The organism is Gimesia maris (genome assembly GCF_008298035.1).
GTDB lineage: Bacteria > Planctomycetota > Planctomycetia > Planctomycetales > Planctomycetaceae > Gimesia > Gimesia maris.
The window spans coordinates 6,834,385-6,949,727 of record NZ_CP042910.1 but is presented as its reverse complement, the minus strand read 5'-3'; the positions used below and the strand labels follow the sequence as shown (position 1 = coordinate 6,949,727).

Annotated in this window: 85 protein-coding genes and 1 tRNA gene (2 of these 86 only partly in view); 48 read left to right on the top strand and 38 right to left on the bottom strand. The window is 50.8% G+C overall.

What is annotated here, in order from left to right; translation table 11 throughout:
- The 8 genes from GmarT_RS25820 to GmarT_RS25785 all read left to right on the top strand — a co-directional run.
- Window positions 1-1,261 carry the 3' portion of a PilW family protein gene (locus GmarT_RS25820; protein ID WP_002644675.1) on the top strand. It extends 308 nt beyond the left edge of the window, so 1,261 of the gene's 1,569 nt are visible here — the last part of the coding sequence; its start codon lies beyond the left edge, outside the window; its stop codon occupies window positions 1,259-1,261.
- A gap of 97 nt (window positions 1,262-1,358) precedes the next feature.
- A complete protein-coding gene (locus tag GmarT_RS25815; protein WP_002644676.1) occupies window positions 1,359-6,584 on the top strand; it encodes a hypothetical protein in 5,226 nt (1,741 codons plus the stop codon).
- Between the two features lie 312 nt (window positions 6,585-6,896).
- Window positions 6,897-7,976, top strand: a complete 1,080-nt coding sequence (locus GmarT_RS25810) for a DUF1559 family PulG-like putative transporter (protein WP_149303428.1) — start codon at window positions 6,897-6,899, stop codon at window positions 7,974-7,976.
- 149 nt (window positions 7,977-8,125) lie between these two features.
- The gene (locus GmarT_RS25805; protein ID WP_149303426.1) at window positions 8,126-9,172 is read left to right on the top strand and encodes a DUF1559 family PulG-like putative transporter; all 1,047 of its coding nucleotides are present in this window, start codon (window positions 8,126-8,128) and stop codon (window positions 9,170-9,172) included.
- A gap of 12 nt (window positions 9,173-9,184) precedes the next feature.
- Complete coding sequence (locus tag GmarT_RS25800; RefSeq protein WP_157158995.1) at window positions 9,185-10,267, top strand: DUF1559 family PulG-like putative transporter; 1,083 nt, start codon at window positions 9,185-9,187, stop codon at window positions 10,265-10,267.
- 562 nt (window positions 10,268-10,829) lie between these two features.
- Window positions 10,830-11,456 carry a ClpP family protease gene (locus tag GmarT_RS25795; protein ID WP_002648881.1) on the top strand — a complete coding sequence of 209 codons (627 nt, stop codon included), beginning with the start codon at window positions 10,830-10,832 and terminating at the stop codon, window positions 11,454-11,456.
- A gap of 78 nt (window positions 11,457-11,534) precedes the next feature.
- Window positions 11,535-12,140, top strand: a complete 606-nt coding sequence (clpP, locus tag GmarT_RS25790) for an ATP-dependent Clp endopeptidase proteolytic subunit ClpP (protein WP_002648882.1) — start codon at window positions 11,535-11,537, stop codon at window positions 12,138-12,140.
- Between the two features lie 57 nt (window positions 12,141-12,197).
- Window positions 12,198-13,055 (top strand): hypothetical protein, encoded by an 858-nt coding sequence (locus tag GmarT_RS25785; RefSeq protein WP_149303424.1) that lies wholly within the window; start codon window positions 12,198-12,200, stop codon window positions 13,053-13,055.
- 85 nt (window positions 13,056-13,140) lie between these two features.
- Here GmarT_RS25785 and GmarT_RS25780 read toward each other — a convergent pair whose 3' ends face one another.
- Window positions 13,141-13,467 (bottom strand): tetratricopeptide repeat protein, encoded by a 327-nt coding sequence (locus GmarT_RS25780; protein ID WP_002648884.1) that lies wholly within the window; start codon window positions 13,465-13,467, stop codon window positions 13,141-13,143.
- Between the two features lie 298 nt (window positions 13,468-13,765).
- Between GmarT_RS25780 and GmarT_RS25775 the strand changes: the two genes are divergently transcribed.
- On the top strand, window positions 13,766-15,586 hold the full coding sequence (locus tag GmarT_RS25775; protein WP_002648885.1) for an ArnT family glycosyltransferase: 1,821 nt from the start codon (window positions 13,766-13,768) through the stop codon (window positions 15,584-15,586).
- Between the two features lie 368 nt (window positions 15,587-15,954).
- On the top strand, window positions 15,955-16,938 hold the full coding sequence (locus tag GmarT_RS25770; protein ID WP_002648886.1) for a ParB/RepB/Spo0J family partition protein: 984 nt from the start codon (window positions 15,955-15,957) through the stop codon (window positions 16,936-16,938).
- Window positions 16,939-16,986: 48 nt separating this feature from the next.
- Here the strand turns inward: GmarT_RS25770 and GmarT_RS25765 are convergent, their stop codons facing one another.
- The 5 genes from GmarT_RS25765 to GmarT_RS25745 all read right to left on the bottom strand — a co-directional run bounded on the left by GmarT_RS25765 (window position 16,987) and on the right by GmarT_RS25745 (window position 24,685).
- Window positions 16,987-19,173 (bottom strand): tetratricopeptide repeat protein, encoded by a 2,187-nt coding sequence (locus tag GmarT_RS25765; RefSeq protein WP_002648887.1) that lies wholly within the window; start codon window positions 19,171-19,173, stop codon window positions 16,987-16,989.
- A 171-nt stretch (window positions 19,174-19,344) separates the two neighbouring features.
- Window positions 19,345-20,697, bottom strand: coding sequence for a GTPase HflX (gene hflX / locus GmarT_RS25760; protein ID WP_002648888.1), 1,353 nt, complete (start codon window positions 20,695-20,697; stop codon window positions 19,345-19,347).
- Between the two features lie 210 nt (window positions 20,698-20,907).
- A complete protein-coding gene (locus GmarT_RS25755; protein WP_149303422.1) occupies window positions 20,908-22,737 on the bottom strand; it encodes a DUF3857 domain-containing protein in 1,830 nt (609 codons plus the stop codon).
- A gap of 312 nt (window positions 22,738-23,049) precedes the next feature.
- Complete coding sequence (locus GmarT_RS25750; RefSeq protein WP_002648890.1) at window positions 23,050-23,307, bottom strand: hypothetical protein; 258 nt, start codon at window positions 23,305-23,307, stop codon at window positions 23,050-23,052.
- Between the two features lie 556 nt (window positions 23,308-23,863).
- Window positions 23,864-24,685, bottom strand: coding sequence for a sugar phosphate isomerase/epimerase family protein (locus GmarT_RS25745; protein WP_002648891.1), 822 nt, complete (start codon window positions 24,683-24,685; stop codon window positions 23,864-23,866).
- Between the two features lie 386 nt (window positions 24,686-25,071).
- Here GmarT_RS25745 and GmarT_RS25740 point away from each other — a divergent pair, with 386 nt between their 5' ends.
- Window positions 25,072-26,454: a hypothetical protein gene (locus GmarT_RS25740; RefSeq protein WP_002648892.1), complete on the top strand. Its 1,383-nt coding sequence runs from the start codon at window positions 25,072-25,074 to the stop codon at window positions 26,452-26,454.
- A gap of 100 nt (window positions 26,455-26,554) precedes the next feature.
- On the opposite strand, the gene GmarT_RS25735 is transcribed toward GmarT_RS25740, so the two are convergent.
- From GmarT_RS25735 to GmarT_RS25715, 5 genes are all read right to left on the bottom strand, one after another.
- Complete coding sequence (locus GmarT_RS25735; RefSeq protein WP_230682407.1) at window positions 26,555-26,959, bottom strand: transthyretin-like family protein; 405 nt, start codon at window positions 26,957-26,959, stop codon at window positions 26,555-26,557.
- Between the two features lie 211 nt (window positions 26,960-27,170).
- Window positions 27,171-28,169: a DUF1559 domain-containing protein gene (locus tag GmarT_RS25730; RefSeq protein ID WP_002648894.1), complete on the bottom strand. Its 999-nt coding sequence runs from the start codon at window positions 28,167-28,169 to the stop codon at window positions 27,171-27,173.
- 27 nt (window positions 28,170-28,196) lie between these two features.
- Window positions 28,197-29,060 (bottom strand): DUF1559 domain-containing protein, encoded by an 864-nt coding sequence (locus GmarT_RS25725; protein ID WP_002648895.1) that lies wholly within the window; start codon window positions 29,058-29,060, stop codon window positions 28,197-28,199.
- A 114-nt stretch (window positions 29,061-29,174) separates the two neighbouring features.
- Complete coding sequence (locus GmarT_RS25720) at window positions 29,175-30,542, bottom strand: FecR domain-containing protein (RefSeq protein ID WP_002648896.1); 1,368 nt, start codon at window positions 30,540-30,542, stop codon at window positions 29,175-29,177.
- Complete coding sequence (locus tag GmarT_RS25715) at window positions 30,542-31,069, bottom strand: sigma-70 family RNA polymerase sigma factor (protein ID WP_002648897.1); 528 nt, start codon at window positions 31,067-31,069, stop codon at window positions 30,542-30,544. Before GmarT_RS25715 ends, GmarT_RS25720 begins: the two co-directional genes overlap by 1 nt.
- Before the next feature lie 440 nt (window positions 31,070-31,509).
- Between GmarT_RS25715 and GmarT_RS25710 the strand changes: the two genes are divergently transcribed.
- The gene (locus tag GmarT_RS25710; protein WP_002648898.1) at window positions 31,510-32,334 is read left to right on the top strand and encodes a class I SAM-dependent methyltransferase; all 825 of its coding nucleotides are present in this window, start codon (window positions 31,510-31,512) and stop codon (window positions 32,332-32,334) included.
- Between the two features lie 82 nt (window positions 32,335-32,416).
- On the opposite strand, the gene GmarT_RS25705 is transcribed toward GmarT_RS25710, so the two are convergent.
- The 4 genes from GmarT_RS25705 to GmarT_RS25690 all read right to left on the bottom strand — a co-directional run bounded on the left by GmarT_RS25705 (window position 32,417) and on the right by GmarT_RS25690 (window position 36,930).
- On the bottom strand, window positions 32,417-33,475 hold the full coding sequence (locus tag GmarT_RS25705) for a BPSS1187 family protein (RefSeq protein ID WP_002648899.1): 1,059 nt from the start codon (window positions 33,473-33,475) through the stop codon (window positions 32,417-32,419).
- Between the two features lie 222 nt (window positions 33,476-33,697).
- Window positions 33,698-35,224 (bottom strand): DNA-binding protein, encoded by a 1,527-nt coding sequence (locus GmarT_RS25700; protein WP_002648900.1) that lies wholly within the window; start codon window positions 35,222-35,224, stop codon window positions 33,698-33,700.
- A gap of 439 nt (window positions 35,225-35,663) precedes the next feature.
- Window positions 35,664-36,218 (bottom strand): PspA/IM30 family protein, encoded by a 555-nt coding sequence (locus tag GmarT_RS25695; protein ID WP_002648902.1) that lies wholly within the window; start codon window positions 36,216-36,218, stop codon window positions 35,664-35,666.
- 124 nt (window positions 36,219-36,342) lie between these two features.
- Window positions 36,343-36,930: an RNA polymerase sigma factor gene (locus GmarT_RS25690; RefSeq protein ID WP_002648903.1), complete on the bottom strand. Its 588-nt coding sequence runs from the start codon at window positions 36,928-36,930 to the stop codon at window positions 36,343-36,345.
- Window positions 36,931-37,170: 240 nt separating this feature from the next.
- Here GmarT_RS25690 and GmarT_RS25685 point away from each other — a divergent pair, with 240 nt between their 5' ends.
- Window positions 37,171-38,406: a lactate racemase domain-containing protein gene (locus GmarT_RS25685; RefSeq protein WP_002648904.1), complete on the top strand. Its 1,236-nt coding sequence runs from the start codon at window positions 37,171-37,173 to the stop codon at window positions 38,404-38,406.
- Window positions 38,407-38,422: 16 nt separating this feature from the next.
- Here the strand turns inward: GmarT_RS25685 and GmarT_RS25680 are convergent, their stop codons facing one another.
- Window positions 38,423-39,406, bottom strand: a complete 984-nt coding sequence (locus tag GmarT_RS25680) for a Gfo/Idh/MocA family protein (RefSeq protein ID WP_002648905.1) — start codon at window positions 39,404-39,406, stop codon at window positions 38,423-38,425.
- Between the two features lie 192 nt (window positions 39,407-39,598).
- Between GmarT_RS25680 and GmarT_RS25675 the strand changes: the two genes are divergently transcribed.
- Window positions 39,599-40,984: a sulfatase gene (locus GmarT_RS25675; protein ID WP_081459611.1), complete on the top strand. Its 1,386-nt coding sequence runs from the start codon at window positions 39,599-39,601 to the stop codon at window positions 40,982-40,984.
- A gap of 33 nt (window positions 40,985-41,017) precedes the next feature.
- Entirely contained in the window at window positions 41,018-41,641 is a 624-nt protein-coding gene (locus GmarT_RS25670) for a MarC family protein (protein WP_002648907.1), read from the top strand.
- Between the two features lie 97 nt (window positions 41,642-41,738).
- Here GmarT_RS25670 and GmarT_RS25665 read toward each other — a convergent pair whose 3' ends face one another.
- Window positions 41,739-42,575 (bottom strand): OmpA family protein, encoded by an 837-nt coding sequence (locus GmarT_RS25665; RefSeq protein ID WP_002648908.1) that lies wholly within the window; start codon window positions 42,573-42,575, stop codon window positions 41,739-41,741.
- A 490-nt stretch (window positions 42,576-43,065) separates the two neighbouring features.
- A complete protein-coding gene (locus GmarT_RS30300; RefSeq protein ID WP_315852005.1) occupies window positions 43,066-43,629 on the bottom strand; it encodes a type II secretion system protein in 564 nt (187 codons plus the stop codon).
- A gap of 589 nt (window positions 43,630-44,218) precedes the next feature.
- Here GmarT_RS30300 and GmarT_RS25655 point away from each other — a divergent pair.
- From GmarT_RS25655 to GmarT_RS25625, 7 genes are all read left to right on the top strand, one after another.
- A complete protein-coding gene (locus tag GmarT_RS25655) occupies window positions 44,219-45,343 on the top strand; it encodes an HlyD family secretion protein (RefSeq protein WP_081459609.1) in 1,125 nt (374 codons plus the stop codon).
- A gap of 5 nt (window positions 45,344-45,348) precedes the next feature.
- Window positions 45,349-47,577, top strand: coding sequence for an ABC transporter permease (locus GmarT_RS25650; RefSeq protein ID WP_002648912.1), 2,229 nt, complete (start codon window positions 45,349-45,351; stop codon window positions 47,575-47,577).
- Between the two features lie 141 nt (window positions 47,578-47,718).
- Complete coding sequence (locus GmarT_RS25645; protein ID WP_002648913.1) at window positions 47,719-48,651, top strand: fumarylacetoacetate hydrolase family protein; 933 nt, start codon at window positions 47,719-47,721, stop codon at window positions 48,649-48,651.
- Window positions 48,652-48,978: 327 nt separating this feature from the next.
- A complete protein-coding gene (locus tag GmarT_RS25640; protein ID WP_149303419.1) occupies window positions 48,979-49,275 on the top strand; it encodes a hypothetical protein in 297 nt (98 codons plus the stop codon).
- 487 nt (window positions 49,276-49,762) lie between these two features.
- Window positions 49,763-50,164 carry a hypothetical protein gene (locus tag GmarT_RS25635; protein WP_187782319.1) on the top strand — a complete coding sequence of 134 codons (402 nt, stop codon included), beginning with the start codon at window positions 49,763-49,765 and terminating at the stop codon, window positions 50,162-50,164.
- Window positions 50,165-50,576: 412 nt separating this feature from the next.
- Window positions 50,577-50,650: transfer RNA gene (locus GmarT_RS25630), tRNA-Arg, on the top strand.
- A gap of 851 nt (window positions 50,651-51,501) precedes the next feature.
- Window positions 51,502-52,323 (top strand): phosphatidylinositol-specific phospholipase C/glycerophosphodiester phosphodiesterase family protein, encoded by an 822-nt coding sequence (locus GmarT_RS25625; RefSeq protein ID WP_002648916.1) that lies wholly within the window; start codon window positions 51,502-51,504, stop codon window positions 52,321-52,323.
- A 62-nt stretch (window positions 52,324-52,385) separates the two neighbouring features.
- Here GmarT_RS25625 and GmarT_RS29630 read toward each other — a convergent pair whose 3' ends face one another.
- The gene (locus GmarT_RS29630) at window positions 52,386-52,556 is read right to left on the bottom strand and encodes a hypothetical protein (protein ID WP_002648917.1); all 171 of its coding nucleotides are present in this window, start codon (window positions 52,554-52,556) and stop codon (window positions 52,386-52,388) included.
- Between the two features lie 156 nt (window positions 52,557-52,712).
- Here GmarT_RS29630 and GmarT_RS25620 point away from each other — a divergent pair, with 156 nt between their 5' ends.
- The 4 genes from GmarT_RS25620 (at window position 52,713) to GmarT_RS25605 (ending at window position 56,826) form a co-directional block, all read left to right on the top strand.
- A complete protein-coding gene (locus tag GmarT_RS25620; protein ID WP_002648918.1) occupies window positions 52,713-53,201 on the top strand; it encodes a hypothetical protein in 489 nt (162 codons plus the stop codon).
- 407 nt (window positions 53,202-53,608) lie between these two features.
- A complete protein-coding gene (locus GmarT_RS25615) occupies window positions 53,609-54,910 on the top strand; it encodes an FG-GAP repeat domain-containing protein (RefSeq protein ID WP_002648919.1) in 1,302 nt (433 codons plus the stop codon).
- Complete coding sequence (locus GmarT_RS25610; protein WP_002648920.1) at window positions 54,907-56,295, top strand: tetratricopeptide repeat protein; 1,389 nt, start codon at window positions 54,907-54,909, stop codon at window positions 56,293-56,295. Before GmarT_RS25615 ends, GmarT_RS25610 begins: the two co-directional genes overlap by 4 nt.
- A gap of 66 nt (window positions 56,296-56,361) precedes the next feature.
- Entirely contained in the window at window positions 56,362-56,826 is a 465-nt protein-coding gene (locus GmarT_RS25605) for a YaiI/YqxD family protein (protein WP_002648921.1), read from the top strand.
- A 36-nt stretch (window positions 56,827-56,862) separates the two neighbouring features.
- On the opposite strand, the gene GmarT_RS25600 is transcribed toward GmarT_RS25605, so the two are convergent.
- Window positions 56,863-58,584 (bottom strand): SulP family inorganic anion transporter, encoded by a 1,722-nt coding sequence (locus tag GmarT_RS25600; RefSeq protein ID WP_002648922.1) that lies wholly within the window; start codon window positions 58,582-58,584, stop codon window positions 56,863-56,865.
- Window positions 58,585-59,292: 708 nt separating this feature from the next.
- Between GmarT_RS25600 and GmarT_RS25595 the strand changes: the two genes are divergently transcribed.
- From GmarT_RS25595 to GmarT_RS30270, 3 genes are all read left to right on the top strand, one after another.
- Window positions 59,293-59,664, top strand: a complete 372-nt coding sequence (locus GmarT_RS25595; protein WP_002648923.1) for a BlaI/MecI/CopY family transcriptional regulator — start codon at window positions 59,293-59,295, stop codon at window positions 59,662-59,664.
- Window positions 59,665-59,666: 2 nt separating this feature from the next.
- Complete coding sequence (locus GmarT_RS25590) at window positions 59,667-61,970, top strand: M56 family metallopeptidase (RefSeq protein ID WP_002648924.1); 2,304 nt, start codon at window positions 59,667-59,669, stop codon at window positions 61,968-61,970.
- A gap of 269 nt (window positions 61,971-62,239) precedes the next feature.
- Window positions 62,240-62,371, top strand: coding sequence for a hypothetical protein (locus tag GmarT_RS30270; RefSeq protein WP_261337843.1), 132 nt, complete (start codon window positions 62,240-62,242; stop codon window positions 62,369-62,371).
- A gap of 305 nt (window positions 62,372-62,676) precedes the next feature.
- Here GmarT_RS30270 and GmarT_RS25585 read toward each other — a convergent pair whose 3' ends face one another.
- The 4 genes from GmarT_RS25585 to GmarT_RS25570 all read right to left on the bottom strand — a co-directional run bounded on the left by GmarT_RS25585 (window position 62,677) and on the right by GmarT_RS25570 (window position 65,644).
- Window positions 62,677-62,991: a hypothetical protein gene (locus GmarT_RS25585; protein ID WP_002648926.1), complete on the bottom strand. Its 315-nt coding sequence runs from the start codon at window positions 62,989-62,991 to the stop codon at window positions 62,677-62,679.
- The gene (locus tag GmarT_RS25580) at window positions 62,991-64,073 is read right to left on the bottom strand and encodes a DUF1559 domain-containing protein (protein ID WP_149303417.1); all 1,083 of its coding nucleotides are present in this window, start codon (window positions 64,071-64,073) and stop codon (window positions 62,991-62,993) included. Before GmarT_RS25580 ends, GmarT_RS25585 begins: the two co-directional genes overlap by 1 nt.
- Window positions 64,074-64,374: 301 nt before the next feature.
- Entirely contained in the window at window positions 64,375-64,626 is a 252-nt protein-coding gene (locus tag GmarT_RS25575; protein ID WP_149303415.1) for a hypothetical protein, read from the bottom strand.
- 184 nt (window positions 64,627-64,810) lie between these two features.
- Window positions 64,811-65,644 (bottom strand): peptidase associated/transthyretin-like domain-containing protein, encoded by an 834-nt coding sequence (locus GmarT_RS25570; RefSeq protein ID WP_149303413.1) that lies wholly within the window; start codon window positions 65,642-65,644, stop codon window positions 64,811-64,813.
- A 407-nt stretch (window positions 65,645-66,051) separates the two neighbouring features.
- Here GmarT_RS25570 and GmarT_RS25565 point away from each other — a divergent pair, with 407 nt between their 5' ends.
- Both GmarT_RS25565 and GmarT_RS25560 read left to right on the top strand, forming a co-directional pair.
- Window positions 66,052-66,645, top strand: a complete 594-nt coding sequence (locus GmarT_RS25565) for an REP-associated tyrosine transposase (protein WP_002647171.1) — start codon at window positions 66,052-66,054, stop codon at window positions 66,643-66,645.
- A gap of 194 nt (window positions 66,646-66,839) precedes the next feature.
- On the top strand, window positions 66,840-67,955 hold the full coding sequence (locus GmarT_RS25560; protein ID WP_149303411.1) for an alpha/beta hydrolase family protein: 1,116 nt from the start codon (window positions 66,840-66,842) through the stop codon (window positions 67,953-67,955).
- Window positions 67,956-68,023: 68 nt separating this feature from the next.
- On the opposite strand, the gene GmarT_RS25555 is transcribed toward GmarT_RS25560, so the two are convergent.
- Window positions 68,024-71,428 (bottom strand): M56 family metallopeptidase, encoded by a 3,405-nt coding sequence (locus GmarT_RS25555; RefSeq protein ID WP_002647173.1) that lies wholly within the window; start codon window positions 71,426-71,428, stop codon window positions 68,024-68,026.
- Complete coding sequence (locus GmarT_RS25550) at window positions 71,425-71,844, bottom strand: BlaI/MecI/CopY family transcriptional regulator (protein ID WP_002647174.1); 420 nt, start codon at window positions 71,842-71,844, stop codon at window positions 71,425-71,427. Before GmarT_RS25550 ends, GmarT_RS25555 begins: the two co-directional genes overlap by 4 nt.
- 429 nt (window positions 71,845-72,273) lie before the next feature.
- Here GmarT_RS25550 and GmarT_RS25545 point away from each other — a divergent pair, with 429 nt between their 5' ends.
- The 4 genes from GmarT_RS25545 (at window position 72,274) to GmarT_RS25530 (ending at window position 75,592) form a co-directional block, all read left to right on the top strand.
- Window positions 72,274-72,666: a hypothetical protein gene (locus tag GmarT_RS25545; protein WP_002647175.1), complete on the top strand. Its 393-nt coding sequence runs from the start codon at window positions 72,274-72,276 to the stop codon at window positions 72,664-72,666.
- Window positions 72,667-72,857: 191 nt separating this feature from the next.
- Complete coding sequence (locus tag GmarT_RS25540) at window positions 72,858-73,649, top strand: hypothetical protein (RefSeq protein WP_002647176.1); 792 nt, start codon at window positions 72,858-72,860, stop codon at window positions 73,647-73,649.
- A gap of 29 nt (window positions 73,650-73,678) precedes the next feature.
- Complete coding sequence (locus tag GmarT_RS25535) at window positions 73,679-74,896, top strand: ABC transporter permease (protein WP_002647177.1); 1,218 nt, start codon at window positions 73,679-73,681, stop codon at window positions 74,894-74,896.
- A 3-nt stretch (window positions 74,897-74,899) separates the two neighbouring features.
- Window positions 74,900-75,592 carry an ABC transporter ATP-binding protein gene (locus GmarT_RS25530; protein ID WP_002647178.1) on the top strand — a complete coding sequence of 231 codons (693 nt, stop codon included), beginning with the start codon at window positions 74,900-74,902 and terminating at the stop codon, window positions 75,590-75,592.
- Window positions 75,593-75,674: 82 nt separating this feature from the next.
- Here the strand turns inward: GmarT_RS25530 and GmarT_RS25525 are convergent, their stop codons facing one another.
- Complete coding sequence (locus tag GmarT_RS25525; RefSeq protein WP_044238570.1) at window positions 75,675-76,571, bottom strand: class I SAM-dependent methyltransferase; 897 nt, start codon at window positions 76,569-76,571, stop codon at window positions 75,675-75,677.
- Window positions 76,572-76,858: 287 nt separating this feature from the next.
- Window positions 76,859-79,066, bottom strand: a complete 2,208-nt coding sequence (locus tag GmarT_RS25520) for a hypothetical protein (RefSeq protein ID WP_002647180.1) — start codon at window positions 79,064-79,066, stop codon at window positions 76,859-76,861.
- 218 nt (window positions 79,067-79,284) lie between these two features.
- Here GmarT_RS25520 and mntR point away from each other — a divergent pair, with 218 nt between their 5' ends.
- From mntR to GmarT_RS25500, 4 genes are all read left to right on the top strand, one after another.
- Complete coding sequence (mntR, locus tag GmarT_RS25515) at window positions 79,285-79,758, top strand: manganese-binding transcriptional regulator MntR (RefSeq protein ID WP_261337835.1); 474 nt, start codon at window positions 79,285-79,287, stop codon at window positions 79,756-79,758.
- A 130-nt stretch (window positions 79,759-79,888) separates the two neighbouring features.
- Entirely contained in the window at window positions 79,889-81,358 is a 1,470-nt protein-coding gene (locus GmarT_RS25510; protein WP_044238585.1) for a sulfatase, read from the top strand.
- Window positions 81,359-81,394: 36 nt separating this feature from the next.
- Entirely contained in the window at window positions 81,395-82,399 is a 1,005-nt protein-coding gene (locus GmarT_RS25505; protein WP_002647183.1) for an amidohydrolase family protein, read from the top strand.
- 291 nt (window positions 82,400-82,690) lie between these two features.
- A complete protein-coding gene (locus GmarT_RS25500; RefSeq protein ID WP_002647184.1) occupies window positions 82,691-84,100 on the top strand; it encodes a DUF1501 domain-containing protein in 1,410 nt (469 codons plus the stop codon).
- Window positions 84,101-84,115: 15 nt separating this feature from the next.
- Here the strand turns inward: GmarT_RS25500 and GmarT_RS25495 are convergent, their stop codons facing one another.
- From GmarT_RS25495 to GmarT_RS25485, 3 genes are all read right to left on the bottom strand, one after another.
- The gene (locus GmarT_RS25495; protein WP_002647185.1) at window positions 84,116-85,546 is read right to left on the bottom strand and encodes a sulfatase; all 1,431 of its coding nucleotides are present in this window, start codon (window positions 85,544-85,546) and stop codon (window positions 84,116-84,118) included.
- A 30-nt stretch (window positions 85,547-85,576) separates the two neighbouring features.
- Window positions 85,577-86,776, bottom strand: a complete 1,200-nt coding sequence (locus tag GmarT_RS25490; RefSeq protein WP_002647186.1) for an Ig-like domain-containing protein — start codon at window positions 86,774-86,776, stop codon at window positions 85,577-85,579.
- Window positions 86,777-86,902: 126 nt separating this feature from the next.
- The gene (locus GmarT_RS25485; RefSeq protein ID WP_002647187.1) at window positions 86,903-88,060 is read right to left on the bottom strand and encodes a hypothetical protein; all 1,158 of its coding nucleotides are present in this window, start codon (window positions 88,058-88,060) and stop codon (window positions 86,903-86,905) included.
- A gap of 273 nt (window positions 88,061-88,333) precedes the next feature.
- Between GmarT_RS25485 and GmarT_RS25480 the strand changes: the two genes are divergently transcribed.
- The 3 genes from GmarT_RS25480 to GmarT_RS25470 all read left to right on the top strand — a co-directional run bounded on the left by GmarT_RS25480 (window position 88,334) and on the right by GmarT_RS25470 (window position 93,976).
- Complete coding sequence (locus tag GmarT_RS25480; protein WP_002647188.1) at window positions 88,334-89,176, top strand: glycerophosphodiester phosphodiesterase; 843 nt, start codon at window positions 88,334-88,336, stop codon at window positions 89,174-89,176.
- A gap of 123 nt (window positions 89,177-89,299) precedes the next feature.
- Window positions 89,300-89,656, top strand: a complete 357-nt coding sequence (locus tag GmarT_RS25475; protein ID WP_002647189.1) for a BlaI/MecI/CopY family transcriptional regulator — start codon at window positions 89,300-89,302, stop codon at window positions 89,654-89,656.
- A 51-nt stretch (window positions 89,657-89,707) separates the two neighbouring features.
- The gene (locus GmarT_RS25470; protein ID WP_149303409.1) at window positions 89,708-93,976 is read left to right on the top strand and encodes a M56 family metallopeptidase; all 4,269 of its coding nucleotides are present in this window, start codon (window positions 89,708-89,710) and stop codon (window positions 93,974-93,976) included.
- A 13-nt stretch (window positions 93,977-93,989) separates the two neighbouring features.
- Here the strand turns inward: GmarT_RS25470 and GmarT_RS25465 are convergent, their stop codons facing one another.
- Window positions 93,990-95,258 carry a sialidase family protein gene (locus GmarT_RS25465; protein WP_002647191.1) on the bottom strand — a complete coding sequence of 423 codons (1,269 nt, stop codon included), beginning with the start codon at window positions 95,256-95,258 and terminating at the stop codon, window positions 93,990-93,992.
- 212 nt (window positions 95,259-95,470) lie between these two features.
- Here GmarT_RS25465 and GmarT_RS25460 point away from each other — a divergent pair, with 212 nt between their 5' ends.
- Complete coding sequence (locus tag GmarT_RS25460) at window positions 95,471-98,596, top strand: DEAD/DEAH box helicase (protein ID WP_002647193.1); 3,126 nt, start codon at window positions 95,471-95,473, stop codon at window positions 98,594-98,596.
- Between the two features lie 9 nt (window positions 98,597-98,605).
- Here the strand turns inward: GmarT_RS25460 and GmarT_RS30480 are convergent, their stop codons facing one another.
- A complete protein-coding gene (locus GmarT_RS30480) occupies window positions 98,606-98,800 on the bottom strand; it encodes a hypothetical protein (protein WP_044238577.1) in 195 nt (64 codons plus the stop codon).
- Window positions 98,801-98,810: 10 nt separating this feature from the next.
- On the bottom strand, window positions 98,811-99,128 hold the full coding sequence (locus tag GmarT_RS25450) for a CHAT domain-containing protein (protein WP_002647195.1): 318 nt from the start codon (window positions 99,126-99,128) through the stop codon (window positions 98,811-98,813).
- A gap of 520 nt (window positions 99,129-99,648) precedes the next feature.
- Between GmarT_RS25450 and GmarT_RS25445 the strand changes: the two genes are divergently transcribed.
- From GmarT_RS25445 to GmarT_RS25435, 3 genes are all read left to right on the top strand, one after another.
- On the top strand, window positions 99,649-102,105 hold the full coding sequence (locus tag GmarT_RS25445; protein ID WP_002647197.1) for an ATP-binding protein: 2,457 nt from the start codon (window positions 99,649-99,651) through the stop codon (window positions 102,103-102,105).
- A 527-nt stretch (window positions 102,106-102,632) separates the two neighbouring features.
- A complete protein-coding gene (locus GmarT_RS25440; RefSeq protein ID WP_044238588.1) occupies window positions 102,633-103,493 on the top strand; it encodes a DUF1559 domain-containing protein in 861 nt (286 codons plus the stop codon).
- 305 nt (window positions 103,494-103,798) lie between these two features.
- On the top strand, window positions 103,799-105,910 hold the full coding sequence (locus tag GmarT_RS25435; protein ID WP_002647199.1) for a glycosyltransferase family 39 protein: 2,112 nt from the start codon (window positions 103,799-103,801) through the stop codon (window positions 105,908-105,910).
- Window positions 105,911-105,951: 41 nt separating this feature from the next.
- On the opposite strand, the gene GmarT_RS25430 is transcribed toward GmarT_RS25435, so the two are convergent.
- Together GmarT_RS25430 and tal are read right to left on the bottom strand one after the other, a co-directional pair.
- The gene (locus GmarT_RS25430; RefSeq protein WP_002647200.1) at window positions 105,952-106,386 is read right to left on the bottom strand and encodes an Ig-like domain-containing protein; all 435 of its coding nucleotides are present in this window, start codon (window positions 106,384-106,386) and stop codon (window positions 105,952-105,954) included.
- Between the two features lie 248 nt (window positions 106,387-106,634).
- On the bottom strand, window positions 106,635-107,720 hold the full coding sequence (tal, locus tag GmarT_RS25425; RefSeq protein WP_002647201.1) for a transaldolase: 1,086 nt from the start codon (window positions 107,718-107,720) through the stop codon (window positions 106,635-106,637).
- Between the two features lie 332 nt (window positions 107,721-108,052).
- On the opposite strand from tal, the gene GmarT_RS25420 reads away from it, so the two are divergent.
- Complete coding sequence (locus GmarT_RS25420) at window positions 108,053-110,119, top strand: FAD-dependent oxidoreductase (RefSeq protein ID WP_002647202.1); 2,067 nt, start codon at window positions 108,053-108,055, stop codon at window positions 110,117-110,119.
- A gap of 43 nt (window positions 110,120-110,162) precedes the next feature.
- On the opposite strand, the gene GmarT_RS25415 is transcribed toward GmarT_RS25420, so the two are convergent.
- Both GmarT_RS25415 and GmarT_RS25410 read right to left on the bottom strand, forming a co-directional pair.
- Window positions 110,163-113,369, bottom strand: coding sequence for an efflux RND transporter permease subunit (locus GmarT_RS25415; RefSeq protein ID WP_002647203.1), 3,207 nt, complete (start codon window positions 113,367-113,369; stop codon window positions 110,163-110,165).
- Complete coding sequence (locus GmarT_RS25410) at window positions 113,366-114,778, bottom strand: efflux RND transporter periplasmic adaptor subunit (RefSeq protein WP_044238590.1); 1,413 nt, start codon at window positions 114,776-114,778, stop codon at window positions 113,366-113,368. The genes GmarT_RS25415 and GmarT_RS25410 overlap by 4 nt, the downstream gene beginning before the upstream one ends.
- Before the next feature lie 430 nt (window positions 114,779-115,208).
- Between GmarT_RS25410 and GmarT_RS25405 the strand changes: the two genes are divergently transcribed.
- Window positions 115,209-115,343, top strand: partial view of a Gfo/Idh/MocA family protein gene (locus GmarT_RS25405; RefSeq protein ID WP_002647205.1) — the beginning only. It continues 1,236 nt past the right edge of the window; only the first 135 of its 1,371 coding nucleotides appear in the window; the start codon lies at window positions 115,209-115,211; its stop codon lies off the right edge, out of view.

Sequence of the window (115,343 nt, the reverse complement as noted above, 5' to 3'; positions counted from 1 at the left end):
GCGCAACCCGGCTTATCATGAAGAAGATCGACGGGGTTACTTCTATATCTCAGAGAACGACCCCAACGATGACACGGATGATTTTCTGCAGTTCACGGTCTCCCGTTTTGCAAATCCGGATCAGCGAGGTACCGAAGATTTTTACTACGGTCGCGCCACCGATCTCAGCGATCGGACATTGGATGGCGGGACCTTACTCCGCAATCATCCCAATCAGCCTGAAGCCGACGATGGACGTATCGTCGCTGATGGAGCTTCACAATCTTCTGCAGCCGAAGTCTGTTACTTCCTGAGAGGCAGTAACCTCTATCGTCGTATCATGCTGATCCGCGAACCATTATCGCTCTCCGGTACACAGAATACGCAGCCCATCTCCTCTGATTCAAGCGACTCGCCATTTTTTCAGCGGTCTGCCAGTACACCCAATCCGCTCTACGGGGAAAGTGTTACTACCGATGACAATTTCTGGCGCGACTTTGATTTCTCTGCTTATATTGACAACAGCGGATTTATCTATGCCCGTTTTCATGATCTGAATGACTTGAATAACAACGACACCACTGTTCTATTCCCTTTGGGGATTCCCAAATATCGTTTCGGGTTTAATCACGATGATACCCTGGGGGGGCTGTCGCGGGAATTTGTTCCTAACGCGGCAGATTCCAACCTGCAACTGTTTATGGGCCGTTTTACACACGAAGAGACGTCACACCGTCATTTTAATTACCCACACAATTCAATGCATTCGTCCATCGGCGGTGGCGGTAATCCCATGGATCCTGCCGGTCCCAGTCTGTTGCTGAATCCAGAGGATCGTGTGGTTGATTTACTGCGCAACGGCCCACGTCGATCGGAAGACCTGGTGCTTTCAAATGTGCGTTCATTTGATATCAAAGTCTTTGATGATGGTGCCCAGGATTTTGTAGACATCGGTGGCTCCACCGCAGTCCGCTTTGCAACAGGCGCCAAACAAAATGTGGACCACGGCAATAACGTCTGGAAAAACGTGTTTGATACCTGGCATATCAATGCCGAATCTGCAGGCGGGGATGGAGATCCTCCCTATCCCATGTTGTCAGATCCCGCTGTTTTAGAATACTTGCCACAGACACCCGTTTACGATGTTGCAACGCAATCTCCAGTTCCACGTGCGTCACCATTATCAGCCATTCGCATTTTAATTCGCTATGAAGACCCGACTTCGGGTCAGGTCAGACAAATGACACTGATTCATCCACTCCGAAACAAGAGTGACGAATAATCGTTTAAGATACCACAGCAGGCACTTTTCCCCATTGTGCCGGACCGGGCCACGGCCTTTGGTCACATTGGGAGACTTTGGAATGAAATTCACTTGTATGAAACAGACCACACACAATGACAGTCAGTTACAGCAGCTGCAGCAGTCGCGTCGCGGTTCGACGTTGCTCATCGTCATTGCCTTACTGGCGATGCTGTCGCTGCTGGGGGTCGTCTTTTATACCTTCGCCTCACAGGAAGAACGCAGCGCGCAGTACTTTACTGAAGCCGCCATCAACGATGCCGACGCCGGTCTCGACGCCGACGTCCTCTTCAACTGGGGACTCCGTCAGTTGATCGTCGGACCCGATGACCAATACTACAACAGTGCCCTGCATGGGAGATGGCACTCCATGCTGCCTAAAATGTTCGGTTCCGATGTCCATCCCTTTAACGGTCAGGGCATCAATGTTGTTATGGATGGAAGTGCTAATCCAGGTAGAATTTTTATCGATCAGAATTATGATGGTATTGATGATGCTACTCAAGGTGGCCTTGGTCTCGATGTTAACGAAGAACTCCTTTCTTTAAACCACAGTCGCGCTGCCCATGGTGGTACGCTTCCCTTTGCATTGCGGTCGGAAAATATTCCCGAACCGGACGTCGATTATACGTCACCCGATATCAACAATCTGTTTCTGGCCTACGATGGCTATACACTGGATGGTGGAACTATCAGACGCGTGGTCATTCCTTCGTTCCTGCGTCCACAATATTTAAGAGATACTTCTACTGGTGATCATATCGATGACTGGTATGAGAACGATGGTACTCTTGTTGCAGAAAAAGATACCCGTACCAGGGTGCTCCGGCCTCATCCGGCACATGTCTTCGTCGATCCGGGTGGAACCGCAACGACTACCCCCCGCTTTACCCCTTTATTTCCTTTTCAGCCCTCCTCGAATCCCAGTGGAACAGCCCAAAATGGAGAACTGGGAATTTTTACCGGTTCCTTTAATTCCGGTGCGCCGATCGTCGAGCTGGATGTAGACAATGACAATGATGGTCTGATCGAAGGGATCTGGATGGACCTGGACTTTCCTCCGGTCGAACATCCCAACCAACCGACTAAATATATTCTGCCTCTCTTTTCCTTTACCGTGTATGACATGGATGGACTGATCAATCTCAATACTGCCGGTAACATGCGGCGGCCCGATGACATTGATTTGAACTATGATCCTACCAACAATTTCTTCGGTGAAGATGATTCCATCTATACCGACAAGTACCTGTTCCTGTCCCGTTCCAATCTGGGGCTCTCGTCGCCGGGAGAAATCAACCCGCAGTGGGCGTTGAACGCACGACCTGATAAAGTAGCCTCAGGCGGAGACATGGTCGATTCGGCCGTCGCCACCGATGTGCTGCTGCAGCATCGCCTTTTCTTCGGCGAATACCCTTATCCTTATGGTGCCATCGGCGCACCACGGACTTACGGGGGCGCGGGAGATTTTCAGGACGCCTATGAAAACAGTGTGGCATGGCGGGAAAATTCCAACATGGAATATTTCTTCCTGAACTTCGGTCGCCCTGAATTCGGCATTCCCAGTCCATTGGATAACGGAACTCAAAGTAATATTTCCGACCTCTATCCCGGTCGCTGGGGCGAAACGAATCTTCTGTACGACTCACAGCGAATCGATCCATCAGATCCAATCTATCTGCTCGAACAGGTTCCCAATCCCACCAAGTCGTTTCCCCGTCCGGGACAGACACTGGTGGACGATAATGCCAACCGCTACGAAGGGGGGACCCTCAGTGGCTCACTGGACGGTAACCGTTCCAACGTGCATTCCTTCATGCATCCCCTGTCTTATAATGGAGCGGGCCGAACAAATAAAACCGGTATCAACTATCGACTGCCTGCGATTGGCTATAATGGCTGGAAAGGCTACGAAGATTTCGAATTTGCCGGCACGACTCGCTATAACGGCAACCCGATCTTCTTCAAAAACTCGATTGCCGATGAGACAGCAGCGCGAGGCACGCTGGTGGACGAAGCTGACGAGATGACGGTCGACCTGGAAAAGGTTCAGCGTCCCTATGATGAACCCTTTACCGCGGCTGACCTGGCATTCCTGCATCTGTCGCAAACCGATCAGGATAATACCGGCGTCAACTCTCGCCTCGAAAACCTGCTCCCCTTTAACTTCGGTCGTGCCTCCACCGTCAATTCCCGCGGCAATGCGATCCGTAAAACATTTACCACGATGAGTTGGGGACGGAAACAGTTTGCAATGGCTGACTCTCTGAAGAACAGGCCGAATGCGGATGGTTCTATCTCAAATCTGGATACTTCAAACCGCTACCTGAGCTGGTTGTTCAGCGCCGATACAAATAACGATGGTAAACTGGAATTTCCCCCCGACTTCACCAATGAAGTTGATTTGGATTTCAGCGGCAACTTGAATTATACCGACTGGTTTGGGAATACGCGCGGGACCAATATTGAAGACCTGAATGGCAGTGGCTCGCGTGATACCAACAAAATTGCCGGGACAGCCCTTGATCCTTTCCGCCGACCCCTTCGTCAGCTCTTAACGGTGGAACGGGGGAATACCACTACGTCTCGTCAGCAGATGAAGCTGAATATCAATCAAGTTCTCGTCTTTGAAGATACCGGCACGGGGCAGACCGTGACCACACGTCCGCTCACACCCCATCCCGGCGAAGATGTCAACGATAATGGCGTGCTCGACCCCGGCGAAGATCTGAATGGAAATAACGTCCTCGACAATCTGACTTCGACGACTATTAACACCAGCTGGTATGCTTATAACCTGCCCGCTTATCCTCCCACTACGACAGAACAACAGGAGTTCTGGGCGCGCTATGATCGTCAGTCAATGGCCCGTGATATCTATGTTCTGCTTTATACGCTGGGCGGAAGCAAAGATAATTTAGACTATCGCGCCGACAACTCCGGAAATGCGCTTTATACAGACACACAAATGAAAGAGATGGCCCAGTTTGCCGTGAATGTGGTCGATGCGCTGGATCCTGATGATGTCATTACCCGTTTTGAGTATGACAAAAATCTGCATGATGGCTGGGGTTTGGGAGATAACCCTTATCGATCAGACGATGAGACCACGCTTGCTTCTTCACTGGGGATTTCCAGCCAGGCTGGTCAGCGCGGAGTCGTATACGGAGTCGAAGCCCAGAAACTGACGCTCAGCGAATTCCTGGCCATCAAAGCCAAGAAAGTGGAAGATTCTTCTTCTAATCCATACGACCACCCTGCCACTGACTACAATGATGAAAAAGACCGTTATTACACGTTTATCGAATTACAGAATTCCTACCACCAGGCAGTCAGTTTTGAAAATGATGCCTGGCAGATTCGCCTGGAGCCACGCGCTAATGCGGGCGGTGTCAGTGGTGATTATTCAAATCTGGATAACCTGGATGTTTCGCATCCAGAACCAACTTTGAATGATACGCACAAGCGGCGTGTCACGCTGCGAAGTGGTGCTGTCAGCAGGGGGGAGATTTTCAGTATTCGCTCCGCCGGCGATAATGAAAATACCGATCCGATGTCGGCCATGCCTCGTGACAGTTTCTTCCGTGTCGATCCGAACTTCGCAGGGGGAGCACCCACATTCACCACGATTGCACCCCGGGACATCACAACGCCTGCCATCGACCTGATTACCGACGATGACAGCACAGACTTCCTGATGACGTCGGAAGCGGACACGGTCACACCGATCTCGACGCGAGGTGATTTACTGAATGATTCCAATACGGATCCCACGAATACCGATTTCAGAGATCTTACCTTTGTCGTTCGACTGATGCGACGTGTTCATCTGGGGCGAGACAAACCTGCAATGAACAATAGTGTGGATAATGATGATAACCCCTGGGTGGAAGTCGACAGCATGGTCGTGTCCGGCATGGAAGAATTCGAGTTGCAGGAATCAGATATGGCAGCCGACATTCAAGATGAATTAAACACGCTTCAAAGTTTTGAACGCGTCCAGCCGTTGCATGCCCGTGGTACGGGGGAAGATAAACACGACGCCGGAAACGCTGGTACCAGTTATCGTGCCAATACTGTAGGCACAATCAACTCCAAGACACGTAATAAATACAAGGGATCCGATCTGGCCATTTTACAGGGTGCAGATGGTGTTCCTGGGATTTCCGGAGTGAATGATGATAATCTGAATGGACCAGATGACGTCGAAGAGGCCGGCTGGGCGTTCGCCGACGACCGTCCCCGCTTCAACCTCTGGCAACCACACTTTGATCGCGACTTTGCATCCAAGGTGGAACTGTTGAGTATTCCCCTCGTCGGTCCCAATCGGATCACCCGCGATCTGGCTACCGAAGCCGGCGTGCAGGCTCGTACTGATACTTCTACGGATGTGGACCGGGCCAACGACGTTCGCTTTGCTGGCGTGCAGAAATTTTTGGACCCCAGTGGCCCGGACGATACTGACTTTGGTGATCCTGCTCCTACTTGTGACGATAACCGCTGGTATCGGGTTCTGGAATTTGTCGAAGTGCCTACCCGATCCCATCGACAGTTAGGTAACCCGCTGAATGACCCCCGTGTGCCGGGACGCATCAATCTGAATACCATGCGGCATCCTGCCGTTCTGGCCGCGCTGCTGGATGATTCCGATGCGTTCACGCTGGATATGAGCGTTACTGACCTTCATCCTCAATTGAATGCCACCCACTTAAGTGGAGGAGACTGGTGGCGGGAATTCGTCGAATCTCGTGATGCCATGGATTTGGGACTTACTAACACTCCCCATATTCCAGGTACACCTGGCTCACGACCTTTCCGCAGTTTCGATTACGCAACCGGTTATACTGATAATGCTACGGTCAATAACCTGCGGGAAAACACAATCTTTCGTAGTCTGCCTACTGACATCAGCAGTTCCAATCCCAACCCTCGTCTGCTGTTTGAACTGACTACCAGTGCCGAGCACCTGGGTTCGGCTGGACTGAATAATGTTGACGTACATACCCGCAATCGGATCTTGTCGAAAATCGATGCCAATACCACCACCAGAAGTAACACATTTGTCGTCTTCATGTCGGTGGCTTACTTTGAGGCAACCGGTGGTGGGACCACCGTCTATGGCGATCCGGTGTCGATCGGGGAGCGTATGTCACCGGATGTCCCGGCGCGGACAGCCAATCAGCCGGACTATCGAGGATTTTTCGTAATTGACCGAACTCGGGCCGAGCAGGCATTTGAACCGAGTACGGGTAAATTTGATCACTGGAAACGTCTGGTTCGTTATCGCCATCAAGTGCAATAAGCGTTATCAGCAAGAAAAAAGGAACCACATTGTTTTACCTGATAATTACAACAGGACAATCGGGTATAATGGTTAATAGTGGCACAGGAATGAGGGGGGATGACATGTAGCCTGAATTACCAGCTCTGGTCGCGGGCCTGTGAGTAGAGTCTGTGGGAAGTAGACGGTTAAAGCGTCTGTTCCTGTAGAGTGGATTAGTCCGGGGATCCTCTGGTTTCCTGTGGAAATGAGATGTTTTTGAGTTTGTTTTTGATACTTGAACACAAGTAATATATAATCTGTTTGAACCGTATTTCTAGTGAGGAGAATGACATGAATATTTGTCGAACCAAACAAAAGCTGCAAAAGCGTAAAGGGTTTACGCTGATCGAACTGCTGGTGGTGATCACCATCATCGGCATCCTGGTGTCGCTGACCCTGCCGGCCATTCAAAGTGCCCGTGCTGCAGCGCGAAAACTGTCCTGTCTGAACAACATGCGAAACGTCGGACTGGCCGTCGTCAACTTCTCCTCCGGTGCCAACTCACAGTTGCCACTGCTGGTGGATCCAAACATTGAAACAACTGACTATGCAACAAATCCCAATACTCACTGGGATGACTTGTCTTGGTGTACCACTATTTTACCATTCCTTGATTCGGTCGGTTTTCGTCAGCGTTGGGATCAGACAGCCAGTGCTGCTGCAGTAAGTGGTGCAGATCCGAGTAATTTGATTGCTTTGAATAGAACCCGTTTTCCAGTCTTCAGTTGTCCTGATGACCAGTTTAGTACCGACTTAGGGGCACTCTCTTATGTTGTGAATAGTGGGTATGTAACCGGTAGTTATAACGCTGACGGGGACTCGAATCATGGTCCAGGCAGCGATACTGCACTGGATGGTACCGCAATGTCAACCGCTGGTCTCCCTGTCAAATTTGCTACAGGTGTTTTCTGGCGTCCCAGTACTTCAAGAATGTCGCTCGACTTCATCTCAGCTGCTGATGGAATGACACAGACTTTAATGTTGACTGAAAATCTGCAGGCGGGTGAATGGGCATGTGTGGACCCAGCAGAAGAAGGCCTCTTGTATACGGGTAGACTTGCATTCGGAGTTGATATGCAGGGATTAAACATGAGCACCGGCTCTTTGAACTTAGCAACTGCCAGTCCTGCGTTCAATCTGTTGAATAGTGTGACTGGCAATGATTCACGGATTGGTTCCAACCTGACCGCCGCCAAAGGAACTGCGTGGCGTCCCAGCTCGAACCACCCCAGTGGTGCTGTGAATGTGATCTTCTGCGATGGTAGTGGAAAATCACTGACACCACAGATGGATGCAGGCGTCTACGCTCGTCTGCTCACTCCCGCTGGACTGCGTTATGGTCAGGCTGTGGTTGACGGGACTTCCTTCTAAGCGAGTGAAGTTGACTGCAACCTTTATTTGAGTCATTGTTCTCAAATCGGTTCAAACATGCGGGCACCAGGGATCTTAGGATCTCTGGTGCTTTTTTTATGGCCGGTTCACAGACTGTCATACCGTCCCGGGCTGAGCAGGAGCATCTCATGCAGACCCAGAGAACCAGGCAGACACAACTGCAGCGCAGCGGGTATTCGCTGCTCGAGCTGGTGGTGACGATCGTAATGATAGGCATCGTGGTTTCACTGACCCTGCCCGCCCTCCAGCGTTCAAGACAATCGTCAAAAAAACTGTCCTGTCTCAACAACATGCGCAATCTCGGCCTGGCAATCGTCAACTATTCATCGACTGACAATAGCCAGCTGCCATTATTGGTGGATACAGATCGTATCTGGTCGACCCATGGAAATGCGCACAACGCGAACCGGTCCTGGTGTATTGCCATCCTCCCCTATCTGGATCAGGTCGGCTTCCGTGAACGCTGGGATTTAACAGCCCGTGTCGCGGCGGGCCCCGATTCTACTGTGCAATCTGCGGCGGAAAAAAAACTGTCGCAGTTAAAGGCGACCCGCATTCCCATTTTTACCTGTTACGATGATGATACTGCTGCCGATCCCGGTGCGCTCTCTTATTGTGCCAATATTGGTTATGTGACTTCAAATTTTAATACCGCGTCTGATACATCGCATTACGCGAACAGCGCCGATGGCGGCTTTGATGCGGATCCCTCTGTCGACACTGATGTCCCCATGAAATTTGCCTCGGGTGTCTTCTGGCGACCGCATACCTCTCGCATGTCGCTGGATTTCATTTCCGCCGCCGACGGCATGACACAGACGTTGATGCTGTCAGAAAATCTGCAGGCCGGCGAATGGCATGCGACGACGACAGGTGAGATCGGCTTTGGTGTGGACATGGCAGGCATCCTCAACGGTGCTTCGCTGAAACTGCCTGCCAACTATGATCTGCGAACGGCAACCACGGATTCACGCATCGGTTCCCAACTGAGAGCAGAGAAGGGGACCGCCTGGAGACCCAGTTCCAATCACCCCAGTGGTGCCGTAAATGTGATCTACTGTGATGGCAGTGGAAGATCGCTGGTACCATCCATGGATCCCGGCGTGTACGCGCGACTATTCACACCCGCGGGTTTACGCTATGGCCAGGATGCTGTAGATGGCACTTCTTTCTAGATGGAGAAAAGCATGAAGACACAAATAACGAACACAATTTTAAAACAGCGCCACGGCTTTTCGAAGATCGAACTGTTAGTAGTCCTGTTCGTCATCGCGCTCCTGATCGCGCTGATCTTACCGGCCCGTGAACGAGCGCGAGGAGTAGCCAAAAAGCTGTCTTGTCTGAACAACATGCGAAATATCGGTCTGGCAACGATCAATTTTTCCTCAGGGGCCAACTCTGAATTACCGCTGCTGGTGGATCCCAATCAGCAGGTTTCCACCGAGGATGATCCGAATGCCAATGCCGGTTATGATGACCTGACCTGGTGCACCACAATTCTGCCCTTCCTGGACAATGTCGGTTTTCGTCAGCGGTGGGATACGACTGCGAAGCTGGCAGCAGATCCCGATACGAATACAGACGCGATCAAACAACTGGCTGGATTGAACGCCATTCGCTTTCCCGTCTTCTCCTGCCCCAGTGACGAGTCTGCAACAGATCAGGGGGCACTCTCTTATGTTGTTAATGTTGGATATGTGACGGCCAACTATAACAAGACGGGGGTAGGTTATAACGCCTCCACCGGAGTCGGTCATCATCCGGCCGGCGATGGCGGTCTGGATGGAGATCCTGCGACGACGGACGACGTTCCGGTCAAGTTTGCCAGCGGCGTGTTCTGGCGACCGTTCACTTCCCGCATGTCTCTGGATTTCATTTCGGAAGGGGACGGACTGGCTCAGACGTTAATGCTGTCAGAAAACCTGCAGGCCGGAAACTGGTCCGAACAGGATACAGGCAGCCTGGGTTTCGGCATCGACATGCAGGGTGTCTATCCCAGCGGCAGCACGACGTTGAAACTTCCCACCGGATTCGATCTGCAGAATAAAACCACTTCAACCGATTCCCGCATCGGTGCTCACCTGAACGCGAAGAAGGGAACCGCGTGGCGCCCCAGTTCCAATCACCCCAGTGGCTCAGTGAACGTGATTTTCTGTGATGGGAGTGGTAAATCGTTTTCGCCCGAAATTGATCCAGCCATCTACGCCCGCCTGCTCACTCCCGCCGGTCAGCGATACGAACAGGCGGAACTGGAAGAGGGTGATTTCTGATCGAGGCAGATTACCGTATTTTCATAAAGCGCCTTGCTCACCAATCAACGTCACCTCGATAAGACCAGAGTTCGCCGGATCTCGGAGATTTTTTACCGTTAATTCAGATACTGTATATGTGTACGCTTTTTGCCGGGGTGCTGACAACCTAAGCTTTCCTAAAGGGCGTCACATTCACATGTGATCTCTCGTATTATTATACTTGATTCAGACAAACCTGGAGACGTTCCGGTAAAACTGACTGAGTCCAGAGAGAAAAAGAAAGCGATGTTGAGACTGCTGCGAAAGGGAACTTTGCATAACGTCTCTTGACGAATCACAGGGAAATCGGATAAGGAACGGTATATAATTTTCAAATCAACAGGAGGGTCTTCCTGCGCGAACGTGTGCGGGTCAAAACAGGCTCTCTTCCTCCCTGTCAGGGAACAGAAATAATCGAGCTGCCGCTTGACTGCCTGTCGCAGGCCAGCCATAGTCGGTGGTTCAAAACGATGTGAGAGTTAAATCAGAATTAACCTCGTCACGAGTCACTATAGCAACCATTACATCTCAGGATCATATCATGTTTGACCCCCTTTCCGGGCAGATGCCAACGCAGGCAAATCAGCGTGCCAGAAGTTATTCACAGCAGCGTCAGATGGGGATTGGCGATCTCCTGCTGGACAACCGGATCATCTTTCTGGACAGCGTGATCAACGATGCCAGCGCGAATTTAATCGTGATGAAGCTGCTGTACCTGCAGTCCGAAAACCGGCACCAGGACATCAATTTATACGTCAATTCCCCCGGCGGTTCCGTGACCTCCACAATGGCCATCTACGATACGATGCAGTTTATTGAATGCGATGTCGCCACTTACTGTGTCGGCCTGGCAGCCAGTGGCGGAGCGATCCTGGTCGCCGGCGGTCAGAAAGGCAAACGTTACATTCTGCCTCACGCCAAAATGATGATTCATCAGCCTTACGGCGAAGTCGGCGGACAGGTTTCCGACATCGAAATTCAGGCCAAAGACATCCTCGATACACGTGAAGTTTTAAACCAGATTCTGGCCAACCACACCGGTCAGTCAATCGAACAGATTGCCCTCGATACCTCGCGCGATCGCTTTTTGACCGCTCCCCAGTCGGTTGAATACGGCCTGGTCGATGAACTGCTGGTTCGCGATAAAAAAGATAAAGACAAAGAATAGAAAACAACATACGTCGGCAGACAGACTGTCGAATGATTATCAACCATCAAATTTATCATCAATTGAAGTGAGTTTTATATGACGGTCCTTACTCCTTATGTGATCGAAAAGAATGGCCGCGATGAACGGGCCATGGATATTTACAGTCGTCTGCTGCAGGACCGCATCGTGATGATGGGGTCACAGGTCAACGATCAGGTGGCACAAAGTCTGGTCGCCCAGCTGCTGTTCCTCCAGTTCGATGATCCCGAAGCAGACATCCATTTTTACATCAATTCACCCGGTGGTTCCGTAACCGCGGGAATGGCCATCTATGATACGATGCAGTACATCTCCTGTGACGTGGCGACCTACTGTATCGGGCAGGCTGCCAGTATGGGTGCCCTGTTGCTGACTGCGGGTGCCGCCGGAAAACGCAACGCGTTACCGAACAGCCGCATCATGATTCACCAGCCACTGGCCGGGATGCAGGGAACGGCAACCGATCTGGAAATTCATGCGAAAGAAGTACTGAAGATGAAGCGGCGTCTGAATGAGATTCTGCTGCATCACACTGGTCAGACGCTCGAAAAAATTGAAGAGGATACAGACCGCGACAACTTCATGGATGCCCAGGAAGCCAAGTCGTACGGTCTGATTGACAACGTTCTGGAGCATCTTGAACTGCCTGGAACCAAAGAATAATTTCAATCTGATTTAGAGGAGGGCAGAAGAAACGTCTTCTGCTGAAATTGATTTCCGATGAAGCAATACCTTACGACATGGATGTCGTTGTTGTTGATTCTCACCCTTACCGGGTGTGGAGGTCGTGGTCATTCTGATTTGCTGGAAGCCCGACTGCGTCAGCAGGAAGACAGTATTTTTGCCTTGCAGCGCGATTTGAAAGAATCGCAGCATGCTCTGGATTCGGCACGACATCAGTCTGAAGAGATGTCGAAGCAACTGGCGAAAGCATCCAGCGGCAGCCTGCTGCCCGAGCAGACCAAAGCCCTCTACAAAGTAACCGGTGTGAAGGTTAACAGCCTGCTCACCGGGGGCGTGGACCTGGACAGCAAACAGGGGGATGAACTCTGGACGACCGTCGTCACCCCCCATGACGCCGATGGGGAAACGGTCAAACTGCCCGCCGATTTCGAACTGGAACTGGTCGATCTGAATCAGCCCGAAGAGAATCGAAGGGTTGGCCTGTGGACCTTCGACAGCCAGGAAGTGCGCTCTCACTGGTACTCCGGCTTTGCCGGTTCCGGGTTCCGCTTCGAACTGCCCTGGCAGACCACACCACATAATTCAGAACTGACCCTGGTCGTGCGTATGAAGTCGCCCGATGGCCGTATCTTTAATACGACCTCGCCTCTGAAAATTGCACAGATCGAAAATACCACTTCCGTCAAACAGGCTGTCTCCCGCGAGCGACTGACACCCGCAGAGCCAGCGCGGATTTCATTCGATGAAAATCCAGCCGTCATTCAACAACAGTCTGCTACGGTTTCTGCCGAAATCGAAAATCCTTTTGAGGAAGTTCGCGAGGACCAACCTACAGCTCCGTCGCCGTTTCAGGCGGATGATGAGTCACCGTTCCGGGTGATTACTGACGAGTGACCCTCGACGCGACCTATGATAAAAAAAGCCCTCACTCGAAATTCGGGTGAGGGCTTTATGTTTTATCAGATCAGAATCGGACAGTTTATTTTCCCTGTCCCATCGAGTGTGCTTTCGCCAGGGCATCTTCCGCCTCTTGAATGCGTCCACAGCGCTGGCAGATCACTGAGAGTTGTAGATACGAGAAATGGTCATCCGGTTCCAGCTCGGTGACTTTCGTAGCGTGTGCAATGGCATCGTCAAATTTGCCAAGCTTCTGGTAGTACACAGCGATGGCAGAATGAGCCAGGGTATAGCTTTCATCCATCGCCAGAACTTCATTCAGCTTCTCGACGGCTTGCTCAATATTCCCGCCTTCGTAAATTTTGACTGCTTCATCATACAGGCTTGCTGGAGTACTCATCGAATTCATCTCTCTCTTCTGATACCAAAAATGTTCTGTTGACGTTTGCAGATCCCACTCAGACAGGGCTGTCTTACGGAGCAATATTCGATAATATCACCCACTGGATTATAGGCAGACGGCCTGGAATCCCAATTCGTGTTTTCGATTATTCATCTCGTCTCAGACTGGCAGTACAGGCATCTGCGACCGTGCTGTCTATGATAAATCACGAATCGGTGGAATTGATAGGCATAACGCCACGGTTCCTGTAGAATTTAATAACTTGAATTCCAACCTTTATCGACATCAATAATGAAAGCCGGACGTGGCGCGACTCAAGCAGACAGATCAGAAAACAACATCCATCCCGCAACCGGAGAAGATCGTGGTTGCCTTGATCCTGCTGGTGGGATGCCTGTTACGGGTTCTGTTTCTATCCAGTTCCGGGGTCGAACATTTCGACGAAGGTGTTTACGCATCGAACTTGTGGTTCTCCGCAGAGCAGGGGGCCGAGTACCCGGGCCGTTTTTATTACGCGCCGCCTCTCTTCCCGTTCCTGATTGAGTGGTCGATGATCTTTCTGGGAAGCGGGCCCCTGGGAGTCTTTCTGCCTTCGCTGCTGTTTGGAATGCTGACGGTCCTGGTGATCTGGTGGGTGGCCCGCGAGTGGTTTGGTCCTGCCGCGGGGCTGGTGGCTCTGACGCTGGCCAGCCTGAGCGACCTGCATCTGCTCTATAGCAGAGTGGCTCTTACCGATGTGGGACTCGGTTTCTGTCTCCTGCTGGCGGTTTACCTGACCTGGAAAAGTTTCATCTCAGTTGACTGGAAGTGGCCTCTCCTGGCAGGCATCGTGACAGGGGCAGGGTGGTCGATCAAATACAATGGCTGGCTTCCCCTGGTGGTGGGACTCTCGGGATTGATACCATGGGTTCTGTTTCGTCGGCGTCAGCTGCAACGGCCTGCCAGTTATTTTCTCCGATGGCTGGTCGTTGTGATCGTCGCATTTCTGGTCTGGTCTCCCGTCCTCATCGGACTGCAGAAGTCGGGCGGGTACTCTGTCGTCGCTGCCAATCACAGCCGCTACGTCGTGGGATTCTCCGGCTGGTTCCATTCCTTCTGGCGTCAATGGCAGAACCATCGACTGCTGGAAGGCACGTTCGGTTTCCTCAGCCTGGGGTTGGTCTGTCTGGCACTCTGCCTGTTATGTGTCTGCTCGAGAATATCGAAATCTGGAAATCAACCTGCTGAAATATCCGATAGCCAGACTCCCGGTTCCACGTGGAACCTGATCCTGTTAGGTCTGTTTGCTGCTACTCCGGTTTTGCTTTCTGCGTTTGTGGGGATCAGCCCCGTACTCGGTCTGCTGGCGAGCGCTGGAATTCTGCTGCAGCTGTTTTTGCCTGCGGGTCGTTTTCGTCTTCCGCTCTCCACCGGGCAGGTACAGGTTTCGGATGACGAACTGAATCGAGAGCTGGCTGCCTGGTTGCTGGCTGCCTGGTTTTGTGGCCTGCTGCTTGCGACACCACTTTACTATCCCTATCCCCGTCTGACGATTCCCTGGACTATCTCAGCCTGGCTGGGAACTGCTGCCTTTGCTGGCTGGTTGGAACAGCGCGCGGGAGGATCGTTGTTTGAGCTGTTTCAATCTTCCACGGGTTCAGGTCGGCATCGTTTCCGTATTTCTCCGGCGGTCGGTGTGGTCGCGGTGGCGGCATTACTGGTCGTCGCATTCAAGCCCTGGACGATGGTTGCCTGGCAGACGCGTGACGACCTGGAGGCGATCGCGCAAAACATACTTGCTGATCTCCGTTCCCAGTCAGATATCAGCAGCGAGAATGCCATACTCTACACCTATGCGGAACCTGCTCTGTTTTTTAACATCCAGTCTCAGGGGCATCCTCTAACCGGTCCAGTGGCTGATCTGGAGTTTCTGAATTCGCTTTCTCCGCAGAATCCCGCTTACCTGATTGTGGGCCCCCATGCGGCAACCGACCCGGATTTTCAGAAACAGTTCAACGCAGTCCGCGAACGTTTTCAACTGGTTCATTCTTACGATTACGTTCCCAGCCTGCTGGTCAGATTGAATCAATCCTCACCAGGTGAGGCATCGGAAATAGAGCCGGTCCTGCTGTATCGCGCCAGGTAAATCTGGCAAGTCAGGCGTTCCACGTGAAACACCTGATTCAGATAAAGTCCGGTGTAATCCTGTGAGACTTCTACGGTCGCGCTCAGACTGGTGTACCTGTTATGTCACAAGTAACCCAGGCAAAGTAGGTGTTCCACGTGAAACACCATCCACAGTCGAATCACTCAGGCAGCATTTCGAAAGCCCTCTTGCTTCAATTCGAAAATCGAAATAGAATCCCGCGCCTGAACTGTATCCAGGTTTGCTGTAGCGTCTCCAAGCCTGCTTGGATTGAGTATATGAGATTAACAGACGCGATGGTAAAAGTGATGCGTTCTAGTGTTACCCTCCGTTTTTGTCAGGCAGTTTAAATATAAGAGAAGAAGGTCATGGAAGATCAAAATCAGAATCCAGAAGATCAGCAGATGGATCCCACAGAAACACCCGGTGCACCACGACGCAGGTTAGGTCGCGGTTTGAACGCTTTGCTTGGTCGAGGTGGTGACTCCGATTCGGACCAGCAGGATGACAACCCGGCTTCAGAAGGACAGGGTGTATTCGTCCCCGCAGAGCAGGATCAGATTGACATCGATCTGATCGAACGCAATCCCTATCAGCCCCGGCAGGATTTTGCTGTCGATTCGCTCAAAGAACTAGAAGGCAGTATCCGCCAGCATGGTGTATTGCAGCCTCTGCTTGTTCGACCGTTTGAGGGAGCATACCAGCTGATCGCCGGTGAGCGCCGTCTGAAGGCGGCTCGCGATGCCGGTTTGAAAACGGTTCCCTGTCGCGTGTTGAACCTGGAAGAGCGACAGGTCTGTGAAGTCGCAATTGAGGAGAACCTCAAGCGGAAAGATCTGAATGTGCTTGAAAAGGCCCAGGCCTTCAAAAACTACCTGTCTCAATTCGACAGTACGATCGAGCAACTCGCCCAGCGACTGAGCCTGGATCGTTCGACTGTCAACAACATGATCCGCCTGCTCGATCTGGCAGAACCTGTCAAGCAGGCGCTGCAGGCCGAAAAAATCTCCGCCGGTCACGCACGGACGCTGCTCAGTCTGGATAATGAAAAGCAGGTTGCTGTCTGCGAGCAGATCCAGTCAGAATCACTCTCGGTTCGAAAGACCGAAGCTGAAGTCCGGAAGATCCTCAAAGGGGAAGTCGAAACAGTCCCCTTCGAGAACACGAAGCAACCAGCGGCGGCTCCGCAGATGACCAATCATCTGGTAGACTTGCAGCAGCAATTGCGGGAGATCCTGGGAGCCCAGGTCGAGATCAAACTCAAGACCGAACACTCGGGACAGATTCTGATTCCCTTTGATTCCAATGAGACCTTCGAGCGTATCACAGGGGTTCTCAGAAAGTCAGCCTGACAGATTCGTCAGCCGATTACTTACAGCCAGCCACAAACCCGGAGGCAGTCACTTGCCTTCCGGGTTTGCTTTTTGGTACATGTTCAAATAGATCTGGCGAAACTCCTGGTTATTCGGCTGAAGCCTGACCAACGCTGCCGCTGATTCCCAAGCCAGCTTCCACTGCTGCTGTTTCTCATACAGCAGGGTCAGCATCAGTCGGAAGTCCGTGGACTGCGGTTCCAGCTCACAGGCTTTCGTCAACGCGGTGACCGCTTCGTCTTCCCGTCCCAGCAGATAATAGAGCAGTCCCAGTCGATACTGCAGCATGGGATTTTCCGGAAGCAGTCGCGCGTCTCGTGCCAGCAGCTCAGCTTCTTTAGAGCGTAATGCTTTGACTTCGTCTGCTCTTCCCTGCTGCTCCAGTAACTGTGCCAGGTTGGAACGCGGGCCCGCGACGGCAGGCGAGAGTTTGATGGCCGTGCGAAATTCAGCTTCGGCTTTTTTCAGGTCACCCTGGTTGGCATAGAGAATCCCCAGGCTCATGTGGGATCCGGACTGGTCTCCATCCGCCAGCAGACCTGCCTTGTATTCTTCCAGCGCCTGTTTTAGTGCTTTCTGATTCTGTCTGGTATCCGGCATGATCGGCAGTCCGGAGAGGATGCGGGCGACTTCCGTACGGACGCCGCGCGAGGAATCTGTCAGTCCTTCTGCCAGCAGTTTGCCGATCTTGCTGGGATCCTGTTCGGGACCCGGAGTCCAACCTTCAAACCCCTGGAGGGCAGCCAGGCGGACCAGTTCTTCTTTTGACTTCAACGCCCGTTCGACAGCCTCGCGACTTTCAGTTGTGTTGTAGCGGGTCGCCAGTAAGGAAACAGCAGTGGCACGAACAATCGGACCGACCTCTTTTTCCCGGGTCAGTTTGATGAGGGACTGTTCGGCTTCCGATTTTCCAGCGCGGCCAGCTGCCAGGATCTCTCCATAATGGGGATCGTCTCTGCGTTTCGGGCCGTACCATTCCTCTACTTTATGAGTTGCCCACTCTGCATTCTCTTCCGCTTTGGTGTGGCATTGATTGCAGGCATTGGGAGTCCCCAGCTTCACCGTCAGATCAGGGCGGGGGATCCGCAGGCTGTGATCCCGTCTCGGGTCTACTCCCATATAGGTTTTGGATGGCATATGGCATTCCACACAAGAGGCTCCTTTGGTGCCCATCTTGTGATGATGGTGGCTGGGGACATCGTACCTGGCTTCCAGATGACACTGGGTACAGAGCTTGTTACCTGTAAACTTCAGTTTGAGTGAATGAGGGTTGTGACAGTCGGTGCAACGCACCCCCTTGCGATACATCTTGCTCTGAGTGAAGGAGCCGAAGACATAGACCTCTTCATTGATCTGGCCATCGGGGTGATAGAGATGGTCATCCAGCAGAGAGAGGGCATAGTGATCGTGGAAACGTTCCAGGGGGGTATGGCCGGGAGCCACGTGCCGACGATGTGAATGGCAGGGAGCACAACTCTCCAGTTGAGCGGTCGCGTCTTTCCCTTTCAGTTTCGCCAGTCCATAGCCGTAACGACGATCCCAGAACAGCGAATTTGAATTGGCCAGTTTGACATGAATCGAACCCGGGCCATGGCAGGCTTCGCAGCTCACGCGCATCTCTGAAAATGAAAAGTGATGCGCGTCGGTTGCAACGTCATAATTTTTCGCCCAGTTCGTCGTATGACATTCCGCGCACATGTGATTCCAGTTCTGAGCGGATCCGGTCCAGTGCAGCGGGTCATCGGGGCCGAATGGTTCATCAAGGCCGACGTAATACCAGCGTTTCATTTCCGTATCCCAGGTCACCGGGAGCACCTGAATTCTGCCACGCTCCAGTTCCGCCAGGTACTGCTGCAGCGGCCTGACCCCAATCACGTATTTGACTTCAAACCGTGCCTGTTTGCCATCTGGACCCTGTGTGGTGACATAATACTTGTCCCCTTCGTGGGTCATTTGGGACGTGATTCCGAAGTGCTCCAGTTCGGTATTATCGAAATCACCGAGCACAAATTCCGGAGTGGCAGGGTTCATGGCCAGATCGTGATCAGAGTCTTTCCACTCCGCGGCTTCTTTCTGATGGCACTGGAAACAGGTTTGTCGACCGACATAACTTGCCTGTTCGCCTTCAGGCAGAGCCGACCACCAGTCGATCGCCAGACCGATGGAAGTGATACTCAGAAATATTATGATGCCGTAGATCCATCGTTTCTTCATCGCGCTGGTGCTTTGTCAGTCTGTCTCTGGAAGTCTGGTGGATATCATTCCGGAGGTTCAACTTCCGAAAGATGCGGTCATCACTCCAATCAAGTGGGAGAACGTTTCTGTATGAATCAGTAATACACAATTTCATTGGCAGGGGAAAGCGAACCAGTTCGGGCAGGAGCCTCAGTATTCGTTAACACTTTCTTCCGGAATCATATCTCCGGGAACGGCCGATTCGTCATCATGGATCTTGAGACTGGTATCGGGACCGGTTTTCAACATTGGCAGGAACCGCCTGGCGATACGTGCCTGGAAGGTGACCCGGGTATCGTCGTGGGAATACTCACGAGACAGAATCAGAGAATGATCCTCCAGTTGCGAAAGCAGCTTGCCATTCCCAACCGGAGTTTCCAGTTCGACGATGACATAGCCCGAGGCCAGTCGATCAATGACGGCCTGAGAGAGTCGATCGAGTCCCTCACCCGAAACCGCGCTGACGCTGATTGCATTGTCGTATTTCAGACGCAGTACATCCAGCTTCGATCGGTCTTCAACTTTGTCCGTTTTATTGAACACCAGGATCGCATTCTTATGTTCGATCTCGATTTCATCCAGAACCTTGTTTACGGTTTTGATATGATGTTCCACTTCCGGATTGCTGCAGTCAACAACATGCAGTAACAGGTCTGCCTGCCGCGCTTCTTCCAGGGTGGACTTGAAGGAAGCCACCAGGTGGTGAGGCAGATCGCGGACAAAACCGACGGTATCGCTTAATAAAATTTCTCCCCAATGCGGGAGTTCCCAGCGACGCGTGCGTGTGTCGAGCGTGGCAAACAGCTGGTCTGCGATGTAGACGTCCGCGCCGGTCAGCGCATTCATCAGCGTACTTTTGCCAGCGTTTGTATAACCCACCAGGGAAACGGTCAACTGCTGGAACCGATTGGATACGGTTCGTTCCCGGCGGCGTTCCACTTCTGAAAGTTTGCGTTTCAGTTCAGCCACACGTTTGTCTAACAGTCGACGGTCGGTTTCCAGCTGCTTTTCACCAGGTCCACGACCAGCGCCCACACCCCCTTCGATACGCTCCAGGTGGGTCCACAGTCGTTTCAAACGGGGACGGAAATAAAGCAGCTGCGCCAGCTCGACCTGCAGTTTGGCTTCATAAGTTTTTGCATGTGTCGCGAAGATATCGAGAATCAGTTCACTGCGGTCAACAATGACCGTTCCTGTTTCCTCTTCGATATTCCTCCCCTGAGAGGGAGAAAGATTGTTATCAAAAATGATGAGTTCCGCATCTACGTGCTTCACCATTTGTTTGAGCTCTTCCAGTTTCCCTTTGCCCAGACAGGTGGCCGGATGGGGATTTTCCCGGTTCTGCACCAGCGTTCCCACCACTTTCACACCAGCAGTATCTACGAGCCCTTTTAATTCGTCGAGGGCCTGATTCTTATCGATATGATTGGAAGGAGAAACAACAGAGACCAGAATGGCTCGTTTTGCTTTGACTTGTAGTTCTTCTCGTTTAGGATCCGCCAAGGAGTTGTAACCTTATCTAATATTAAAAGAGGAGAGAAAATTTCGGGCGAAACGAGAGCCCTGCCTCCTACTCTCTATTTTAACAGGTTGTTCCTGAGAGAATAGGCTATTTATTTCAGTCTGACACCATTTCCTGTCTGGAAGTTCAGATTTCGGTTGACAGCTGAAAAGAGAGGGTCTGGATGCATAAGATGATACAGATGTTTAATTTCAATGTTTCATTAAGACGATATCCAGCGCGTCGGCGCGCGTGCAGGATTCCCAGTATTCTTTGAATGCCGGGTACTCATCTTGAAACACGATACCCCCCAGATGATCTACCTGTCGTTCACAAATCAGCAGTGAATCTTCAACTCGGACCGTTGCCTGATAGCGGCCCCATTTGCATTCAAAATGATGCTCATAGGGTAAACCGTAGCCGGAGAATTCAGAGGGGATTTGGATGCGGTGACTGTCGGTGAAACGAATCGGGCTGGGGGTCTGCAGGGCAGAATTTCGTTTTTGAACATTGATCAGGCCGGCTGTCTGCATGGAGCCGATCCAGGGAATTCGAAACAGAATGATCTCTTCAATCTGGCGCGCCCATTGGTCCAGTGTTGTTCGGCAACTGTAACGGACCGGTTCAGAAATCTCTTTCAGATTCAGAAATCGCGGCGCCTCGATGCGGGCACCCGTCCAGGAAGAGGCCAGTTCTTTTTCCAGGGTGAGGGTTGTGTAGTCCTCGTTGCGGTTCACATATTTCAAACGAAATTCCATCGCCGTGTCACCGGATGTCGTAACTTCCGATGTGAACTGGTAGCTGCAGTCGTCTGCGAGAATCCCATTACAGACGCGATTGATTTGATGCTTCTCAGGACCACCTTCCGGTATGGTTGTGAGTTCGCCACCTTCACGATTCAGTAACAGGGCCTGGGTCCCCTGATCATTAAACGGAATATCTTTGAAGGTCACCGGACCACCTGCGGGGTCCAGCCACAGACGTTCGCCACTTGATGTGGTAACAGAGACAATCGCATGATCGAAACGTGCACCGGGGAGTAACGCTGCTGAACCATTCATGCGCGTCAGTAGAATGGCGATCGAAGATTTGATGCCCAGGTGTCTGAGCAGGGAGACCAGCAGCGAAGATTTATCTTTGCAGTCGCCGCGCATGTCCTCAAGCATCGAACCTACTTCGCGTGTTTTTTCCAGAGTGAGTTCATTCGGATGGCGACCATAGCGGACATCTTCTGATGCGTATTTGTAAGCAGTAAAAATTTTCTCTTCTTCCGTCTGCTCTTCCTGAATCAGTTCCGTAGACAATTTTTGAATCTGGCTCGGTGTCTTTTCGGGTGGCTCGAGATCATTCAGGTAAAAGCGATTGATCGGTTCCCAGGAGGCCAGTGTAGTGAGATCAACCCAGGGCAGTACCTCGCGCGGATGCGGAGTGCCGTCATCGGTTTCGTATCCTGGCAGATCATGCAGGTCCCACTGGTAAACCTGGTACGAACCGTGCTTCCAGGTTTGCGGCTCCAGGTCGGTGAGGTGCAATCGGTAGTGGAGCGTAAACGGTTCCGCGACAGCGACGGTATAACGCAGCCGTCGACAGGGAATGGAAAACTGAAAGTACTCCTGTCCCCACAGGCAAGCGGCGATTCGATTCGGGATAAAGTAGTCCTGCTGTTCTTCCAGTTCAACTGTTACACCGGGACGGAGCGGATAAAAGTTGACCGCTGTCTGTCCATACGGTTGAACCACCTTCTTTGCTTTTCTGACGCTGCCGTCTGGCAGGTAAACCTTAGCGGTCTGAATCTTATGCAGTGCTGTCTGGCGATCATAAAAACGGTAGACTTCATCCCAGTGCGCCAGAGATTCATTGGCGTAGAGCGCGGTTATATTATGAGCGCGTCGTGTAACGGTTCCATCGCGATGTAAGACCGCGGTGGAATCAGAGAGCAGAATGCATTCGCCCCAATGTTGTAATTCTTCTTCAGAGACTGCAGGCTGGCACACATCGTCATAAGAAATTCGTGGTGCAAAACACAATGTGTTTCGCGCCATCTTAAATCGGGTACGCCACAGTTTTCGTTTGGGTTTTAGAAGGCGTTCGGTACTGAGATGATTCAATGCAAGTACACTTTCCGTCTGATCAGAATCACGAATGAATCGAGATTTGATTGTAGCGTTAAATCAAGTCATGGTGCCAGCATAAGAATGAGGGGTGTGTATTAATGAATACCTGGGTCGGGTAACAGTCGTTTCAGGACTTACGTTCTTTGCATGTCCTGTCGTTGAAATAGAAGAAGCGATCGAAAAACCGATCGCTTCTTACTCGTTATGGCTTGTTGTTTCCTGCTGCTAACAGAAATATCACTATTTCTTTTTAGCGGCTTTTTTCTTTGGAGCAGCTTTCTTTTTAACTGCTTTTTTCTTTGCAGCTGCCTTTTTCTTTGGGGCGGCTTTCTTAGCAGCTTTTTTAGGAGCAGCCTTCTTCTTTGGAGCAGCTTTCTTTTTCACTGCTTTTTTCTTAGGGGCTGCTTTCTTCTTTGGAGCAGCTTTCTTCTTTGGGGCTGCTTTCTTTTTTGGTGCTGCCTTTTTAGGCGCTGCTTTCTTTGCCTTTTTCTTTGCCACCGCAAATCCTCCTTTGAGAGTTAAACGAGGGCTGCCTTGCCGCTGGCTCCGGGCTATAAGTCGGCAAAGGTCTGCCACAACGAATAAGAATTTGAAGTCTGTCAACCTTGACAAACTCCGATGTTTGTCCCCGTTTAAAACGAATGATTTTCAACTAAAACGAATTTTTAATTGACACTCATTACGCACTAAGGACTTACATCTATTTAATGGCCATCATCGTAAATATTTCGAAAAATTCTGCAAGCCAATTCTCTTACTAAAAGCATCTTTTCTGTTCGATGTAAACCGACTCGTCAAGAGCGTTTAAAAAAGAAATCACAAAATATATCATTAACGCGCACGCGCGCTGCGTGTAACGTTTAAAAAAAGAGATCGATTTCACCCTACAAAAATAGGGTAAAATCGATCATTCTGTTTTAACGTGAATGTCTTTGTCTTTCACAGGCGCTGTAATAAGACAAGCGCTCTCCATTTCAAAACGACATCAAAAAGGGGCTGGAATTATTTTGAGGTTTTCAAAAATTTTTTTGCCTCAACGCTTGTTTTGAGTCGTTCAGACACTTTCCCAGACTTCTTTCATATAGCGAAAACTTTCGCGCGCGATGTGTTCACAGCCAGGTTCATAGTCAAAAACTTCTACCGAGATCCATCCATCGTATCGACTTTCTTTCAGCGCTTTGAAGATCGGATGGTAGTCAGTCTCTCCCATGCCGGGACCCAGAAGGTTGGAATCATTCACATGGAAGTGACCTGTGCGCGTGTCGTATTTGTGAATGAGTTCAGGGATCGATTCCGTTTCCGCGCCGAGCATCGCTTTCACATCCTGGTGCAATACAAAATTGTCGGCCCCGACCATATCGATCAGTTCCAGCGCCTCGGCGCAGGTATTCACAAAATCTGTTTCCTTGGTAGTCAGCGGTTCCATACAGATTCGCACACCACGTTCGCCAATGGCAGGCAGACAGTTTCGGAAAACTTCCGCCGCATTTGCATAAGCCTGCTCACGCGTCATGCCTTCTTCAATATTCCGCTGGAAGGGAGATCCGAAGACCATTAAATCGCCTCCCAGGTCCGCACATAACTCCCCAAGTTCAACCAGATAACTGGCTGTTTTCTTTCGAACGGCCGCATCGGCGGTTGTCAGATGCAGGCCTTCGGTTTTCGCCAGAAGCCAATGCAGGCCAAAGATTTGCAGCCCGCGATCCTCTGCTGTTTTTCTCAGAAATGCCCGTTGTTCTGCAGAAATATCAGAGGGACGCTCGGCGAATGCAAACGGTGCCAGTTCGATCCCCGTATAACCGATCTCAGCGATCAGATCACATTGTTGTTCCCAGTCCCAGCCAACAAACAATTCCTGACAAATGCCAAACTTCATTTAAATGTCTCACTTTACTATTGAACACAGATTAGACGTCCCTTGAGTCATTTGAGGATAACAGGCAGGCATTCGTTGATCGAGTCTTAGCTGCAAATCTTCCGGCAGCTTTTGGAGATTACCAGTCAGGCTCTTAGATCATTCCTATCGGCATAAAAGTCATAACCGTTTGAGGAGAACCGATCAAGCTGACCGCTGATTGGCTGCCAGGTATCGATTGTAGTGGTCGAATGGTTTGTGGTGACTTCGGTGAACGGGATAGGTGGTAAGCTGTGGAGAAATGGGGGTATCGGTTAAGCAGTGCCAAGTTTGATGACGAAGTAGATTCTAACTGTTTCCAGTTTTCAATTTTGTTTGCTGAATTACTCATGTAGAGGAATAGACCGATGAAGAATGCAACCTGGATTCCCCTTCTGGCGGCCGCTATGATCATGGCCTGCTTTGGGGAGCAAGCCCAGGCAGGTTACCTGGGAGCAGGTAGATACAAGTGTTGTCCCACAGAGGCATGTACTTCTTGTGGCGATTACTGTGCTGCCAAAGAGTGCTCAAGTACCTGCTATAAAACCGTTGTTGAAACCGTATGGGAAAAGCAGAACTATACCTGCCAGAAGACAGTCTATGATACTGTCTGTGAAAAAGTTCCCGTGCAGTACACCAAGAATGTGTATAAGACCTGCTACCGTGATGAATGTTACACGGTCTGCAAGCCCGTGTATCAGACCTGTTACCGAGAGGTCTGCTACAATGTATGCCGTCCTGTTTATAAAACCTGCTATAAAACTGTAACCTGCAAACGTCGTCGCCCGGTGTATAACACCTGCTACAAAGATGTCTGCTATTCAGTCTGCAAGCCGGTTTATAACACCTGCTACCGGGATGTCTGCTACACCGTCCGCCGTCCGATCTGTGAAACACACTACCGTGATGTGTGCTGCACGATCTACAAAACCAATTACAAAACCTGTTACCGGGATGTCTGCCGTACGATCTGCAAACCCGTTCATACCTGGCATGATGTTGAAGTCTGCTGTGGCGAATGGAAAACAGTCACCGAGCACTGCCCGGGACCAGTTGTCGATAAATGTGTCTGTGAACCAGGAACCTGGGAATACGATTGCAGCTCCTGCTGCCCGATCTACAAACCCGGTTGCTGCAAAACAGTTAAAGTACAGTGCCCCGGCACTACGATCTGCCGACGAGTCTGGTGCCCCAAGAAGGTCACCCGCAAAGTCTGCTGCACAACTTACGAACGCGAGTGCAAAACCGAGCGGGTTCCTTACACAGTATGTGAGCGAGTTCCCTGCACGATTACCAAGAAGGTACCGTACACCTGCGTTCGCTATGAGTGCGAAACACGAACCAAGAAGGTTCCTTATACGACCTGCCAGATGGTCCGTGAATGCCGAACCCGCAAGGTTCCTTACACGACCTGCTGCTGGAAAGAAGAATGTGTGACCAAACAGGTTCCTTACACCACTTGCACCATGGTTTCAGAATGCCGGACCCGCAAGGTTCCCTACACCACCTGCAGCTATGAGCAAAAAACCTGTACCCGCAAAGTTCCTTACACTACCTGTGAGCAGGTCTGCTGCACACGGTATGTCACCCGAACCAAGTGTGTACCGCGAACTGTTTGTGTGACCAAAACACGATGTGTGCCGAGACAAGTCTGCCGCAAGGTACCCGTGCCCACCTGCTGCCCCGAGCCAACCTGTACGGCTCCAGCACCTAAGACTTGCACGGCACCTGCTCCGACTTGTTCGAACTAGTCAACGAGACGCCAGAAGAGTTTTCAGTAATTGAAAATTGAAACTGCGAGAGGGCGGTTGATCTAAGATCAGCCGCCCTTTTTTGTTTGTGTGATTCCTGTTAGTCGGGTTGACTCTGGAGAGAAAAATCAATGACATTTTCACCTGATGTGACTTCGGCAGTCAGCTGGCTATTCGAATTATATACTGATGGAAGCAGTTCCTTAGAACCGGGTACCAGCGGTTCATTTCCTTCACCCCCTGTTGTCGCACGTTCCGTGGTGATTTTGACATTATGCGAACCAATCACTGCCCCTTCTTTTTCGAGGGAGTACTGTAATTCATAAACGCCTTCGGCATTTGTTGTACCGACCGAAGCACGTCCTTCCTGCGGGGAAAAATCAACCCGTGCATCAGGTACGGGTTTTCCATCGAGAGTGACGTTACCGGTTACGGTAGCAAGTTCAGGGCCTGCATTCCCGCAACCTGACATTATCAGACAGGTGAAACAATTCAATAAGCACAAACTTAAAATCCTGAGCATCATGACTATGATCCTTTGACTGCAATATATTTACTCAAGCAAAACGTCTCATGCAATTTCCAGGTCAGCGACACTAAAATAAATCACCATCATTGAAAATTCGGGTTTCGATCATCGAAAGCCCCCGCTAACGCGAGACCGTTCGACAAATCGAACCCGAATTACAGGCATGACGATTCCTCAGTGAAGATGGTTAGAATTCCCCAAGGATCTGACCATCGGCAACCCCGATTAAACTTTCCAGCGTACTGTTGACGGCATCGTCTGTATTCAGGTTTATGTTTTCACTGATGAACCGTACCGCACCATCTCCGAGCCCGAAATGAGCTCCGCCGGTATGTTGACTGCTGTAGGCCTGACGAGTCGCCACGTTTGACGGATTGGTCGGGTTGATGGAATACGTCGAGCCGCCAAAGATGGCAATCAGCCCCTGGTTTCCACTCGCCTGCTCCGGTCCATTCGTTCCACCAAATTCACGAGCCGCGTAAAGAGTTCCTGCATAAAAATCGACGGTACCCACTTTATAGGACCGCTCTCCGACCAGGATTGTATTACTCGCTCCGTCCGTGATATCACGAAATCGCAAATTGCTGTCGCGCCAGAACGCGCCTGTCGCCCCTGAACCACCGTTGGCACCGTTCGATGAACGAGACTGCCGCAAGGTACGGTTGTTATTGGAAGCAATATAATTTGAAACAGGAAGTTCATAATTCGTTCCACCATCCGACTGAATTCCCTGGCCGGCATTACCATTAAGAGCTGGTCCGGTATCGGAGGGGCAGCGGAAGGCGGCGAGTGGCTGTTGCATGCTGGTGCGGATGGCTGCATCATTCAAAGCCGTTGAAGGCGTGATTGGGCCGGGGTTCATCTGGTTATAAAGGGGGGCCTGATCGAGATAGGGCAAGATCATTGTGCTCCAGGCCCAGTGCCCTTCGTTATCTGCAAGTGTTCCACCTGAGCCTCGCTCGTCAACATAACCGGGAGGGAACATGTTAAAGGTGTCGTGATAGTTCTGGAACGCCAGACCAATCTGTTTCAGATTGTTTTTACACTGGGATCGGCGGGCTGCTTCTCGCGCCTGTTGAACCGCTGGCAGCAACAGGGCGATCAAAATTGCAATAATGGCAATCACAACAAGTAATTCAATTAATGTGAAGCCGCGAATGCGTTTTGCAGGTCGATGAATATGCATAAGTGTCTCCTCGCATGAAAAAGTTGATTAGAATTCTCCGATGACTTCACCGCCATTAATTGTGCCCAGCGCGGCCCAGGTTTCGATTGAAATATTTTCACTTACGAAACGGACTCTCCCATCACCCATCAACACGTGAGCCCCACCAACGTGCAAGCTGCTTGTGGCAGCCCAGATGGTACCGTTGGGGCGATAGTGATCATCGTTTGATATCCGATCAATTCGAGTCCAGATTTCAAAGACGTCTATCCCATCGCGTCGCCCGATCCAGATCGACCCTTTATACGTTCCCTGACCAGTTCGCTCTACAACTTGAACCGTATTGCTCAATCCGTCGGTGTAGTCTCGCATCCTGCGACTGGAGTTTTCGTAAAACGATGCTAAGACGTCCGCAGTCTCCCCGGCATTGGAAGCGGTGTGGGCTACGATGTAGTTAGACGTTCCGTAATTGCCGATCTTGGAGTTCCGGCCCCCCGTCGTGTCGCTGGGGCACAGTAACGCCGGAATGACCGTATTGGCTTCATCAATGGGATCGTCAAGTGTGCCATCATAGTTCGCGTCTTCCCACGGCTCAGCGAAACTATCCGTTGCGGAACTGATATGGTTATAAAGAGGAGCCTGATCAATGAATGGCAGGACCATCGTACTCCACGCCAGATTATTGCTGGAGACAACTCCCGACGGGAAAACACGATGCGTGTCGTGGTAATTATGCAGAGCCAGACCAATTTGCTTCAGATTGTTTTTGCATTGACTCCTGCGAGCGGCTTCGCGAGCTTGCTGGACGGCGGGCAATAGCAGTGCGATCAAAATTGCAATAATGGCAATCACAACAAGTAATTCAATCAGTGTGAAGCCGCGAAGGCGTTTTGCAGGTCGAGGAATTTGCATAAGTGTCTCCTTGTGAATAGATAATGACTTATTAATGACACACAACACTCTTTCAGATGCAGCGTGTGAACGATGAGCTTCAGCGATTAAAAAATTTACGTTTGCTGAATAAAATCAGGGGCTGGCAACCAGAACACGAAATTCGTCAACATATTTGGTTCCCGTATGTAAAATAAATTTAAGTGTTTTGCGATCTTCTGACAGACTCAAAATGTCCTGATGCGTGCCATCTTCTGCGACCCGGGCTTCGACTTCCTGATGTTGAATGGGCGGGCAATTGCCACCGGCACACAGCGGGTTTAAGACAGAGTCTGTCTCAAGCAGGCGTGTCTTTGTCGTGATCAAACCAAGTATGGGCTGATGAAAATGAACCACTCCTTCAGCACGAATCATGTCACGATGATTGCTGGCGGGATCGTAGTAAATCCGATAGCAATCCACTTTCATGCCTCGCGAGACAAAATCGGTTTCTGTTTCAATCTGCTCTTCTGCCCGGTAGTCGCCCGGTTGAGTAATTGAGACCGGCAAATTCTCCGAAAGCAGAATATCGCGTTTTTCTGGGAATAGAAAAATCGCTCCGTCCCGTTCTAGTACCTGGAATTCGCCCTGCGCAATCTGATCGGGCAGTTGTTCCTGAAAAATGACATTATCAGAAAATTGATCTACCGCATAATCTCGCGAAATGAGTGGGATAAAATCACTACTGGTATAATCCCCGGGTTGAATCAAATTCGAAACCGGGTCGATCTGAACCGCTTCATTTGCCCGGATCTCACGAGGCGGTTCTGTCTCTTTGGAACCCGCGACCTGGACTTTGCCGCGATAGACTTTGATTTCCGTGTTCAGTTCAGCACCGACATTTACGGAGAACGAAGTACCCAGGTCAATAATCTTTCCCGTCTGCGTTTCCACAGTAAACCCGTGACCTGATTCCGGAACATCAGCTACCAGCTTTCCTGCTTGCAGGAAGATTTCATTTGAGTTGTGAACGGTAAACTGCGCGGGAGCCTTCAGATTCACAATTGATCCCGAAGTGAAGCGAATTTCGATCGCCCCTCTTAACAAATGCCTGCGAGAACCGGGCAGCAATTTTTCTTCCGTCGTGATATTGCCAGAACTCCAAACACTGCCGGGTTCCGGAAATACGTGGGCAACGGGTGTCATCAGGTGCATGGACAACAGTCCCCCCAGAACCAGACAGACACAGCAAGTGACATATAGAATGAGATTCCAGTTCTTTTTTCTGGAATAGATTGACCCTGGTAAGTGTGTCATCTCCTGCGGAGAGGATGAGTCGGTATGGATCCATTCCAGTTGAGTCTGCAGGGCAGAAAACTGAACAAAGAAGATGCGTGCTTCCGGATCGCTCTTTAACCGGGTTTGCAACTGCTTCAATTCGCGTTCATTCAATTGGTTATCGAAATACAGGGCCACCAGTTTCGGGAGTGGGTCTTCCCAGCTGGTTGAATTTTCTCTAATCATCAGATGCGGGACCTCGCTGCGATGGATTTCTGGATGCAATCCTGCAGCCGCAGTCTGACACGCAGCAGCATCACGCCTATCGCTTTTTCTGATTTTCCCCAGTATTCAGCAATCTGTTTCAGAGGCAGAAACTGTCCGTATCGTTGCTGCATGAGTATCTGTTTGTCTGACGGTAAGTGGGTAATGCACGTTTTGAGTGCTTCTATCTGTTCGTTATATAAATCAGGCATGCATTCGATGGTTTCAGACATGCTGTTAAGCAGCTCATCGTCGAATAGCATACGGTTGCGGCTCTGATCGCGCCAGTATGACTGAATCTTGAAGAATGCTACTTTTCGTGACCAGGCCAGGAAATTCGTACCCAGCGTAAAGCTGCTTTGTTTCTCGAGCAGACATTGATTCACGTCTTGAAGTAAATCGTGGGCATCGGACGTATTTCCAACCAGAGAAAGCACATAGGCATGCAGCTGCCCCTGATGCTTAAGTAACTGTTGGAAAAATTCATTGTTCAAAATGACTTCGTTCATCAGATAAATCAGTTCTGATTGGATGCGCGTATAAACACTGTACTACAGACCCCCTTCTAACTAGATTCCAGTAATCGGGACCAGACTACAGAATATTTTCAAAATTCCAGCTTTATTTAATATTTTGATAAAGTTACGCGTATCGAAAGAGGGCAGTGTGTTTTCAGTTTCGTGAAATACTGTATTGTCTATATGAAAAGACGGAGTGAGATTGTGGTCTGTTTGAGCGTCGGTTCAGCTCAGAAGCAGGCGGTGAGATTGAGAATTTAAGACGATGGATCTGGCTGGAAACTTAACGGGGCGAGTGTGACTGTTTTTTTATTGAAAATATGAATTCCAATCGAGTAATAATACGTGTATTTGTTGAGAGTTCAACGTTACCTGCTTTGAGGTAGGAAAGTTACATCAATTCAGGTTGCGATAATGAGTAAAGATAATTCATGCGTGAGCTTATGAACCGAAAAACTCAATATGTAATCCGCGGCGGTGTCGAGGGGCGGGAACGCCTTCGCGTGCTGGGACGTGTGATGGCAGAGAGCACAGGCACACTACTTGACCAGATCAATCTGACGGAAGGCATGACCTGTCTGGATGTGGGTTGTGGCGGTGGTGATGTCACATGCGAACTGGCCCGTCGAGTGGCGCCGGTGGGAAGAGTGGTAGGCGTTGATATCGATGAGACCAAACTGTCGATCGCACGCCAGGAAGCAGCAGAGCAGGGGCTCACGAATATTGAATTCCGTCTCTCCGATGCGAGCGAGATTTCAGCGACACCGGAATTCGACCTGGTTTACTCCCGCTTTCTGCTCACTCACTTGAAAGATCCTGTCTCGGCAGTCAGATCATTTCTGAAACAACTGCGTCCCACCGGTTTCCTGGTTGTGGAAGACATCGACTTCAGTGGTTCGTTCAACTACCCGGAGAGTCCTGCCTTTCAAAAGTTCTTTGATTTGTTCAACACGGTCGTTCGTCACAGAGGCGGCGACCCGAACATCGGACAGCGTCTTCCGGGAATCCTGCATGACTGTGGCATTCAAAATCTGAAAGTTTCAGTCGTTCAGCCGACAGGACTGCAGGGTGAAGTCAAACAACTGAATGGCCTCACTATGGAAAACATAGCCGATGCGATTCTCGAGGATGACCTTGCCACTCCAGGGGAGATCGATGAAATCGTCAGAGAACTCTATGACTATGCTGCAGACCCCAGAACATTGTCCGGAGTCCCCCGAGTCATCCAGGTCTGGGGACGATTACCCTTCGCTTGAAGAGAGTCGAGCATGCAATAGACAAAGATGCGGCGGAAGAACCGTATTTCCTGTTCACTGAAACCGTCGATCGCTTCATTCATCAGCTGTCTCGCTGATTTTTCTCACAACCTGGATCCAGGGGCACCGGCTTTCCTACTTTGTCTACCGGTTCGGTAAACAGGTAACGCCAGACTGCTTCATGGATATACTGACCTTGCGCATTCTTGCCGGCATTCCCACCTGGTACGACCGAGGAATGGGCGCGGCGGGTATTGTTTTTGACATCGAAGTCGGTAATCAGTCGCCGGGTATTTCCATAGGGTGGCTTTGCCTTGTCCACATTCACGATCGGACCAAATTCATTGAGACCAATCAGTTCCCAGGAACGGCAGTAATGGTCGGCAGTCCAACCGCCATCCAGTACATGAGAAAAACCGAAGTAGCGATTGGTGGGAGTCGCGGAAGGCAGCATCTGCCAGTTCTGCAGTTGATCACGCGGGCCACAGAACATGACAACGCGACTGACCTTCTGATGTTTCGCGAACCGGGCCGCCGTTGTAGAACCGTGCGAGCTGCCTGCCATGATCACATCTTCCCAGCGAAGGTCTTTCCCATCGGGCGTCAGATAATAATTCCACTGCCCCTGTGGGTTTTCTTTTGCCAGCCATTTCACAAACTGCAGCGCCCGTTCTTTCATGCCGTCCGGGTGGGGGATCGACACCTGATCGCTATAATCTTCCCCGGTCGCCGCTTCCAGACGGACATTGCCACGACAGGTTTCACCAACCGGATTTTCGCGACAGACCTTGGAGAACCAGCGGTTGGCGTAATGCACCTGAATGGCATGCAGGCCGTAGCTGGAGAGTCGATCAAACAGCTGACTGTTATAACCCATCAGCCAGATTACCAGTTTGCCGCGTGGTTTGACGCGGGTATCTACCACGGCATGTTCCACATCCTGGGGCTTACCTTTCGCTTCGAAAACATAATCGATCTCCGGATGTTCTTTCGTGCGGGGGTCAATTTTGCTGGCACGGGCCGTCAGCTTGTATTCCTGGGGTTTGCGATCGCGATAGCGCAGCGTACGCTCAGCCGCCTGCAGGGGGGATGAAATAACAAGAGCGAGCAGAACGAGGAGACACAGGGATTTCTGATACATAATCTTTCACCAGTTCAAAGCAGTGTGGTCAGGGCGGGTATCACGTTATGGTTTCCATTATAGAAACCTGATCCGCCTGAGTCCCGACCACAGCGTTAACATCTGGTGAGAAGCAGAAAAAAACGGTCTGCTGTTTCTGATCGCTCAGAATATCAGCGCAGCAGACTGACTGGTATGAGTAACAGCTGATCTCAAACTGGAATGATGGACAGCGGACTTTGCTTAAAACAGTCCGCGGATCATTTCGAGTATGGGTGAGCTGACTGCGGAAGGCTCATCGTAATGCCACATTGTACGGATGAGATCATACATCATCAGTCCGCAGATGCTCATTAACAATGTTGAGATGCCTAATCCCACAAATGTTCCGACTCCCCATTCTGCTTCGGGAGCGGCCATCGCTGCGCCTCGTCCGCCGGCAAAAGATGCGGGAGCGACGAACTCGGCATGGCTTTCACCACTCTGGAAAGAGTCATCGAAATCATCATCGTCGGCATCGTAGATATCGTCGAAGTCATCTTCGTCATCGAAGACATCTGAGATACCATCATCACTGGCGAACTCATCGTCATCAAAAATCGCCGACTCACCATCATCATCATCCGAATCCAGGATGACAGAGCCTGAAGAACCGCCAGAGTCATTCACCATCAGGACGCTGGTATCGGAATTTGTGTCTTCCAGATCAAAACTGCTGTCAGCGAAATCATCGTCATCATCCAGTGCCGGGATTTCCATGGTCGCATCTTTCCCTGCGCTGGCTGACATCATGGGGGAAGTCTGCTCATCATCTTCCACGTCGAACGGTTCCAGTGAAATACCACTGTCGGCTGTGATGGAAATATCACTGCCATTATCATCGCCTTGCAGTGAAAGCCCGCTGGCATCATCCCCGACAAGAGAAATACCGCTTTCATCTGCGGATTCCAGTGAAATACCACTGTCCAGTGGTCCTGCCAAAGAAATGCCACTGTCGGATGCTAAAGAGATCCCGCTGTCTTCAGCGAGAGAAAGCCCACTGTCTTCCGCGAGGATCGACGATTCATCGCTATCGTCAGACACCAGCGCCACATCACTGTCGCTGCCCAGGTCGAAGTCTTCTCCAATCAGAGCGACGTCACTTTCGCTGCCCATCGGGCTGGAATCGTCGGCGACGAGTTTGACATCGCTGTCACTGCCAGATTCCAGATCCAGTATTTCAAAGTCTGGTTCTGAGTCACCTTCCACCAGTTTGACATCGCTGTCGCTGCCCAGGTCGATACTTGAATCATCGGTCAGACGCACATCGCTGTCTGAATCTTCACCCACGGCAACCAGTTCCGGTTCACTGTCCAACTGCAGATCATCACCATCGTCAACCACGAGTCGCACATCACTGTCGGAGCTGCTGAGTTCGACTGGTTCATCGTCGTCATCGTGCACACTGCCACGGATTACGGTTGCCTGTTCGCCGACTTCATCTTCATCAATGACACTGTCTGATTCCAGAGTCATGTCATCGTTGTCGAGAATGGCAGAGTCGAACAGGTCGTCATCTTCCAGGTCCTCATTGTTGAACAGGGGAATTGCGGGATCGGAATCCGCCTGGCGGCTGCGTCCTAATTCTTCCACATCCTCCATGCGAAATTTCCAGGCACCTCTATCGGCAAAGCCACGAATATCTCCCGCTTCCCGTAAGCGGTTCAATTCTTCTTTTTCCATGCCCAGCTCGGCGGCTGCTTCTTCGAGGTTCAGATATTTTTTGGCCATGGTGGCACGACTCCAACATCATTGATGTAAATTAGGAATTGAGGATGTGTGTAATTCGTCATCGGACAATTAACCGCGGAATTTCAGTTGTTTCAAACTTGAAACCCGTTAGTCAAAAGCCTTTGAGAAGAACATGCGGGTTCTGTTAATCGTATCAGCCATTCCGGAGCCTTCCCCGGAAATTGTGATCAGAACCAGAACCAAGGATCAGGAAGTTCTTCCAGATCTCCCAGTTATCTATATTTAATTCTAAATTAGAACTGATCGGTTGCAAGTACCATCTTGTTGAATGATCCATTCTTAAGCAACTATTTGTGCCTGAAAACGAATGTTCACATTGGCAGGTGCCGCAGTTCCATAAGGCGAAACGATTAAACGGGTTATAGCGAATTCAGATTCACCGGGTGTAAATCCGGGCCAGACAACTCCAGACCTCCTGTTACTGGCCTAGTTCCCGCTTTAATTCAGCCAGTTCCGAATCGATCTGTTCAGAACGGGAAGGATTCAGGGATGACTCGGCATCTGTAGTATTCGAGGTGCTTTGCGCCGATGTTTCTGACAGTCCGGTCTGTTCCGTTAATTCCACCTGCTTGCGTCGGGCTTCAGCTAATCTGGCTTCGAGGGCATGCAGGGTCGTGGTCAAATGCTCGCAGGTCGCGACAGCGGCCCGATGCTGCTGTTCCAGACCGGCTTTCAAGTCTTCCACTTCCTGTTTGCGCACCAGTGAGTTCCGTGCTTCTGTTTCATCACCCATTCCCAACGCGTTTTTCGCTGCTTCTTTCCACTGAAAGATCTGACTCTCATAATCAGCCAGTTCCTGCTGAATCGCCTGTTCATTAGCAGACGCGGTTTTCACACTGCGGTTAGCGCCTGCGATCCCTTCTTTCATCTCAGAGATAATCTGCTCGATCTCCTTAACAGGATCTTCCGCATTATTCAGCAGGTGAGTCAAATTACAGGTAACAATGTCAGTGAGCCGACTGAAATAGCTCATCCCCTCTACTCCGTACTGTTTGTGTTAGTGAAAAGAAAGCGACTGTGTCGGCCCGCGGGAGTCAACGCAGCACGCTTCGATCGGGTTCAATTCTTTTTGAAATTCTCTCTATTATATCAGCAATTTATTTTTTTTGAGGGCCTGTCACGCCCATCAGCGTCAACTTCTCTCGCAGTTTTTCCCGGGCCAGCCGCAGTCGACTCTTGGCTGTGGCCAGATTTGTTTCCATCACCTCTGCAACTTCATTCAGTGTCAGTTCAGAATAATGATGCAGTGTGAAAGTTAACCGCTGATCTTCCGGGATCGTTGCCAGCAGTTCATCGACAATCAACGCCAGCTCTTTGACATTGGCCTTCTCTTCCGGCGAAACGACCTCGCTGGCCAGGCGATTGAGCGAATCATCTTCATCTGCCTGCTTGCCTGTATAGGCTTTAATCAACGCATCGTGTGACTGTCGCCGGATATTGTCGATCATCAGATTGCGGGCCACCCGGTACATCCAGCCCCGGAAACGTCCCTGCGGCAGATAGTCCCACGACTGGTTATAGACACGCAGCAGAGTTTCCTGGGACAGATCTTCCGAAATCTGTGAGTCGCGGGTGTTTCTGAAAAAAAAACCAATCAGAGGACCCTGGTATTTCTCAACCAGTTCATCAAATGCGCGCAGCTCACCACTTTGAATTCGAATCATTAATTGATCGTCTTCTGTCATGGTGACCTTCCTGTAGTGAACCCGGCAAAAATCCCTCAAACCGGAATGTGACTGATGATGCAATCTGCAGTGACTTTCTAATATTGTGATCAGATATCCTGTAGAAATCACCTCTAAACCGCTAACATTCCTGTGTTGGTTCCTTTTTAACGGAATTCAACTCTCCAATTCGTAAAAAACACGATTCTCAGTTGAATCAGTACGAAACTAAGTCGAGTCAAGTGGGATGAAACAGCTTCGATGACGGAAACTGTCAACATAGAATTGAATTATGGTTTTAACGGTACATTTCAATGTGAAATTCCGTCCGAGCGTCTGATCCATTATCATCAGGCACCTGCCGGCATCGACGATGTAGCTGCCCGAATGAAGCAGGTCTTAAACAGTCCCCTGGAATTACCACCGCTGGATCTGGCGGTAGTCCCCGGGGATAAAATCACAATCGCCGTCGATTATCAGGCACCCGCTGCTGCTGAAGTTATTAATAGCGTCTGGGACTACTTCAGTGATTGTGGAATCGAAGCCGGTGATGTGACCATTCTGCAGACAAGTTCAGAATCGAGTATGCTGCAGGAGAAATTAAAAGCAGCAGTCAACTCCGAACTGCAGGAACAGGCGTCGTGGGTGATTCATGCTCCGGATTCCAAAGAAGAAGTCGGCTACCTGGGAACCTCAGCCGGGGGAGAACGAATTTATCTGTCGAGGCATCTGCTTGAAGCGGATTTCATTCTGCCAATTGAAAAGGTTGGCTTTGATCCGTTAATCGGCTATGCCGGTGGCGGCAGTTCCATCTATCCGGGATTCTCCTCCCAGGAAGCGATTATCAAAAGCCGCGGACAGTCACACCGCGAACTGACTCCTGCAGAAAGTCGACCGCTGCGGCAGTTGATCGACGAGATCGGCTGGATGCTGGGGCTGCAGTACAGCCTGCAGGTTATCCCCGCAGGTGGTCAATCAGTCTCTGAAATTGTATTTGGCAGCCTCGAAGCCACGTTCCGAAAAGCCAAACAGTTGCTGGACGAGTACTGGAAACTGGAGCCGGAATACAAGTCGGAAATGATCGTCATTGCCGTCGAGGATGGTCCCACCGGTCATCAGTGGAATCAACTGGGCAGCGTACTGGAAACCGCCCGCAATCTGGTGGCCCAGGATGGACGCATTGTCCTGCTGACACAGATTGATTCCGCGCTGGGTGAAGGGCTGCAGATTCTGTCCCGCTGCCATGAACCGCTGGACGCGATCAAGCCTCTGCGTGACAGTCAACCAGGAGATCTTCTGGCAGCGACACAGATGGCATTGACTGGAGACTGGGCGCTGATCTGCCTGCTCAGCAAGGTCAGCAGTGATGAAGTGGAAGACCTGTTTGTCATTCCCCTGGAAGATGAAGCAGAAGTGCAGCGACTGCTGCAGACGGACGAGACCGTATCTGTCATTGCCTCGGCGCAATATGCCTATGGCCAGTTGAAACAGGGATGATCTGAACCGAGTCAGATCAGGTGACAGGCAGACTGGCTGACTTCAAGACGGTTTCCTGAACGTCGTAGTCATGCTGGTAAGAAAAGTCGATGTCTTTTTCCCGGCGGATGATCTTAGCCATGTCTGCAACATCATCCTGATAGCGGGTATAACCTGAGAACGATATTTCCTGCTGGCCTTTTCGGTACTTCCCTTTTGCCTGGGCTAGTGTCAGGCTCGCGGATGGCCTGCCAAATGGTTGCAGGTGGAAGGTGCCTTCTGAACCGCAGACGACGATATGTCGTCGATCGAATCCCTGGACTTCATTGCAGCTTGTTTTGACCGTTGCCAGTGCCCGCGGATAACTGAAGACCGCCAGCATGTTATCCTGAAGCGTGTCATCAATGTCGGACGCATGTTGTGCGAACGCAGTGACCTGATCGGGGCGGCCCAGAATCTCTACAACCAGGTCAATGACATGGCACGCCAGCTCAAACATCATGCCTCCCGGTTGTGGTTCCAGTTGTTTGCGACTGGCGGCATCCATTTTTTTGCTGATGACGGTGTGCACTTCGAACGGCGCGCCAAGCCAGCCTTTCTGCAGCAGATCGCGCAGCAGAACGACGCCCGGATTGTAACGATACATGTAGCCCATCTGCAGCAGCAGATGCTTCTGTGCCGCCTGATCCAGAATGCGTTTGAAGTGAGGCAGAGATAATCCTGCAGGTTTATCCAGGTGAATATGTTTACCAGCCGCTATACAGGTCTCCGCGGTCGGCAACAGATCAGCGACCTGTGTCTCCACGGCGACTGCCTGCAGTCCGTCAATATTGAGTAATTGTTCCTGTGTCAGGAATGGCAGATCTTTGTAAATACCCGTTGATGCGGCATAAGCCCGCAGCTTTTCATCGGGCTCGACCACGCCGACGACTTCATATTCTTCCGATTTACGGAACGCCTGCATTTTTCCACCTGCATGGGGATGCCCGACCCCAATCTGACCTACTTTGATTTTCTTCACGACAGTCTTCCTCACAAGGTTTTCAGGTTTTCAATAATACAGCGGTCGCAACTCACAGTCGGCGGGAATGATTTCTTCGGCTAGCAGCAGCAATGACAGGGACCAAGCAGTAGCTTAGAATAGTCAGCAGACATCGATCGTAAACAAACCATTCAGGAAAAACCACTCCTTTTCATGCTGGAAGGAATTCCGATGCTTCGCACTCTGGTGTTCTGCTGTCATCTTTCGATGCTGTCACAAGCCAGTGCAGAGAATCAGCGGCCCAATATCGTCCTGTTTTTTATTGACGATCTGGGCTGGCGGGATGTGGGCTTTATGGGCAGTGATTTTTTCGAAACGCCTCATATTGACCGCCTGGCGGACGAATCGATGAAGTTTACCGCCGCTTATTCAGCAGCACCCAATTGTGCGCCCAGCCGCGCCTGTCTGATGTCAGGTCTCTATACGCCTCGGCATGGGGTCTACACAGTAGGGGACCCGGCACGTGGAAACGACCGTTATCGGAAGCTGATTCCCGCTGAGAATAACAGGGTGTTAGATGACCGGTTTACGACCATTGCCGATCGACTTTCACAGGCGGGTTATCGTTGCGCCAGCGTGGGTAAATGGCATCTGGGTCAGTCCCCTCTCTCGCAGGGTTTTCAGGTCAATATCGCCGGGAATCAGACGGGCAGTCCGCGAGGCGGCTATTTCAGTCCATATCAGAACCCGCAGCTGAGTGATGGAGAGCAGGGGGAATTCCTGACAGATCGTCTGACCACGGCAGCCTGTCAATTCATCAAAGACAACCAGGGTTCCCCTTTCTTTCTGTATCTGACACACTATGCAGTCCATACGCCTTTGCAGGCAAAAAAAGAGGACATCGCTTACTTCCAGTCGAAGCCAGCCGGAAAACTGCATCAACATGCCACTTATGCAGCGATGATACGCAGCATGGATCAGAGTATTGGCCGCGTGCTGCAAACCCTGCGGGAACAGCAGCTTGATCAGAATACGATCGTGGTTTTTACATCCGATAATGGCGGGTATGGGCCTGCCACCAGCATGTTACCGTTACGTGGTTCAAAGGGGATGTTGTATGAGGGAGGAATCCGTGTACCGCTGCTGATCAAGTGGCCTGGCGTCACACAGCCTGGAAGTACAACCGGCGAAGCAGTGATTAATGTCGATCTCTATCCGACCTTTCTGGAAATGACGAACATACCGGTTCTGGAAAGTGAGCTATTGGACGGTGAAAGTCTGGTTCCGCTGCTGAAAGATCCGCAAACTCGACTGGAATCAAGGAGTCTGTTCTGGCACTTCCCCGCTTATCTGCAAAAATACCAGGGCATGCAGCAGCGGTTTCGCACAACGCCTGTCTCGGTGATTCGACAGGGAGACTGGAAGCTGCTGGAGTTTTTTGAAGACGGACATCAGGAACTCTACAATACGCGACTCGATATCGGGGAATCAAAGGAACTGTCCGGCAGTCACCCCGAAAAAACGCAGGAACTGTCACAGGCACTGCATCGCTGGCAGAAACAGGTCAAGGCGGCGATCCCTGCTGAGTTGAATCCAGAATACAAACCGGAAGATTAAGAATCCAGTTTCAAAGGAAAGACGAGATACAGCATGGAGTGGGACGATATTTTCAGAGATTTTGTGTATCTCTGGGCCGTCATCGATCCGATTGGTTCGATTCCGGTATTCATCGCGGTTACCGCGGGCACTAGCAGAATGGTGCAGCGGAAAATCGCGTACCAGGCGATCATCACGGCTGGTCTGGTCCTGCTGCTGTTCATCGTTGGTGGACAGATAATGCTGGATCTGCTTGAGATTCCCCTTGCCGCGTTTCAGATTGCGGGGGGACTCGTTCTGTTTCTGTTTGCTTTAACTATGATTTTTGGTGACAGCAAACCGGAGACGGAGATTGAAGAATCCACACACATCAATGCACACCAGAATAAAGCCGTTTTTCCTCTGGCAATTCCTTCGATCGCTTCTCCCGGCGCGATGATGGCTGTCGTACTGATTACTGATAACCATCGTTTTCACATCGGACAACAGTTGATCTCCACACTGACAATGATGACGGTCCTCCTCATCACTCTCGGGTTCCTGTTGCTGGCGGGGCGAATTCAGAAACTGATCGGAGATGCAGGAGCGAGTGTCGTCAGCCGGATTGGAGGACTGATTCTGGCTTCGGTTGCCGTCGACAGCGTTCTGAGCGGCATCAAAACCTATTTCGGGATTTGATCAATTCCACGCAATGGTGGTTCGGAACGCATCAACGAAAAAAAAAACAGACTCGGTGAAACGAGTCCGTTTTTTAAATTACTGGCTGATGTATTGTTTAATTTAACAGCGTGGGATTTGGATCCCAGCCGGCGACCACGGCATCAGGAGCGAGCACAAAGATTTCTACGCGACGGTTCTTCTGTCGTGCCGAATCGTTCTGGTTGGGTACAACTGGCTGGAACATACTGTAGCCGGCGGCTCCCATTCGTTCCTGCTTCACACCGAATTTGGAGAGCGTGAGCACGACCGAGTTGGCCCGGTTGGTCGACAGGTGCCAGTTGGTGCGGTGCTGACGCTGAGTGCTGGCTTTCGAAATCGGTTTATCGTCTGTGTGTCCAACAACCAGGACATTCAATCGCTTGGCATTTCCATCATTCATAATGGCAGCAAACTGGTTCAAAATTTCCTGAGCTGCTGGCTTCAGGTTATCACTGCCTGAAGAGAACAGGATGTCAGAGTGAAATTTACTGACGCCCGTAATCGGATCGAATTCGAAATCGGGGTACTTGTCAGCCAGTTCCTGAAAACGTCGCGTGGCTTCGCCATCCAGGGGGCTGGGTTGTCCTTTGGCTTTTTTCATCAGGCTGACATACCGCTGCTGCATTTCGGAACGTTCTGCATTCAGGTTGTCGAGCCGTTTATTGGCGATATTCAGATTGGATTCCAGCGACTGGGCCCGCATCGCCAACTGATCCCGCTCGTGCTGCAGAGCGTTGGCAGACTGCTGGAACTGATCACGCTGCATGGCAAGTTCCGAATTCTGGTCATAGAGTTGCTGAGAGCGGTACATACTCTGACGCAACTGGGCGTTCGGTCCACGCTGACAGGCTGACTGTGAAATCGTAAACAAACTAACTGCGGTAAGCAGGCATACCCGTACAAGGATGGGCATCTTGAGTGCTCCTTTATCGATCTCTGAATAGAATCACGTTTTCCGGGAGCGCGATTTCAGAGAGCTGAACTGCTGCGAAGGCATCAGTCAATTCCTGAAAATTCACACACCCTTGAAAAGCCACGCTGATTCAAGGAAAGATGAATGGCATAAAAATCGGTTTTGAATGGGATGGTAGGTTTTTTGAGATATGATATGCGACTGCATATCCTGTCGTGCCTGAGAATGAGTAATGTGAAGTGAGAGAGTTTTACTCATTCAGAAGTCGACAGAGGCGGATTTATAATGCGTCTTCTTTTTTCTGCCAAGAGCAACATCACCAAAAACGATCGCTTTTTAAAAGTTTGAAATATCTACAAAAACAGTTGGAAAAGTATGAAATTGGAACACGGGGAAAGAAAAAAACAGGTGAAACCTGATAACCGTATCAAGCTCCACCTGTTTTGCTGGAGAGTCATTTTAAATGTAGTCAGCGGGGGCAAAGCCCGGATCAGTCTTGCGATTCCAGTTGTTTTAAATCGTGCTTTAACTCTTCGATCGCTTCTACCAGGTTTCGTCGTGCGACCAGGGAAGCTGTATTCTGGCTCAGATCAAATTTAAAGTTCTTCAAAGCCCGTTTGGTTTTCGCAATTTTCTCTTTTCTGGAGATCTCCTGAGCCCCCAGATCGGTATGGCGTTTGTGCCAACTGGGGACCCGTTGTGTTTTGGGTTCAACAGGTTTCAGGGCGATGGCGACGGCATCTTCGTCTGTCATCTGTTCCAGTTGAGCAATCTGCTCCAGTTCCAGCTCATTCTGTTTCTGCTGTTTTTTCAGATTGATCGCATACATGTCCAGAATTTCCTGAAGCGAATGCTTATATGTTCCGGAAATTTCGGAAATCACAGGGCCACCCGCGTATTCGTATTCACGGTAAACCCAGTAGGGGCCATCTTTCTGGCTTGATTTCAGTGAGGCATCTTTGGCCTTCTGGATCTCTGGTAAGAGTAGTGCAATCAGAACGGCAATTGTTGCAATCGCCACCATTAATTCGATTAGTGTAAATCCTCTTCTCATTCCTCTTCTTCTAGATGGTAAGTGGGACACCATCTCTCCTTTTAAAAAAGGTGGGCAATATGCTCATCAAACAGTTTCGAGCACATTTCTTTGAACGCCCGGAGTTATAAGGGCACTTGTTTAAGAGAATGTTTCTGTTTGATGATTATTGTGAATTACTGAAAAGCGAATCATGTGCCAAACCGGTTCTGCGGAATTCGTGACGCCTGATAAAATGCGCTTATCTTGTGACGCATTAACAAGATAAAGCTATTCGAACTAACCCTTATTCACGGTATATTATTTTTTGAATCATCAAACTCCCGCAGACAGGCTGAGAAGATGCCCGATTCTTGTGCAATCTGATTCAGCAGATAACGGGAACACCCTGAATCTGAGAACAGTCGTTGAGTGGTGACAGTTTGGCGGGGCACTTAACGTACTGCGATTCCAGGCCTCTTTTCCAGCAGCTTGCCTGACGAGCAGGGGTGATTGCTACTGTCGACCCGCAGTTTCGAGTAAGATGCACTCTGATCACGTGCCAACGGGAATATCCAAATGTGTTTATGTATCCTGAGAGAATTTGCTTGAGTAACATGAGGTAACCCACTTGAAGAAAATAGCAGGATTGTTAGTTGTCGGTGTGGTGCTGATTGTGTCACTGGTGTTCAGCCAGAATCGTCATGTCCCACTACGGGTTTCCGGCTTTATCGAAGCCGATGATATCAGACCCGGGTCGCGCGTCGGCGGACGTGTGAAACAGGTGCTGATTGAAGAAGGGCAGTCCGTCTCCCAAGGCGATCTGCTGATCGAACTCGAACCTTATGATTTACTCGAACGACGAGCCGAGGCAATCGCCGGACTGGCTGAAGTCAAAGCGCAGCATGCAGAACTGGTGGCCGGCTTCCGAACGGAAGAAATTGACGAAGCTGCTGCGAAAGTCGATCAGCTCAAGGCGCGTCTGACACTGTTGATCAATGGACCCCGACAGCAGGAAATTGACTCGGCTGTCGCAGAACTTCATCTGGCAGATGCGGAATATCGCCTGGCAAAAGCCAAGCAGATGCGGGTGGAAACACTCTTTGGCCAGAAATCGGCTTCAACCGATGAACTGGATACCGCCAATACGGAATTGCAGGTCGCTGCATCAAGAAAAGAGGTCAAACAAAAATCTCTGGATCTACTGAAAGAGGGGACCAGAAAGGAAGAGATCGATGAAGCCCGGGCACAGTTAAAGCAGGCGGAAGCAGCATTGCAGTTGTTGAGAAACGGAAGTCGCAAGGAAGACATTGAACAGGCGGCCGCCAGTGTCAGAAAAGCGGAAGCCTTTCTGCAGACGATAGAAGATCAGATCAAAGAACTGAAAATTGTTGCTCCGCTGGATGGAACCATTGAAGCGGTCACCCTGCAACCCGGTGACCTGGTGGGCAGCAATGTTCCCGTGGTTTCGATTCTGGACTGGAATGCACTGTGGGTTCGCTGTTACGTGCCGGAAAATCATCTGGATATTCAAGTCGACCAGGAAGTCGAAGTCACGATCGACAGCTATCCCGATAAAACCTTCAAAGGTCGCGTCAGTTTTGTTTCCCGCCAGGCGGAGTTTGTGCCCCGCAATGTGCAGACTCCCGAAGAACGTTCCAAGCAGGTCTTCCGCATCAAAGTCCGTATCACAGATAAAGACAAACTGCTCCGTCCCGGTATGGCCGCCGATGTCTGGCTGCATGGGAAGGATTAATTATCATGACAACAGTCATTAAGGTCGATCAGCTGTCGCGAGAGTTCGGTTCTTTAAAAGCCGTTGATCAGGTCAGCTTTACAGTTCAGCGCGGTGCCATCTTCGGCTTGCTGGGCCCCAACGGCAGCGGGAAATCGACGATTATCCGTATGTTGTGTGGCGTACTTGAACCAACGGGAGGATCTGCACAGGTTCTGGGATATGATATTGTTGATGACGCAGAAATGATCAAGCGGCATATTGGCTATATGTCACAGAGTTTCAGTCTGTATGCGGACCTGAGCGTACGGGAAAATATTGAATTTTATGGGCGCATCTACGGGCTCAGTCCTGAAAAACTGGAGCAGCGCTTTCAGGAAATCATCGAACTCACATCACTGCAGGATCGACTGGATCAGCTGGCCGGGAATCTGTCGGGAGGCTGGAAGCAGCGTCTGGCTCTGGGGTGTGCACTCATTCACGAACCACAGGTCGTGTTTCTGGATGAACCGACGGCAGGGATCGACCCGGTGGCCCGTCGCGATCTCTGGGATCTGCTGTTTCAACTGGCCGGGCAGGGGGTGACCCTGTTTGTCACCACTCACTATATGGATGAAGCAGAACGCTGCAGCGATGTGGGGTATATCTATAACTCGCATCTGATCGTCTGCGGCAAACCGAATGAGCTCAAACAATTACCAACGGTTACCCCGGAAGGAACAGCCCGCTGGGAAATTGAAACAGCGAATCCTGCCACACTGCTGACTACTTTTCGTGAGATGCCCGGGGTGAGGGATGCGACTCTGTTCGGTCAGACGATTCATGTGCTCGCAGATCAGAGTCTGTCTGAAAATGATTTTACCAGACAGGTGCCCCACGAATTCGGGACCGTGCAGGTCAGGCACATCACGCCTTCACTGGAAGATGTGTTTGTTACCTTGAGCCGGGCAGAAGAACTGAATCACCAGGGTGCCGCTGTTCCCACCACTGTGACAGCGAGTCAGCAACGCTCGGAGGGGGAACCACTGGATCACCGGGAGCAGGTAGCTCTGCCAGCACAGACACAATCTGTGAAGCGGCCTGCAGCAGAGCAGGTGACTCCGGGGATCCTGGCCGGGTTCTGGGCGATTCTCGTCAAGGAATTTTCTCATGTCCGCCGCGAACCATCGACGTTGCTGTTTGTATTCGCCGTGCCCGTTCTGCAGACTCTCATTTTTGGATTTGCCATTGATACCGAGATTGAGAATATTCCGACGGTCATTTTTAATCTGGATGGCCGCGCGAGTTCCCGCGAACTGCAGGATGGCTTTGCCAATACGCGCACGTTTCGGATTGTCGAACATGTATATAACCATGAAGATTTTCGCAACGCATTCGAATCGGGACGCGCCAAGGTGGGTGTGACGATTCCCCCCGATTACTCTGACCGTCTGTTAAAAGGGGAGCAGGTCTCGGTACAGGTGCTGATTGATGGCAGCGATTCCCAGGTGGCGACGACGGCCCTGAACGCCTCCAATCTGCTGGGATTCAATCTCTCCACAAGCATGACCAGGAGCTTTGCAGAAAATCTGAACGTCGTTCCTGCCCGCGATGCTGACGGCCAGCCGGCGCTGCCTGTCGAAATCAGGCCGCGATTGCTTTATAACCCGGATCTGGACAGCTCGTATTTCTTTGTTCCCGGCCTGGTGGGAATTATTTTACAACTGGTGACTCTATTCCTGACTTCGTTCGCAATTGTCCGGGAGCGGGAACTGGGAACACTCGAGCAACTGTTTGTCACTCCCGTCAGTAAATCCGGTCTGTTATTGGGAAAGCTGGCGCCTTATGCATTGATCGGTTTCGTCGAAACGTTGATCGTCCTCACGCTGATGGTCTATTTCTTTGGTGTCCCAATTCACGGTAATCTCTGGGAATTACTGCTGTTGTCGTTGTTATTCCTGGTCTGCGGCCTGGGTCTGGGCATGCTGGTCTCCACAATTGCCCGGACGCAACTGCAGGCCATTCAGTTTGCCTTTCTGATTATGCTTCCTTCTGTTCTGCTCTCAGGATTCATGTTCCCCCGCTCCCAGATGCCGCTTCCCATTTACCTGGTGACTTTTATTATCCCAGTGACTTACTTCCTCGAGATTCTCAGGGGAATCGTATTGCGGGGGGCGAATCTGACGGACCTGCTGCCTTATGTATTGGGGCTCAGTCTTTGCTGCATTGCGATTATCGGCTTCAGTTTAAAGAGATTCCAAAAGCAGCTCTCATAACTGCTGCTGAGAATTGGTCTGTCACCTGCTTTCCGGTAGGATAGGAGACGCGTGCCTAACCAGATGACATCAGGCGAAGCGAAATTCGCGGAACCGGAAGATGCCTCCCACTTGATCTCACCAGACAGGAGCCCTGACAGTATGAGACTTTGTCGCTATCAATCTGAAAATCAAATTGCCTGTGGTTTCTACTCGGAAGATACCATAATCCCCTTTAGTGCAGCCGCGGAACTGGCGGGAGTTCTTCTGGATGAATCAGAGGGGCTGCTGCCGTTTCTTCCTGGCGGCGCACAAAGGGAATTGATTCTGGCCGTCGAGACCCAGCTCAAGCAGTCCATGGACGAAGAACTGTTTCCGCTTTCGATCCAGACCGATGAGGTCCAGTTGCTGGTTCCTGTTCCGGAACCGTCCAAGCTGTTACTGCTGGCCGGCAATTATTCCAAGCATATCGAAGAAGGAGGAGGCAAAGCCGAAGAACGACAGAAAACCTTCCCTTATGTTTTTATGAAACCCCCTTCGACAACACTCACTCATCCAGGGCAGCCGGTCAAAATTCCTGAAGTCTCTCCGGATTACATTGACTGGGAACTCGAACTCGGAATCGTGATCGGTAAATCCTGCAAAGGAGTCTCTGAAGCGGAAGCGCTGGACTATGTCGCCGGCTATACCGTCATTAATGATATCTCTGATCGAAAATTTCGGCCCAATCCCGGACGAACTTTGCGTGAGAAAGATACCTTCTTCGACTGGCAGCATGGAAAATGGCACGATACGTTCTGTCCGATGGGCCCCTGTGTCACACCTGCGGATGATATTCCGGACCCGCAAACTCTGAAGATGAAACTGTCGGTCAACGGGAACGTGGAACAGGATGCTTCCACTGCAGAGATGATCTTTCCGGTGGCAGCAATCGTCGAATTCATTTCCAGCTTTGTACAACTCGAACCCGGCGACGTGATTTCGACAGGAACTCCCAGTGGTGTCGGTGCCTCGAAAAACAAGTTCCTCAAAAATGGTGATGTCATGAAAGCAGAGATCGATCAGATAGGCGTATTAACCAATCCGGTTGCTTAGAGCCAAACGAATAAACAGATACTGATGATCTGAATGTTCAGATTTAAAAAGTGTGGTCGTTGAACGACTTTGTTGTTCTCTTTTCGACCACACTTTTTTCGTTTCTACCACAGATCCAGTCTGCATCAATTTGCAGATCAAACTAATTAATACCCTAAACTCTGCAGATTCATGCGGTTTAAGTTCTTTAAACTCAAATTCCCTACGATTGGCACACCTGTTGCATCTTATCTGAAGTAAGAAACGAAAATTGAAATATCGTCAGTTACTGGATTGGTTCAATCGGGGATGAATCTGGTAACAGGTTCTTATCAAGGAGACAAGACCATGAAACGTGCACTGACTATTGCCACGCTGGCATGTAGTGTCTTATTTATAGGCGCCATTGAAACTTCAGAAGCCAGACCACCTGCCTGGAAACGGGCGCGAAATCACTATCGCCATTTCGAGCGTGATTATAACCGCGCACGGCGAAATTACAGACACAGTTACAACAGATACCGAAATAACTACCGACACTATAACCGCAGATACAACCGGGGTTACAACAACTACTATTATCGCGGTAGCGGATACCGGGGCGGATATTATACACCCGGGTTTGGTTTCTACTATGGATTCTGATCCATGTTTTTTAATAGATCCGCCACGATCAGGTATTAGCTGATCTTGTCGGGCCGGTTCCTCTCAGCAGGTTCACGCAGGCATTTTTTCACAAGTCTCTTATTCTTATGGTTCGGCCCGACCATTTGAGTGAGGGACTTGTTTTTTTTTGATTTCCCAGCGGCAGATTCTGCCAGAAACCTGTGATTTACTGACGTCAGATTGATTTCAACTGGCGCGAATATGAGACAGTTTTCAAAGACCTGCCAAGAGTACAAAAAACAGCTGGCCGGTTAACTCTTTTAAAATCAAGAGGTTAAGTTGTTTAAGTACAAAGAACCGATTCTGGCATGCTTATAGCGATTGTTTTAGTTACGGCAGACGGAGAAACAGATGATGAATGATGGAATCTCAACCGTACTGCATTCGAGTGACAGAGAATCAGCGAGGACGCTTAGTAAATATCTGCTGCACTCATTTATGGTTCATTTTTCCAAGGAGCGAAACAATGCGAAACACATCAGATACGGTTGACCAGGCTCGATCAACTCCAAACAAAAAGCGAAAAGGTCTCAAGTTGGCAGTCTGTATGGGGCTGGTTCTGGGCGGGGCTCTGTTAGTCATGCCAACCCAACAGGCAAACGCCGGCCATGGCTGCTATTCAGGCTACGGATACGGGAGCGGATACGGCGGTTACGGTTACAGTCGCGGTTATTCTTATCCCTCCTATGGTTCTGGAGGATTCTACTACAGTAGTCCTTCCTTCGGGATCGGAATCTACAGCGGTGGGTCCAGATATAATTACGGACGCGGCGGCTACTATGGCGGATATCGAAGCGGTTATCGCAGCGGATACCGTGGACATGGCGGACATCGTGGTGGTCATCATGGACACCATGGTCATCACTAGACGGTGCCCGGTTTTTATGTAGCGTCTCCAGGGTCATTTGGATCGAGTATCATAGATCGGGAGACGCTATAGTTAAAAGTGACGTGTTCTAAATCCGGGTGATCCCTCAAGGTGAGGAATCTTGAGAAAAGATCGCATGATTTGCGGTCTTCCAGGCTCTGTTTTCACAAACAGGGCCTTTTTTTGCAGGCGGAGGGAACCAAAGTTCAGATTTCGTTGTCGAATATGGCAGTACCTGGAAAGATCAGGAACCGTTGATGAAAGTGTGTCTCTAAGCGTCATAATCACTGTTTTCGACAGGTTGAGAAGCGGAATTCTGGTCAGGAGCTGGTAAAAAGATTCAAATCCAGCTTGCGAAAGACTTTAAAAGGGAGAACCCCCTCGCTAAAATACGCTTTCCCATCCGGGACAGGCACCCCTAGCTCAATTGGATAGAGCATCGGTTTACGAAACCGAAGGTTGCAGGTTCGAACCCTGCGGGGTGTACTAGACTTACGTCAAATGGCCCCCTCGAATGTACCTGGGTACAATCAAGGGGGCTTTTTTGATTTCAGGTTCCGTCCTAAGGAATCAAGCAATGCTTTACCAGGAGATTCTTTCTCGGCTCGCTGCTTGTTTGAAGTCGGATGATAGAGAGACGTTCATCACAGAATGCCTTTCGAATCCGCTCCCGATTTCTCCCTGGTCACTCTGGACGCTCTGCTCTCTCATAAAACACCGGCAACGTCAGGAATTCGTTCTGCATATTGTTCGCGATAAGCTGAGCGGAGATCCAAATGCTCTTGCTGAAGCCGGAGCATTTAGCCATCCTCCCATCAATCGAATTGGCCTGGTACCAGCCAACACAGACTGGGAGTCCCAGAATCCCCATGCAACTGAAACGGGAGCATTGATTTCAATGGAAGAATTTGCTCTCCAGAGAACTCAGGATTACATCAGAATCGAAATGGAGTCTTTGCATGATCGGGTTCTTCCTATGCGAACCATCACACCACCTGAACCACCCAACTCATGATGAAGTTTCAGTATCTGACTGCTGCTGTTTTAGTCTGTGTAAAAACTCGATGCAATGTACTTGTTGCTTCAGTAAATCACATCTCTCATTCAGACTGCACTGAGTAGCAGGATCCCGTTGCTTATTAATAATTGATGAATCCGGTGGGATTGACTGGATAATCACTACATGAACTCTTAGCCTGTGACCTGGATTTAATAATGTGTGTGCCGGGAGATCTGGGGCATTACGGAATGGTCGCAGGCTTGTCGTATTTACAGAGTCTGTTATCGAGCGACCAGCAGCTGGGATGCAGTTCCTGTTTTGATTAAAGGTCCGGTGAATGTTTCGCTTGAAGTTCTTCTCTGTCTTACTACTGGCTCTGGTCTGCTGCAATTCGAATGGTCTGGCACAGTCGCTGCATCAGACACCGCTCTTTCAGGCCCATGCCCATAACGATTACAGACAGAAACGCCCGCTGCAGGATGCGTTGGATAATGATTTCTGGTCTGTGGAAGCAGATATCATTCTGGTTGATGGGGAACTGCTCGTTGGTCACAGCCGGGACGAGTTATCTATGGATCGTACGCTTCGCAAGTTATATCTCAACCCGCTGAAGAACTATTTTCTGGACAACAAACAGAAGTCAAATGAAAAGTTTCCGCCGTTCACTCTACTGATTGATATCAAAACCGATGGAGAAGCCGTTTATCAGGTTTTGCGGAATCAACTGCGGGAATATGAGGAACTCCTCACTTCCTGCCAGGATGGGAAAACAGTTCGTCACCCGGTGCAGGTCGTGATCTCGGGAGATCGGCCCATCGAAATGATCGAAGCTGATAACCCGCGTTATGCAGGGATTGATGGTCGTCTGAGTGATCTGGATTCCGATAAACCGTCACAACTGATGCCACTGATCAGCGACCGCTGGACGTCACATTTTCAATATCGTGGCAAGGGAAAGATGACTGAGGCAGAGCGCAAAAAACTCAGGGAGATTGTCAGGCAGGCACATGCGGCAGGGCGGCGCATACGATTCTGGGCGACACCCGAATCTGAAGAACTCTGGAAGGAACTCGTTGATGCGCGAGTCGATCATATCAATACCGACCAGCTTGAAAAGCTGCATCATTTTCTGATACCGCAAATACAGGACAGTCCTTAAACGTATCACTGTGAAAGACCAAATCAGGTCTGATGAATGGCGGAGGCTTTCTGTTCTCAATCTCACTGCTGGCCAAGCAGGAATTTGCAGGTATGAGCAAATTCCTGCAGACTCAAATCGTAATGGAAGAGAGCGGCGTTAAACTTGTTGCTCATGGGAACAGAAATCTCCCCTCGCGTTGAATCTGATGTAACCGATTCTGTTTTCATCATTTCCGCCAGGTTGAAGTTCATCAAAAAAGTTCCTGCCTGTGGCGACAGGTTAAACTCCTGTGTCAGATCCAGGTAAATTCACCTCGCTGTTCAAAGCCGGTATGACGTTTGCTTCTTAAGATAATCATCGCGGCCAGGAATGATCATACAATACCTTATATGAAAGGAAGGTGTCACATGAATTCGCTCTGTTTAAAAGTATTGACCGTTGGAGCAGTTTTGGGGTTCAGCCCCCTCTTTTTATCAGCACAAGAACAGGCTGACACTCCTGGTGCACATGCAGGTGCCGCCAGCAAGATGTTACCCGATCAGGCAGTCATCCAGATGGATCCAGTCGTACGTGCAGGGACAGCGCATCTGAATATTGATGACGCAACCCGCGCACAGTATCGCTACCACAATGGACGCTGGTGGTTTCTGACCAGACAGGGGAAATGGCTGGTCGACCACAATGGGTCCTGGAAACCCTTTGACCCGATGACATTCGACAATTCGGAACAAAGCATGAGTTCGCTAAACGTCAGTGGCTCTACCCGGACCGATTCGGGCAGCTATTACAGTGGCAATCAATATATGGGAACTCGTTCCCATGCTCACAGCCACCATGATTTCTCCGGAATTCATTATGGTCACTGGGGAACCGGATTCAGTAAAGGACACAATTAACAGCAGCATGCCACTGGCAGAAAAAATGGTTACGTAAAGTAGCAGGCACTAAAGTAAACCAGATCAGCAATTTCTGGTCAGGTTTACACCGCGATAGAGGCAGGTCGGCAGACGTTTCAGCTGATCTGCCTTTTTTGCTGCGCGGGACGATTTCTCTGCGATCCAATCCAGCAGGGGGCCTATCGGGAAAAGAGAATTGTACTCACGTCTGTCATCGAATCCGAATTCAAGGACTGCGGTAAACGGTTGCCTTCAATTCCTCTGTTTTTTCTCCTGTTCACGCCATTTTTGGCGTAGTATGTGAATGGCGATGCCTTTGTCTGGTTTATATGATTGGAACATCATGGTATCTCTGTTTTTGTGTAATCGACTCCGGGTTCGTTCACTGCAGACAATGATGGGATTTTATGTCACTGAAAAATCGCGCGCTCATCCTGCTCGTCCTGATCATCTCCATACCGATCGTCATGTGGCTGGTTCTGCCAAAGTTACCTTCTCTGGGCCAACCTGCGGAGATCTTTTCGGGAGGAACAGCATATCCTGCTTCTCCTGTGAAATTTGAGCGGGCAACCGTCGGTGCCGAGCCGGCAGGTTTACCGCTGATTACGAATGTGCAGATTCTGGATTTTGATGGGGACGGGCAGAACGAAATACTAGCCTGCGATTCCGGACGAAGCATTGTTTCACTATTTCAAAAAGAGGGGCCAGCCTCCTGGCAGGAAAAAGTGCTGCTCACCGGGTTAGCGGCACCTGCTCATGCGACCGCCGTCGACATTGATGCTGACGGCGATCTGGATATCATCGTTTCCATTCTCGGTAATCTCATGCCCGACGATCGCGTGATCGGGCGCGTGGAACTCTATGAGCGTGTGGGGGATGGTTATAAAAAGCACGTGATCCTGAATGATGTCCGACGTGTGGCTGATGTACAGCCCGGGGATTTCGACGGCGATGGGGATCTGGATCTGGCGGTTGCCGTATTCGGCTACAATCGTGGTTCCGTATTGTGGCTGGAGAACCGGGGGGGGCTGCAGTTCCGCGATCATGAACTCTTAAATGCTCCCGGAACTATTCATGTGCCCGTCGCCGATTATGATGGGGATGGCGATCTGGATATCGCAGCAATTGTGACTCAGGATGAAGAAGAACTGTGGGGGTTTGAAAATCTCGGAAATGGTGAGTTCAAGAAAAGGCGACTCTGGTTTACCATCAATCTCGATCTGGGAGGGGCAGGCCTGATCCACGCTGATCTCGATCAGGATGGGGACGAAGACCTGATTCTTCCCGCAGGAGACAACCTGGAAGATCTCGACGCCTACCCGCAGCCATATCACGGCTGTCTGTGGTTCGAGAATAAAGGTAACTGGGAGTTTGAACCGCATCGGATCTCAGATCTGGGGGGGACTTACGCTGCAGATACAGGCGATATCGATGGTGATGGCGATCTGGATGTGGTGCTGGTAAGCATGACCAACGACTGGTATGACCCGAAAACGGCCAGTATTGTCTGGCTGGAAAACGATGGAACTCAGAATTTTAAAACCTGGCAGATCGACAATGATCCTATTCATCTCGTCACTGTCGCAGTCGGGGATCTCGACGGTGATAACCGTGATGACCTGGTGGCAGGGGGATTGAATTTGCGGAAACCATATCAGAGGATTGGTCGAATCAACGCCTGGTTGAATCTTAAGGAGGACAAACCATGATTCTATTCGTTCGCCTCCTTATGGTGCTGCTGGCTGTGGAACTGGGATATTGCGGCTATCTCATCGCAGATCGCATGGCTCGCCCCCTGCCGGTGCTGCCAGCTGCTGAAAATATCGATTCGAGGCTGATGCTGGATTTTCAGGAGCTTGCCAGACAGGCGGAATCGGGTTCCAGTAAGGAATGGGTCCGCCTGGGTCAGGCCTTCCTGGGACAGGGTTTTTACAGCTATGCAGAAAACTGTTTTCAGCAGGCAAGACAGATGGATCCCCATGATGTGTTAGCGCAGGCCAGTTATGCCTTTTGCCTGGACAGGACGGGGCGTATGCAGGCCAGTACGCGCGAATATGAAAAACTGGAAACATTAAGCGGTACTGCAGACGAACCGTTTACAAGTCGCCGACACTATCTGTATGCAATGGGGCGGAACTATCTTCGCGAAGAAAATGCGGAGAAAGCAGAGGAAATATTTCGTCTGAATAAAGGGTTTCAACCGGCAGATTATCAGCTGGCGAAATTACTGGTTCGATCGGGGCGAGTGGAGGAAGCTTTGCCTTATATTGAACGGAACCTGGCAGCAACTCCCAATTCACTAATCTTCAACCAGTTACAGGCGCAGGCTTTTGAATCTCTGGGACGTCTGGCAGAGGCAAAGCAGGCCAGGGATAAGGTGGAGCACGCGTTGGCTCTGGTGGAACTGCATTTTAATACGGCACTTCTGAGACCCTACAGTAAACGCCATGGCATTCAAAAAGAAGTCGAGGCATTTAATCAACTGCTGGGGCGCAATGACATGGATCACGTCGCACAAAAACTGGACGAACTACTGAAGTTACTGAATGCACGCCTTCCCCAGTATCAAGCAACACTGATCAGCATGCTGGAAGTAGAGTACCAGCGAAAAAATCCACAACTGATACTGCAGTTGATCCAGAAGTTAAAAGCGAACGGTGTTGTGAATGCAGAGACAATGCAGTTTGAGGCAGGAGCGTACATGCTTGCAGGAGATATGGAGCAAGCAGTCCCTTTATTGGAGAAGATGCTGGAGATGACGCCTACCATCGAAGTGCATCAGACTCTGGCAGAGTATTATGGATACCAAAATAACCCGGAGAAACGCGATTACCATCAGGCAAAAAAGACGCTGTTGTTAGCCATGATTAATTTCCGGAATAATCGGTTGAAGTCCGCTGGGGAAGCCGTTGAACGCTCGCTTGAACTGAATCCTCAGGATCCCCAGGCATGGTTCTATAAGGCAGAAATCAAGCGTCTGCTTGGTGATGAGGCAGCGGCAATAGCAGCTTATCAGAAGTGCCTCAAACTCAATCCGAATCATGGGCGGGCGATCCGAGAACTTGAATTGCTTAACAAGTCATCCAGCCCGTAATAGAGAAATCAGCGGTTCTACAACTGAAGAATGCAGCCAGTCACTTAAGATAAAGGGAGTTGCCAGATGCAAGTCTGGGTAGATGCAGATGCCTGTCCGGCGGAAATTAAAGATCTGCTGTTTCGCGCAGCGAAGCGAACTCAGATTAAAGTCACGCTGGTGGCCAATCAGCCGATGCGCACTCCGCGTTCCGAGTTCATCGACAGTCTGCTGGTTCCTGCAGGATTGAATGTTGCCGATCAGCGCATCGTTGAGCTGACTGAAGAGGGAGATCTTGTGGTGACCGCAGATATCCCGCTGGCAGCGCAAGTGGTGGAGAAAGGCGGACAGGCCCTCAACCCGCGCGGCGCGCTTTACACTGCGGAAAACATAGGTCAACGTCTCGCTGTCCGTGATCTGATGGACGATCTGCGGGGAGAAGGGCAAATCACAGGAGGCCCCGCAAACTTCAACGCCAAAGATCGTCAGGCATTTGCCAATCAGCTGGATCGCTGGTTGACCGCCGCCAGAAAAAAACGCCCGAAAGGCTGACCCTCCGGGCGTTGGTTGTCTCTGGTTGAATACAAATCAGATCATCTTGGTGATGTGATAGTGTCGGTCTTCAGAAATTTCCACTTCTGCCAGATCCCCGGCACGTTCGATCATACGCTTGCAGTCGGCGTTCAGATTACGCAGATGCAGGCATTTGCCTTCCTGGCGATAGCGTTCTGCAATCTTGTTGATCGCTTCAATCGCCGACTGATCGTAAACGCGCGAGAAGTAAAAATCGATGGCGACGATCGGAGGATCATTCGCCGGATCCAGCAGTTCTCGAAAACTGCTGACCGAGGCGAAGAACAGTGGGCCGTGCAACTGGTACACTTTCTTGTTGTCGTCTTCGAAGTGAATGTCAGCCATCATGTGTGTCGCATGATGCCAGGCAAAGATCAATGCCTGCACGATAATTCCCAGTAAAACGGCGACGGCCAGGTTGTGGAACAGCACCGTATAACCGGCCACCAGTACCATTACCAGCACATCGCTCTTAGGAACCTTGTTCCAGGTGTGCAGCGTACTCCATTCAAAGGTCCCGATCACCACCATAAACATCACCCCGACCAGCGCCGCCATCGGCACCATGGAGATGACTGGTTTGAGCAGCACCACGAACATCAACAAACCTACGGCTCCAACCACACCGGAAAGACGCCCGCGTCCGCCGGAATTGACGTTAATCAAAGACTGGCCAATCATCGCACAGCCACCCATGCCACCAAACAGTCCACAGACAATATTTGCGGCGCCCTGACCGATACATTCCCGGTTTCCGCTTCCGCGGGTCTCGGTGATTTCGTCAATCAAAGTCAGCGTCATCAGCGATTCAATCAACCCGACCCCGGCCAGAATCAGAGAGAACGGAAAGATGATCATCAACGTTTCCCAGGAGAACGGCGCCAGTACATACCGCGAGTCCATGAAAAATAACATTGGTAAAGGCTCTTTGGTGGGCTGCACTGAAGCGACTGCTGCCGCAATCTGTGTTTCATTTAAAACTGCGGCGTCTGCAGACTGTTCTGTCGCGTCTGTTTCAGCAGTCGCAATCACTTCCTGCTTTGCTTCAGTAACCGCCTTCGCTTTCAGATTATTCATCATCAGGTCATCCACGGTCTGGACGACATTGTTCTGTCCACCAGGAATCCAGCTCTCGGGAGCAAGTTTATTAATGCCGACGGCGATGACAGAGACCATAATAATCGCGGCCAGCGAACTGGGAACCGCTTTGGTCAGTTTGGGTAGCAGGACAATCACTGCCATCGTCAGCGCAACCAGTGCGATCATAATCGTCATGGGGACACCCGACAGAAATGTCATGCTGCCATCAGCGCCCAGTGTTTTGAAACTTCCGATCTGCGCCAGGCCAATCACAATCGCCAGTCCATTCACAAATCCCAGCATCACGGAGTGGGGGACCAGGCGAATCAGTTTACCGAGTCGCAGCACGCCCACGGTTACCTGTAGCAGACCACACAAAATGACGGCGGGAAACAGATATTGAATGCCATGCATGGCGACCAGGGAAACGATGACAACAGCCATCGCACCAGTGGCTCCGGAAATCATGCCGGGGCGGCCACCGGCTAATGCACTCACGAATCCAATAAAGAATGCGGAATACAGACCGACGGTCGGAGGAACTCCTGCGACAAACGCAAAGGCAACCGCTTCCGGCACCAGCGCCAGAGCGACGGTTAAACCCGACAATACATCATCCTTGACGGAAGCGGTATGCTTCGAGAAAAACGCTAACATCAAAACTCCAATAACATTCTCAAGGTTGGTCTGCACAGTCAGCCTGGAAGGCGAACCCTTCGCCAGCAGACTCTCCGTGCCAACACGGAAACGGGGCGCACTGGAAACTGACCGCTCGAGTGCAAAAGCAGACTTGAATCTCAGGCTTGCTGTCTCGCAAATCCAAAAAACTCAAGATTCAGCAACACAAACTATTGGTCCATCAATCCTGTATTCGCAGGTGGTCAATGTCAGGCGAGCACGCCAACAAGCGTGCGGACCATTTCGGCCAACGTGCCATTTAAGGTCTGATAAGACACTATTTACTGTTCAGATTCAAACAGAACCTTTCGACGATACGCAGGACCATCTCAGGGAGCGCGTTGCAGGATACTCAGGTGGGATGTTGAGGGGATCAACATTTTGAATTGAAGGCGTACTATCCCTCAGTTCTTTACAAATCCACGACCTCTTTTAATGCATTCTGCCATCTGTCACAAGCGGGAACCTTTAAGAAACTCCGATTTTATACCAGTTTCACCGGTTATTCACACTTCCGGTGAGGATAACCCATCGTTCTGGTCTGGTCTGACTTCTTTCCAGAGAGATGTATCCATAGTTGAATACTCAAAAAAACGTCACGATCACACGGAATGTACACTCTCCTCTTGACTCCGTTTACAAATGTAGTTAATTACATCTGTAAACATTCAAGGAGGAGAACTCAAAATGAAACAGGTTTCCATTTCCGACGCCGAATGGCAAGTGATGAATATCATCTGGGATGGCCAGCCGCTCGCCGCCCAGGAGATTGTGTCTCGTCTTTCCGACCAGGCCGACTGGGCACCCCAGACCATCAAAACCATGCTGCACCGCCTCGTTAAAAAAGAGGTGCTCACCTTTGAAGAGCAGGGCAACCGCTACGTCTATCGCTCCCGCGTCAAACGGTCGGCTTGTGTCAAACAGGCCAGCCGTGCTTTTCTGGCTCGTGTTTTTTCCAGCGAGCCGGCACCACTGCTCGCACATTTCATGCAACATACAAAACTCTCTGCAGAGGAAATCGCAGAGCTCCGCCGCATTCTCGATGACAAGGAACGTTGATCATGAATGGATTCCTGTTGGCTTCAGATCTCTATGTTGAAATTACGGATAAAATCCTGGAACTCTTGATCATCCCCACGATCACCGCAGGCCTGCTGGCGGCCCTTGTTTTGCTCGTGAACCTCTTCGCGCGAAAATGGCTGACCGCCGGACAGATGGGACTGCTCTGGGGACTCGTCCTCATTCGACTCGCAATACCCTATGGTTTCGCTCCCGAGAGTTCGTATAGCCTGACAAGTCTGCTTGTTGTATTCATAGAGGAGTCTACTCCTGCTGAGCCGCCTCGAGATATTTATACTCCTAAACCGTTGCCTGAACCGTGGCCGGTAAGGGACGCCAACTCGACGTCTCCGGCTTTCGCGAACGCGACTCACATGAACGACATCAAATTCCTCGAACCGAAAACCCCTGAAGTCAGTTTTACCGAAACGCTTCAGGAATATCTCATCACCTTCCTCGAATGGTTCTTGCGCATCCTGCCACCGCTCTGGTTTGCGGGTGCTGTCTTCATTCTGATTCGTATGCTGGTCACTCATTGGCGATTTTCGCGAAAAGTCAATCGACTTGTCGAATCCACAGATCAACGACTGTTACAACTCTGGAACACCTGTCGTGAGCAGGTGCGTTTCCGTCGTTGTGTTCCGGTGATTGTCTGCGACGACATTTCCCAACCCTCTGTCATGGGAGCCCTGCGACCGAAACTGCTGCTCCCCACCGATCTCACAGAGTTGAGCGACAGTCAGCTTCAACTCATCATGCTCCATGAGTTAGCGCATCTTAAGCGGCGGGACCTGTGGGTCAACTGGTGTTTGTTTGGTTTGAGATTGCTACACTGGTGGAATCCCCTCTACTGGCTGGCAGCCACTCGTTTCAGCAGCCTCCGCGAACAGTCCCGCGATGCCATGGTCCTCTGCTGGCAGGAACAGCAAGACCGCAATAACACTCAGAACGATTCTGCCCGTGAATACAGCGAACTCCTGCTGACCCTGGCCCAGCGGCCGAATACGGGATCTCGCTGGCGGGTCTCCCTGCCGGTTTCGATGCTCGGGTTTCTGAAAAACCCGTTACGTAAGCGCTCGCTCACCAACCGACTGAAAGCTCTCCGTAGCGCGACAACCCGGGTTCATCCGATACAGACAACCACTGTGACCATTGTCATCGCGCTTTTTACTGCGACGGGGCTGTCGGATGTAAAAGACTCCACAACCCCGGCAAACCAGCAAATGCAGATTCAAAATGAACTCCAGCACAACTGGTTTGCTGAACTCCCTACACTCTCGCCACATGACGACGAAAGTTTAGAGCCGCTCGACTTACGGATCTATCAGGTCAAAAAAGTGATCGGCAGGATTTCCGAGGAACGATTACTTTCTGAAGAACAGGCATACGGGTATCTCATGACGCACGTCAAATTTCTTCTGGAAATTCAAAATCGAAAATACCAGACAGGTGAGAAACCACTTAAACAGGCACTTGCAGATTACAATGAGCAAAACCGTCTTGTGGTAAAGGCACCGGATTCGCTGCACGAAGAATTGAGCCGACAACTCCGTGCCTGGGTACAGAGTGGCTGCGGTCAGATTACTTTCGCCAGTATTCTCATGGAAACCACCTCTGATGTTGCGGCACAAACTGACATTGAGTGGACCGGTCTGGCTGGTTTCCAAAATACAACCGCCGCTCCGCACCAGCCGCACCTTGACAAAACCAATCCTCGTCCGGTCGTCCAGGCAAGTGCCGCGGTCGAAGAGTATTTTCCCATCAGTGTGGCAGTGATCAACGAACAACAGGAATTTAAACTGATCCAGGCTGCTCAGAGAGACGAACGCAGTCATTGTGCTTTTAATCCAAAGGTCACTCTGTTCAATGGCCAGAAAGGCTCCATCGTCAATCAGGTGCAAAGGCCATTTGTCATTGGCGTACATAAAGCAAAATCCGGAGAACTGAAACCGGAATTGAAAGTCATCGCTGAAGGAATGACGCTTGAACTCAGGCCGATCCTGACAGCAGATCACACAGCGGTACGCCTCGAAGTTCTGGTCAAGCAAAGCGAAATCTCTCGCGTGAAAATTTTGGAGACACAGGTCTCAGGCAAAAAAATCAACTTCCAGGTTCCCAGCGTCGAACAGAGACGTATCAGCGTCGCCGCCGATTTGAGCGGCAAGAACTCACTGTTGATTTCACTACCTCCCACTCTGCATTCCAAACGTTTTCAATACCTGCTGATGAAAGCGGAAATATTAGGCCACCCGGATCTATCCGCGACACTGGTCAATCCCAACCCGTCGGGTCAACCAGCAGAGTGAAGAAACCAGTGTTCCTGTTCCCGTCATTACATTTCAGATTCTCCTGTAAAACTGCAGTTCGAAGAGTAGAATACGGGAAGTATCTTTTAGTCGTTTTGAACAGTTTCATTAGTGTGAGGGAGAATGAAAACATGTCACAGCGAATGACAGTGGACCAATACATTAAGTCTTTAAAAAAAGGTCGTAAACGAAATTATATCCTGGTTGGGTTCTTAATCATTTTTATGATGCTTCAGGAGATTTTCACCTCTCGTAGCACAGATGTTTTCATGGTGATCTTTACGACTCTCTTTATTGCAGATCTCGTCTGTCAGGTGCATCTGATTTCCGTCCTCAACCTGATTAAGGAAAGCCCGGATTCCCAACCCGAACCGGAAACTGTAGAAACCGTTGCTTCCTGACCGACATCAACGTCAAACCGTTAGAATGGCAGAAACAGTTTCGCCCGGAATGACGGTGAACCCAGGTCTGCGAAATATATTCTATTGGGTGAGTGTTGCCCCTTTTCACGGCCGGACAAGCCGGACCGTGGCACACGGAAACCTCTACAATAGTAGATTCTGCCCCACTGAATCCGCCACTCTGGGTGCCACTGTCGGCTTGCCCGACAGTGCTGGTATAACGCCAGAAAAACAGAGTTATCTCTGGAAATCCAGAGCCGGAATACAGGTATCTGCCTTTCTCTCACCTTTCTGATTCCTTCTACTCAGCGCCCCGTCTGATCTTCCATCAGGCGGCGTGCTTCCTGCGTCGCGGTTTCCCAGTTTCCTTTATTCGCTGATGCCACAATCGCATTCAACCAGCCTGCTTCCCTCTCATTGATCTCTTTTTCTTTGAGGGAACTGTCAATTAACGTCTGCACGGTTTTCAGACGGTCTGTACTCTTCTGATTACAGACCGAGTACAGCGCTTTGGAAATTTCATACGTCTTCGGCGAAACAGCCGGATAGCCACAACCACTCAAAGGCAGCAGAGTGATCAGAAACAGCATTGTCGAAAACAGAACATTTCGATTACGCATTAAAACTCTCCCGTCACTTCACCCTCGTTAATACTCGAGAGTTCCGCCCATAGCAGCAGATCAATATTTTCAGAAACGAACCGTACTGAACCGTCCCCCATGCAGACATGCCCGCCTCCCGTGTGCTCCGAATACATCTGGCCGACGTGGTACGTAGGGAAATTCACAGGATGGACGATCGGAAAACCGGTGATGTCCAGTTCGCCGCCGGAAGGACCTGCATGAATTAACGCCAGCGTTGCGGCTGCGTCTGGACCATTTTCAGGTGAAGTGAACCGGGGGTGTGTATACGCACCGGGCACCACGCCCACCCAGGTTTTATCACTCAGTTTCGACGAATGTTCGCCCAGGAAAATTGTATTGGACGTTCCGTCCGTCACATCTCGCATCCGCGTTCGCGAGTTCCGGAAGAAGGGGCCGTCTGCGACTTTCGATGCATCGCCATTGATGGTCACCGTTTTAGTGGTCTTGGTATAGATATTTGTGAAAACAATTCCCGTCGTACTCGAACCGCATTCCCCCCAGCACGATTCCTGACCATGGCTGGCCACATAATGCGAACGACCAAACCGCAGTTGTGAGCCCCCTTTGACGAGCGGGCTGCCACTGGCATCCTGCACGAGAAACGGTTCATCTCCTCCTGACGAAGTGGGACAGAGAAAAACAGGCAGCTTCGTCTGGGCGGCACTGGCGTTCGCCAGATCCCAGCAGGGACGATTCAGGTCCAGCGCGTTATAGAGTACTGCCTGGTCCATGAAGGGGAGAATCATCGTCCCCCAGGTCCAGCCCGGAGCCGCATCCCAGGTATCAGGGTCAATGGCTGCCCAGGCAGGGCCCGAGCCATTACTGGTTCCATAAGAATAATAGCCGGCGGGAAAACAGGAATGCGTATCGTGATAGTTATGCAGCGCAATGCCCAACTGCTTCAGATTGTTTTTACATTGACTGCGGCGTGCTGCTTCGCGTGCCTGTTGTACCGCGGGTAACAGCAAGGCAATCAGCGTTGCAATGATGGCAATGACGACGAGGAGTTCAATCAGCGTAAAGCCGGGGCGGGATATTCGGGAGGGCGGAAATCTCATCTCGATCAACCTTAACAGGAGTGTAAATACGGCATGTTCAAAAAGTAGCCAGCGCTACAATATGGTTTGTAAAAAAATGTAGCATGTGCTACATTTGCGTGTTATTGTAGCCTGTGCTACATTTCTGTCAATCGAAAACTGGAAAAAAATTCCCGGGATCAAACCGGGTCGTCAGGCGTTCGCGTTGAAACCTGAAAACAGGCCACTCCTGCTCAGATTCCCCCTCACGAAACAAATTCGACTTGACCGGCTCACGCCAATCGAGACCCTCTTAAATCTGCGTCGCGCGCGTGTCCAGTTTTTATTCAACTGCATGTTTCCGAACCTGATTGTTCCCGCACCATAAAACCCAACTGGAATTTGCAAAAATGATCGATGACTGTTCTTCACTGGTTCCCGATTCACAGTCAAATAAACTGCGGGTCGACACACTTCGGTCCACTCCCGCCCCGATATCGACCCGGTTCACGCCGATATCGCGCCAGTATCGACCTGTTTCGCCCCACCAGTTCCCGTTGTTCACCGTCCGTTTTTCCTTGAATGCAGACACCATGCTCGAACTCCCCCCGATAAAAACTAAAGCAGAAAAGTGAAGACAGTTTCCACAGCATTTCGGCTGTAAAACAGAAGCACTTCCGCCGCTGTTATTCTTAATCACAGAACGCAACCTCCACCAGCTATTTTACGGAAAGGCACCGGGAGCGAGAGAGGAGTTCCTACAGGTTCGCAGCAGTAGCTTAGCGTCGTTGCATGACGATGACTGCCGTCTGGCTTCTCAGCGATTCCAGTGTGATCCCCTGCTGGCGCTGCAGTTGTCCGAATCTGATATCGCTTTGGAAATCGGGGTGACTTAATTTCAATCCCAGTTCAGGCGCGGAAGGCATGGCCTCACGCACACGGGGATGAAAATGGAGCTGGTCATCGGCTGGAACATTATTGAGCCGCCAGCGACCATCGGCATCAGTCACAACATCGTCCTCTTCAGCCAGCCAGTGACGCGGCTCCGGACGAAGTCCTGCCTGGAGTGGCGTGTTATCGAACATCGCCAGTGGGGTAATTGATGTGAGGTTTTCAACCGCAACCCGGACGCCGGTAATCGGTTGTCCCTGTTCGTCTTTGATTGTGCCACCAATGGAGGTTCCCCGTTCCAGCTGAAACGTAAATTCATCCGGAATCTGACCACCATCGGTCTGATATTTCGGCGACCACCAGGCATGCAGCGGACAGTATTTGTCCTTGCTGACCCACAACCCCAGACCATAGTTTTTACCTTTCGCTTCCAGAACGACGATTCCCCGCGCGTCCGTTGTATGATAGCTGTTCTCGAGCAGATGTTTCTCCGCGGCTTCCGCGAAAAAAATTTGGTTCTGATAGATCCGGACATCAGCAAGGGGTTGCCGGTCTGCATCAATCACGCAAACTGTTAAGGTTCGAATCTGAAAGGGTTTGACAGCACTCACCGGCTGTTCTGCGGTCAGGAATCCGGGAGTCAATACCGTAAACAGACCGGCAACGGCAGTGATGAGCATCATGAAAAATCGACGTGCCATAACTTTTTCAAATCGCTGCATAATGAGAACTCCCATATGTGAACTGATCGAATGACCAAAGGTATCACTGCCCCTCAATACGGTCAAGATGGGTTACAACCAGGACGTCATGAGCCCATTTCAGGGGCGTCTTCAGCTAACAGGAAACGATCAGAGTTCTTTGCCGAACAGGTAAACAATCACCTGCTTAAATTTAATGGTATCCTATTTGTTAAATCTAATAATTGATGTCACGGTAAGATATACCGGGTGCCATCTGTCGGCTTGCCCGACAGTGCAATTGATATTAATGCAACGAGTAAGTCTGAATCTTTTTTCTGCCATTGATTTGGTGATGTTGAAATATTCTACTGAAACAAAAAACTGATAATTTATAATTATTACTGGTTTAAATGTGATCCAAGCTCAATCTCTCAGGACTCAGAGATATGAAAAAGCCTCGAAAGCAGATCAAGCATTTTCACGAACCGGGTGATTTACACGAATTAACTTTTTCGTGTTACCAAAGAAAACCATTACTGACAAATCAGGATTGGAACAAACTGTTATGTCAATCGATTGATCGTGCTTTAAAAAGTCAGAAGTTTCGTCTCATATCCTTTGTGATTATGCCCGAGCATTTACATTTATTCGTCTATCCTGTCGGCAATGAATGTCGAATCGATCGATTCCTGGCAGCGATCAAACGCCCCTTTTCCTACCGGATTAAAGAACAACTGGTTCAGTTAAACAGTCCATTGCTCAATCATTTGACAACAACAGCAAATTCAGGAAAAAATGTTTTTCATTTCTGGCAAAAAGGTCCCGGCTATGATCGTAACTTAACTGGTAGACAGGCTGTTTTGGCCGCAATTAATTATATTCACCAAAATCCGGTTCAACGAAAACTGGTACGAAATATGAGTGACTGGAAATGGTCGAGTGCACGGTGGTATGAAAGTGACGGCAATACAGTGGATCCGGATTTACCGGTAATACATGGTCTCCCCTGGGATTTCTTTGCAACCGCTTCTGTCGAATAATCCTTGGATAAGTTTGGCACTGCCGGACAAGCCGGCAGATGGCACCCCGAGTCCATGATCATATTTTCAATACCTATACTTATACAGGCACACCAATTCGATCCAGGTGCAACAGATAGACGACTGGTTGCGACTCTGGTTAGAATAAAGCCTTGAGTTTTTGCAACCGGGAACAACATCGAAAGGACAAAGGTATGAAGGCGGCTCAGTTACTCGCGTTGATCTGGATTTTGATTCCTGCACTGGGGTGTGCACAATCTGAACCTGCGAAACCAGAATACTTCAATCAGAGAGTCACCGATTCGAATCCGTTGCGGACAGAGCAGGCGCGGGAGCTGGATGAATATATCAAAACCATTGCCGCGGACCGACGGCGATTCGAACAGCTGTTCCAGCCCGACTATTCGTCTGCTGCTGCCTTTGAGAAAGCGGCTGAACCGCTGCGGGCCGCGTTTTGTGAAAGCATTGGTTATCCGCCCCCCGGTAAACGGCCCGATCAGCCTGCCACCTATAAAAAGATCGGTGAAGACAGCATCGGCGTTTACTATCGTGCAATGTTTCCGATTCTGCCGCACGTGCATTCCGAAGGAATCTTCATTGTCCCCAGATCGGCGAAAGGGAAAACGCCGTTAATCATCTCCATGCATGGGGGCGGCGGCTCACCTGAAGTCGCCTTGTTCAACGGCGGATCCAATTATCGAGACATGGTTCGCGGCGCGGTCAAACGGGGCTTTCTTGTCTACGCACCACAGCATCTGTTTAAAGCGGACGGTTATCCCAAAGACATTCGCCGACAGATTGATGACCGCATGCGACTCATCGGCACCAGTATCACCGCCGTTGAAATTGCCAAGATCACTTATGCCATTGATGAACTCATCAAACGCCCCGATGTCGATGCCAGCCGGATCGGCATGGTCGGTCTTTCCTATGGTGGCTACTACACACAAGTGACTCCCGCCATCGACCCGCGGATTAAAGTCTCTGTCTCCAGTTGTTACTTCGGCGTCCAGGAAGGTCGCTATGCGAAAGAGGAACTCTCGGTTCCGTCCGATTTCCGGTTTATGAATCGCATGACGCTGTTCAACGACGCCGATCTTGTGGCACTGATCTGTCCGCGGGCACATCAGATTCAGGCCGGTTCACGTGATAATGCTTCCCATCGCGAAACAGGCAAACAGATCGCGCCCCGCGCTGCAGAATTTTACGAACGGCTCAATTTGAGCGATCGCTTCGAACACGTGATCTTCGAAGGGGGACACGAATTCAACGACAAAGCAGCCTGGGCGTTTGTAGAAAAATATCTGTGATCCGTTTTTTGCAAAGAGATAAAATCCGTGCGAAGTGCCAAGTCTGACGGATGACTGATGAATATTTTCTACTGCTTTTTTTCTGGAACTTGAATCACACCCAGATCAATGGTTTCCCCCGGTTCCACTTTGATTTGCTCCGGCAGATAGAAGTGACCCAGAACTGAGTAGAGCGTGTATTCTGCTCCGACCGGTAAATCGTGAAACTCGAATGATCCGTCTTGTTTACAGCGGAAACTTTTCTCGAGCCTTAACACATCCCGGGTGGGAGCCGCATCTGTTCCCGGAATGGCACGGCGGAGAAGTTCGATTTTGGATCCCGTCAGAGGGACATCTTTCTCTGTAGCCAGTTGCCCTTTCACGGATCCCAGTGGTTCCAGTTGCACTTTGTGTACCAGACCAGCTTCAGGAACGCCGGTAATGGTGACGGCACGCCCCAGGCTTAAGCCAGGGTGCTGGAAGTAAATCGTGTGGGTCTGGTTCTCATAAAAGCCGTCCCTTGTGGAAACGTTCCCTTTTGCCTTCACATCGGGGCGGCCATTGATCGTGTAACCCGTGAGCGGTTTACCGTCGGGGCCGACCACTTCAAACTGGATTGAAGCACCGCGGTCAATCTGCAGCTCCACGTTGAATTCTTTCTCTCCCGGCGGGACTGTGACCAGCTTCAGAATTTGATAATCGGTGTAGGAACAATAATCGTATGTTTTTAATGTCTTTGTGTTTTTGCTGATCAGGTCCTTTAATTCTTCCAGCCCGGCTCCCGTACGGTAATCCGGATTACGAAGCTGTCCCGCGATGATCCCTTTTCCTGGAATGCCCAGCAGCGTAAACGATCCATCCTCCGCAGACTTGAATCGCTGACGCATCGGTTGTACGGCATTGCCGGGCGACTGATAGCGCAGGTAGTTTGTCGCATTCTCGTTGGAACGCAGGGGGAAGTAGTCAAAACGGACATCCGGAATCGGCTTGCCTGTGCGTTGATCGGTAATCGTTCCGCGAAACAGGATGGCCCGCTGCAGTTTCACGTCGAGAGATACAGGCTTGTCCACTTCAGGTTCTGTAACTTGCAAAGAGGTCCGGAAGTAGGGTTGATCTTCCTCAGGGATCACATTTAGCTGCAGGTCGCTGTGACGGGGCAGATGCGCGATACGAAATTTCCCCGCTGCATCAGTGTCACAATCAAGATCGAGATTGCGGATATGCGTGCTGTTGTATCCTGGTCTCTTCACGCGGGAGACTGCGCGGGTTGCTGTGATGCGGGCGGAAATCGGGGCACTGCTCTCCCGGTCGCGTACAATGCCTTTGATGACCAGTTCCGGTTTCGTCACCACTTGGAAATCGGCTCCATAGTAAGTGGCGTCAATGAGGTCGCTGTACTCTAGCGGTCGTGCCTGGACCGGCTGCATTTCTCTGGTCACGACGGCAATCAACTGTGTGGCGATGCCGGGGCCTTCGATTTTCAGAACGGCGAGGCGGTCCTTTCCGAGGTTTGAAATCTGGAAGCGCCCGTCGTTGTCTGTTTTGAACGTGGCGGGGATGCCTGGAGTGTTCGCGGTAATGTAAGAATCAGCAGGAAGCTGGCCCGCCGTAGATTGGTAGCTGTCCTGCAGAATATGATTTTCATAAGCAGGTAACAGCCCCTGCTTGCGAAGTTCGGGCAACTCCTGCAGCCAGCGATCAACGGCTCCCTTTTCCGTGTTCCAGAGTGAGACCAGCGACACCGTCACTCCCGCCAGACCCCTCCCTGTCTGGTTCACCAGTTGACCACGGATGGGGGGCGTATGTTCTTCAAGTGTGAATTGCAGTGGTTTGCCCTCTGTTTCCTCCAGGGAGGAAATCCAGGCGGGCGCATGTCCCGGCGCTGTGGCTAGAAGAATGGTACCCGGGTTGGAACCGGGAGGACTTTTTCGAATTTTGCGGTCGCGCTGATAACGGGTCCATCCGTCGTTAAATTCTACATGAAACTGCCCGTCTGCGTTCGTGCGAACTTGAGCCAGTGACTGATGAGTCGGAACGAAAACGTTCACACCTGCATTCAATTGCCGCGCACTCGAATGTATGACATTGATCGTAGCTCCCTCAATCGGTTGCCCCTTTGCATCGACCACCCTGCCTGTGTAGCGGAATTTCTGGTCTGCAGGGGCGCTATCTGTTTTTGTTTTGTCAGTGACGGCTGTCTTTTTAACGGACTCATCAGAGGTCTTCGGTTCGTTCGAAGCTGTTTTCTGAGGTGCCTTCGCCGGCTGATCGGATTCGACAGACTCAGCAGCCGCCATTGAGACCGTGCCGGCAGCGGCAGTGAGTGAGATGACCGCTGACACGACGACTATCAAGGACCATGCAGGCAGACTCAGTCGTGTCACCCGGCTGCGGTGTTCATCCAACAGTCCGGCGACACGCTGTTCCAGTTTCCAGCCTGAGGTAAATAATCCGACCGCACCTGAATACGCACGCGGAGACTTCAGAAGTTGAGACATCGTCAAAAGTGTGAGACTGTATGAGGAAGCGTCGGCCACTGTCAGCACGTAGTTGTCGCAGACTTCCTCTCGTGATTGTGCCACCTGGCGATTTAACAGACCAACCAGCGGGTGCAGCCAGAACAGAGCCCGAATGAGATTCTGCAGCAGCACCACAATCTGATCGCCGCGCACAATGTGTGCCAGTTCGTGAATCAGAATGTTTCGCAGTTGCTCGGCATTGATCTGATCCGGCAGCGTTTCGGGTAAAATGATTCCCGGCGAACGGATGCCCGCGGCCACAGGACCGGAGACCTGATTGGAAAACAACAGTCTCGGACGTGTTCGTTTGCCTGGGTTCAGTGCTGTCCAGGATTGATTCAGGATCTCTGCCAGGTCCTCACGAGTATTTTCGTTGGCGGTTCGTAACAGCTTTGACAACCGGAACCAGCTTACCGCGAACTGAATCAGCAGTACCAGCGATACGCCGGCCCAGATCAACAGAAGCAGGGAGATGGCAGGACGGAATAAACTGTCACCCGGAAGGAAAGTGGTTGTCGACGCTGATTGAAACGTCGGTTGATCTGGTTCACCAGCTTTTTGCGATGTCGCGTGTTGACCGGTATCCTGAACCAGACTGTCACTTTCAGCGGTATTGTATGCGGAGGGAGACGTTGACAGGGAGTCGACGTTCAAAGTGGTTTCAGAAATAGAGAGATCAGGGGCCGGTACTGCTGTCTGTGACTCCTGAGAGGCCGATGCAACTGGATCAGACGTACGAACTCTCACGGGAACGATCAACAGACTGAAACTGGTTGCCTGCAGCACAGCAGCAAAGATGGGACTGAGACAGACCAGAAAGAGTGCGGAACAGAGCATGCTGTAGCGGGCGGCTGGTGAGCGTCGCAGGACAAGTCCCGCCAGTATCGCGAACAGGGCGATGCAGCTGGTCTGAATCAGAACATTGAACATCCAGAGCAGGGGCTGGTCAGTGGGCATCCAGGGTAAGACATTCATGATTGATTCTTCCTCCGCTGTCCCGACTGTTTTTGTTTTGCCTCTGCCTGTTCAATCATGGAACGGATGCGCCTGGTTTCGGCTGCAGTCAGGCCACGGTATTCGATTAATGCGGTGACCAGATCTTCCGGGGAGCCGGCGAAGAGTCGATCGACCATCTGGCTGACACGCATCCCCAGTGAGACTGTTTTGGGACGCGCCGCCGAATACACAAAGGTACGTCCCTGCGTGCGATGCTGCAACCAGCCCCGTTCTTCGAGCCGCACCATCATGGTCAGGACGGTGTTTCTCGCCAGATTCCGTTTTGCCTCCAGCAGGTCCCGTACCTCGGACACAGTGACTTCCCCTTCTGCCCAGACGATTTCCATCAGATCTCGTTGGGCAGGGGTGAGGGGAGCAGATTCATGAGCTGACATAAAGTTATTCCGTATCGATTCAGGTGGATTAGCGCCCGCAGTAGCGCATGACTACATTTAGTAGGCAATATAACTACAGTTTGTAGTTGATACAAGTTTTTTCTGTCGATGGCTCACATTTCCAGTCAGCTTCCTGGGCACCGAAGCGGTTGTCGATAATTTCATCTTAGGGTGTCTGGGATGGCTGGGTTTGGTGCCTGTTTGTAAGTTGTTAAAAACAGGAAGTTTTGTGGGTGATCAGAGTCACATAGGAGCACCTCAAATCTTGAGTTGCTGTAAAGCTGTCGAAGTGCAGCTGACGATAAACAGGGTATTCATAGAGATTCGACTTGTGGTCACTTTGACCACAGTTTTCCGTGCGTACTCCGCGGAACAGAACGAAATACACACAGAAAATCTCTGTCGTCACGATTTGAGTGAAACTATCCGATGAAACTGCTTCGTCTGTTTTTGATCGTCCTGATAATGCAACCCTGCCCCGTCTGCTGGGGACACGGGGTGTCTGCGATCAGCGAATGGGGGCATGCCGAACCGGAACAGGAAGTCTGTGTTGCCGTTCGACCTGCGTGCTGTTCTCAAACCTGTCATCGGCACGATCTCCATGAGTCCCGGGAACATCACGAGCAGCACGATTGTCCCTGTGCCTGCCATATTTCTGAAATCGTATTTGCGCAAACCACACCCGCCGTGAATCTCCGCAGCATGACAACCACCCCCGGCATGCTGATCGTCGAGAATCATTTATCGGGCCGCCTGGCCGTTTTAAATACAACCGCCATCGATATTTCACAAGCAATGATTACCGCACCTTTGCGTCTATAGATGTTCTTCCGGGCCCGCTGGTCCACCGCCTGATTTCAGCGTGCTGTCCCGCCATTGGTATGAAGAATGCGTGAGACAGAGTTTACGATCAGTTATGTTCCGCGTCAGTCCGATTCCTTATGAGGAAGCGGCTCCGGAACTTCCATTTGAAATAAATACAAATCATTAATACAAAACAGAGGAATCTTAACATGTTCACACGTTCGAATTTCAGTTCGTTCAAAAATAATCGCCTGCAGTTGTGTGTGGTCTGTGCTTTCGTGCTGGCGCTGACGTCAGTAAGTTCAGCCCAGGAAGTACAAAAGATTGCGTCGCTCAGCAAAGTCGAAACCTCCCGGGCCGCAGCTGCGAAGGAGAACAAATATACGTTCATCATGTTCTGGAAAAACCAGGACGATGCCACCAAGGCCATGTGGAGCACATTGCAGCAGAATCTGTCAGGCAAAAATGACACCACCACATTTGTCGCCGTCAACACCAGTGATCCCGCGGAAGCAAAAATCGTCGAAGAGTACGGCGTGTCACGCGCACCAATGCCGCTGACGCTGGCAGTGGCTCCCAATGGCGCGATCACCGGTTCGTTCGTGAAACAGATCAACGCTGACTACATTCAGCAGTCGTTCGTCTCGCCGGCCAAGTGCCGCTGCATGAAGACACTGCAGAGCCGCAAAATGGTACTGCTGTGTGTCAACGCGGGTTCGAGCTCAGCAATGCCCCAAGGCGTGCAGGACTTTAAAGCCGTTCCCTGCTATCAGAATGTTGTGGAAGTGGTCAACGTCTCACAGACAGAAGCCGCGGAAGCCGACTTCCTGAAAGAACTCGAAGTCCCTCAGGACGGACAGAATACCAAAGTTGTGTTCATGGCGCCTCCCGGTGTGATGGTTGGCATGTACAACGGAAATGTGACGAGCCAGCAGTTGATTGCCGAACTGAAAAAGGCAGGTAAAAGCTGTGGCGTTGAAGGCTGTAAACACTGTAAATAATTCGTCACATTGATAAAGGAGACTGTCTCATGACCATGAGATCAATTATCTGGAAAGAACTGCGGGAACGTCCGACCGCATTGATTGCCAGTCTGCTGGCAATCATGTTGAGTGTCACTGCATTAGTGGCGATCCGCAATGTGACGATTTTCTCTGAGAAAGAAGTCGCTGGAAAACTTGATAAGCTGGGAGCCAATGTGCTCATTCTACCCAAGGGAGTCACGCTGCAGGATTACTATTCTGCTGATATGCACGCGGAAACCATTCCTGAAGAGCATGTCGCGGAACTGGCACTCGCGGGGCTGACAGGCGTGGAAGCCATTTCTCCCAAGCTGTGTGTGCCGACCGAGATTGACGGTAAAAATGTCATTCTCACAGGCATCCTGCCCCAGGAAGAAATTCAGAAAATGGCCGCCTGGCAGGGAGGCATGATTTTCAAAAAACACGAAGGCTGCAAAGCCAAAATCAATGTGATCGATGAAAATCAGGATGCACCTGAAGCTTTGGCAGATCGACGGGCGTTACAGAACCTGAATGAGAATGAAGTCATTCTCGGCTCAGACTATGCCGCGAATAACGGACTGGCCGCCGGCGATTCTCTGGAACTGCTGGGTGAGAAGTTTACGGTGTTGACCACACTGCCGTCAACGGGAACCGTTGACGACGGTCGCGTTTTCGCACACCTGCATACGGTGCAGCGTCTCTCGAAGTCGGGCGAAGTGGTTAACATTATTGAAGTCATGGGCTGCTGTGAAGATGTCGCTAACGGCCTGGTCGGGGACCTGCAGTCGCTGCTGCCGGGTACGAAAGTCGTCACAATTGCGAACGTCGTGGAGACCCAGATTTCCATCAATCGCATGATGACGAATCTGTCGTACCTGTTCCTGGCGATTCTGATTGCCGTGGGAGGTGCGAGCATGGCCAGTGCCAGCTTTGCCAACGTGATGGAACGCCGTCGCGAAATCGGCACGCTGATGGCATTGGGGGCAACACCCCGCTTTGTCACACAGCTTTTTCTGGCCAAAGCAGCTTTGCTGGGGCTTGCAGGTGGTATCACCGGTTATATCGCAGGCAGTGTGCTGGCGATGTTCCTGGGGCCCGCTTTTGCCGATGTCTCGGTTCTGCCCGTTCCGGCCCTGGCATTCATTTCTGCGGCGATTGCCGTGCTGGTGACGATTGCTGCCAGCTATATCCCCGCACGACAGGCGGCCAAACTCGATCCCTGTATGTGCTTCAAGGAGGTCTGATCCATGTTAACGTTAGAAGCAGTTCGCAAAGTGTATCGCAAGAAGCAGGACGAGGTGGTGGCCCTTGATTCCACCAGCCTGGAAATTGCCCGCGGTGATTTTATCGCCATTATTGGGCCCAGTGGGAGTGGGAAAACGACACTGCTCTCCATGCTGGGAGCGATGTCGGCCCCTTCGGAAGGTCGGATTCTGCTGGATGGGGAGTCGATCTATGATCTGCCCGTCAATCTGCGGGCGGAAGTCAGGCAGAATAAGATCGGCTTCGTCTTTCAGACGTTCAATCTGATTCCTTATCTGACGGCGATCGAAAATGTGCAGATTCCGATGTTGCTGGCGAAGAAACATCGCGGCGAGCAGCAGGAGAAAGCGGAAGCGTTGCTCACGAAAGTCGGCCTGCAGGATCGCCTGCATCACAAGCCGGCGGAATTGAGTGTCGGTCAGCAGCAGCGCGTCGCACTGGCACGCATGCTGGCCAATGATCCGTCGATCATTCTGGCCGACGAACCGACAGGGAACCTCGATCCGGATACCAAGGATCAGGTGATGGAGTTTCTGACGCAGTTCAACGAAGAGGGGCGTACGATCATCATGGTGACCCACGATCTGTCCGCCGCCAGCTGTGCCAGAAAAACGCTGACACTCTCAGAAGGGATGATCAGCAACACTCAGCAGAGTCAGTTACTCAAAACCGCATAAGCCGGTTCTGAGTTTGAAAACAGGATCCCGGACCGGTACTGATGAAAGAACCGGTTCGGGATTTTTTTATACAAAAAGGGTTTCACTGCTGTTCTTCAATCGGTTTCTGAAAGACTCCGAGAATGGAAGTGCCCCAGGGAAAGGGAATCCAGACACCGGCGGGAGTTTCCAGGTGAAAAATCGTCTTGAGCGCTGCATTGACAGGGGGGGCGGGGACACGATGTGTTTGAACGAGCAGTTTTCTGATCTCAACCGCATTCATGTTTTTGTAATCAGGTGATTTGATACGGCTCAGATAAAGCAGGGGACTCAGCAGAAACATAAAATAGCGGGTCAGACGCAAGTCAAATCCTACCTGCCCGGCAAGGACAGCAAACTCTTTTTTTGAGTACCGCCGCACGTGATGCGCCAGTTCATCATTGTAAGTCCAGAAAAACTTCAATGCCGGTGTCGCGACGAAGAGCAGTCCCCCAGGACGCAAGGCATTGTATGCCTGCTGTAAAGCTGATATGTCGTCGGGAATGTGTTCCAGAACATCGAGTAAAAAGACAACATCCCAGCGATCTTTCCAGGGGAGTTGGAGCAGATCAATCTGGTATCGTTTTACCGCCGGTCCGACATAATGGGCGGCATACTCAAGCGCATGGATTGAAGAATCTCCTAAAGCCAGTTCACAGTGGGAATAGTCTGCATTGTCTGTCAGATAGTGGACCCAGCCTCCACAGCCTCCTCCCAGATCAATCATCGACAAGGAATCGTTGTGCTGACCTGCCGCTGATTTCATCATTTTTTTCAGCGTGTACTCGATAAAACGATGGCGGCCCGAATACCAGAAATGTTTTGTCTGCATTTCGCGTAAGGTGTCAAAGCCCTTCTCATCATATTCATCATTGCGATGCTGGACCGCGATGACGGGCTGATAGATACCCTGGTCGTTCTCTTGAAAATGTCGCTTATCGTCTGACGTGGGTTCTGTCATCGGTTGAGTTCCGGGGGGTTGGGGACAGGCTTTCGATCTCAAAGGGAAAGACTGACTGGTCGTCTTCGCCTGCTCAGTCATGTCTGAAAACAGGCAACTGAAAACATGTATGTAAATTTCTGGCACTTAAACTGAGGAGAGAACCGGGCATTCAGTTTAGCCGGCAGTGGAGTCAGTTTGGAAGAAAACCAGCAGGGAGTCAGCGAATCAGAAGATATATGAAACGATCGAAGGAAATGTGACGGTTATTCATGCATCTCTACTCTGAAAATAGAGTCGGAGAAATGTCACTCTTTCGATGTGTCTTTTTTTATCAATGCCTCATGCGAAATCAGGCATTGATAGAATTTCTGACGTTTCAGCGAACGCTCAAGAGCCCCGCGGTTGAAGGGGCCTGTGGTCTCGAATGAGAATTCCTTCTTCGCGGCATCAAACTGCAGTGTTTTAAGATCGATCCAGGTAAATCCGTCGAGCGCATCCCGGGCACTTTTCTCAGGTTTCCCCGTGGCTCTGCCGCCATACAGACCATATTTTACTGTCACTCTGACGTTTTCCTTTACCAGTGCCGGCTCTGCTGACTGTTTTGCAGTCATCCCCGGCTGCTGTGGATTTCCATTTCCACTCGATTCAGGCAGGGTTGTATTCAGGTGAGTGCATTCAAGTTTGATCCTCGCTAAGGCAGTTGTTGCTGTCTCGATATCTCTGGCATCATCCTCAACGACTCGCACACGAATGTTAAACGTCCCCTCGTCAAAATCCATCTGCAGAGAGCCGGGAATGTAGCCTCCGATTGCACCCAGGTTTCCGTCCGCCATATGCTGCGTAAAGGTCTTATCAAACTGGTGTAGTTTCTGACCTTGATTGATGAAGCTGAAATACATGGTTTTTTCAGAGGCTTCCGGGTCATAGACTACATCCTCTACTGAAACCAGTTCCTGATCGACATCCAGATCCAAGGAGCGAATTCCATTTACCATTTTGATCAGGTCATCAGGGGGAACACGATCAATCTGAAAGGATAACTCCTTGTTCGGAATATCAAACTGGACGGACTTTCCGATATACCCATCCAGATTATTAATCAGTTCGTCATCAAGATGTCGGTGAATGCCTTGAATGTCAGTGGGCCGTAATGGCCGGGGAGGATCGAATACATTTCTGAGTCTTTTCTCTGCCAGCAGAACCTTCAGGACAACCCGCTTCATGGGTCTGTTAGGCGTGCGGATTACAGGACCCGGGGTTTCCACCAGAGCAGGCTCTGCTGAGACTTTAATCTTCGTGTTTGAAACTCGACTCCCCGACTCGTCATTGATGAATTCTTTTACACGGTGATCGGGGTAATGATCGAGTTGAAACGTAATGGTCTTCTTCACCAGATTGACATCCAGGCTGAACGGCACATACCCCGTAAGACCGGTTTCCAGGCGATCTTCCAGATCGTGGATCAGAGAACGTCGCCAGAAATTGTAACCGAACTGATCCTGCATCGCGCGTTCATAAAAATCAGCGATGCCGACAATCTTGTAGGTGACCTGGCTGGGATGAAGCTGCTGTTCTGTGCGTTGTTCGATGGTTCGGTATGGTTTCGCGCCAATGCTGACTGGAAGCTGATACAGGTTATTGATCTGAACGCCCAGATTAGCGCTGGGGTAGGTGATCACTTCAAACGTCAGCTTCTCATATTCAAGATCCAGTACCAGGGAGTCTGGCACATATTCAGGCACTTCGTTTTTAAAACGTTCATTCAAAATCAGTCGTAACGCTTCCGAGCCGATCTGAAAATTCTGGTCGAGCTGGGACTGGTATTCAGGACTTTTGATCTGGGCCGAATAGTGAAGTTCCTGCTTTACCAGTGAGTCCGCTCCAGATTCTGCCGCCAGCTCTTCGCGAAGTGTCCGCTCTAGCGGGGCAACGGTTATCATCTGATAACCAACTTCGTTCAACTTACGTACCAGATCACTGACGTTCGCTGTGTTCACTCTGAGGGAGATTCTGTTTTGTCTCAAATCGACGCGTAACGAACCAGGCTCATAGAAAGCAAAGTTTTTTTGCAGAGTCGAGTCCAGGGAGCGTTGTGCTGTTCTGGCCGCCAGATCGATATTCTTCTCGGACTTTTCCAGAAACTGTTGCACGTTCTTGTGTAATGAAACAATTTTAAATACCAGCTCGGTCGAATCTTTGTCCGGCCTGCTCGTTGGGGGATTGTCGTTAGCGGAAGAGGTAGTTTTTGGAGACTGAGGCTTCAGTGTCCTGCTGGGGGCAGAACTCTTGTTTTCAGGCTTTGGAGTTGTCGATGAAATCGCCTCATGCAGCGGAGTTGATTTTTCTGTTTCCGTGGGAGTCGAACTGCCGCACGAACTTGCCAGGCAGATACACAGACCCAGCAAAAAACGAGAAAAAATCACAGACTGCGGGCGTCTGCTGCCTGCTTCAATATTTTGCAGTAACCTGGAGCGAATAACGGCAGAACCAGAAAAGTCGAATCGATGAATCATTATAAACCTGATTTATAAAAGACGTTGGTATGAATCAGTAGGTTAAGTTGAACAGGTGCTGTAAACAAGATTAGTTGACTGAAATTAATCGCGATTTCAGTCAGTTCATTCTGGTTTTGTTTCCTGTAGTCAATTGAAGCTGCTTATTGTGTTAAGACTCGAATTCACTTGTACTTCGATTCCAATTCCGTTTCCTTAAGGCTGTCAAACTCAGCCACATCCCGGTAACATGGAACGCCGGAAATCACAAACGACACTCAAGGCGAGACAGGATGGCTAAGAAGCAGAAACCAAAGAATCAACACGAGCGCACGCGTGTGGATCATGCAACGGAAATTGCAGAAGACTATGTAGAAGCAATCGCAGTCGTGATCGAAGAGCAGGGCGTTTGCCGGGTGAAAGATCTGGCGGAACACTTCGCCGTGAGCCATGTGACTGTCAATCGTACCGTGGCCCGACTGCAGCGGGACGGTTATGTCACCACCGAGCCTTACAGTCCCGTGGAATTGACCACGCAAGGCGCGCGTCTCGCGAAAGATTCCCGCCGTCGTCATGAAATTGTCCTCAGTTTTCTGATTGCGCTCGGCGTCAGTGAAGAGACTGCCGCCACCGATTCCGAAGGCATCGAACACCATGTCAGCCCGGAAACACTGGCGATTATGGAATCGTTCGTCTCGAAAGTGCAGGGCTGATCAGTCCCGCAATAAGATCGCGTTTTTTCTTGCTTCGATCCAGAATTCATTGCTGAATTCAAGTACCGGGTCTGCTAGCATGGATAGTCACAATCTGTATCAAACCGGTCAATTACAACGGAGCGCGTTCATGATCTACAGCCTCGGTCGAATCATTACCTGCATCTTCTGTTTTCTAATCACAACACAGTCTGTTTTCTCCGCAGATACAAAGCCCAACGTTCTGTTTCTGATTTGTGATGACCTGAACTGTGATCTGGGCTGTTATGGACATCCACAGGTCCAGTCTCCGAATATCGATCAACTGGCAAAACAGGGCGTTCGCTTTGAACACGCCTACTGTCAGTTCCCGTTATGTGGTCCCAGTCGGGCCTCGTTCATGACCGGTATGTATCCCGATCAGACTCTCGTGCATCGCAATGGAATTTATATTCGGGAACATGTGCCCAACGTAAAAACGATGTCGCAGATGTTTCGAGATCACGGTTACTTCGCGACCCGTGTGGGAAAAATCTACCACTACAATGTTCCCAAACACATTGGGACCAGTGGACACGATGACCCTTATTCCTGGAATCAGACCTTTAATCCCCGCGGTCGCGATGTGGATGACGAAGACCAGATCTTCAGCCTGGTACCGGGAAGCTATGGGGGTACGCTCAGCTGGCTGGCTGCCGAGGGAACCGATGCTGAGCAGACCGATGGCATCGCCGCTGACATCGCCATTCAGCAGTTGAAAAAATTTGCGGAGTCCAAAGAACCTTTCTTTCTCGCTGTTGGTCTGTATCGACCGCATACACCTTATGTCGCTCCGAAAAGCTATTTCGAAAAATACCCCGTTGAGCAGATCAAAGTGCCACAGATCCCGGACGGATACCTGAAGACCATTCCGGCGTCGGCACGGAAATCGGTCACCCGCAAAAAGGATCAGATTGATCTGCCCGACAAGCTGGCCCGCCAGGCGATTCAGGCCTATTACGCATCGATTACCTTCGCCGACGCCCAACTGGGACACATCCTGTCTGCTCTTAAAGAGACAGGCCTTGATGAAAACACCATCGTCGTATTCACCTCCGATCACGGTTATCACATGGGCGAACATGGACACTGGCAGAAAACCACACTGTTTGAAAACGCAACTCACGTCCCCATGATCATCGCGGGACCCGGTGTCACCGCGAAGGGGCAGGCCGCTGCTGCTCCAGCAGAAATGGTCGACTTTTATCCGACGCTGGCTGAACTGTGTGGACTGAAAGCACCGGCGTCCGTTTCCGGTATCAGCCAGGTGCCTGCCTTAAAAGATGCGACAGCAACACCACGCAAAACCGCACTCACACAATATTTGAACGGATACAGTCTGCGCACTCCCACCTTCCGTTATACCGAATGGGGAACAAATGGCAGTGAAGGCGTAGAACTCTACGATCACAGTTCCGATCCTGCGGAAATGCATAACCTGGCAAACCAGGCGAAGACTCAAAAATTACGCGACGAACTGGCGGAGATTCTCCATGAACGGATTGAACAGGCGAATGCCGCACCGAAAGGCGTCAAGCAGATTACATTCGAGAACCGTCGTCGCGTTCCCAAACAAAAATGAATTCCAGACTTGTATTTTCTGATAGGGTCGTTTTGAATGGAATCAGCACGACCCAATCCTTCCATTAATTACCTGGTACAAAATATGAATCTCTCCCGCCGCGAATTTTCCAAATCACTTCTACTGGCTGGCCTCGGCACCGTAGCCGGGCAATGGCCCACCCGGGCAGCCAGGGCAGCCGAACCCAGCATCAAAGCCGGTACCGGTTTCATTGATGTCCATACTCATATTGGCACCTATACCGATCCGAAAAAGAATCTGACGTCGGAAGGTCTGATCGAGTGGATGGACGAGAACCAGATCGAGAAGTCCTGTGTGTTGCCGTTGACGTCGCCGGAATCGACCAAGTATCTGCAGACGACCGAGTCGGTGCTGGCAGCTGCCAAAGATCATCCCGATCGTCTGGTTCCGTTCTGCTCTGTCGACCCGCGTACAACACATGCCGGCAGTGTGAAAGCGCTGGTCGGCATGATTCAAGGCTGGGTCGATCAGGGGGCGAAGGGCTTCGGCGAACATAAGGTGGGGCTCAATTTTGATGATCCACTGATGATGCGCGTCTACGAAGCCTGCCAGGAAGTTGGCATTCCACTCCTGTTTCATATCGATACCATTCGCGGTAAAGATGTTCCCGGACTGAAGCGTCTGGAAAATGCCCTCAAAACATTTCCCGAATTGAATTTCATCGGCCATGGTCCCGGTTGGTGGGCTTCGATCTCCGGTGGTCTCACTCCCAAAGAACTGGGCGGCTATCCTAAAGACAAAGTGAAACCGGGTGGTGCCATCGATGATCTGATGAGTCGTTATCCCAATATTTATGGCGATCTCTCAGCAGGTTCCGGTGCGAATTCCATTTCCCGTGATCTGGAGTTCGGCACGGAGTTTTTAATCCGTCGTCAGGATCGAATTCTGTTCGGCACCGATTATCTTGCACCTGGTCAGAATGTGCCTCAGTTTGAACTGTTCGAAAAACTCGAACTACCGGCTGAGGTCCGCGCGAAAATTAATCGTGAAAATGCCATCAAACTACTGAAACTGACTTAAGTTAACGTGGAAATGCCATTCTGACTGGTTCGGTTGGCAGGTATTGCAGGAATTATACCGCCGGGGTACTGTCTGAATGAACATATCAATGAAGATTCTTAATAATTCTCAGGAACTTCGCGTTGTTATTTCCGATCATATTCGTGTATGCTGATAATACTTAAAAGTCCTGCCTGAGCTGCTCACCACAAAAGATAGGATAGAAGAGGGTTTGTTTTTTATTTCAAAAACCGTTTTTTATCTAACCTTAATTAATAATCGACCACTCGATTGAACTACGGGAGAATTCGGATGTCCCAATCACTCAACCGCTCCAGTATTTCCCACGGACAACATCATGAGTCTGGCAGCGGATTTTCCGCGTTTGCCCCCGGTTCTGATCTGGTGCACGTCGGCAGCCGTCGCTGGTTTCTGCAGATGGGAATGGCGGGACTGGCCGGACTTTCGATGCCCGAACTACTCAAGCGACAGGCGCTGGCCGCACCACAGGCTCAGCTCACGCATCCGGTTCAGGCCAAGTCTGTGATTATGATCTGGTTGTCTGGTGGACCCAGTCAGCTGGATATGTGGGATCTCAAACCGCAGGCACCAAAGGAAATCCGTGGTCCCTTCAATCCGATTCAGACTTCCGTCAGCGGCATTGAAATCTGTGAGCATATGCCAGAGCAGGCTGCGATGATGGACAAGTTCGCCATTATCCGTTCCATGGACGCGTCATCCAGTAACCACACACCGACGACTTTTCAGGCCTGCAATCCCAAGTCACGTCGTACGAACGACAATCGGGACGGCGGCGGTTATCCATCCATGGGTTCGGTCGCCGCGAAATTCCGTGGTCCCAATGTACCGGGCATGCCCGGCTTCGTCGCATTAGCCGACAGTATGGCCGCCGACATCTATGGTGCCGGTCATCTCGGGCATCGTTATGAACCTCTGGACGGCGTCAAGTCTGCTGGAAAATTCGGAATGCCTGCCGGTGTGCAGACCGCCCGCCTGACGGACCGTGAAGAATTACGTCAGCAGTTTGATCGACTGCGAAAACATACAGAGCTCTCGCCCGAACTTTCCCTGCAGGATCGTTATGTGCAGGAAGCGTACGACATGGTGCTCTCAGGCAATGTTGCCAAAGCCTTTGATGTGAATCGGGAATCAGCCCAGGTTCGCGAAAAGTACGGTAATCATTCCTTTGGACAGAAATCACTGCTGGCCCGCCGACTCGTCGAAGCGGGAGTGACTTTCATTACGATGAGCGACGCCTGGGGACACTGGGACCATCACGGCGACGAAGTCAAATGGGGCGGCATCAACAAAGGCCTCAAGCCAATGCTGCCGGTTCTCGATCATGGTATCGCCACGCTGATCAGTGATCTTGATGAACGAGGTCTGCTCGATACGACGCTGGTACTGGTACTGGGTGAATTCGGTCGAGGTCCCGTCATTACCAAAACCGATGGCCGCGGACACTGGACTCCTGTCATGTCGATGCTGGCAGCGGGTGCAGGAGTGCCCGGCGGTCAGGTCATTGGTGCCACCGATCGTCGCGGTGGTGAAATCGCTGAACGTCGACTGGGCCCCGGAGACCTGGGTGCTACGGTCTTCAAGAAACTGGGCATCGATCCCTACGGTCACTGGATTAAACCGGGCGGACGTCCCACACCACTGGTTGAAGGTCCTTCCGCTCCGATTGCTGAGCTTGGTTAATTCGCTCGTTCGACTTCACTCAGCTTTGGCAGCGACAGGATAACGCGCCCGTTGTGCCTGCAGCTTCTGTTTCAATTCGGACTGCAGTTCTGCTGCTTGCTTCGGGTGAGTACTACTGAGGTTGCGTTGCTCGGAAGGATCCTTGCTCAAGTCGTACAACTCACTCTGTTCGGTTTCATAAAATTGCAGTAGTTTCCAGTCCCCCCGGCGAATGGCAGACACCGGTTTCGTTTTGCTGACGATGAAGTCGTTTATTTCGATTGTCTCTTTCGCTTTGGTATAACCTTTTTCCGGATGGTAATAAGGGAAGTGCCACGTTAAAGCCCGTTCAGGCCAGGCAGCAGTTGCCCCGTGGAACAGGGGAAGCAGGCTCTCACCATCCAGTGTCAACGCAGAGCAATCCACCCGTGCCACATCACAAAACGTAGGAAACAGATCGATTCCACTCACCGGTTTTGTGCAGCCGCTTCCTGCTTGAACGTGCTGCGGCCAGCGCACCAGCAGAGGCACGCGGATGCCCGCTTCATACAGGTTCCATTTACTGCCTCGCAGAGGCGCATTGTCGGCGTACTCGGGATGCCCACCGTTATCGGACGTGAATACAACCAGCGTCGATTCGCGTAAACCCTGTTGATCCAAGGCTGTCAGGACCTGCCCCACATAAGCATCCAGCGTTTCGATGAACGCACCATAATGGGTGCGGAGGATCTCGTCACCCGTGTCAGCCGCAGCCCGCTTCTGATACTTTTTCACCAGCCAGTCAGTCGGTGCCCGGACCGGTGTATGCACATGGAAGTAAGACAGGTACAGGAAAAAAGGCTGCTCCCGTTTCTGTTTGATAAAATCAATCGCATGCCCTGTCACCGCGTCAGGCGGGAACTCGCCCTCTTTGAAATCGCCGGGCTGCCAGTTAAATTTCTTTGCATACGGATGACTGCCAAACGTTTCTTTCGCTGACTGAAATCCCTGCTGCTTTGGTCCATGAGTCGGATTCCAGCCCAGGTAATGTTTGAAATGCTCACAGACATGCCATTTCCCGAAGAAACCGGTCTGGTAATCTGCCTGCTGCAGTATCTCCGCGATCGTGACTTCATCCAGAGACAGATTTTGCGTGTATGCGGGTGGCATCAATTGACGTACGGGAGGTTTCACGCCGGCAGGTTTTGTCACAAATTCAAAATGCAATCGCGCGGGAGTTTTTCCGGTCAAAATCGCCGCCCGCGAAGCAGAACAAATCGGAGCCGGGGAATAGGCGTTGGTAAATTTCATCCCTTCCGATGCCAGTTGATCCAGGTGAGGCGTCTCCGCGAGTGTGCCTCCATAGCAGCCGAGATCTTTCCAGCCCAGGTCATCCGCCAGTATGAAGACAATGTTAGGCGATTTCTCTGCAGCAGAAACCGGTTGACACAAACAGATCAGCAACAAAACAGACAGGGCGCGCAACATCTGTAAACCTCAGGTGGGAGCATCAGTCGACTATTTGATTTCGAAAGGAAGTGTAACAGAATCGCCGACGGGATTCGAGACTTCCGGCTGTTTCGAAAGGTCCACAGCGAACGGCTGCTGCAGACTGTTGCCCGCCAGATCTTCTAAAACGGTTCCTACCACCAGTTGATACGCGCCCGGCTGCCAGGCTGTGTCCGGCGTGAATTTCCAGACCGATTCTGCTTTGGCCAACTCGATCTTCCCTGCGATCTGATCGCCATTTGCAGTTTGTACGCTCAGCTGGCTGTGTAGTAGCGCAAAATCCAGAGACTCTCCCAACTGACAGATCAGTGGCGCGCGGGTTCCCTCGGCAGGGGACTTCAATTTCCAGTCGTTAATTTCCGGCTGACGTTCATCCATGGCAACCGCCTGGAATGTTTTTCTGACTTCGCTGCCTGATGCGTGTCCCGACAACGCGGCCCATTGCGGACTGATTCGCAGTTCATATTCCTGCCCCGCATTCAGAACGGCCCCGAGTTCGACATTCAGGTTCACCCCCGTTTTCTGTCGGCCCGGATGAAACCAGAGCGTGAGCTGTTTGCCATCGCGTGACCAGAGTTCCGTGTGGCGAAACGGACGGGGCACGAGTTGCCCTTGAGTTTTGTTGAACAGCGAAAAGTGTTCGAAAATATCTCCCTGCTGCATCGGCTCGGAGAATTGAATATAAAATTTCAGATGATTGGCGGGCAGTTGATTACCCGAAGGATAGATCGACAGTACACGCGGCGGCTTGCTGTCGGGCAGCGGAACCACATGCGTAGCCTGCAGACGTCGATCCGGTTTTTCTGTCGCCAGCTTTAATGCCGCGGGATCAAAGGTCGCCTGGTAACGGTTGCCTCTTACCAGCGGAAACGCCGGCTTGAATTCCAGGCGAACGTCTTTCAGTTGATAATTTCCCAGCATGACAGGCAGTTTCTGATCGCTTTGCGACTCCCGCTTCAGTGAGAGTACCCGCTGAAACTGCGTTTCGTCCGCGTCGACAAGAGATGTCCAGAATCGGACACTCTCTGCGGTCACCACTACGCGGCACAATCGAGGATCTTTCGCATCTGCTTCAAACGCGAGATGAAATGGCTCCTCCTGTGGCATACCAGCGGCGCAAACCGGTAGATCCATTAAAAGAACACAGACTGTAAACTGCATAATGTGCCGGCTGAATGACCAGCCTGCTGCAGATGATGATTTTAACATCAGAGAGGCATTCCTCAAAACTTGAACGGTGCTACATGCAATCGACAGTTGACTCGAAAAAAACAGACTCTTTTCCATTCCCAAACCTGAACAGAAAAGAGTCTGTGAACCAGAGGAGGTCACTCGTTATGGCAATTCGGTAATTTCCAGATCGAAGTGCCCGTCATTATCACGCAGCACGACGATTTCTTTTTTCTGCAGCTTGTCGATGTGAACGGCACCGGACAACTGATCGACAATTTCAATGCCGTCAGGGCCGGTCTTCTGTTTAACATCGCGGCGGGCCGCTTCTTCGTTGATGTCTTCCGCGTCCAGGTAATCCATATTCACACGCACGCCCCACCATTTACTCGGGCCGTACATGCTCTTCTTCCAGTGGAAGCGGAATGTATTGGTCAACAGCCATTCCTTGCCGTCACTTTCATAAGTCAGCATGTCGAGTGGTCGGTTACCCGAACCCAGTTCCACCACGCTGGTTCCTTTGACTTTGCTGCCGGACTGCAGTTCATCCAGGGGAAACTTGGCAATGGGCGTACAGGCGAAAGCACCGACGATGTAGTTCTTCCCTTTGTTCGAGTAAGGTACGAACGACTGGATTGGCGCTTTGGTTTCCCATCTTTTGTGTGCGACATGATAGGTTTCCGCGCTGTAGATATCGGCGGAAGTGCCATGTGTTAAGGGCAGGGGGATCGAATAAATTTTGTTAGCGAATTCTTCGTTCGACTGTGCAGCCGCCAGCAGACGGTCACTGGCCAATGCGACGCCGGTGATGTTGCGGATTTTGGAATCTTTTCCGCCGGGCAGCGCAACCTGAATATAGTCGACTTCCGACAGGTCAAAGTTTTTGACTTTGCCCTGCGCGTTGATCATCAGGATCGCAGGCTGTCCGTCGGTCTTGCGATTGACGGCGAGATACACGTTACCGCTTAGTGAATTGACGGCCATGTCGGCGATGTCAATCTGTGAGGGTTCGACGCCCAGGCTGGATGCGACTGCCACATCCACTTTGGAAACTTTCTGTTCCAGTTTCTTCAACGGTCCGACATCGTGAGTATCAATAACTGTAATTGTCGCTTTCGCAGGGTCCGCCACCACCAGCAATCCGCCGGGTCCAAATGTGATTTTACCAACCGACTTGAAATCGGGATTTCCTTTTTGCACATCTTTGAGATACTTGCTCGCTGCCTCTTTGGTCACGCCCGCCTGCAACAGCGGATCGCCTGTCAGCAGCAGCATCAGCGCCAGAATACTGACTGTGCCTTTCATGAGTCTTGATCTGATCATCAAACTGGTTCCCTTAAAAAACTTGAAATCGAGGGTCTCCCCTCCCCACCAACTGAGGTCAATCGTAATTCTCTGAAATTTGATAGTCAACAAGATTGTCAGAATCAGCTGGCTTTCAACAGATTCTTCATGACATTCGAATAAAGTGAATCAGATCGGAAAATCCGCTTTAGGATCGTTTCTCCCCCATCGCCAGCATGCTAAAGTGAATGTCTCAATCAGCGAAGTTGCACCCTCCGCATGAATTACGTCTTCCCCTGGGAGTCTGACCCGATGACGAAACTTACTTTTATCCTGTTTGCATTCTGCAGTCTACTCGGTCCGACTGCACGGACTACTGTGGCCGATGCAGGGTCAGAAACCCGTTTCTTACAGAACGGCGTCACCGCACACCGGGGGAATTCGGGAGCGCATCCCGAGAACACAATGCCCGCCTTTCGCAGTGGAGTTGCCGTCGGTGCAGACTGGATCGAACTCGATATCTTCCTGACCAAGGATGGTCAACTGGTCGTCACACACGACAAAACCACACAGCGTGTCGGGGATAAAAATCTGGATGTCGCCAACTCGACTTTTGAGGAACTCAAAACAGTCGACGTCGCAACGGACTTTCGTAAACGGCATCAGCTGTCAAAAGAAGAATGCCCGCCTCAAGAGATGCCCTTGCTGGAAGAGGTGCTCAAAATGATAAAACAGCAGCACAAGACCCGCGTCTCGATTCAACCCAAGGCAGACTGTGTGAAAGAATCCGTTGCGCTGGTGAAACGACTCAATATGGAACCCTGGGTCGGCTTCAATGACGGGAACCTGAATTACATGTCGCAGGTCAAACAGCTGGCACCCACGATCCCCGTCTTCTGGGATCGCGGTGCCGACACCGATCTCGACGCCGACATCAAAATCGCCAAACAGCGCGGTTTCGAAGCACTCGTTCTGAACTATAAAGGCATCACCCCCGAGAAAGTTCAAAAGATCAAAGCCGCCGGCCTCGAACCAGGCGCCTGGACCGTCAACGATCCCGCATTGATGCAGAAACTGCTCCAGCAGGGCATCGAACGCATTTATACCGACGATCCCAGTCTGCTGCTGCAGTTGAAACCACATCACTCTGATTAATCCGCCTGTGGTCGGATCAAGTAAAACTGTGAAAAGTTCACATATTTGTCTTGATGTTTCTCTCGAAGTGTGAAAAGATCACAGATAGGAATGGTGTTTCTCCTTTTGGAAAGAGGCTTTCTTATGGATCAACCCAATCAGAATGAACTCGAAGTGTTGCGTCTGTTATGGAACAAGTCGCCTCAAAAGCCGGCTGAACTCCAGGAATCGTTTGGCTGGGACATCGATAACGGTACCCTGCGCAGCGTACTGGTCGGCATGGTCGAGCGTGGACTGCTGACGCGGAAACGTAATGGAAGGGCTTATCTCTATTCGCCAAAAGTCAAACGCGAAACACAACTGCGACAAACTGTCAGGAGGCTGGCAGAAGTCTTTACCGGGGGTTCCACGGGTCAACTGCTGATGGAGCTGGCAGAGAAGGAACGTTTGAGTCCTGAAGAACTCAAACAGCTCAAGAAGATTGCCCGCGGCGAATCGTGATGGACGACACTTTTCTCCTTTTCGAAATTTAAACTGGTAGAGGACCTGAAAATGGATGACGTCACTTTCATCATACACACACTGGTCCGACTGAGTCTGCTACTGGCACTGGGTTGGGTGATACTAAGACTGATCCGCAATCGCAATCCGCGCTGGTCGATACTGCTCTCACGCTGCCTGATTTTCGCAGCTCTGCTCATGCCTCTGGCCTGTCTCTGTCTGCCTGTCACCAGTCTGGCGGTTTTACCCCCGGTTGAGTCAGAAACCGCAGATTCAACAGAGACTTTCAGAGAAAATGAGACACCTGTCATTTCAGAAAGCGTAGAGCCGGAGCCTGTTGTTTCCCTGCAACCTGCCCCCCTGAACTTTCCGACGGTTTCGCCGGAGCCGAAACAATCCGACGCGAAGATGGCATCAGAACCATCGGTTGCCGATATCCCTTCAGACACGCAAGCTGAGTCAGATCTACCAGCGGCGGCAGTCACTCCTGTTGAATCTGAAATCAGAACGCATTCTATTACAGTCCGGCAGACAGCTTCGCCGGTTCCATCAGAAATCTCCTGGTGGCTGGTCTGTTGGGGCGCCGTCAGTTTGCTTTTACTTCTGCGCATCGGCTGGCAGATTCAACGGGTGAGGAAACTGTTATGTTATGCAGAAACAGCGCCCGCTTCACTGCAGAGTGAATGTGAAGCACTGGCGGCGCAGTTCAATTTCAATCATGGACCACCGGTTCGCGTTTCGCCGCAGATAGAAGGCCCCTGTACCGTCGGACTGATTAAACCTTCTATCTTGCTCCCTGTTTCCTGGGTCAATGAATTATCTCAGTCCGAACGCCGCGCGATTCTGATGCATGAATTATCGCACGTGGCCAGCTTCGACTTATTCTGGGACCTGCTCTCACGTCTCGTGTCTGCAATCTGGTGGTTTCATCCACTGGTCTGGCGGTTGACTGCACGGCATCGGCTGGCGTGTGAGCACATGTCCGATGCACTGGCCGCAGATTCGATTGACGACATTGAAAGCTATCGGCAGTTGCTGGCTGGCTGGGCGCTGCATCGTCAGGGAGCAGAAACCCGCGCGTCGGCACTGGCAATGGCCGATCGCAGTTTCCTGCTTCGCAGATTAAAATGGCTGGAGACGCCACGCGATTTTAATACACTGAAACGCTCCCGCTGCTATGTCTGTCTGCTCTTGACGGTTCTGCTGTTTGTCGGCATTGCCTCTGTTCGTTTCAGTCACCAGGTCATCGCCCAGAAACCGGACTTGCCCCTGGATGCCTCCAAGCCGGAGCCCAAAGACAAACAGGAAAAAGTGAATGCAAAGAAACCGGCCGCAGATCCGATGGTCAGAAAACCGGGCAAAGCTGATATTAATCTGAAACAGACAACACCGAAGATCGTGACTGTTGTCGACGACAAGGGGCAACCCGTTGAAGGTGCCAAAGTCCGTGTTGGCTGGTGGGAGGATAACGAAGGTGACATGCAACTCAAAATTGTCATCAATCCTCCGATCACCAATCAGAAAGGGGAGGTGACCATCCAGGTACCTGACGGTGCCGCTCGCGCACAGATCTCTGCTGAAGCGGAGGGCTATGCGAACGCGGGAAAACAATATTCACTCAGCGGCAGTCCCAAACTGGTCCTGCAGCCGGGGCGAATCATTCGCGTCAAGGCGCTCGATGTGAAAGGAAACCGACTGCCCGATGCGTATCCCCTGCTGGAAGACTCGCACATTCTGGGCCGCGAGTTCAAACAGGATGATCAGCGTCTGGGTTATTTTACTTCGCCGGTTGTGAAGCTGGATCGTCGCTGGATGCGGGTTGTGGCCAGAAACGAAGAGGGGCCGGTCCTGTTCAGCCACCTGATCGATGTGACCAACCCCCAGCGCGTAGAAGAGGATGGCACGATCGTAGCGATCCTCGAACCGGGTATCCGCCTGGAAGGTCGACTGGACGACTCGGTGCCGCGGCCAATCAAAAATGGCTGCGTGGAACTCTATATCAATGAAGGTCAGGATCACAAGATCGGCGGAGGCTGGACCTGGGAACAGACAGCGACAGTCAAAGAAGACGGTACGTTCGAATTCGACTCCCTGCCGACCGGCGGTCAGGCCCAACTGTTTGCACTCGTGGACGGTTATCAGTCGACCCGACCAACGGTCCAGTCATTGAAAAACTATCTGAAGCGGCACAACGCCGGAGAGGAATCGATTCTCGACAATGCCATCCAGCGGCACGACGCGTTCTGGCCGCACCTGTTTCCGCTCACACAGGGTCTTTATAAAACCGAGGTGGAACTACCCTGCACGCCAACGACATCACTGGACGTCAAAGTGGTCGATCCCCTTGGACAACCAATCGAAGGAGCTGTGGTCAAATTCAATCCCAACGGGTTATTTTTTGGTGGGGAGCTGTTCATTCCGGCGATAGTTTCCTTAGAGATGTCGAACCAGATTATTCGTCATAACAATGAGGAAGTCAAACAGCGCTATCAATGGGGGAACGATACTTTTCTGAGTGTGAAAACGGATGCACAGGGCATTGCCCGGGTACGGAACCTGCCCGCTGAAGACAGTGAATCCTACAAGGTTTCTGCGGACGGGTATCAAATGCCGATTTACCCCAACTCCTTTGAAGATGGGCCGAGGCGATACGCCTTAATTGATCTGTCAGGCGGTAAAACGCTGCGACGGACCATTACGATGGAAAAATATGTGCCGGTCTCGTCACGAGAAATTCTTGTCGTGAATCAAAACGCCGAACCGGTTCCCGGGATCACCGTCACCGTGAACGAAATCGCCTTTGAAAACGCGCCTGATGACTGGCAGCTCTGGGCGTCCCAGCGGTTTGGGCCAATGGCCTCAGAGAAAACGGGGGATGACGGCATCGTTCGACTGCAACTTCCATTGGAAGTCAACGGGGAGGCGGTCTCCCGACTGCGAATTACCGTTCAGGGGCGTGTGAAAATAGAAGGTACGTTACGCGACGCTTACGTACAACGCAAAAGACTGATCATTCCCCGCAAGGCAGACGGGCGGGTGGTCGTGCTGACCATTTCCAAAGAAGAACCCAGAGAGAAAAACCAGTTCTTTGATGTTGCTGTCACCTATGAAAAGCCGGAAGCACTATTGAGTCATTTGCCGAAATTACTTCTCAAAAAACTGCAGACACAACCCTCGATGGTCGTTCTTAATGGACTGCTGAAAATGAATCAGTTCGACGCTGCCACTCCGCTTCAATTTACGAGCGACTGGAACCTGATTGGGAAAATCAGTTCAAAAAAGTCTGAACGATCTCCGATCGCTACGATTGCCACACCGCAGGGTGAACGCGTCATCGTGTTATGTGCAGTCCGCCCCAAAGACGCTACCTGGGAGCTCAAACCCAAACTCCGGTTTCCGCCTCGAGCCGCGTTTGTCTTCGATGCGGAAGGCACACTGATTCGAATGCTGGGGGGCTGGGCTTCTTCCCGAGGTTCCTACTGCAATGTCATGCTCAATAACCTGGGGGGGACCGATGATTATTTCATTACCACCTCTGCTTTTGAAACGCATGGTCCCTTTGAATATATCCAGCACTGGTATCAGATCGGACAAGAAGACAAGCCGGCGCTCACCTTTTATGGCTATGCGAACGCGACCAGTTGGAGCGGCAAGCCAGGCCCTTCACAGCCACTGGCAGAATTTGGTTATCTGGATTTAGGATTTAATGGCAGTAGACCGGATCATCTTGTCTGTGGCGTTTTACCCAATGGAACCCAGGCACCACGCAAAATATACTGGGACGGCGTCCGCAAGCAGTTCATTGCCCCGGTCCGCGAGAGTGTGGACGGCACCCCACTCTTTAAGGTGATTCCCGCAGAATCGCATCAGTTTGTGCCCCTCAAGGTCGAACCAGGAGATCTGGTCGTGGCCGGTGGTCGACGCGACTACAAAAACTGGCATGCCTGGAGTTGTGTGGTTCCGCAGGGAAAGACTGCCCGCGTGCATCTGTTCTCGGTCGATGCTTCCGGAGGACAGCCAGTCGAGACAGACTATTTCACCCGGGAACTGTCGGCAGGTCAGCACAATCTGCACCTGCATTTTGCTGACAACCAGCAGGAACAAAGTCAGTCTGATGCAGAGATTCAAATTGATGATACGATCAAAGAGAAACTGACGGTCCCCCGCGTGCCCATTGCCGGAGTCCCGTCAGTCAAAGGAGTTCCGATGGCCCGTACGGGGAAGGGGCCGCTGGATCTGTTTAATCGCAAAACCAATCAGAAACAGCAACGACTCATCTGGCATGTGGAACTGCTGGACGCCGGGGAAGCGGTAGAATAAACAGCCGTTGTTTTCAACTTGCAAAGTCTGGCACATTCCGGTTGAGCTGGTTCCACTTAATCCGGCTGAGGAGGACATCGCCTTTGGCTTTGTGGCGCGGCATCCATTCGCCGACGGTGATACACGATTCTTGCGGGCTGACGTTGGTGACAGCGAAGTTGCCCATCAGTGCGACCTGGTTGGGATCATTTACGCCATCCCCGACCAGGGGAAGTACGACCTGCTCGGTCTCGCGAATCAGGCAGAGCCTCTCCGGATCAACCTGGGCCACCCAGAGCGGCGAGCGCCAGCGGATCACATTTTTATTTGTATCATCTTTGCGTGTGTAAACCAGAAACAGTCCGTCGGAATGGGTGAGCCAGTGCTGCTGCGTGGTGGACATGCCGATGGGCGTGCCATCGTCAAAGGCCCAGGCCGTCTGCCGTTTGTAGTTCAAGCCGTCCGGGCTGACCGCGACATAACCGTGATCGTCTTCGGCGCGAATGGTCATGAAGAACCGGTCCCCAAACCGGGTGATCGACGGTTCGAGCAAACCGCGTCCGACTTTGTTCTCCAGGGGCGGTCCAACTTCGCGAATTGTCAGATCGGACCCGTCAAACGCACAGCGGACGCCCGCTACCATTCGCGGCTGTTTGTTCGCACCGAAGGTGAATGACATCATAATATCGCCGTTCGGCAGCACGAAACGTTGTCCACAGTTGTTGGTATAGATTTCCGAGCCGCGGGGATCATCCCATTTGAGAATCTTCCGCTCGGACCATTGTCCTGCTTTGTCTCGAACCGCATACACGGGGTAGCGGGCCAGCTGATCCCCTTTGGCAAACCGGGGACCGCGATAAAAAACGACATGCCCCAGTGCGAGGATGGTCCCGGTCTGCGGATGATATTGCGGCGTGACATCACACACGCCCGCCTGCAGCCCCGGATGCCCTTTAACCGGATCACGGTCCAGCGCAGGAATCGGCGCCGGCTTTGTCCACGTCTTCCCGCGATCATTCGATTCACACCAGTGAACTGGCCCGAAGTAGTCGGACCCCCCGATCTCCTGCAGGTTCATCAAAAACGTCGCACCGCCGTTCGCCCCCGGAACCATACACCCCCGCGGATGAAACCATGTGACCCCGGAGCCATCCCGGTTACGAAAGAGCGTTTCTTTAGAGATCGAACCAATCAACGACTGCGATTCCGCCGCCCGCACCGACGCCGTTCCCGCAGCAGAGACAGCGGCGAGAGAACAGAGGGATGAGTGGAGGAAATCACGACGATTGAGGGGTGGGGGCATGTGTGGGCTTTCTTTTATTTCGAGAATACTAATTTCGTTCTCATCTTATCTCAGAAAATAACTCAAAAACAATGGCAAATCACTAAGCCAAATTATTTGATTTTTGGATTGATCAGCTTGTTCCAGCCAGTAGTCTTTCATTTGAGTTCTGATTACAGTGATAAAGAAACCATTGAGGCAGGCACCACGATGAATTGATATCAGGAATCAAAATGACTGACAACTTCCAGCCGGGACTCTATGAACAGCTTCTAACTGAAGAATTAAAAGAACAGTTACAGGCAATCGCCGACCCGCGTCTCTACGCCACCATAGGTAAAGTTGATACCGAAGATGCACATACTGTAATTGCTCAATACCTAGAACATGTTTTAGCAAATGGGATTGCTGGATTTCGAGGTAAAGAAGCAGCGGAGAAACAAAAACGTTTAGTCGATCGAATTCTGAAATTGCTTACAGAGGAGCTAGGACAAGATTGGGAAAATCGATTACGTATTGCAACACCGCTCGAACGACTACTGGCAATTCATCATACCGATCCTGAAACTCCTGAAAATCGTCCTGATACCCCATTATCTCGCTCTGCACTTCTAACGGGGACACGGCTCGACCCCAGTTTGGGAAGCCAATTAAAAAAAGAGATATCAACTGCAGATTCTGTTGATATTCTTTGTTCCTTTGTGAAATGGAGTGGGCTTCGTGTAATTCTAGATGACTTGAAAGAATTGGCTTCAAGCCCCCACTCAGATCGTCCCCGCATTCGGGTTATCACTACAAGCTATATGGGAGCTACCGATCCAAAGGCAATTGAAGCATTAAGTGGACTTCCCAATACAGAGATTCGCGTCAGTTATGATACGAAACGAACCCGTTTGCATGCCAAGGCCTATCTCTTTCATCGCGATACTGATTTCGGCAGCGCCTACGTCGGTTCAGCAAACCTTTCCAATGCCGCCCTTTCTGAAGGACTCGAATGGACAACAAAGGTTAGCCAATATGAGCTCTCGTATCTTTGGAGCAAGATCACGGGAACCTTTGAGACATATTGGCAGGATGATGAATTCCAGCAATTCAGTGGTGAAGACCCTGAACGGCTGAGATCTGCAATTAAAAATGAACGGCTGAGTGCATCTGATCCAGCCATGCTGCCTGTATTTCATCTTCGCCCATATCCTTTTCAAGAAGAAATATTGGATATCCTGGTTGCAGAGCGTGAAGTCCAGAACAAAAGGACACATCTAGTTGTCGCCGCAACCGGTACGGGTAAGACCATGTTAGCTGCTTTCGATTATGCACGAGTCTGCAAAGAAAATGGCCGCCAACCTCCTTTCCTCTTCATAGTGCATCGAGAAGAGATCTTGAAACAAGCACTCGCATCATTTCGTGGCGTACTACGAGATCAGAATTTTGGAGATCTCTTAGTGGGAGGGCGTGATCCTTCTCAGCAGCAACATCTATTCTGTTCGATACAAAGCTATAACTCGCGAGAACTCTGGAAACGTCCCGCTGATGAATATGAATACATAGTTGTCGATGAATTTCATCATGCCGCAGCTCAAAGCTACCAAAGTCTACTAGATCACGTTCGTCCTAATATTTTGCTTGGGCTAACAGCAACACCAGAGCGAGCGGATCAACTCGATATCCTACAATGGTTCGGTGGTCGAACTAGCGCAGAAATTAGACTACCTGATGCCATCAATCGTAAATTACTTTGTCCGTTTCAATACTTTGGTATCTCAGATAGTGAAAACCTTGATGATCTGAATTGGCAACGAGGTGGGTATGCAATTGATGACTTAGATCGAATCTATACTGGCAACGATCGCCGTGCCCAATTGATATTGGAAAAGACTAATGAAATCCTGCTCAATCCATTGGAATCTCGAGGGCTGAGTTTTTGCGTGAGTAAAGCTCATGCTGAGTTCATGGCACGTTTCTTTCAGGAGCATGGTGTTCCTGCAGTTGCATTGACCTCCGATTCTTCTGATGAACTAAGAAACCAAGTGCAGACTCAGCTTCGTTCGCGAGAAATCAACTTTATCTTTGTTGTCGATTTGTATAACGAAGGAGTTGATATTCCAGAAGTCGATACAATTCTTTTTCTTCGTCCCACAGAAAGTCTCACCATCTTTCTTCAACAATTTGGGCGAGGTATGCGTCTTCATGACGAGAAAGAATGTTTAACAATACTGGATTTCATTGGTGCTCAACGGCGGGAATTTCAATTTGCATCGAGATTTCGTGCACTCAGTACAAAACCCGAACGACGTCTGGATCGCGAAATCGAAAATGGTTTCCCTCATTTACCGAGCGGTTGCGTGGTTCAATTGGAACGTGTTGCACAACAGCGTGTATTAGACAATATCCGTGATTCATTAAGACTCAATAAATTAACCATCATCATACGCCTTAAAGAATTAGGACGAATCCTTGGACGTAGTCCATTCCTTCAAGAAGCATTGGATTATCTACAAACTAACTTAGATGATTTATTAAAACGGGGACTCTGGTCTCGTTTGCTCGCAGAAGCAGATCTCATTGAACCATTTACAGATTCTGACGAAATACAACTCGCGAAAGGATTACGTCGATTAATACATATAGATTGTGCAACGCAAATTAAATACTGGACCAAACACATTGAAAATGCACTGATGCCGTCTTCTAATGAAGAGAAACAAGCATTAGAAATGCTCTACGTCACACTCTGGGGAAAAACTGGTTTAGGTTGGACCATCCAAGAGTCAAAGAATCGATTATTTGATAATCAGGCTGCCAAACAGGATTTAGTCTCAGTTCTTGACTTCTGTTTTCAGAAAGCTCCTTCACTTCACGCTGGACGTCTTCCTGAAGTCTCAGGACCCTTAACGATTCATGCGCAATACACGCGTGATGAAATATTAGTTGGTCTGGGACACTGGTCTCTCGAACATCGGCCAGATCATCGTGAGGGAGTACTGCATCTGAAAAATAAAAAGATTGATGCCTTCTTTGTCACTTTACAAAAAACGGAAGAAGAGTATTCCCCGACAACGATGTACGAAGACTATTTAATTTCGCATGAACTATTTCACTGGCAATCGCAGAGCAATACTTCATCAGAATCTCCTACAGGCCAAAGGTACATTAAACATCAAAGTTGTGGATACACACCACTTTTGTTTGTAAGGGAAACCAAAAAACAAACATCAGGCCTTGCCTCCCCTTATTATTACCTTGGTCCTTGCAAATATGTATCCCATACTGGAGACCGACCTATGAGTATCATCTGGCGACTTCAACATGCTGTACCAGCCAAACTTTATCGACAAATGGCACGTCAAGCGGTGGGATAATAAGTGCATTTATAATTCAAATTCACACTCGCAGATTTCCAATTTCAATCCTTCCCCGTCAGTGTAAATGCAGCCCAGAAGAGGGGGAAGGGAGGCGTTGCGTTCGTGACGTGCTTTGATGCGGGTGAGCTGGGGCGGTCTGAGGGCGGTCGATTTTTTCATGCCTGCTGCTAAATTGGTGAAGTACTGTTCTATTAGCAGCACGGTTTGCTGGTCAGGGATGCTCCAGAGGGAAGAGGGAAACGACCACCAATTCTGCGCCTGCCAGCTGGAATGTCTGGCGGAGGCCGACGACTTCTTCTCTCGAACGAAATTCACCAACGCCGGTTTCACAGGCGGAGAGCACCACCACTCGTGTCGCACGCAGATCGGTGCGGATGATTTCCAGACCCGTCAAGATGCCATCAGCGTTCTGTTTTCTCAGCGCTGTGGGGTGGTTATTGTAACTCGCCTGCATCAGGCCGCTGCGCAACAGCAGGTGGCGATCGACCGGTTCCGTCTGCTTGGTGTCGGCTGCGGCATATTGTCGCACTTGAATCGAGGCGTGCCTTCATGCAGACTCTGGTTTGAGTGCTGTTCTGCAGTCTCTCCCTGGGAAATCCTGGATGAAGCCATCAGGGATCGGGAAGGTAGAGCAGTCGGTGCAGAAGCACTTGAAGAGCATGAGAGCACGCAGGTAGAAAGTCAATCTGGAAAATAGTTTCGGTCAATCGATTCCGGGTCATTTAGAACAATAGTTGAATGAATTATTTTACTGGTGTCGGAATATTATCTGTATTGAGAATTTCAAAATCACTGTATACACTGATCTTAAGATAAAGATGGCTCAAGTTGATGGCAGTCTGTTTATGGTAAAGTTCGGGCAAACTTGAATCGACAGAGTCTTTTGGCGTGTCTTCCCTGTCCATGAGCGTTGCGTAAGTGACGCCATGTATCTGAAAATAGTTCAGGCTGAAGAATCATCTGGTGTCATACAACTTTCCGGCATTGGTCTGAATTTAAAATCGTCAGTTTAAAAGGGTTCCTGGGTAACAGGGGAGAAGGCTGAGTGGATGGTTGAGTTCTTTTCGAAACTCTTTGATACATCGGACTACCCTGCCCGCTGGAATTGTGGCAACTGGACGAGTGGCGAAGGCTGGCTGCATATTCTATCCGATATCGGTACCTGGTCTGCATATACTGCAATCCCCATTGTACTGATTTATTTCACGTTTAAACGGCGTGATATTCCCTATACAAGACTGTTCGGTTTATTTGCTGCTTTCATCCTGTTATGTGGCACCGTGCATCTGGTTGAAGCGATCATTTTCTGGTATCCGATTTATCGCATATCGGGATTGTTAAAGCTGGCGACCGCTGTCGTATCCTGGGCAACTGTAATTGCATTAATTAAATACATTCCGCACCTGTTGCAGTTCCCCTCATTCGCAGCGGCCAATACAAAACTGCTGGAAGAAGTTGAGCAGCGGAAGGAAATCGAAAGAGACCTGCGCTGGATGCAGTCCCGCTATGAAGCTTTCTTAAATAGTACCAGCAGTATTATCTGGACCACTGATCCGCGGGGGAATTTCATTGTACCGCAAATATCCTGGCAGCGTTTCACCGGCCAGACCTGGGATGATCACCAGGGAGACGGGTGGCTGAGAGCGCTGCTGCCGGAAGATCGAGCCGAACTGGCTGCGCTCTGGAGTAAGCCGGCGGGTAAGCAGTCCAGTTATCGTGTGCATGGCCACATCTGGCATGCAGAGAGCGAATCGTATCGCCCCGTTATTACAGAAGCAGTTCCGGTATTTGATCAGGAAGGGCAGATCCTGGAATGGGTTGGTACGGTAAGTGACATTCATGAGCAGCGGATGGCAGAAGAAAGCCTGAGCGCCGCCGAGGCAGAGTCCAGCCGCCAGAAACGGGAACTGGAACTGATTTACGATACGGCACCTGTGGGCATGGGGCTGGTCGATCGCGAATACCGTTACCTGCGGATCAATGATACACTGGCCCGCATCAATGGCATTTCCCGTGAAGCGCATCTCGGGCGAGTCTGTTTTGAACTGGTTCCCGGAATCGCAGACCGGATCAAACCACTCTACGATCAGGTATTTCAGACAGGCAAGGCGGTGAAAAATCAGGAAGTACGCGGTAAAACGCCCGCCAGCGACAAAGAACGCTGCTGGCTGGTGAATTATCACCCGATGACGCATCGGAATGGTGAAGTCTGGGGGGTGAGTTCAATCGTGCAGGACATTACGGCCCGTAAAGAGATGGAAGAAGCGTTGCGGGACAGTGAGCAGCAGGCATCACAGGCGAACCTTGCCAAGAGTGAATTTCTGGCGAATATGAGCCATGAAATTCGTACTCCGATGGCTGCTGTTTTAGGTTACGCTGACGTTTTGCTTGGGCATCTGAAGGATCCTGATAACCGGAACTGCGTCATGATCATGAAACGAAATGGAGAACACCTGCTGGAATTGATTAACGACATTCTTGATCTATCACGTATTGAGGCAGGGAAACTTGAAGTCGATCTGAATGAAGCATCGCTGCGCGAGCTGGTTGCGGACGTGCAGACACTGATGCAGGTACGGGCCGACGAGAAGAACCTGATGCTAAATGTCAAATTTACCGGACAGGTTCCTGAAAAGATCGTTACGGATGCCACCCGACTGCGACAGATCCTGATTAATCTGATTGGAAATGCCATCAAGTTTACCGATCAGGGCGAAGTTCGTCTGGTGATCAGGCTGCTTCCTGATTCCGATAAACCGATCATCGAATTCGCTGTGCAGGATACAGGTATCGGCATGAGTGCCGATCAGATCCAGCGACTGTTTAAACCGTTCTCGCAGGGAGATTCGTCGGTCACACGGGCCTATGGAGGCAGCGGACTCGGGTTGGCAATCAGTAAACGACTGGTGCAGATGCTCAAAGGGCAGCTCAAGGTCAAGAGTGAAGTCGGGCAGGGGTCTATCTTCCGCATCCGGCTCCCCGCTGGCTCCATTAAAGGGATTCCGCTGATTGAATCTGGTATCCTCGAAAGAAAAACAGAGGGCGCAGAAGGGGTTTCGAAAGTTCATCGTCTCAACTGTCGCGTCCTGGTCGTTGACGACCGTCGCGAAGTCCGGCATATCAGCCAGCATTTTCTGGAGAAAGCAGGCGCCACGGTCATCACAGCGGAAGACGGTCAACAGGGAATCGACATGGCTTTAATTGCCCGTGATGCGGGTGATCCATTTGATGTGATCCTCATGGATATGCAGATGCCTCATGTGGATGGTTTAAAGGCGATTGCAGAATTGCGGGCTGCCGACCTGGTAACGCCGATTATCGCACTCACCGCCGATGCCATGAAGGGGGACCGCGAACGCTGCCTGCAGGGAGGCTGTGACGATTACTTATCCAAACCCATCGATCATGCGCAGATGGTTGAGATGGTCTGGCGGTATTCGGAAGTGGTCTCTGCAGACGCACTCCAGGCCCAGCGTCAGGAACAGGCGGCACGATATCGGGATTGAACGACTACGCTCGGGCTTTCCCGTCTGATACCTGATGTGTCTTCTTTAGCCTGTTTCAATCTGACAGGATCTTAACGAGAAAATCGCTTCATTAAGACGCATTTGGAAGAAGCATCGGAAGCCTTGCGCCCCTCTCAATCTCATTTTAGCGCCAGCTGTTTCCACGTTAAGAACGTATTATGAGATGGGAATTCAGCAGGTCTATTTTGACTGGCTGGTGTATGTAAAGTCAGTGTAAATATGAGTTTAGCGAAATTATATATCTATTTGTACTGGTGTAAACAGGACATTTTAAATAGTTAAGATAAATCAATGTCATTTGAATGGACATGTCAGGGTGTCTGAAGATATATGAATTAACCTCTCTTAATTATCTAAAAATCTACAAAACTTCATTCAATTGGTTTTTACATAACATCTATGTAAAAAACCGAGTTTATACAGCTTGATCTATCTGGTGTCTGCATTGTAGCTGACACCTCAATTTTGTTTTAAAGATCTTAATATTGATGGAGACTCAGTTGAAAATGACTCTACGAAGAAGGGCGTTCACATTAATTGAACTTCTCGTTGTGATCGCCATTATTGCCATTTTAATTGCTTTATTATTGCCTGCTGTGCAACAGGCGCGTGAAGCTGCTCGCAGAAGCAGTTGCAAAAACAACTTCAAACAGATCGGTTTAGCGCTTCACAATTACCACGATACCCAGCGGATTTTTCCTCCCGGTTACTGCCGTGCAGGGACTGATATTTACAATAATTTTATTGGCTGGGGTACCTTCATTCTTCCTTATATCGATCAGGCGAATCTGTATAACCAGATTCAGACCAAGGGAGGGTTTGATAACAAATGGTACGACTCCACATATTCTACAATTGGTACCGTAGAAGCCAAAACAGTTCTGCCAGCTTACATCTGTCCTTCTGATCCAATGGGGGGAACCAACTCGGATCTTTCCGGATATGGTAAATCCAACTATCTGACAGTTGGTTCAAAGTATCCTGCTTCCACTCCCCAGATTGCCTTTGGTCGAAACAGCGATGTCCGCATCCGCGATCTGACCGACGGTGTGAGTAACACCATGCTGGGGGGCGAACGGACAACACAGGGTTCCAATATTGGTGGTATCTGGATTGGCGCAACAGGCGCCAGCTCCGGATATAAAATCCATGGTGCACCTCAGTTCCTCTCTGAGTCTACGACTCTGAGATCAACACAGATTAACGGAACAACGGAATTAAATTATGGATTCAGCAGTTCGCATGTCGGCGGGGCTCATTTCCTGCTGGGTGATGGCCGCGTCGTTTTTCTGAGTGAAAATATCGACAAGACGACTTACGACCATCTCGCTTCCATCAATGATGGAAATGTGCTCGGTGAATTCTAGAGTGTATCACATTCGACTCTAGCGTCTCTCAATCTGTTAAAACAGGTCCAAATGACCCTGGAGACGCTACATTAAAACTGGATACAGTCTAATCAGGTGACTGGTTAACCTGATCAGGTATATCTAAAATGGCCCGACTTCTTCTACTTGAGAAGTCGGGCTTTTTCGTATTCAGCAGATGATACTCCATACGAATCACATCGAATCTTAGTGTCTCAAATTATGATACCAGTTCCCAATGGCCTTGGAGACTCTACAGTTAATCGAGACAGAGTCGAGAACCGCAACCGATCAGTCAAAGTTATATGGAATTGAAGAGCAAAGACAACTCGAAACCAGGCACAGGCTGGTGGCAGGGAGCAGGCATTTACTGCCTGGCGCTCTGCGTGCGTTTGTTTTACCTGGTGTCGTATCTCGATTCTCCTCTGGCAGGGCATTATCGTACAGATCACCAGTTCTATCGTGACTGGGGACTGGATCTCTCCCAGGGGACGGCAGATGCAACGGCAGCATTTTCACAGGGCCCGTTATATGCGTATGTCCTTGGCTTCTGGTACTGGCTGTTTGACAGTCCGGAGACATTGATCCTGACTCTGCAGGCTTTTATTGGAAGTGGGACCTGCCTGCTGATCTATGCGTCCGCGCAGAGGCTGTTTACTCAAAGGGTGGCTCTCATCGCAGGCATCCTGACAGCCGGATTCGGGCCGCTGGTCTTCTATGACGTCATGTTGATGAAAACGTTTCTCAGCCCGTTTTTTACGGCGTTGATACTTTATGCGTGCCTGCGTTTCCGGGAACAGCAGCATCTGCTCTGGTTGTGGCTGGCTGGCTTATCAGTTGGACTGGCCGTTCTGGTTCGTGAAAACCATATCCTGTTGACCTTCCCGGTGTTGCTGTTTCTCTGGCAGAGTTCAGGCGCCGATCGGGCTGCGAAAAAGTTACGTTATCAATCAGTTCTCATCTTCAGCTGTGCCTGTGCAATCATGCTGGTCCCCGTTGCAATTCGAAATACCCTGGTAACGGGAGAGTTTGTCGCGGTGACGACAGGCGGCGGCGAGGTCTTTTACATGGCTCAGGGGCCGGACGCGAACGGCTATTATTCACCGCCACCTTTCATACGCACACATCCGTTGTTTGAGCATGCAGACTTTCGCCTGGAAGCCCGCCAGCGAACGGGACAACTCACATTGTCACCAGCGGCGTGTTCGCGATACTGGTTCTGGCAGGGACTAAAATACGCGGCCGCCAATCCTCTGCGAACATTGAAGCTGACGCTCATAAAATTGCAGATTCTGTTGAACGACTATGAAGTACCAGACAGTGCCTATTTCCAGACGACTCGAGAATTTATAGCGCCCCTGGCGTATCTACCCACTTTTGGGCTGTTCAGCGGGCTGGGATGTCTGGGCCTGATTGTCTCTTTCCCCCGGCGCAAGCAGTTGATCCTGCCTATTGGATTACTGTTGGCCCACCTCATTTCGATTTTACTCATTTATAATTTTGGACGGTTTCGCGCGGGCATGTTGCCACTCTGGATCCTGTTTGCCGCTGCAGGCATTGACTGGCTGTGGAGTGCCTGGACCAGACCGGCTGAGAATCGCTGGCCCAGGCTGGCTGCAGTGCCGTTTGTGATCTTGACCACTCTATTCTGCATGCTGCCACATTCGGGCAGAATGCAGGCTGGTTATCCGGAAGACGAAGCCGCCTATTACCAGTTTCTACAGTCACGTCAGCAGATTCTGCAACAGGTGAACCGACTGAAAAAACAGGTCGGATCGGATGAGACTGGTGAAGCGATTCAACTGGCGTCTGCCCTGATGCAACTGGAACGCTTTCACGAAGCACGCGATCTGTTGCAGCCTTTTGCCGAGAAATATCCCGATAATCTGCAGATTCAACGCTTCCTCGGCAGTATCTTGACGCAGACCCGGGAGTGGCAGGCGGCGATAACACATCTGGAACAGGCTCACAAACTGGATCCGGATGACTCAGAAATCTGTAATAACCTGGGGAGTGCGTATGAGAAAGCCGCTGAAACGTCTCAGCAGGACAATACAGTAGAACTCTTTGAAACAGCGGCCCGTTTCTGGCAGAAAGCCCTCCGCCTCGATCCACGGAATTCTTTTGCGCGATACAACCTAGCCCGAAATAAAATTCGGCTGGAACAGCATTCCGAGGCACTGGCAGATTTGAATCAACTGTTGGAAGAGCACCCCGAGTTTGAACTGGCAGAACAAGGTCTGGAGCCTCTGGTGATGTCACCAGATTCAAATCTGACTGCAGAAGAGTTTCAGGCTGCTGCCCGGAATCTGGAACAACTGGCCCGGTTCTATGAACAGACCGGGCGCAAGCCATTCCAGAAGCACGCATTACTACTGGCTGAAATCGCGAGGCGACGCAGTGGAGTGCAGAACTAAGTGGCACTACGGCGCGCAGCGAACGGTTTCAGTCGGGGCGATTATTTTGACTGTAAATCGAAATCGATTGTATTTTCACCGGCGTTAACTTCGGCTGTCAGCGTGGTGTCCTTATTGTACTGGGCGGGGACTTTCTCTTTGGGAAGCTGTTTTTGTGCTTCCTTTGTTTCCAGATTTTCTTCAGGAGCCTTGAACGTGGTGATGCTCACCTTATGGGTTCCGATTTTGGCTCCTTTGAGTGTCCCCGTGTAATCCAACTCATATTTTCCTTCAGCATCTGTAGTACCTGATGAGATCCGCCCGCTTTCCGGCTGAAATTGAACCAGGGCTTCTTCAAGCGGAGCGCCATCCAGGGTTACTGTTCCGGTAACAGTGCCTGTTTCCGGGACATCGTCGGGTCCGGAGCTGCAACCATCAAACAAAAACATGCCGCATACCAGTAACATAATAACGCGAATCTGAGCATCAATTTTCATTAAGAGCGTCTTCTTCCTGCGAGTAAGAAAAATTTAAATATTGAGATTTGTGACAGTCCAGACGAAGTTATCGAAATCAGCCTGCTGATTCCACAGTACACCCGTCTTTTACCTGTAAAATCAGATCGAAATCCTGATTCAAAATTCGGAAAGATATACAAAATAGTGTGCAAAGAAAAAAGTCAGGTCTCTGCACATGCGAGAGACCTGACTTCTGTTTAAAGCTGATTCATGATTCAACCCGATGATCAGTCAGCCTGCACCAGGGATTCACTTTTGGTGGTAATCACTTCCATCAGTTCATTCCAGGATTTGACAAAAGACTCTGCCCCTTCTTCCTGGAGTCGGGCGGCTAAAGCCTGATTGTCAACGCCGGCCTGTGTGAAATCGTTGAGTAAGGTTTCACAGTCACCCCCATCTGCGGGCAAAGCGTCGCCAAGATCACCATGATCGGCGAAAGCCTTCAGAGTCTGTTCCGGCATCGTATTGACGGTAAAGGGCGACGCGAGAGAAGTGATATACAGTACATCGGACGCGTTGGGATCTTTCGATCCGGTACTGGCCCAGAGCAGACGTTGTGGCCGGGCACCAAAGTTCAATGCACGCTGCCACCGTGGCGAGCTGATCAGGTCCAGGTAGGCTTTGTAAGCTTTCTGTCCGATGGCTATCCCCAGGCGGTTGTGGAGCGTTTCCGGTACGTCGTCTACGATGGCACGGTCCCAGCGACTGATAAACAGCGAAGCAACCGAACCGACGGCAGGATTGAGACCGGCTTCAATACGTCGTTCGACACCACGCAGATAAGCTTCTGCAGCAGCGACATAATGCTCACTGGAAAATAACAGAGTCACGTTCACGGGGATCCCCGCGAAGGTGGCTTCTTCAATCGCAGGCAGCCCCTCATTCGTGCCGGGAATTTTAATCAGAACATTGGGACGACCGGCGCGGGCATGCAGATCTTTCGCGGCTGCCAGGGTGCTCTCGGTGTCATAAGCGAGCAGGGGGGAGACTTCCAGGGAAACCCAGCCATCCACACCATCAGTGCGGTCCCACACAGGTCGGAACAGATCAGCGGCCTGCGTGATGTCTTCGAGGGCGACCTCAAAAAACAGTTCCTCGCCTTCCTTGCCGTTCTTAAACTTTTCCTGAATTGAACTGTCGTAAGATTGACTGTTTTTGATCGCTTGATGAAAAATGGTTGGATTGGAAGTCAGTCCGGTTACCGAAAGTTCATCAATATAACGCTGTAGAGTCCCGCCGGTAAGCAGGTCACGCGTGATGTTATCCAGCCAGAGACTTTGTCCCAGGTTATGGAGTTGTTGAGTGGCTGACATAATATTACCTCCGAGTCTGGTGATGAAGCTGTAATACGATTAGACGGTTAAATAGATGTATCATTGTCGTTAATTTCTTCCATCAATGGAAGGCTGAGTCCGACTGCATCTGATCGGGTGCGACAATATTACGTGACGGCTCCTGATTGATTCTGGGGATTGCATTTGGGGCGGCTGGGAATAAAAACCGGAAAGCAGTATATTGAATGGTTCGAAATCGGGATTTCATTAAGTAATGTATCCAATACTTTCCGGCGATAAATACGCGGAAAATGAATGGGAATCGTCAACTGCCGGAATTCTGCTCCAGTTCAAATGAGAGAATATGATCAATGAAGAATCAACTGTTTAGCGCCTTGTTCCTGTTGAGTCTGATTTTGCCGACTGGAGTTTCCGCCCGTGAACAGGTTGAGGAAGGGGGCACACGCGCGGATATCGTCGTGTATGGAGCCACCCCAGGCGGGGTCTGTGCAGCGATCGCAGCATCACGTGAAGGGGCGACAGTCATTCTGCTTGAACCGACCGATCATATAGGCGGCTTGAACACAGGCGGGCTGAGCTTCAGTGATTCAAACCAGACGGTGCGCAGTACGGTTATGGGCCTGTTCGATGAATGGCATACACGTATTGAAAAAGATTATTCTGCACGGGGAATCAAATTACCTTATCAGGTGCGAGTCAAAGATCAGTCTAAATGGACTTACGAACCACATGTCGCTTTGCGCGTGACGAAACAGATGCTGGATGAAGCGCACGTCAAAGTTCTGCCGAAACAAGTCCTCCAGTCCGTCAGAAAGGAAGGGACTCGGATTTCCAGTCTGGTCACAGACAATGGTGCTTTTGCTGCTAAAACATTTATTGACGCAACGTATGAAGGTGACCTGATGGCAGCGGCAGGAGTCAGTTGGACGATCGGCAGGGAAGGAAAAGCGGAATATGGTGAATCCCTGGCGGGGAAACGTTATCCGAAAAGCAGAATGAATATAAATGGTTTCGACAGCGAAGGGCAAATTCTTCCCCTGATCACCACGACTGATGCCGGCCCGGAAGATGAGGGAGATAGCAATGTCATGGTTTACAGCTTTCGTCTCTGTCTGACGGATGATCCGAAAAACCGTGTGCCATTTCCGAAACCTGAGAGCTATGATCCTGCCCGTTTTGAAGTAATGCGGCGTTTTGCGAAATCCGGAGGCCGCCTGGGTTGGGACCTGTATCCACTGCCCGGAGGGAAGTTTGATGGCAACAATTCGATCGGCGGTCAATTCTCCCTTGGCCTGGTGGGCGGCGGGAATGGCTGGAGTGAAGCCGACGAAGCAGGGCGGGCAGCCATCTGGGAACAACATAAGCAGTACACGCTGGAGTTTTATCACTTTCTGACAACTGACCCCGCAGTGCCTGAAAAGGTACGGAATGCCTACGCCAGGCTGGGACTCTGCAAAGATGAGTTTCCCGAGTACGGACACTTTTCTCCTGCATTGTATGTGCGTGAGGGGCGACGCATGCGAGGCATGTACGTGCTCAGTCAGAAAGACATTTTGGAACAACCGGAAAAAAAAGATCCCATCGCAGTCTCTTCCTTTCCGATTGACTCACATGACTGTCAACGGATTGCCTTAACAGACGGTGGCGTCATTAATGAAGGAACGATCTTTCCCGTCAGGAAAAGCAGTCCCAAACAGGGCTATGCGTATCACGTACCATATCGTTCCATTCTGCCACAGCCGAAGGAATGTTCCAATTTACTTGTTCCCGTGGCACTCTCCTGCACGCATGTCGGTATTTCCTCCCTCCGCGTGGAACCGACCTGGATGATTTTGGGACAAAGTGCGGGTATTGCAGCTGCGTTATCCGCCCGAAATGAAAGCTCTGTTCAAGACCTGCCTTACAAACAGCTTCGCGCTCGTCTTCTGGCACAGGGGCAGGTGCTCGAGTTACCTCCCGACACTAACGCGAATGAAGTGTCGCATTCGATTGATCCCCAGTCTCTTCCCGGGATTGTGCTGGATAATACCAGTGCTGAACTCTCCGGTCATTGGAGCCACTCGACCAATTTCAAACCACACATTGGTAGCGGCTATCTTCACGACGAAAAGAGCGGGGATGGAAAAGCAACCGCAGTCTTCCGTTTTAAGGTTCCACAAAGTGGTCGCTATCAGCTCCTGATGGCATACTCTGCCCATGAGAGCCGCGCGAACAATGTTCCGCTGACGGTTTTTTCCGGTGCAAAGAAAGCAAGGCTCAGTGTCGATCAAACCAGAACACTGCCCCAGGGTAAACAATTTCGGCCGCTGGGGATTGTCGAACTTCAGGACGATGTAGAAACCAAAATTACAATTTCTAATGACAAGACCAGCGGGTTTGTCATATTGGATGCGATCCAGTTACTGCCAGCGAAATAAGACGGTTTTCTGAATCCAGGCTGCTGACAGTAAAGCCTCACGATTATGAATTGCCTGTTCCCGTTGTGGTCAGTTTTGCAGGTTCGGACGTGACCGTTGATTCTTTGTTTGCGCTCGCTTTCGGTTTTCGTGCAAAGCGTCGCAGTACCACGTAGAAGACCGGAGTGAGAAACAGACCGAACAATGTCACGCCCAGCATGCCACTGAAGACGGCCGTTCCGAGGACCCGCCGCATTTCAAATCCGGCGCCAGTCGCGATCAACAGGGGGATCACACCCAGGATGAATGAGAACGCCGTCATCAGAATCGGCCGTAATCGCAATCGGCAGGCATCGACTGCGGCCTGGAACCGATCCTTGCCCGCATCTTCTTCCGCCTTCGCGAATTCGACAATCAGAATCGCATTCTTACAGGCCAGACCCACCAGTACGATAAAACCGATCTGCGTCAGAATGTTGTTATCCATGCCGCGAAACCAGATGCCAACAATGGCAAACAGCAGACAGAGGGGAACGATTAAAATAATCGCCAGAGGCAGCACCCAGCTTTCGTACTGGGCAGCCAGGGTCAGGAACACGAACAGAACAGCCAGGGGGAAAAGAAAGACAATCGTATTTCCTGCTTGCCGTTCCTGGTACGCGATCTCGGTCCAGGCATATCCAAAGCCCGGTGGCAGGTTCTCATCGGCCAGTTGTTCCATTGTTGCCAGTGATTGCCCCGTACTGTAGCCGGGGGCCGTTTGACCATTCAGGTCCGCGGCAGGAAACAGATTGAAGCGAACAATCCGATCCGGTCCAGACGTTCGTTTTAATTCCACCACCGCCCCGAGGGGAATACTCGTACCGCGGGCGCTGCGCGTTCGCAAACGCAGGATGTCGTCCTGTTCGTCACGGAACTCCGGTTCTGCCTGCGCTGTCACACGGTAGGTTCGTCCGAGAAAGTTAAAATCATTCACATAGACTGAACCGAGATAAACTTCCAGAGCATCAAACACATTGCTGATTGGAATATCCAGCATCTGGGCTTTCGTACGATCCACTTCAGCATAAATCTGGGGAACACTTACCCGGAAGTTTGAGAAAATCTGCACGAGCCCCGGCTGCTGATTGGCTTCCGCCACCATGCGTTCGGTAACCTGGTTCAAGGCAGCGATACCGGCTCCCCCCTGGTCCTGCACATACATTTTGAATCCGCCACCTCGTCCAATTCCTCGTACCGGGGGAGGAGCAATAATAAAAACCTGTGCTTCATTGACTACTGCGACTTCACGGCGCAGATCGGCAATGATCTCATTGATGCCCCGTCCCCGCGCTGCTCGCTCTTTGGCATCTTCCAGTGGAAGAAAGGAAACCGCGGCATTGGAACTGATCGTGAAGGTGGAACCGGACAGCCCGGCAATTCCGACTGAGTGAGCAACACCATCGATTTTACTGCCGATTTTTGCAACGCGCTGCGTAATGGCATCCGTACGCGCAAGAGACGCTCCATCAGGTAACCGGATACTGACAATGATATAACCTTGATCCTGTGCTGGAATAAATCCTGAAGGAACTAACCCAAAGCTGTACCAGGTAGCAACGAGCAACCCGCCGTAAATGAGCAGAGAAACACCGGAAATTCGAATGATGCGCGAAACGATGCCGGCATAAACGTTACCAGTGAAGTCAAAAAAGCGGTTGAACGCCCGGAAAAACCAACCAAATAACAGATCGACGAGTCGGCCCATTCTGTTTCGTTCGGCATTTTTAGGTTTGAGCAGCAGCGCACAAAGTGCGGGGCTGAGCGTCAGTGAGACAAAGGTGGAAAACCCTGTGGAAATGGCAATCGTGAGGGCGAACTGCTGATAGAACTTACCACTGAGGCTGGGGACAAACATGGTGGGAACAAAAACCGCGATCAATACCAGGGTCGTCGCCACCAGAGCAGAACTGACTTCATCCATCGCTTTATGGGTCGCTTCGCGCGGATTCAGGCCGTCAGCAATCAGCCGCTCCACATTTTCGACTACCACGATGGCGTCATCTACAACAATACCAATTGCGAGTACAAGACCAAACAGTGACAGCGTATTCAGGGTCACACCAAACAACTGCATGGCAGCGAATGTGCCGATAAGCGAAATGGGAATCGCAATCACCGGAATAATTGTAGGACGCCAGCCATGCAGAAACAGGAATACGGTCAGTACCACCAGAATGGTCGTGATATAGAGCGTTTCGAAAACCTCTGCGATCGATTCTTCCACATAATCGGTCGGGTTATAGGCGATTTCATAACCTACACCTTCGGGAAAGTCTTTATTCAGGTTGGCCATCGTCTGCTTGACTTCATCAGCTGCATCAACGGCGTTCGTTCCTGGTCGCTGATAAATGAGGATGGCAACGGCAGGCTTGCCGTCCAGGTAGCTGATTCGTGAGTAGTCCTGTGCACCGAGTTCGATGCGGGCCACATCACTCAAACGTGTGACACGACCATCGTCGCCGCGCTTGACGACAATCTGCCCGAATTCATCCTCTTCCTGCAAGCGTCCCTGCGTGGTTACATTTAATTGAAACGCGCCGCTCTCATCGATGGGAGGTTGCCCGATGACGCCGGCTGCCACCTGTGCGTTTTGCTGACGAACCTGCTGCACGACATCGCCTACCGTGAGACCGACATGGGTCATCTTTTCGATATCCAGCCAAATTCGCATGGAATATTCATTGCCGCCAGCCACACGAATGTCGCCGACGCCGTCCAGTCGCATCAGCGAATCGCGAATCCGCAGAAAGGCAAAGTTACTGATATAAAGCTGATCCCGGCTGTTATCAGGGGAATTCAGATGCACCACCATCAGCATGTCGGGAATCTGTTTGCGAGTCGTGATACCGATCTGTCGCACGGCTTCGGGCAGCCGCGCTTCGGCTACCGCAACGCGGTTCTGGACCATCACCTGAGCATCGTCCAGATTTGTGCCCAGTTTGAAAGTCACAGTTAACTGCATGGTCCCGTCGTTGCTGGATGACGACTCCATGTAAAGCATGTTGTCGACACCATTCATTTCCTGTTCGATGGGAGTGGCCACCGTATCCGCAATCACCTGGGGTGTCGCTCCGGGATAACTGGCACGCACGACAATCGTGGGTGGCGCCACACTCGGATATTGAGATACCGGCAATGCGAAATAGGCAAGTGATCCGATCAGGACAACCATGAACGATAGTACTGAAGCAAAGATCGGACGTTCGATGAAGAAATGGGGAAACTTCATTGAGAGTCCCCTTGTGGCTCCACAACCGTAGTCACCTTTTGCGTACCCCGCCGGGGAAGCGGATCGGGGTCAGGCGAGATCCATTGCTCAGGAGGCAGCGGTTCATAACTGTCAGGTAACCCGTCTTCCACAACTTCGATCGTTCCGGGCTGCGAGGTGACCTTCATCTCCGGTCGTGCCTGCAGTAGTCCTTCGATGATGAGCGATTCGTTTCCCGATAATCCCTCGCGTACCACGCGCAGCCCATCTACTATCGGACCGAGTTTCACGACGCGACGCTGTACAACGTCATCAACGACATGATAGACGTATTGCGATGATTGGTCGGTGCCGACGGCGGAATCTGGAATCAGCACCGCATCGTAAGAGTCACTGCCGGGAATACGAATGCGCGCAAACATCCCCGGAATCAGTACCTGGTCTTTATTCGGAAAAACACACCGCGCCCGCATGCTGGCAGTATCGGGGTCAAACCGGTTGTCAACGAAGTCCATATGTCCCTGGTGAGGAAAGCCCGTTTCATCAATCAGACCCAGGAACACTGGATTTTTTGCTTCGCGAGAACTGGCTCGTTTTCCGGCTTGTGCTGATCTAATGTATTTCAATACGTCCTGTTCGTTGGCATCAAAATTACAATAGATGGGTTTCACTGAAGTAATCGTAGTCAGCAGGCTGGAATTGGCAGTGCCTCCATTGATCAGGTTTCCTTCAGAAACATTTTTTCGACTGATGCGACCGGCAACCGGGGCATAAATCCGCGTGTAATCCAGGTTGAGTTGCGCTGTTTCGATTTTGGCTTTTGCCGCTTCAATCACTGCATGCGCGGTCTCGATGGTCGCTTTCGCAGAACTGATTCCGGCCTGGCTCGCTTCGTGGTCCGCTTTCGCCTGCAGATAGGCTGCTTCCTGCTGGTCAAGCTCATCCTGCGTCGTTACATTTTTCGACTTCAGCGAACGCGCCCGATTCAGCTGTGCGGTCGACAAGACCAGTTGTGCTTCTGATTGCTGATATTGTGCTTTCGCTTCTTCCAGCTGCGCCTTCGCCTGTATCAATTGAGAATTAGCCTGACCCAGCGAGGCTCGCGCTCCATTGAGTTCTGCCTGATACGGACGCGGATCGATAATGAACAGCAGGTCCCCTTTATTGACGATCTGACCTTCATCAAAATGTGTCGTTTTCAAATATCCACTGACACGCGCCCGGATCTCGACGAAATCAATTGCTTCGAGTCTTCCGGTATATGCGTCCCATTCCACAATCTGCTTGGTGACTGGTTTTGCCACAGTGACAACCGGTAAGTTTGGCGCGGGAGCCGCGGAATTCTGCTGGTTACAACCGACCAGGCCAAGAAATAAACTGAGCGAGAGGACTGTCAGTAGTTTCTGCTGACGTTTCGACGGGCGTTTCAATGTAACAATGCCTCCAGTAAGCAGGAATACCCTGCCGGATGTCATGGTTAGTCGCGTTTAACTGCATTCTGGTGAGCGGCGCGGGGAGGGATTTCATCAGACCGTAAGCCTGACTAATAGTCTTTACGGGAATAATTCACATGTAGTCTATGTCTGAGGGCTGAACAAGACAACTTATCAAATTGAAATTTAGGGTAAAAAACATCAAAAGTCGGATTATTACCAGGTTCCAGACCGGGTACCTGCAATAACTTGCAGGTGACACATGTACTGAGGCTGACCTGTTTACGGTATACTCAACAGGTTTATTCCTATAGAATCGGTGATCACAATGCGCACCAGTTTCGTGGCGTTTCCAACGCCCCCAGTGGTGTCAACGTACTTTCTTATACAGGACTTCTGATAAATATCTCGAAGAGGAAATCGCTCGATGTCAGCATCTAAAAAAATTACACGTCGCAATTTTATTCAGGGAGTTGCCTTCACAGGGGCTGCCGCTGTTTTCAGCCCTTCGGCCCATCGAGCATTCGGATATGAGTCGCCTAATGACCGTCCTGTTTTTGCC

What these genes read in the sequence shown, in the direction of transcription:
- GmarT_RS25740 (WP_002648892.1), top strand. Translation starts at nt 25,072, where the DNA reads ATGAAGAATGCAACCTGGATTCCCCTTCTGGCGGCCGCTATGATCATG.
- GmarT_RS25490 (WP_002647186.1), bottom strand. Translation starts at nt 86,776, where the DNA reads ATGTTAAAATCATCATCTGCAGCAGGCTGGTCATTCAGCCGGCACATT.
- GmarT_RS25560 (WP_149303411.1), top strand. Translation starts at nt 66,840, where the DNA reads ATGAAGGCGGCTCAGTTACTCGCGTTGATCTGGATTTTGATTCCTGCA.
- GmarT_RS25595 (WP_002648923.1), top strand. Translation starts at nt 59,293, where the DNA reads ATGAAACAGGTTTCCATTTCCGACGCCGAATGGCAAGTGATGAATATC.
- GmarT_RS25480 (WP_002647188.1), top strand. Translation starts at nt 88,334, where the DNA reads ATGACGAAACTTACTTTTATCCTGTTTGCATTCTGCAGTCTACTCGGT.
- GmarT_RS25460 (WP_002647193.1), top strand. Translation starts at nt 95,471, where the DNA reads ATGACTGACAACTTCCAGCCGGGACTCTATGAACAGCTTCTAACTGAA.
- GmarT_RS25610 (WP_002648920.1), top strand. Translation starts at nt 54,907, where the DNA reads ATGATTCTATTCGTTCGCCTCCTTATGGTGCTGCTGGCTGTGGAACTG.
- GmarT_RS25485 (WP_002647187.1), bottom strand. Translation starts at nt 88,060, where the DNA reads ATGATCAGATCAAGACTCATGAAAGGCACAGTCAGTATTCTGGCGCTG.
- GmarT_RS25545 (WP_002647175.1), top strand. Translation starts at nt 72,274, where the DNA reads ATGAAACTGCTTCGTCTGTTTTTGATCGTCCTGATAATGCAACCCTGC.
- GmarT_RS25495 (WP_002647185.1), bottom strand. Translation starts at nt 85,546, where the DNA reads ATGTTGCGCGCCCTGTCTGTTTTGTTGCTGATCTGTTTGTGTCAACCG.
- GmarT_RS25710 (WP_002648898.1), top strand. Translation starts at nt 31,510, where the DNA reads ATGCGTGAGCTTATGAACCGAAAAACTCAATATGTAATCCGCGGCGGT.
- GmarT_RS25615 (WP_002648919.1), top strand. Translation starts at nt 53,609, where the DNA reads ATGTCACTGAAAAATCGCGCGCTCATCCTGCTCGTCCTGATCATCTCC.
- GmarT_RS30270 (WP_261337843.1), top strand. Translation starts at nt 62,240, where the DNA reads ATGGTGATCTTTACGACTCTCTTTATTGCAGATCTCGTCTGTCAGGTG.
- GmarT_RS25565 (WP_002647171.1), top strand. Translation starts at nt 66,052, where the DNA reads ATGAAAAAGCCTCGAAAGCAGATCAAGCATTTTCACGAACCGGGTGAT.
- GmarT_RS25700 (WP_002648900.1), bottom strand. Translation starts at nt 35,224, where the DNA reads ATGGCCAAAAAATATCTGAACCTCGAAGAAGCAGCCGCCGAGCTGGGC.
- GmarT_RS25670 (WP_002648907.1), top strand. Translation starts at nt 41,018, where the DNA reads ATGGAGTGGGACGATATTTTCAGAGATTTTGTGTATCTCTGGGCCGTC.
- GmarT_RS25780 (WP_002648884.1), bottom strand. Translation starts at nt 13,467, where the DNA reads ATGAATTCGATGAGTACTCCAGCAAGCCTGTATGATGAAGCAGTCAAA.
- GmarT_RS25530 (WP_002647178.1), top strand. Translation starts at nt 74,900, where the DNA reads ATGTTAACGTTAGAAGCAGTTCGCAAAGTGTATCGCAAGAAGCAGGAC.
- GmarT_RS25475 (WP_002647189.1), top strand. Translation starts at nt 89,300, where the DNA reads ATGGATCAACCCAATCAGAATGAACTCGAAGTGTTGCGTCTGTTATGG.
- GmarT_RS25725 (WP_002648895.1), bottom strand. Translation starts at nt 29,060, where the DNA reads ATGCAAATTCCTCGACCTGCAAAACGCCTTCGCGGCTTCACACTGATT.
- GmarT_RS25620 (WP_002648918.1), top strand. Translation starts at nt 52,713, where the DNA reads ATGAATTCGCTCTGTTTAAAAGTATTGACCGTTGGAGCAGTTTTGGGG.
- GmarT_RS25650 (WP_002648912.1), top strand. Translation starts at nt 45,349, where the DNA reads ATGACAACAGTCATTAAGGTCGATCAGCTGTCGCGAGAGTTCGGTTCT.
- GmarT_RS25535 (WP_002647177.1), top strand. Translation starts at nt 73,679, where the DNA reads ATGACCATGAGATCAATTATCTGGAAAGAACTGCGGGAACGTCCGACC.
- GmarT_RS25430 (WP_002647200.1), bottom strand. Translation starts at nt 106,386, where the DNA reads ATGAAAATTGATGCTCAGATTCGCGTTATTATGTTACTGGTATGCGGC.
- clpP (WP_002648882.1), top strand. Translation starts at nt 11,535, where the DNA reads ATGACGGTCCTTACTCCTTATGTGATCGAAAAGAATGGCCGCGATGAA.
- GmarT_RS25440 (WP_044238588.1), top strand. Translation starts at nt 102,633, where the DNA reads ATGACTCTACGAAGAAGGGCGTTCACATTAATTGAACTTCTCGTTGTG.
- GmarT_RS25635 (WP_187782319.1), top strand. Translation starts at nt 49,763, where the DNA reads ATGCGAAACACATCAGATACGGTTGACCAGGCTCGATCAACTCCAAAC.
- GmarT_RS25555 (WP_002647173.1), bottom strand. Translation starts at nt 71,428, where the DNA reads ATGAATGTCTTACCCTGGATGCCCACTGACCAGCCCCTGCTCTGGATG.
- GmarT_RS25640 (WP_149303419.1), top strand. Translation starts at nt 48,979, where the DNA reads ATGAAACGTGCACTGACTATTGCCACGCTGGCATGTAGTGTCTTATTT.
- GmarT_RS25805 (WP_149303426.1), top strand. Translation starts at nt 8,126, where the DNA reads ATGCAGACCCAGAGAACCAGGCAGACACAACTGCAGCGCAGCGGGTAT.
- GmarT_RS25505 (WP_002647183.1), top strand. Translation starts at nt 81,395, where the DNA reads ATGGAATCAGCACGACCCAATCCTTCCATTAATTACCTGGTACAAAAT.
- GmarT_RS25550 (WP_002647174.1), bottom strand. Translation starts at nt 71,844, where the DNA reads ATGTCAGCTCATGAATCTGCTCCCCTCACCCCTGCCCAACGAGATCTG.
- GmarT_RS25795 (WP_002648881.1), top strand. Translation starts at nt 10,830, where the DNA reads ATGTTTGACCCCCTTTCCGGGCAGATGCCAACGCAGGCAAATCAGCGT.
- GmarT_RS25570 (WP_149303413.1), bottom strand. Translation starts at nt 65,644, where the DNA reads ATGCAGCGATTTGAAAAAGTTATGGCACGTCGATTTTTCATGATGCTC.
- GmarT_RS25585 (WP_002648926.1), bottom strand. Translation starts at nt 62,991, where the DNA reads ATGCGTAATCGAAATGTTCTGTTTTCGACAATGCTGTTTCTGATCACT.
- GmarT_RS25435 (WP_002647199.1), top strand. Translation starts at nt 103,799, where the DNA reads ATGGAATTGAAGAGCAAAGACAACTCGAAACCAGGCACAGGCTGGTGG.
- GmarT_RS25745 (WP_002648891.1), bottom strand. Translation starts at nt 24,685, where the DNA reads ATGAAGTTTGGCATTTGTCAGGAATTGTTTGTTGGCTGGGACTGGGAA.
- GmarT_RS25685 (WP_002648904.1), top strand. Translation starts at nt 37,171, where the DNA reads ATGACGGAAACTGTCAACATAGAATTGAATTATGGTTTTAACGGTACA.
- GmarT_RS25765 (WP_002648887.1), bottom strand. Translation starts at nt 19,173, where the DNA reads ATGAAGAAACGATGGATCTACGGCATCATAATATTTCTGAGTATCACT.
- GmarT_RS25465 (WP_002647191.1), bottom strand. Translation starts at nt 95,258, where the DNA reads ATGCCCCCACCCCTCAATCGTCGTGATTTCCTCCACTCATCCCTCTGT.
- GmarT_RS25520 (WP_002647180.1), bottom strand. Translation starts at nt 79,066, where the DNA reads ATGATTCATCGATTCGACTTTTCTGGTTCTGCCGTTATTCGCTCCAGG.
- GmarT_RS25800 (WP_157158995.1), top strand. Translation starts at nt 9,185, where the DNA reads ATGAAGACACAAATAACGAACACAATTTTAAAACAGCGCCACGGCTTT.
- GmarT_RS25815 (WP_002644676.1), top strand. Translation starts at nt 1,359, where the DNA reads ATGAAACAGACCACACACAATGACAGTCAGTTACAGCAGCTGCAGCAG.
- GmarT_RS25645 (WP_002648913.1), top strand. Translation starts at nt 47,719, where the DNA reads ATGAGACTTTGTCGCTATCAATCTGAAAATCAAATTGCCTGTGGTTTC.
- GmarT_RS25720 (WP_002648896.1), bottom strand. Translation starts at nt 30,542, where the DNA reads ATGATTAGAGAAAATTCAACCAGCTGGGAAGACCCACTCCCGAAACTG.
- GmarT_RS25445 (WP_002647197.1), top strand. Translation starts at nt 99,649, where the DNA reads ATGGTTGAGTTCTTTTCGAAACTCTTTGATACATCGGACTACCCTGCC.
- GmarT_RS25500 (WP_002647184.1), top strand. Translation starts at nt 82,691, where the DNA reads ATGTCCCAATCACTCAACCGCTCCAGTATTTCCCACGGACAACATCAT.
- GmarT_RS25810 (WP_149303428.1), top strand. Translation starts at nt 6,897, where the DNA reads ATGAATATTTGTCGAACCAAACAAAAGCTGCAAAAGCGTAAAGGGTTT.
- GmarT_RS25580 (WP_149303417.1), bottom strand. Translation starts at nt 64,073, where the DNA reads ATGAGATTTCCGCCCTCCCGAATATCCCGCCCCGGCTTTACGCTGATT.
- GmarT_RS25665 (WP_002648908.1), bottom strand. Translation starts at nt 42,575, where the DNA reads ATGCCCATCCTTGTACGGGTATGCCTGCTTACCGCAGTTAGTTTGTTT.
- GmarT_RS25785 (WP_149303424.1), top strand. Translation starts at nt 12,198, where the DNA reads ATGAAGCAATACCTTACGACATGGATGTCGTTGTTGTTGATTCTCACC.
- GmarT_RS25600 (WP_002648922.1), bottom strand. Translation starts at nt 58,584, where the DNA reads ATGTTAGCGTTTTTCTCGAAGCATACCGCTTCCGTCAAGGATGATGTA.
- GmarT_RS25770 (WP_002648886.1), top strand. Translation starts at nt 15,955, where the DNA reads ATGGAAGATCAAAATCAGAATCCAGAAGATCAGCAGATGGATCCCACA.
- GmarT_RS29630 (WP_002648917.1), bottom strand. Translation starts at nt 52,556, where the DNA reads ATGAACTTCAACCTGGCGGAAATGATGAAAACAGAATCGGTTACATCA.
- GmarT_RS25730 (WP_002648894.1), bottom strand. Translation starts at nt 28,169, where the DNA reads ATGCATATTCATCGACCTGCAAAACGCATTCGCGGCTTCACATTAATT.
- GmarT_RS25625 (WP_002648916.1), top strand. Translation starts at nt 51,502, where the DNA reads ATGTTTCGCTTGAAGTTCTTCTCTGTCTTACTACTGGCTCTGGTCTGC.
- GmarT_RS25690 (WP_002648903.1), bottom strand. Translation starts at nt 36,930, where the DNA reads ATGACAGAAGACGATCAATTAATGATTCGAATTCAAAGTGGTGAGCTG.
- GmarT_RS30300 (WP_315852005.1), bottom strand. Translation starts at nt 43,629, where the DNA reads ATGAGAAGAGGATTTACACTAATCGAATTAATGGTGGCGATTGCAACA.
- GmarT_RS25415 (WP_002647203.1), bottom strand. Translation starts at nt 113,369, where the DNA reads ATGAAGTTTCCCCATTTCTTCATCGAACGTCCGATCTTTGCTTCAGTA.
- GmarT_RS25695 (WP_002648902.1), bottom strand. Translation starts at nt 36,218, where the DNA reads ATGAGCTATTTCAGTCGGCTCACTGACATTGTTACCTGTAATTTGACT.
- GmarT_RS25705 (WP_002648899.1), bottom strand. Translation starts at nt 33,475, where the DNA reads ATGTATCAGAAATCCCTGTGTCTCCTCGTTCTGCTCGCTCTTGTTATT.
- GmarT_RS25540 (WP_002647176.1), top strand. Translation starts at nt 72,858, where the DNA reads ATGTTCACACGTTCGAATTTCAGTTCGTTCAAAAATAATCGCCTGCAG.
- GmarT_RS25470 (WP_149303409.1), top strand. Translation starts at nt 89,708, where the DNA reads ATGGATGACGTCACTTTCATCATACACACACTGGTCCGACTGAGTCTG.
- GmarT_RS25510 (WP_044238585.1), top strand. Translation starts at nt 79,889, where the DNA reads ATGATCTACAGCCTCGGTCGAATCATTACCTGCATCTTCTGTTTTCTA.
- GmarT_RS25675 (WP_081459611.1), top strand. Translation starts at nt 39,599, where the DNA reads ATGCTTCGCACTCTGGTGTTCTGCTGTCATCTTTCGATGCTGTCACAA.
- GmarT_RS25525 (WP_044238570.1), bottom strand. Translation starts at nt 76,571, where the DNA reads ATGACAGAACCCACGTCAGACGATAAGCGACATTTTCAAGAGAACGAC.
- GmarT_RS25420 (WP_002647202.1), top strand. Translation starts at nt 108,053, where the DNA reads ATGAAGAATCAACTGTTTAGCGCCTTGTTCCTGTTGAGTCTGATTTTG.
- GmarT_RS25590 (WP_002648924.1), top strand. Translation starts at nt 59,667, where the DNA reads ATGAATGGATTCCTGTTGGCTTCAGATCTCTATGTTGAAATTACGGAT.
- tal (WP_002647201.1), bottom strand. Translation starts at nt 107,720, where the DNA reads ATGTCAGCCACTCAACAACTCCATAACCTGGGACAAAGTCTCTGGCTG.
- GmarT_RS25605 (WP_002648921.1), top strand. Translation starts at nt 56,362, where the DNA reads ATGCAAGTCTGGGTAGATGCAGATGCCTGTCCGGCGGAAATTAAAGAT.
- GmarT_RS25755 (WP_149303422.1), bottom strand. Translation starts at nt 22,737, where the DNA reads ATGGCGCGAAACACATTGTGTTTTGCACCACGAATTTCTTATGACGAT.
- GmarT_RS25575 (WP_149303415.1), bottom strand. Translation starts at nt 64,626, where the DNA reads ATGGTGTCTGCATTCAAGGAAAAACGGACGGTGAACAACGGGAACTGG.
- GmarT_RS25715 (WP_002648897.1), bottom strand. Translation starts at nt 31,069, where the DNA reads ATGAACGAAGTCATTTTGAACAATGAATTTTTCCAACAGTTACTTAAG.